The organism is Rhizobium sp. BK512 (assembly GCF_014194915.1).
Lineage (GTDB): Bacteria > Pseudomonadota > Alphaproteobacteria > Rhizobiales > Rhizobiaceae > Rhizobium.
On sequence record NZ_JACIAS010000003.1, the window covers coordinates 227426 to 342768 of the forward strand.

General features: G+C 58.9%; 102 protein-coding genes, 1 tRNA gene and 1 pseudogene (1 of these 104 cut by a window edge). 34 read left to right on the plus strand and 70 right to left on the minus strand.

What is annotated here, in order from left to right; translation table 11 throughout:
- From FHX06_RS11990 to FHX06_RS12030, 9 genes are all read right to left on the minus strand, one after another.
- Positions 1–672, minus strand: the 5' portion of a protein-coding gene (locus FHX06_RS11990; RefSeq protein WP_113211142.1) for a YcaO-like family protein. Its footprint begins 591 nt before the window's first position; only the first 672 of its 1263 coding nucleotides appear in the window; the start codon lies at positions 670–672; its stop codon lies off the left edge, out of view.
- A 13-nt stretch (positions 673–685) separates the two neighbouring features.
- Positions 686–829 (minus strand): hypothetical protein, encoded by a 144-nt coding sequence (locus FHX06_RS11995; protein ID WP_183851368.1) that lies wholly within the window; start codon positions 827–829, stop codon positions 686–688.
- A 102-nt stretch (positions 830–931) separates the two neighbouring features.
- Positions 932–2887, minus strand: a complete 1956-nt coding sequence (locus FHX06_RS12000) for a BTAD domain-containing putative transcriptional regulator (protein ID WP_113211141.1) — start codon at positions 2885–2887, stop codon at positions 932–934.
- Between the two features lie 204 nt (positions 2888–3091).
- Positions 3092–4624: a glycerol-3-phosphate dehydrogenase gene (gene glpD / locus FHX06_RS12005; RefSeq protein WP_183879423.1), complete on the minus strand. Its 1533-nt coding sequence runs from the start codon at positions 4622–4624 to the stop codon at positions 3092–3094.
- Between the two features lie 241 nt (positions 4625–4865).
- On the minus strand, positions 4866–5678 hold the full coding sequence (locus FHX06_RS12010; protein WP_113212160.1) for an aldo/keto reductase: 813 nt from the start codon (positions 5676–5678) through the stop codon (positions 4866–4868).
- Between the two features lie 214 nt (positions 5679–5892).
- On the minus strand, positions 5893–6792 hold the full coding sequence (gene nadC, locus FHX06_RS12015) for a carboxylating nicotinate-nucleotide diphosphorylase (RefSeq protein ID WP_113212159.1): 900 nt from the start codon (positions 6790–6792) through the stop codon (positions 5893–5895).
- A gap of 1 nt (position 6793) precedes the next feature.
- Positions 6794–8338, minus strand: coding sequence for an L-aspartate oxidase (locus FHX06_RS12020; protein WP_113203044.1), 1545 nt, complete (start codon positions 8336–8338; stop codon positions 6794–6796).
- Complete coding sequence (nadA, locus tag FHX06_RS12025; protein WP_113212172.1) at positions 8335–9306, minus strand: quinolinate synthase NadA; 972 nt, start codon at positions 9304–9306, stop codon at positions 8335–8337. The genes FHX06_RS12020 and nadA overlap by 4 nt, the downstream gene beginning before the upstream one ends.
- 71 nt (positions 9307–9377) lie before the next feature.
- Positions 9378–10274 carry an NUDIX hydrolase gene (locus FHX06_RS12030; RefSeq protein WP_112541325.1) on the minus strand — a complete coding sequence of 299 codons (897 nt, stop codon included), beginning with the start codon at positions 10272–10274 and terminating at the stop codon, positions 9378–9380.
- A gap of 155 nt (positions 10275–10429) precedes the next feature.
- Between FHX06_RS12030 and FHX06_RS12035 the strand changes: the two genes are divergently transcribed.
- Together FHX06_RS12035 and FHX06_RS12040 are read left to right on the plus strand one after the other, a co-directional pair.
- The gene (locus FHX06_RS12035; RefSeq protein ID WP_113209533.1) at positions 10430–10675 is read left to right on the plus strand and encodes a type II toxin-antitoxin system ParD family antitoxin; all 246 of its coding nucleotides are present in this window, start codon (positions 10430–10432) and stop codon (positions 10673–10675) included.
- Entirely contained in the window at positions 10672–10983 is a 312-nt protein-coding gene (locus FHX06_RS12040) for a type II toxin-antitoxin system RelE/ParE family toxin (protein WP_113212158.1), read from the plus strand. The genes FHX06_RS12035 and FHX06_RS12040 overlap by 4 nt, the downstream gene beginning before the upstream one ends.
- Positions 10984–10992: 9 nt before the next feature.
- Here FHX06_RS12040 and FHX06_RS12045 read toward each other — a convergent pair whose 3' ends face one another.
- Genes FHX06_RS12045 through FHX06_RS12060 form a run of 4 tightly spaced genes read right to left on the minus strand, consistent with a single transcriptional unit; the run spans position 10993 to position 14480 of the window.
- A complete protein-coding gene (locus tag FHX06_RS12045; RefSeq protein WP_113212157.1) occupies positions 10993–11796 on the minus strand; it encodes a 3-methyl-2-oxobutanoate hydroxymethyltransferase in 804 nt (267 codons plus the stop codon).
- A gap of 21 nt (positions 11797–11817) precedes the next feature.
- A complete protein-coding gene (locus FHX06_RS12050) occupies positions 11818–13044 on the minus strand; it encodes an NAD(P)/FAD-dependent oxidoreductase (protein WP_113212156.1) in 1227 nt (408 codons plus the stop codon).
- A gap of 8 nt (positions 13045–13052) precedes the next feature.
- Positions 13053–13367, minus strand: coding sequence for a MocE family 2Fe-2S type ferredoxin (locus FHX06_RS12055; protein ID WP_113015655.1), 315 nt, complete (start codon positions 13365–13367; stop codon positions 13053–13055).
- 24 nt (positions 13368–13391) lie between these two features.
- Positions 13392–14480 carry a fatty acid desaturase family protein gene (locus FHX06_RS12060; RefSeq protein ID WP_113212155.1) on the minus strand — a complete coding sequence of 363 codons (1089 nt, stop codon included), beginning with the start codon at positions 14478–14480 and terminating at the stop codon, positions 13392–13394.
- 132 nt (positions 14481–14612) lie between these two features.
- Here FHX06_RS12060 and FHX06_RS12065 point away from each other — a divergent pair, with 132 nt between their 5' ends.
- Both FHX06_RS12065 and FHX06_RS12070 read left to right on the plus strand, forming a co-directional pair.
- A complete protein-coding gene (locus FHX06_RS12065; protein WP_183879425.1) occupies positions 14613–15641 on the plus strand; it encodes a LacI family DNA-binding transcriptional regulator in 1029 nt (342 codons plus the stop codon).
- A gap of 152 nt (positions 15642–15793) precedes the next feature.
- Positions 15794–16606: a TIM barrel protein gene (locus FHX06_RS12070; protein ID WP_113212153.1), complete on the plus strand. Its 813-nt coding sequence runs from the start codon at positions 15794–15796 to the stop codon at positions 16604–16606.
- A gap of 3 nt (positions 16607–16609) precedes the next feature.
- Here the strand turns inward: FHX06_RS12070 and cobM are convergent, their stop codons facing one another.
- Both cobM and cbiE read right to left on the minus strand, forming a co-directional pair.
- The gene (gene cobM / locus FHX06_RS12075) at positions 16610–17368 is read right to left on the minus strand and encodes a precorrin-4 C(11)-methyltransferase (RefSeq protein WP_113209529.1); all 759 of its coding nucleotides are present in this window, start codon (positions 17366–17368) and stop codon (positions 16610–16612) included.
- A 4-nt stretch (positions 17369–17372) separates the two neighbouring features.
- Complete coding sequence (gene cbiE / locus FHX06_RS12080) at positions 17373–18602, minus strand: precorrin-6y C5,15-methyltransferase (decarboxylating) subunit CbiE (protein WP_183879427.1); 1230 nt, start codon at positions 18600–18602, stop codon at positions 17373–17375.
- On the opposite strand from cbiE, the gene FHX06_RS12085 reads away from it, so the two are divergent.
- Positions 18601–19371, plus strand: a complete 771-nt coding sequence (locus FHX06_RS12085) for a cobalt-precorrin-6A reductase (protein ID WP_183879429.1) — start codon at positions 18601–18603, stop codon at positions 19369–19371. The genes cbiE and FHX06_RS12085 overlap by 2 nt on opposite strands.
- Here FHX06_RS12085 and FHX06_RS12090 read toward each other — a convergent pair.
- The 5 genes from FHX06_RS12090 to cobF all read right to left on the minus strand — a co-directional run bounded on the left by FHX06_RS12090 (position 19335) and on the right by cobF (position 23656).
- The gene (locus FHX06_RS12090; protein ID WP_183879431.1) at positions 19335–20099 is read right to left on the minus strand and encodes a precorrin-3B C(17)-methyltransferase; all 765 of its coding nucleotides are present in this window, start codon (positions 20097–20099) and stop codon (positions 19335–19337) included. The two genes, FHX06_RS12085 and FHX06_RS12090, sit on opposite strands and share 37 nt — an antisense overlap.
- A complete protein-coding gene (locus FHX06_RS12095) occupies positions 20096–20821 on the minus strand; it encodes a precorrin-2 C(20)-methyltransferase (protein WP_113015647.1) in 726 nt (241 codons plus the stop codon). Before FHX06_RS12095 ends, FHX06_RS12090 begins: the two co-directional genes overlap by 4 nt.
- Positions 20818–21450, minus strand: a complete 633-nt coding sequence (locus tag FHX06_RS12100; RefSeq protein ID WP_112541339.1) for a precorrin-8X methylmutase — start codon at positions 21448–21450, stop codon at positions 20818–20820. The genes FHX06_RS12095 and FHX06_RS12100 overlap by 4 nt, the downstream gene beginning before the upstream one ends.
- Before the next feature lie 2 nt (positions 21451–21452).
- Positions 21453–22814, minus strand: a complete 1362-nt coding sequence (gene cobG / locus FHX06_RS12105; RefSeq protein WP_113015645.1) for a precorrin-3B synthase — start codon at positions 22812–22814, stop codon at positions 21453–21455.
- Positions 22815–22891: 77 nt separating this feature from the next.
- The gene (cobF, locus tag FHX06_RS12110; RefSeq protein ID WP_113015644.1) at positions 22892–23656 is read right to left on the minus strand and encodes a precorrin-6A synthase (deacetylating); all 765 of its coding nucleotides are present in this window, start codon (positions 23654–23656) and stop codon (positions 22892–22894) included.
- A gap of 200 nt (positions 23657–23856) precedes the next feature.
- Between cobF and repA the strand changes: the two genes are divergently transcribed.
- The 3 genes from repA (at position 23857) to FHX06_RS12125 (ending at position 27366) form a co-directional block, all read left to right on the plus strand.
- Positions 23857–25053, plus strand: coding sequence for a plasmid partitioning protein RepA (gene repA / locus FHX06_RS12115; protein ID WP_113015643.1), 1197 nt, complete (start codon positions 23857–23859; stop codon positions 25051–25053).
- Complete coding sequence (gene repB / locus FHX06_RS12120) at positions 25050–26039, plus strand: plasmid partitioning protein RepB (protein WP_183879433.1); 990 nt, start codon at positions 25050–25052, stop codon at positions 26037–26039. The genes repA and repB overlap by 4 nt, the downstream gene beginning before the upstream one ends.
- A gap of 196 nt (positions 26040–26235) precedes the next feature.
- Positions 26236–27366 carry an RHE_PE00001 family protein gene (locus FHX06_RS12125; protein ID WP_183879435.1) on the plus strand — a complete coding sequence of 377 codons (1131 nt, stop codon included), beginning with the start codon at positions 26236–26238 and terminating at the stop codon, positions 27364–27366.
- A 152-nt stretch (positions 27367–27518) separates the two neighbouring features.
- Here the strand turns inward: FHX06_RS12125 and FHX06_RS12130 are convergent, their stop codons facing one another.
- The 9 genes from FHX06_RS12130 to FHX06_RS12170 all read right to left on the minus strand — a co-directional run bounded on the left by FHX06_RS12130 (position 27519) and on the right by FHX06_RS12170 (position 39292).
- The gene (locus FHX06_RS12130) at positions 27519–28235 is read right to left on the minus strand and encodes a Bax inhibitor-1/YccA family protein (protein WP_112541345.1); all 717 of its coding nucleotides are present in this window, start codon (positions 28233–28235) and stop codon (positions 27519–27521) included.
- Between the two features lie 20 nt (positions 28236–28255).
- Positions 28256–29023: an anti-sigma factor family protein gene (locus FHX06_RS12135; protein WP_113117822.1), complete on the minus strand. Its 768-nt coding sequence runs from the start codon at positions 29021–29023 to the stop codon at positions 28256–28258.
- On the minus strand, positions 29010–29549 hold the full coding sequence (locus tag FHX06_RS12140; RefSeq protein WP_112541371.1) for a sigma-70 family RNA polymerase sigma factor: 540 nt from the start codon (positions 29547–29549) through the stop codon (positions 29010–29012). The genes FHX06_RS12135 and FHX06_RS12140 overlap by 14 nt, the downstream gene beginning before the upstream one ends.
- A 180-nt stretch (positions 29550–29729) precedes the next feature.
- Positions 29730–31007: an oxalate decarboxylase family bicupin gene (locus tag FHX06_RS12145; protein WP_112971557.1), complete on the minus strand. Its 1278-nt coding sequence runs from the start codon at positions 31005–31007 to the stop codon at positions 29730–29732.
- A 29-nt stretch (positions 31008–31036) separates the two neighbouring features.
- Positions 31037–34153, minus strand: coding sequence for an efflux RND transporter permease subunit (locus FHX06_RS12150; RefSeq protein WP_183879437.1), 3117 nt, complete (start codon positions 34151–34153; stop codon positions 31037–31039).
- A 3-nt stretch (positions 34154–34156) separates the two neighbouring features.
- A complete protein-coding gene (locus FHX06_RS12155) occupies positions 34157–35344 on the minus strand; it encodes an efflux RND transporter periplasmic adaptor subunit (RefSeq protein WP_183879439.1) in 1188 nt (395 codons plus the stop codon).
- 341 nt (positions 35345–35685) lie between these two features.
- A complete protein-coding gene (locus FHX06_RS12160) occupies positions 35686–37302 on the minus strand; it encodes an MFS transporter (protein WP_183879441.1) in 1617 nt (538 codons plus the stop codon).
- On the minus strand, positions 37299–38450 hold the full coding sequence (locus FHX06_RS12165; protein WP_183879443.1) for an HlyD family secretion protein: 1152 nt from the start codon (positions 38448–38450) through the stop codon (positions 37299–37301). Before FHX06_RS12165 ends, FHX06_RS12160 begins: the two co-directional genes overlap by 4 nt.
- Positions 38451–38458: 8 nt before the next feature.
- On the minus strand, positions 38459–39292 hold the full coding sequence (locus tag FHX06_RS12170; RefSeq protein WP_183879445.1) for a formate/nitrite transporter family protein: 834 nt from the start codon (positions 39290–39292) through the stop codon (positions 38459–38461).
- Positions 39293–39811: 519 nt separating this feature from the next.
- On the opposite strand from FHX06_RS12170, the gene FHX06_RS12175 reads away from it, so the two are divergent.
- The gene (locus FHX06_RS12175; RefSeq protein ID WP_183879447.1) at positions 39812–40285 is read left to right on the plus strand and encodes a DUF992 domain-containing protein; all 474 of its coding nucleotides are present in this window, start codon (positions 39812–39814) and stop codon (positions 40283–40285) included.
- A gap of 193 nt (positions 40286–40478) precedes the next feature.
- The gene (locus tag FHX06_RS12180) at positions 40479–40784 is read left to right on the plus strand and encodes a hypothetical protein (RefSeq protein WP_112541373.1); all 306 of its coding nucleotides are present in this window, start codon (positions 40479–40481) and stop codon (positions 40782–40784) included.
- A gap of 47 nt (positions 40785–40831) precedes the next feature.
- On the opposite strand, the gene cueR is transcribed toward FHX06_RS12180, so the two are convergent.
- The 5 genes from cueR to FHX06_RS12205 all read right to left on the minus strand — a co-directional run bounded on the left by cueR (position 40832) and on the right by FHX06_RS12205 (position 54120).
- Positions 40832–41224 carry a Cu(I)-responsive transcriptional regulator gene (gene cueR / locus FHX06_RS12185; protein WP_112541353.1) on the minus strand — a complete coding sequence of 131 codons (393 nt, stop codon included), beginning with the start codon at positions 41222–41224 and terminating at the stop codon, positions 40832–40834.
- Positions 41225–41235: 11 nt separating this feature from the next.
- Entirely contained in the window at positions 41236–43782 is a 2547-nt protein-coding gene (locus FHX06_RS12190; RefSeq protein ID WP_183879449.1) for a heavy metal translocating P-type ATPase, read from the minus strand.
- 107 nt (positions 43783–43889) lie between these two features.
- Positions 43890–46499 (minus strand): malto-oligosyltrehalose synthase, encoded by a 2610-nt coding sequence (gene treY / locus FHX06_RS12195; RefSeq protein ID WP_183879451.1) that lies wholly within the window; start codon positions 46497–46499, stop codon positions 43890–43892.
- A 62-nt stretch (positions 46500–46561) separates the two neighbouring features.
- Complete coding sequence (gene pbpC, locus FHX06_RS12200) at positions 46562–48643, minus strand: penicillin-binding protein 1C (protein ID WP_183879453.1); 2082 nt, start codon at positions 48641–48643, stop codon at positions 46562–46564.
- Complete coding sequence (locus tag FHX06_RS12205) at positions 48640–54120, minus strand: alpha-2-macroglobulin family protein (RefSeq protein WP_183879455.1); 5481 nt, start codon at positions 54118–54120, stop codon at positions 48640–48642. The genes pbpC and FHX06_RS12205 overlap by 4 nt, the downstream gene beginning before the upstream one ends.
- A 203-nt stretch (positions 54121–54323) precedes the next feature.
- Here FHX06_RS12205 and msrA point away from each other — a divergent pair, with 203 nt between their 5' ends.
- From msrA to FHX06_RS12220, 3 genes are all read left to right on the plus strand, one after another.
- A complete protein-coding gene (msrA, locus tag FHX06_RS12210) occupies positions 54324–55034 on the plus strand; it encodes a peptide-methionine (S)-S-oxide reductase MsrA (protein ID WP_112541358.1) in 711 nt (236 codons plus the stop codon).
- Between the two features lie 225 nt (positions 55035–55259).
- A complete protein-coding gene (locus tag FHX06_RS12215) occupies positions 55260–55700 on the plus strand; it encodes a response regulator (protein WP_183879457.1) in 441 nt (146 codons plus the stop codon).
- A gap of 208 nt (positions 55701–55908) precedes the next feature.
- Positions 55909–56739 carry a Wzz/FepE/Etk N-terminal domain-containing protein gene (locus tag FHX06_RS12220; protein WP_113209513.1) on the plus strand — a complete coding sequence of 277 codons (831 nt, stop codon included), beginning with the start codon at positions 55909–55911 and terminating at the stop codon, positions 56737–56739.
- A 23-nt stretch (positions 56740–56762) separates the two neighbouring features.
- On the opposite strand, the gene FHX06_RS12225 is transcribed toward FHX06_RS12220, so the two are convergent.
- From FHX06_RS12225 to FHX06_RS12300, 16 genes are read right to left on the minus strand one after another with little or no spacing between them, the layout of a single operon-like run.
- On the minus strand, positions 56763–57557 hold the full coding sequence (locus tag FHX06_RS12225) for a glycosyltransferase family 2 protein (protein WP_113147225.1): 795 nt from the start codon (positions 57555–57557) through the stop codon (positions 56763–56765).
- Between the two features lie 53 nt (positions 57558–57610).
- Complete coding sequence (locus FHX06_RS12230) at positions 57611–58783, minus strand: glycosyltransferase family 4 protein (protein ID WP_113212136.1); 1173 nt, start codon at positions 58781–58783, stop codon at positions 57611–57613.
- Entirely contained in the window at positions 58780–59730 is a 951-nt protein-coding gene (locus FHX06_RS12235; RefSeq protein WP_113212135.1) for an NAD-dependent epimerase/dehydratase family protein, read from the minus strand. The genes FHX06_RS12230 and FHX06_RS12235 overlap by 4 nt, the downstream gene beginning before the upstream one ends.
- A gap of 6 nt (positions 59731–59736) precedes the next feature.
- The gene (locus FHX06_RS12240) at positions 59737–60591 is read right to left on the minus strand and encodes a class I SAM-dependent methyltransferase (protein WP_113147222.1); all 855 of its coding nucleotides are present in this window, start codon (positions 60589–60591) and stop codon (positions 59737–59739) included.
- Positions 60592–60599: 8 nt separating this feature from the next.
- Positions 60600–61181 (minus strand): acyltransferase, encoded by a 582-nt coding sequence (locus FHX06_RS12245; protein ID WP_113212134.1) that lies wholly within the window; start codon positions 61179–61181, stop codon positions 60600–60602.
- Positions 61178–62269, minus strand: a complete 1092-nt coding sequence (locus FHX06_RS12250; RefSeq protein ID WP_113212133.1) for a glycosyltransferase — start codon at positions 62267–62269, stop codon at positions 61178–61180. The genes FHX06_RS12245 and FHX06_RS12250 overlap by 4 nt, the downstream gene beginning before the upstream one ends.
- A gap of 6 nt (positions 62270–62275) precedes the next feature.
- A complete protein-coding gene (locus tag FHX06_RS12255) occupies positions 62276–63568 on the minus strand; it encodes an O-antigen polymerase (RefSeq protein WP_312866531.1) in 1293 nt (430 codons plus the stop codon).
- Between the two features lie 58 nt (positions 63569–63626).
- A complete protein-coding gene (locus FHX06_RS12260) occupies positions 63627–64790 on the minus strand; it encodes an N-acetyl sugar amidotransferase (protein ID WP_113212131.1) in 1164 nt (387 codons plus the stop codon).
- Positions 64783–65541, minus strand: a complete 759-nt coding sequence (locus tag FHX06_RS12265; protein WP_183879459.1) for a HisA/HisF-related TIM barrel protein — start codon at positions 65539–65541, stop codon at positions 64783–64785. The genes FHX06_RS12260 and FHX06_RS12265 overlap by 8 nt, the downstream gene beginning before the upstream one ends.
- A complete protein-coding gene (hisH, locus tag FHX06_RS12270; protein WP_112971535.1) occupies positions 65541–66152 on the minus strand; it encodes an imidazole glycerol phosphate synthase subunit HisH in 612 nt (203 codons plus the stop codon). The genes FHX06_RS12265 and hisH overlap by 1 nt, the downstream gene beginning before the upstream one ends.
- Complete coding sequence (locus FHX06_RS12275) at positions 66153–67751, minus strand: lipopolysaccharide biosynthesis protein (protein ID WP_183879461.1); 1599 nt, start codon at positions 67749–67751, stop codon at positions 66153–66155.
- The gene (locus FHX06_RS12280; RefSeq protein ID WP_113212171.1) at positions 67748–68851 is read right to left on the minus strand and encodes a DegT/DnrJ/EryC1/StrS family aminotransferase; all 1104 of its coding nucleotides are present in this window, start codon (positions 68849–68851) and stop codon (positions 67748–67750) included. Before FHX06_RS12280 ends, FHX06_RS12275 begins: the two co-directional genes overlap by 4 nt.
- A gap of 47 nt (positions 68852–68898) precedes the next feature.
- Positions 68899–69390, minus strand: coding sequence for an acyltransferase (locus tag FHX06_RS12285; protein ID WP_112971533.1), 492 nt, complete (start codon positions 69388–69390; stop codon positions 68899–68901).
- Positions 69387–70451, minus strand: a complete 1065-nt coding sequence (locus FHX06_RS36185) for a Gfo/Idh/MocA family protein (RefSeq protein WP_183879463.1) — start codon at positions 70449–70451, stop codon at positions 69387–69389. The genes FHX06_RS12285 and FHX06_RS36185 overlap by 4 nt, the downstream gene beginning before the upstream one ends.
- Positions 70452–70483: 32 nt before the next feature.
- Entirely contained in the window at positions 70484–71602 is a 1119-nt protein-coding gene (gene gmd / locus FHX06_RS12295) for a GDP-mannose 4,6-dehydratase (RefSeq protein ID WP_113212128.1), read from the minus strand.
- Complete coding sequence (locus FHX06_RS12300; RefSeq protein ID WP_113212170.1) at positions 71603–72583, minus strand: GDP-L-fucose synthase family protein; 981 nt, start codon at positions 72581–72583, stop codon at positions 71603–71605. It abuts the gene before it with no gap.
- A 470-nt stretch (positions 72584–73053) separates the two neighbouring features.
- Between FHX06_RS12300 and FHX06_RS12305 the strand changes: the two genes are divergently transcribed.
- The 9 genes from FHX06_RS12305 (at position 73054) to FHX06_RS12345 (ending at position 82700) form a co-directional block, all read left to right on the plus strand.
- Positions 73054–73980 carry a lysylphosphatidylglycerol synthase transmembrane domain-containing protein gene (locus FHX06_RS12305; RefSeq protein WP_112971530.1) on the plus strand — a complete coding sequence of 309 codons (927 nt, stop codon included), beginning with the start codon at positions 73054–73056 and terminating at the stop codon, positions 73978–73980.
- Between the two features lie 3 nt (positions 73981–73983).
- Entirely contained in the window at positions 73984–75303 is a 1320-nt protein-coding gene (locus FHX06_RS12310) for a glycosyltransferase family 2 protein (protein WP_113212127.1), read from the plus strand.
- Entirely contained in the window at positions 75303–76079 is a 777-nt protein-coding gene (locus FHX06_RS12315; RefSeq protein ID WP_210300521.1) for a class I SAM-dependent methyltransferase, read from the plus strand. The genes FHX06_RS12310 and FHX06_RS12315 overlap by 1 nt, the downstream gene beginning before the upstream one ends.
- Positions 76076–76807 carry an FkbM family methyltransferase gene (locus tag FHX06_RS12320; protein ID WP_113212125.1) on the plus strand — a complete coding sequence of 244 codons (732 nt, stop codon included), beginning with the start codon at positions 76076–76078 and terminating at the stop codon, positions 76805–76807. Before FHX06_RS12315 ends, FHX06_RS12320 begins: the two co-directional genes overlap by 4 nt.
- Before the next feature lie 32 nt (positions 76808–76839).
- Positions 76840–77709 (plus strand): FkbM family methyltransferase, encoded by an 870-nt coding sequence (locus tag FHX06_RS12325; protein ID WP_113212124.1) that lies wholly within the window; start codon positions 76840–76842, stop codon positions 77707–77709.
- A 688-nt stretch (positions 77710–78397) separates the two neighbouring features.
- Positions 78398–79273 carry a hypothetical protein gene (locus FHX06_RS12330; protein WP_162738549.1) on the plus strand — a complete coding sequence of 292 codons (876 nt, stop codon included), beginning with the start codon at positions 78398–78400 and terminating at the stop codon, positions 79271–79273.
- 121 nt (positions 79274–79394) lie between these two features.
- Positions 79395–80402: a fatty acid desaturase family protein gene (locus FHX06_RS12335; RefSeq protein ID WP_113212122.1), complete on the plus strand. Its 1008-nt coding sequence runs from the start codon at positions 79395–79397 to the stop codon at positions 80400–80402.
- A 285-nt stretch (positions 80403–80687) separates the two neighbouring features.
- Complete coding sequence (locus FHX06_RS12340; protein ID WP_312866534.1) at positions 80688–81374, plus strand: class I SAM-dependent methyltransferase; 687 nt, start codon at positions 80688–80690, stop codon at positions 81372–81374.
- 177 nt (positions 81375–81551) lie between these two features.
- Positions 81552–82700, plus strand: coding sequence for a galactose oxidase (locus tag FHX06_RS12345; protein WP_113212121.1), 1149 nt, complete (start codon positions 81552–81554; stop codon positions 82698–82700).
- Positions 82701–82931: 231 nt separating this feature from the next.
- On the opposite strand, the gene FHX06_RS12350 is transcribed toward FHX06_RS12345, so the two are convergent.
- Positions 82932–83007, minus strand: a tRNA-Val gene (locus FHX06_RS12350).
- Between the two features lie 159 nt (positions 83008–83166).
- On the opposite strand from FHX06_RS12350, the gene FHX06_RS12355 reads away from it, so the two are divergent.
- Positions 83167–83781: a class I SAM-dependent methyltransferase gene (locus FHX06_RS12355; protein WP_183879465.1), complete on the plus strand. Its 615-nt coding sequence runs from the start codon at positions 83167–83169 to the stop codon at positions 83779–83781.
- Between the two features lie 14 nt (positions 83782–83795).
- Here the strand turns inward: FHX06_RS12355 and FHX06_RS12360 are convergent, their stop codons facing one another.
- From FHX06_RS12360 to FHX06_RS12370, 4 genes are all read right to left on the minus strand, one after another.
- Entirely contained in the window at positions 83796–84821 is a 1026-nt protein-coding gene (locus FHX06_RS12360) for an NAD-dependent epimerase/dehydratase family protein (RefSeq protein WP_112545222.1), read from the minus strand.
- A gap of 377 nt (positions 84822–85198) precedes the next feature.
- Positions 85199–85570, minus strand: a complete 372-nt coding sequence (locus FHX06_RS12365) for a hypothetical protein (RefSeq protein ID WP_113212118.1) — start codon at positions 85568–85570, stop codon at positions 85199–85201.
- Positions 85571–85802: 232 nt separating this feature from the next.
- Entirely contained in the window at positions 85803–85925 is a 123-nt protein-coding gene (locus FHX06_RS36040; protein ID WP_018115344.1) for a hypothetical protein, read from the minus strand.
- A 2-nt stretch (positions 85926–85927) separates the two neighbouring features.
- The gene (locus FHX06_RS12370; protein ID WP_113202791.1) at positions 85928–86134 is read right to left on the minus strand and encodes a hypothetical protein; all 207 of its coding nucleotides are present in this window, start codon (positions 86132–86134) and stop codon (positions 85928–85930) included.
- Between the two features lie 283 nt (positions 86135–86417).
- Between FHX06_RS12370 and FHX06_RS12375 the strand changes: the two genes are divergently transcribed.
- Both FHX06_RS12375 and FHX06_RS12380 read left to right on the plus strand, forming a co-directional pair.
- Positions 86418–87311 carry a DUF3313 domain-containing protein gene (locus tag FHX06_RS12375; protein ID WP_183879467.1) on the plus strand — a complete coding sequence of 298 codons (894 nt, stop codon included), beginning with the start codon at positions 86418–86420 and terminating at the stop codon, positions 87309–87311.
- Positions 87312–87752: 441 nt separating this feature from the next.
- On the plus strand, positions 87753–88202 hold the full coding sequence (locus FHX06_RS12380) for a hypothetical protein (protein ID WP_246715539.1): 450 nt from the start codon (positions 87753–87755) through the stop codon (positions 88200–88202).
- 83 nt (positions 88203–88285) lie between these two features.
- Here the strand turns inward: FHX06_RS12380 and FHX06_RS12385 are convergent, their stop codons facing one another.
- The 6 genes and pseudogenes from FHX06_RS12385 to FHX06_RS12410 form a co-directional block, all read right to left on the minus strand.
- On the minus strand, positions 88286–89047 hold the full coding sequence (locus tag FHX06_RS12385) for an ABC transporter ATP-binding protein (protein ID WP_183879470.1): 762 nt from the start codon (positions 89045–89047) through the stop codon (positions 88286–88288).
- Positions 89044–90084: a FecCD family ABC transporter permease gene (locus FHX06_RS12390; protein WP_183879472.1), complete on the minus strand. Its 1041-nt coding sequence runs from the start codon at positions 90082–90084 to the stop codon at positions 89044–89046. The genes FHX06_RS12385 and FHX06_RS12390 overlap by 4 nt, the downstream gene beginning before the upstream one ends.
- Positions 90081–91103, minus strand: a complete 1023-nt coding sequence (locus tag FHX06_RS12395) for an ABC transporter substrate-binding protein (RefSeq protein WP_183879474.1) — start codon at positions 91101–91103, stop codon at positions 90081–90083. Before FHX06_RS12395 ends, FHX06_RS12390 begins: the two co-directional genes overlap by 4 nt.
- 306 nt (positions 91104–91409) lie before the next feature.
- A pseudogene (locus FHX06_RS12400) lies at positions 91410–91583 on the minus strand (alcohol dehydrogenase); the annotation flags it as partial.
- Positions 91584–91802: 219 nt separating this feature from the next.
- Positions 91803–92132, minus strand: a complete 330-nt coding sequence (locus FHX06_RS12405; protein ID WP_113209489.1) for a chaperone modulator CbpM — start codon at positions 92130–92132, stop codon at positions 91803–91805.
- A 2-nt stretch (positions 92133–92134) separates the two neighbouring features.
- Positions 92135–93064, minus strand: coding sequence for a DnaJ C-terminal domain-containing protein (locus tag FHX06_RS12410; protein ID WP_183879476.1), 930 nt, complete (start codon positions 93062–93064; stop codon positions 92135–92137).
- Positions 93065–93320: 256 nt separating this feature from the next.
- Here FHX06_RS12410 and FHX06_RS12415 point away from each other — a divergent pair, with 256 nt between their 5' ends.
- Complete coding sequence (locus FHX06_RS12415; protein ID WP_246715540.1) at positions 93321–93653, plus strand: hypothetical protein; 333 nt, start codon at positions 93321–93323, stop codon at positions 93651–93653.
- Positions 93654–93850: 197 nt separating this feature from the next.
- Here the strand turns inward: FHX06_RS12415 and FHX06_RS12420 are convergent, their stop codons facing one another.
- The 6 genes from FHX06_RS12420 to FHX06_RS12445 all read right to left on the minus strand — a co-directional run bounded on the left by FHX06_RS12420 (position 93851) and on the right by FHX06_RS12445 (position 100234).
- Positions 93851–94912 (minus strand): ABC transporter ATP-binding protein, encoded by a 1062-nt coding sequence (locus FHX06_RS12420; protein WP_112545233.1) that lies wholly within the window; start codon positions 94910–94912, stop codon positions 93851–93853.
- 21 nt (positions 94913–94933) lie between these two features.
- Entirely contained in the window at positions 94934–95788 is an 855-nt protein-coding gene (locus tag FHX06_RS12425) for a sugar phosphate isomerase/epimerase family protein (RefSeq protein WP_113202781.1), read from the minus strand.
- Positions 95789–95819: 31 nt separating this feature from the next.
- Positions 95820–97058: an ROK family transcriptional regulator gene (locus tag FHX06_RS12430; RefSeq protein WP_113015593.1), complete on the minus strand. Its 1239-nt coding sequence runs from the start codon at positions 97056–97058 to the stop codon at positions 95820–95822.
- A gap of 40 nt (positions 97059–97098) precedes the next feature.
- Positions 97099–97941 carry a carbohydrate ABC transporter permease gene (locus FHX06_RS12435; protein WP_018115330.1) on the minus strand — a complete coding sequence of 281 codons (843 nt, stop codon included), beginning with the start codon at positions 97939–97941 and terminating at the stop codon, positions 97099–97101.
- Entirely contained in the window at positions 97938–98867 is a 930-nt protein-coding gene (locus FHX06_RS12440) for a carbohydrate ABC transporter permease (protein WP_113212106.1), read from the minus strand. The genes FHX06_RS12435 and FHX06_RS12440 overlap by 4 nt, the downstream gene beginning before the upstream one ends.
- 68 nt (positions 98868–98935) lie before the next feature.
- Positions 98936–100234 carry an extracellular solute-binding protein gene (locus FHX06_RS12445; RefSeq protein ID WP_113015592.1) on the minus strand — a complete coding sequence of 433 codons (1299 nt, stop codon included), beginning with the start codon at positions 100232–100234 and terminating at the stop codon, positions 98936–98938.
- A gap of 277 nt (positions 100235–100511) precedes the next feature.
- Here FHX06_RS12445 and FHX06_RS12450 point away from each other — a divergent pair, with 277 nt between their 5' ends.
- The gene (locus tag FHX06_RS12450) at positions 100512–101558 is read left to right on the plus strand and encodes a Gfo/Idh/MocA family protein (RefSeq protein ID WP_183879478.1); all 1047 of its coding nucleotides are present in this window, start codon (positions 100512–100514) and stop codon (positions 101556–101558) included.
- Between the two features lie 16 nt (positions 101559–101574).
- On the opposite strand, the gene FHX06_RS12455 is transcribed toward FHX06_RS12450, so the two are convergent.
- Entirely contained in the window at positions 101575–102711 is a 1137-nt protein-coding gene (locus FHX06_RS12455) for an ROK family transcriptional regulator (RefSeq protein ID WP_018115326.1), read from the minus strand.
- A gap of 211 nt (positions 102712–102922) precedes the next feature.
- On the opposite strand from FHX06_RS12455, the gene FHX06_RS12460 reads away from it, so the two are divergent.
- Both FHX06_RS12460 and tkt read left to right on the plus strand, forming a co-directional pair.
- Positions 102923–105949, plus strand: coding sequence for an alpha-mannosidase (locus tag FHX06_RS12460; RefSeq protein ID WP_183879480.1), 3027 nt, complete (start codon positions 102923–102925; stop codon positions 105947–105949).
- 167 nt (positions 105950–106116) lie between these two features.
- The gene (tkt, locus tag FHX06_RS12465; RefSeq protein WP_183879482.1) at positions 106117–108147 is read left to right on the plus strand and encodes a transketolase; all 2031 of its coding nucleotides are present in this window, start codon (positions 106117–106119) and stop codon (positions 108145–108147) included.
- Positions 108148–108222: 75 nt separating this feature from the next.
- Here tkt and FHX06_RS12470 read toward each other — a convergent pair whose 3' ends face one another.
- Positions 108223–108606, minus strand: a complete 384-nt coding sequence (locus FHX06_RS12470; RefSeq protein WP_183879484.1) for a nuclear transport factor 2 family protein — start codon at positions 108604–108606, stop codon at positions 108223–108225.
- A 250-nt stretch (positions 108607–108856) separates the two neighbouring features.
- Here FHX06_RS12470 and FHX06_RS12475 point away from each other — a divergent pair, with 250 nt between their 5' ends.
- From FHX06_RS12475 to FHX06_RS12495, 5 genes are all read left to right on the plus strand, one after another.
- Entirely contained in the window at positions 108857–110194 is a 1338-nt protein-coding gene (locus FHX06_RS12475; protein WP_113212040.1) for an epoxide hydrolase family protein, read from the plus strand.
- A 233-nt stretch (positions 110195–110427) separates the two neighbouring features.
- On the plus strand, positions 110428–111573 hold the full coding sequence (locus FHX06_RS12480; RefSeq protein ID WP_018115321.1) for an extracellular solute-binding protein: 1146 nt from the start codon (positions 110428–110430) through the stop codon (positions 111571–111573).
- Positions 111573–112463: an ABC transporter permease gene (locus FHX06_RS12485; RefSeq protein WP_113212039.1), complete on the plus strand. Its 891-nt coding sequence runs from the start codon at positions 111573–111575 to the stop codon at positions 112461–112463. The genes FHX06_RS12480 and FHX06_RS12485 overlap by 1 nt, the downstream gene beginning before the upstream one ends.
- Positions 112460–113281 (plus strand): ABC transporter permease, encoded by an 822-nt coding sequence (locus tag FHX06_RS12490; protein ID WP_113212038.1) that lies wholly within the window; start codon positions 112460–112462, stop codon positions 113279–113281. The genes FHX06_RS12485 and FHX06_RS12490 overlap by 4 nt, the downstream gene beginning before the upstream one ends.
- Before the next feature lie 23 nt (positions 113282–113304).
- On the plus strand, positions 113305–114384 hold the full coding sequence (locus tag FHX06_RS12495) for an ABC transporter ATP-binding protein (RefSeq protein ID WP_113212037.1): 1080 nt from the start codon (positions 113305–113307) through the stop codon (positions 114382–114384).
- 6 nt (positions 114385–114390) lie between these two features.
- Here FHX06_RS12495 and FHX06_RS12500 read toward each other — a convergent pair whose 3' ends face one another.
- Entirely contained in the window at positions 114391–115224 is an 834-nt protein-coding gene (locus tag FHX06_RS12500; protein ID WP_113117771.1) for an inositol monophosphatase family protein, read from the minus strand.
- Between the last annotated feature and the right edge of the window lie 119 nt (positions 115225–115343).

A 115343-nucleotide genomic window follows, 5' to 3' on the forward strand; every position in this document is an offset into this window, starting at 1 on the left:
AAGCGGATCGACGCGGTTCTGTTTCAGCTGTTCGGGCGACTTGAGCTGGGTCAGCGCCCAGGCATCACGCTCGACGAGTTCGCATAGACCATGCAGCACGGCTTCCGCCGGCGTATTGCCAGAGGCAAGCCCATCGCTCGACTGTTCGAAGCCCGGGGGACGCTCGCCACGATGGTCGAGGCCTACCAGCCACCAGGGCACAAAAGCAGTGCTACCCGATAGAAGATCAAGGCCGGAGCACCAGGGGATCTGGCCATTACCGATCTCTTCAGGCGCGCAACGCGCGACGCTGTCGAGGTCGATGATCGTGGCCCGCTCGGCCCTCATGGTCTCGATGCTGGCAAGCGTCAGGTCGGCTGGGGCGATTTCGGCGATGCGGGTCTCGATCGCCTCCATAGCCGCCGAGGTCATCGCCGCTTCCTTGTCGATACCCTTGCCCTGGAAAACCGACAGCGTATGGCTGTTCGGCCTCGTGGCGAAGGCAACGGGAATATTCAGCACGTCAAGGCCTGTCAGCAGTCCCACGCGAGTGATGCCGAATTCGCGCAGATGCGGCTTGATCGCCGCAAAGGTCTGCGCCGGTGTCATCGACCGGTCGTGATAGCTGTTGACGCCTGCCGATGCTCTGTTGAGATCAGCGGCAAGCGTTTCGAGGTCGGCCAAAGCAGACATGCTGTTCAATTCCTTAGCGGAACCTCAGCGCATGCGTCAGGCTTTCAAGGCCATTTGCCGAAACGGTCAGTTCGTCCTGCTTCACGGCTGCCTTGGCAGCTGCGGAGAAACGGAGTGCGGGGGCCTGGGCTGCAGCGTTGGTTTCAACGGTCTTCATGATCTCTCTCCAAATGATTGGGCGGCTTGCCGCCGTTAACCATTCGAAAAGAACATTGCCTGCGTCATTTAAGCGTTACAGGCTTCATTAAAAGGCGTTGTATCAGGGAAGACCGGCGAGTTGCAGGCCTTTTATCAACGGATCCGTGAAGGCCGGATCGCGATCGGGGACAAAATGACGGATCTCTTCGCTGCGAAAATCAGGGAAGTTTTCCAAAACGACGCGGGCGTAGTTCTTGGCTTTTGTGGCATCGCCTGCCATGGCATGGGCCGCTGCAAGCAGGCGGGCCGTTGCCTGTTTTGCCTTCACCGGCTCCAGCGCATCGATCGCTTTTTCGTATTCCTCGCGCATGAAGTGGATGCCGCCGAGGTTCCAGTAATAGTAGTCCGGCGGCAGCGGGTTGAGCTTGAAGGCGGCGCGGCTGAGCTCGAGAGCCCGATCGAAATCGCCGTCATGGGAAAGCGCATCGGCGAAATCGGCCAGGATATCGGCATCGTTGGGATTGAGATCCTGGGCCTGCTGGAAGGAATCGAGGCTTTCTTCAAAACGGCGACGGTAGAGCGCCACGAAGCCGAGTTCACGGAAGGCCCGGCCACTGTTCGGGTCGGTTTGCCGCGCCATCCTTGCTGCGCTGTAGGCTTCGTCCAGCAGGTCCCGGTCGCGCATCCCGCGGATCAGCCATTCCATGCCGAGCGCGCGTGACATGCCGGCATGAGCTGGCGAGAAATGTTCGTAACGGCTGAGCGACGACTTGAACCATTTGCGCGCCTGGCGCAGGTGCTGCAGGTCGGTCTGTGAAATCAGACGCTTGCCTTCGAGATAGAGGCGATAGGCGGACGCCGGCACGTCGCCGAGCGGCATCGCCAGTTCGTAGCGCTCGATCGTATCGGCAAGCGTCATGACGATGCGCCGGGTCAGCTGGCTGAAGGCCTCGCTGATCTTCTGCATCGCAAAAGGAATTTCGACTGCCCAGAGCACTTCGGAGGTCGCCGTGCGCGTCAGCCGGCAGGTTGCGTAGACATCTTCGTCCCGGCTCTGGATCGTCACATAAACGGCATAGTCGAAGGAAAGGTCGAGGGGGCCGACGGTCGGGCGGGTCGGATCGAGCGCCCGGCTCAGCATTTCGAGACTCGTGTGAGCCGCAATCACCTTAAAGCCGCGCTGCTGGCTGAGCCCGATCGTCACATCCTCGAGCAGCGCCCGGCCGACACGTTCCATCAACGGGTCGGTGAGGATGCTTTCGGGCGGCAGGATAACGATGCGCGGCTGGCCTGTGGGGTCGATCAGCAATTCCGACACCGGACGCGGACGTTCCGCTGCCGCCGGCTGTGCCGCCGACAGGATCCCAAGTTCGCGCGCAAGGGCCGTGGTGGCTTCGTCCGGCTCGATATCGAAATCGTCTTTGAGCTGGCTGCGGCATCTCAGATAGGCCTGACGCGCCGCCGGCAGGTCGTTCATACGGGCATGGGCACGCATCAGTGCCCGGCACGCGATCTCGTTTGCGGGATCGAGTTCGATCAGGCGCTTCGCAAAAGCGATCTGCTCCTCGTCCGCGCGCTCGCCTTCATTTTCCAGCAGGCGGGCAAGATGCGCCGAGCGTGCTTCGTCGATGCGCTGGCGCTCGAAGGTCAACCAGTCCTCGGCACCCTGTGTCGGAGACTTGACGCTTTCAAGCAGTTCGCCGAGCAGGATACCGCTTTGACCCGGTTCCAGCATATCCTTCTGCTTGAGGATATTGAGGTCGATCTCCCAGCCGGGCGCAAGGCCGAGATGGGTGCGCGTGGCATTGAGCAGCGGTGGCAGCCCCTCCGGAATGCTCTGCTCGATGCGCGACAGAAGTTGGCGGAGGCTGCCGGCCCGTTTTTCGGGAAGTTCGGATTGCCAGAGCTGGCACCGGATGGTTTCGCGATCGACCAGCGGTTCCGACGACAGCGCTAACATCGCCAGCAGGAAATAGGACTTTTCGGGCAAAGGAAGCTCGGTCCCGGCGGCCAGCAATCGCGGCCTGCCGAGCAGACATAATCTGTTCGCCTTCACTTCCCCGGTTGACCCGTCCATCACGGTTCTCACCTTCAAGAGCCGGAACGCCTGGAGCGGACCGGCCGATTACCTGATGTTAGAGTGAATAGTGAGCAACTGGAAGCGCTTTTGCTTCGCTCGAGCAAGATTTTCATCGAATATTTACGCTCCGGCCGGTGTCTGGCTCGCAACAGACTTTACGAATACTGCATATGGACGTGAAATCCGCCCTATATCGGAACATCATCCCGCCATGCGCATCGGCGCTGCGACAATGTATTCGCCGAGTGCGTCTGCCTCCTCGGCGGAGAGATAAAGCCCCTTCTTGGTTCTCCGCCAGAGCACATCGTGGGCAGTGATGGCCCATTCATTGTCGATCAGGTAGCGGACCTCGGCCTCGTAGAGGTCGGATCCGAACAGCCGGCCGAGATCGTCGATCTTTGCGGCATTGCCGAGAAGCGTGGCTGCCTTCGTGCCGTAGCGGCGAATGAGACGTCGGGCATGCGCATCGGCCAGGAACGGATAGCGGCTCTTGAGCTTGACGACCTCGCCCTCATAACCCTGCACCGGAAAATCCCCGCCCGGCAGATGGCTGCCCGCCGTCCACGGCCTGCCCTTGACGCCGATCGCTTCGCCGATCTTCTCCAGCGCATGTTCCGACAGACGCCGGTAGGTGGTGAGCTTGCCGCCGAAGACATTGAGAAGCGGCGCCTCGCCCGACTTGCCCTCGACCTTCAGCACGTAGTCGCGTGTCGCCTCCTGCGCCTTCGAGGCGCCGTCGTCGAAGAGCGGGCGCACCGCCGAGTAGGTCCAGACGATATCCTCCGGCTTGACCGGCTCCTTGAAATATTCAGACGCCGCATTGCAGAGATAGACGGTCTCCTCCTCGGAGATCCTCACATCCTTCGGATCGGCGGTGTAGTCGCGGTCGGTGGTGCCGATCAGGGTAAAATCGGTCTCATAGGGAATGGCGAAGATGATGCGGTTGTCGGGGTTCTGGAAGAAATAGGCGCGCGGCCCCTCGAACTTCTTCTTCACGATGATGTGGCTGCCCTGGACGAGGCGCACATGGCGGGCCTCGTTATGGCCGAAGGCGGAGCGGATGACATGGTCGACCCAGGGACCGGCGGCATTGATCAGCATGCGGGCCTGATGGCGCTCGCTCTTGCCGGTGAGACTGTTGATCGTCTCGATCTGCCAGACGTTGCTTGCCTGCGCATCCTTTTCCTGATGGGCGGAGACGACCTTGGTGCGCGGCATGATCGTGGCGCCCTTGTCGGCGGCATCGCGGGCATTGAGCACCACCATGCGGGCATCGTCGACCCAGCCGTCGGAATATTCGAAAGCCTTCGTAAACAGCGCCTTCAGCGGCTTTGCCGCCGCATCGCTGCGCATGTTCAGGACCGCAGTCGGCGGCAACAGCTTGCGGCCGCCGAGATGGTCATAGAGGAAGAGGCCAAGCCGGATCATCCAGGCCGGCCTGATCCCGCCCTTGTGATAGGGCAGCACGAAGCGCAAAGGCCAGATGATATGCGGGGCCATGGCCCAGAGGATCTCGCGCTCCATCAGCGATTCCCGCACCAGGCGGAACTCGTAATGCTCAAGGTAGCGCAAACCCCCATGGATGAGCTTGGTGGCACCCGACGAGGTGCCGGAGGCGAAATCGTTCATCTCCGCAAGCGCCACCGTATAACCACGACCCACGGCATCGCGCGCTATCCCGCAGCCGTTGATCCCGCCACCAATGACGAAAATATCGTGGATTCGATCGCTCACACCCAATCTCCAAACCGTCGCCCAATGAGGGCACTCTCGCGTTCCGGTACCGGGGAGGCACCGGGCGTTTTCATATCGCCCCCGAAGCCTCAAGCAATCGCAATTCCGCCGCTGCCGCAGCAGCGGTTCATTACTCTGTCAGACCGACTATCGTGCACGTTACCGCGGGCAAACTACGACGCGATTGAGACAATGATGTAACGGTCGAGATCCCGCCGCGCGCACCTCGATCCGGGCAAGATCAGTCCCACTTCGGACCCCAGTCCGGGTCGACGACCCGGTGATTGCGGTCGATCGTCTCGATGCGGGCGATTTCCTCGGGAGAAAGCCTGATCGAACTTGCCTTGAAGTTCGAGCGAATGCGTTCGGGCCGACCCGATGTCGGGATGGTGCAATAGCCCTTGGCAAGTTCGAAGGCGATCGCCACCTGTTCCGGTGTGGCATCATATTGTTCACCGATTGCGCGCAGCACCGGTTCGTCGGACAGAAGGCCACGGGCGATCGGCAAATAGCAGGTGACGAGGATTTCCTTTTCCCGGCAATAGTTTGCGAGCTTCTTGTTCTGCAGGATCGGGTTGAGCTCGAACTGGTTGTTGGCGACCTTTCCCTTGCCGAGCAGGGCTTCGGTTTCTTCGAGAAGGCCGATCGTGAAATTCGAGACGCCGATCAGCTTCGTCAGGCCGCGGGCCTGCGCCTCGGCGATCTGGGTTATGTAGACCTCGAGCGGAATGCGGCCGTTAGGCGATGGCCAGTGGATCAGCGTCAGGTCCACCTGATCGACCTTCAGCGCTTCAAGGCTCTTTTCAAGCGACGGGACGAGGGCGCCGGGGCCGAAATTATCGGTTGAAATCTTCGTCGTCAGGAAGACCTCGTCTCGACCAAGGCCCGAACGGCGCAGCGCTTCGCCGACTTCGAATTCGGTGTCATAGGTCTGCGCAGTATCGAGGTGCCGATAGCCGGTTTCGAGCGCGCACAGGATTGCATCGATACCCTCCTTGCCGTTGCGCCCAAACGTGCCAAATCCCATCAACGGAATAACATCATGTTTTTGCAAATCTATTTCCTCCAATTCGCCTCACTCCTCCAGTGGGCACACGGAGCTTTGCAATAGCCCGGGGCTGTGTCCAGCGAAAAACGCTGATGGATTTCGGGCAAGTCCTGACAACGGTTCGGAGACAACACGGGCGCAAATTCGCACTGATGGCAGCCGGCCGGAACCGGCTACCAGATCATCCTCACGGTTTCAGATCCCGGAAAGCTGAGCGCTCCTAGAATGCCTGAGCAACCCGGCGCAGGGGTATCGCGCTTTCGGCAGCGGCTTCGACAAAATCGAGGCCGATATCAAGAACCGGGGCGCTGTGGGTCAGCCAGCCGACCGAGATCAGGTCGACGCCGGAAGCGGCAATGGCCGGTGCCGTTGCCGGTGTGACGCGGCCGGAGGCCTCGGTGATCGCCCGACCGGCGACGATCCTGACGGCCTCGCGCAGCTGATCAGGCGTCATATTGTCGAGGAGGACGGCATCGATCCCCTCGCCCATTGCCTCGTGCAACTGCTCGAGCGTATCGACCTCCACTTCGATCTTGACCATATGGCCGACGCCGGCCTTGGCGCGGCGAATGGCTTCCGAAACGCTGCCGGCAATGGCGACGTGATTGTCCTTGATCAGCACGGCGTCGTGGAGCGCAAAGCGATGGTTCATGCCGCCGCCGGCCCGCACGGCATATTTTTCGAGTGCCCTCAGGCCCGGCGTCGTCTTGCGGGTGCAGACGACCGAGGCTTTCGTGTCGCGGATCGCTGTGACAATGCTTGCCGTCACAGAGGCGATGCCGGAGAGATGGCCGAGGAAATTCAGGGCAGTGCGTTCGCCCGTCAAAAGGCCGCGCGACGGCCCTTCAATGGTGGCAATCACGCTGCCCGGTTCCACGGCTGCTCCATCTGGCAGATGCCGGCGAAGCATAATGGCGGGATCAACGAGCTGGAAGGCAAGCTCTGCGGCATCGAGACCGGCGACCACACCCGGCTGGCGGGCGGCCATGACGACTGTCGAGCGATGATCCCAGGGGATGACGGCCGCAGAGGTGATATCGCCGGCAAGGCCGAGGTCTTCTGCGAGGGCTGCGCGCACCAGCGGCTCGACAATGACGCGCGGAAGGGAAGCGAGGTTCATCTCAGGCACTCCTTGCAAGAGGATGGGAGGCGGTCGCCCGGGCAATTTCCAGGGTATCAGCCAGTGTCATCTTGTGCCGCACGGCTTCCGCCCGTTTCAGCGGGTAATCCGTGCGGGCATGTGCCCCGCGCGATTCCGCCCGAAGGCTGGCGAAGACGGCGATCAGCAGCGCGACGATCGCCGGATCCGAGGCCGGCCCGTCGTTTTCTGCAAGCGGCAGCAGGCTTGCGACGGCGCCATGGATGGCGCCCGCATTGCGCAGTACGCCGAGATGGCGTGAGACGATTGGCCTGACAAGCGAAGGGTCGGTTGCCGCAGGCAGCATCCCTGCAATCTCGGCTGTCGAGGATTTTGCAACCGGGGTCGCAAGAATGTCGCGCGCTGCCCGCATGCCCATAACGGCTGCTTCCAGCAGGGAATTGCTGGCGAGCCGGTTTGCCCCGTGCAGGCCGGTGGAGGCGGCTTCGCCCACAACCCAGAGCCCGGCGACTGAGCTGCGACCGACGGCATCGGTTGCTACTCCGCCCATGTGATAATGGACGGCAGGCCGCACCGGGATCGGCTGGGATGCGGCATCGATGCCAGCCTCCCGGCAGAGTGCGTCGATAACCGGAAAACGCGTGGCGAAACGATCGCCAAGGGCTCTACGCGCGTCGAGAAACACTTTGCCACCACGGGCGAGTTCGGCACTGATGGCGCGGGCCACAACATCGCGCGGCGCAAGTTCCGCACCGGCAATGCCGGCCATGAAGCGTTCGCCATGCTCATTGACGAGTACCGCACCTTCGCCGCGGACTGCTTCGCTGACGAGCGCCAAGGGACGGCGGCGGGAATCGAGCGCCGTCGGATGGAATTGCACGAATTCCATGTCGGCAAGCTCAGCGCCGGCGCGTGCTGCAAGCATGATGCCCTGCCCGAAATTGCCGGTCGGATTGGTTGTCGCTTCATAGAGACCGCCAATGCCGCCGGTGGCGAGTACGATGCGCCGTGTCGGCAGAATAGTGGCGCCATTTTCGCCGACGCAGAGGAGGCCGATGACGCCGTCCTCATCCGTCAGGATGCGGCGCGCCTCCAACCCCTCGAGCACTGTGATGGAGGGTGTGGAGATGACGGCTTCGACCAGCGCACGAACAATCGCCGCACCCGAGCCGTCACCTTGCGCATGCACGATGCGGCGGCGGCTATGGGCAGCCTCCAGCCCGAGCGAAAAGCTGCCATCTCCCGCCTTGTCAAAACGGACCCCCGCCCGTTCCAGTGCGGTGATCGCAGCCGGCGCCTCAGCGACGATGCCGGCAACAATGGTGGGGTCGCAGAGCCCGTCACCGGCAGCAAGCGTATCGGCCAGATGCAGTTCGGCATTGTCATCGGCGCCGAGCGCGGCGGCTATGCCGCCCTGGGCCCAGGCGCTCGACGTTTCAGCGCCGAGAGCAGCGCGAGTGACGATAACAACGGGCTCGGGCGCAAGCGTCAGCGCCGTCATCAGCCCGGCAAGGCCGCTGCCGACGATGACGGGGCGGCCGGCAAGTTGGTCGGCAATATCGCTCATATCGACAGCATCCTCTCGACAGCGCGGCGAGCTGCGACGGCAATCGCCGGATCGACCGTCACTTCATGGCGGTTCTCTTCGAGAGCCGTGCGAATGTTGGAAAGCGTGATGCGCTTCATATGCGGGCAGAGATTGCAGGGCCGGATGAACTCGACATCAGGATGATGCACGGCGACATTGTCGCTCATCGAGCATTCGGTCAGCAGCACGACGCGGGCGGGCTTCTTCTGGCCGACATAATCGGACATGACGGCGGTAGAACCGGCAAAATCGGCCTCGGCAACGACATCAGGCGGGCATTCTGGATGGGCAAGCACCGTCACGCCAGGGTGGTTTTCGCGAAGCTGGCGCACATCGTCGGCGGTGAAGAGCTCATGCACTTCGCAATGCCCGTGCCAGGCAATGATCTCGACATCGGTTTCCCTGGCGACATTGCGGGCAAGATATTCATCCGGGATCATCAGCACGCGCGGTACGCCAAGGGATTCGACTATCTGCTTGGCATTGCCCGAGGTGCAGCAGATATCCGAGGCGGCTTTGACTGCGGCCGAGGTGTTGACATAGGTAATGACAGGCACGCCCGGATGGGCCTGACGCAACAGCGCGATATCCTCGGGCGTGATCGAATCCGCCAGCGAACAGCCGGCGCCGAGATCGGGGATCAGCACCGTCTTGTCCGGGTTCAGAAGCTTTGCCGTCTCGGCCATGAAATGCACGCCGGCAAGCACGATTACGTCGGCATCCACCTCGATCGCCTTGCGCGCCAGGGCCAGACTGTCGCCGACAATATCGGCCACGCCATGGAAGATTTCCGGCGTCTGGTAGTTATGCGCGAGGATAACGGCATTGCGCCTGCGCTTCAGTTCCAGGATCGCGTCGACATCGTCCTGGAACATCATCCATTCGGCTTTGGGAATGACGCGGCTGACGCGATCATAGAGGGAAGACGCGGATACAAGATGGTTCATGGCCGGCTCCATTAATTATGCTCGATTTGAGCATATCGTGCGCAAAGAGATATTCTCACTGTGAGCATATGTCAATTGCGGGAGAGCGGTAATTTCGTTCCGGCGAGCGCGCGCTCTTCGAGAATGGTCTGGCGGAAGCGGAAAAGCTTGGCCGGCCGGCCGCCGGTTTCGCTTGTCGCCCCGCCGGTTTCCTCCACCAGTTCCTGCTGTTCGATCAGGCGGCGGAAGTTCTGCTTGTGCAGGGTGAGCCCGGCCAAGGCCTCGACGGCGCGCTGCAATTGCAGAAGCGTGAAGCTTTCGGGCATGAGTTCGAAGACGACGGGGCGGTATTTGATCTTGGCGCGAAGTCTTGCAATGCCGGTCGCCAGAATCCGGCGATGATCGGCAAACATCGGCCGGCCGAGATTGTCGTCCTTGCTGGCGCCCGCTTCTGCGACGAGTCCGGCCTCATAGAGCAGTTCATAACGCTGCAGCGTCAGATCCTCGTTCCAGCCGCCGCCGTCGAGCCCGAACGTAAAGTCGGCGCGGCGATGCCGATATTCACGCCGGACAGGATCGGCATCGGCCCAGAGACGCAGGCGCGCGATCAGTTCACCGAGGATGACGGGGCGCCCGTCGCGATGGTCCTCCCAGGGGAAATATTCATACCAGCCATGCCAGCCCGGCCGCCCGGCCCCCGACTGCTCATTGACGAGGCCAAGATAGCTGATCGATATGGTGCGACCGCCCTGGATATCATTGTTCCGGTCACGATCGGCAAAGGTGTAAAGCTGCTCGAGGAAGCCGACGGGATGGGCGGTCTGCTCCTGGATCCATTCACGCAGGCCCGATTGTAGCGTGCGATGGCCCATTTCAAAAGGCCCCGACGGCAGCGCATCGCCACTTTGGATCGTCATGACGCGCGGCTCATCCCCCGTCACCGCGACGAGAACCGCGATCAGTTCCGCATGTGCAAAGCCTATCGTCACCAGCGCCTGAGAATCTGTTTCTGATAGATCTATTCTCTGACATAGGGCGCAAACGATGCCAATGATGGGCCTACACCCTCCCCAGCAAAGAAACGTGCGTCGAATTGAGAGTTACCAAATTTTGGTATATATTGGTACCAACTCAGGAGGCTCTCATGTCCAAGAACACGTCCATCGCCTTGGGCGCTCATTTTGCTGGCTTCGTCGAACGGCAAGTCGTCGAAGGCCGATACGGTTCGGCAAGCGAAGTCATCCGGGCAGGCCTGCGGCTTCTGGAAGAGCATGAGGCGAAAGTAAAAGCGCTGCGCGATGCGATCGGCGCCGGCATCGATAGCGGCGAGGCCGAAGATTTCGATTTCGATAGATTCCTTGACGGTAAGCGCCGGACCCGGACGAAATGAAAGGCTACCTCCTTTCCAGGGCCGCCGTCGCAGATCTCGACATGATTTGGGATTACACCTTCGAAAACTGGGGTCAGGAGCAGGCGGATCGCTATATCGACGATATCCGCAAGGCCTGTGAAGCGCTGGGGATAGGCGCGCGGAGCGGAAGGCCCGTCGATGATATCTGGCCGGGTATCTTCAAGCTCGCCGTCAACGCGCACTTCCTGTTCTATCGCAGGCTCGAGGGTGGCCGGACAGGTATCGTCCGTATCCTGCACAAGCGCATGGATGTGGAAGCACGGCCTCGCGATACGCCTCTGAATTGAAAGCGGGCGCTAGCCCTCCGCCTCCAGCCGATGCAGGAAATTGCGCAACTCGGCTTCGTCGATGTCGACAAGATGGCGCTTTTCCGGATAGGCGCCGGAGCGGACATCCTCGGCAAATTCGTTGAAGGCGGCGATGCGTTCGCGTTGCAACCGGTCATGTTCGGCTGCGAAGTTGCGATAGACCTTAGCGTGGCGCGGCGTGTGGTCTCTGGTCGTGCCGAGCACATCATCTGCAAAGAGATATTGCGCGTTGCAGCCGCGCCCGGCGCCCATGGAGATCATCAGCATCGAGGTGCGGTTGGAAATCGCTGCCGCGACATCGCCGGGGACGACCTCGATCTCGGCTGCGAAGGCGCCGGCATCCTGAAGCGCCTTCGTCTGGCGCCAGACATCGAGAGCGCTGGCAGCCGTCTTGCCCACGGCGCGAAAACCGCCGGTCCAGGTCGCCTTTGAGGGGATGAGGCCGACATGGCCGCAGACGGGAATGCCTTCATCGCGCATACGGCGGATGGTCTGCAGGCTGGCGGCGCAATAGACGGCATCGCCGCCTGCCTTCAGCGCCTTGAAGGCCTCGCGCATATATTCTTCAGCCGAGACATGATCGCCATATTCCAGACCGGGAACGGCAAAGGGCGTCGGTGCCGCCTCGCGAAAGACCGGCCCGAGCAGGAACGGTGGCACCGAGACCATGTCGATGCCGGCCTTTTCTGCTGCTTCCGCCTCCTCAAGCGTGGTGACGCGCAGCATTGTGAGCTGGCGTTTTCCCTTGAGCGCCAGGAGGTCGGCGACCGTGGCGCGATTATGTTTCTTCATCGCATTATCCTTTGAAAACTATCAGGCAGCGAGCAGCGACTTCAGCTTGACATTGGTGGCGGTCAGTGCGGCCGGGTCGGGATGCGCGCGTGCGGCAATCAACATTTCCGCCAGCCGGATGTCGCGGGCGACCGCATTGCCGGGCCCGATGCCGCTTGCGGCAAGGAGCCGACCTTCGGCATCGAGATGGAAGAGGATGAAGGCCCCCTCGCCGAGATCGCGGCGCAGATGCCTGGCCGCGCCATCGGCAAGCCCTGTTATCTGCAGCGTCATCTCATACTGATCCGACCAGAACCACGGCACGGCGGAAACCGGTTCATCGGCGCCGAGCATATTGGCGGCGGCAAGCGTGCCCTGCTCCTGCGCATTGCGCCAGGATTCCAGCCGCACGCGCCGGCCGCCATAGAGGGCGAGCGGAAAGGAGCAGCAGTCGCCGGCCGCGAAAATATCGGGGGCGGAGGTACGCAGCCGGTCATCGACTGCGATGCCGTTGTCGATCGCAAGTCCGGCAACTTCGGCAAGCTCGATATTCGGCCGGGCGCCGATGCCGACAAGCGCCAGATCGGCTTCGATCGTCTCGTCGTTGCAAAGCCGGATGACGGCTTTGCCGTTCTGCTCCGTCAGGGTTTCGATCGAGACACCGCAGCGCAGATCGACGCCTTCCGCGCGGTGACGCTCGGCAACGAGGTGGGCGATGTCTTCGGGAACGCCGCGCTTCAGCACCCGCTCCAGCCCTTCGACGAGGATGACATCGGCGCCGAGTTGGCGCGCGGTTGCCGCGACCTCCAGCCCGATAAAGCCGCCGCCGATGACTGCAAGCCGTTTGCCAGGCTGCAGCACCGCGCGCAGTGTCACCGCATCATGATGTGTGCGGAGCGTCCGGATATAGCTGCTTTCACTGGGAGCATTGGGAAAGGCACGCGCACTGGCGCCTGTCGCAAGCAGCAGCCGGTCATAGGCAAGCCGACTGCTGTCGGACAGGGCGACGGTATGAGCTGCGGCATCGAGACCGGTTGCCGTCACACCGGTCAGGAGGCGAATAGTGCCAGCCTCATAGGTTTCCCGTGCGGCGATGAATTTCGGGTCGACAGTGCCGGCAAGGCCGGCCTTGGAGAGCGGCGGGCGCTCATAGGGCGCATGCGGCTCGGAACCCACAAGCGTGATGTCGCCGTCAAATCCCTTGTCCCGGAGTGCGAAGGCGGCACGCGCCCCGCATTCCCCTGCGCCGATGATGACGAAATGGGCCATGGCGCACCTCAGATCGCAATGAAGACGGCGCCGTCTTCGATCTTGACGGGATAGGTCTTCAGGTCGACGCAGACAGGAGCCCCCTTGGCCTCGCCCGTCTTGTAGTTGAAACGGCCATTATGCTTGGGACATTCGATGATCTCTTCCATGACGAGGCCGTCGGCGAGATGGACCTGCTCATGGGTGCAGAGCCCGTCGGTGGCAAAGAACTCATCGTCCGGGCTGCGATAGATAGCGAATGTGCGCCCGCCATGGTCGAAGCGGATGACATCCTCCTCGTCGATTTCGTCCTTGCCGCAAACTTCGATCCAGTTACCGCTCATCTCTATTCCTCCCTCGATCTTGTTCTATTGGGCTGCGGGTGCCAGTTCGGCGTGGAATTCCTCGCGATAGGGCCGCGCCGTTGCCGGCAGTTCCCGCTTCAGAAAATAGTCTTCGTTGCGAAGCTGGCGTAGGAAGGCCGGGATCATTTCCCGGTAGCCGGACCAGATCGATGGATTGGGCGCCGGCAGGTCGTGCTTGATCATCGCATGCAGCTTCGGCAGCGCGTGGTAGGGCACCATCGGGAACATGTGGTGTTCCACGTGATAGTTCATGTTCCAGTAGATGAAGCGGCTGATCGGGTTCATGTAGACCGTACGGCTGTTCAGCCTGTGGTCGATGACATTATCGGCCAGCCCGCCATGCTGCAGGAGACCGGTCAGGACATGATGCCAGGCGCCATAGAGGCGCGGCAGGCCAATCAGCATCAGCGGCAGGATCGAACCCATATAGATGGCGAGCGCGATGGTGACGACGTAGATCGCAAGCCAGATACGGGCGATGCGGATCGCCTTCGGCTGCTCCATCTCGGGGATGAAGGTCTTTTCCGCCCCACTGATGACGCCGGCCGAATTTCTGATCATGTCGATCACGGCATGCCAGGCATCGAGAATGCCGAAGAAATTGAGCACAAGGCGGACGAGATCCGGCGGGCGCATGACGGCGATCTCGGGGTCGCGGCCGACGATGACGGTGTCGGTATGGTGGCGCGCGTGACTCCAGCGCCAGGTTACCGGATTGCGCATGATCATGAAGCAGGCGATCTGGTAGACGACATCGTTCATCCAGCGCGTCTTGAAGGCGGTGCCATGGCCGCATTCGTGCCAGCGGCTGTCGGAGGCCGAGCCGTAGAGCACGCCGTAGGCGAGGAAGAAGGGCACGGCGATCCACGAGCCCCAGAAATAAATGCCAAGAGTGGCAAAGATCGCCATGCTGCCGAGCCAGAGCGCCGTGTCGCGGATCGCCTGATTGTCGGAACGCTGCATCAGCGCCTTCATCTCCTTGCGGGCAACATCGGTATGATACCATTCCGCAGCCGCAAGACCGGTTTCGACCGCCGTCCTGCCGCTCGCCCCCAAGAGGCTGTAGTCCCGCTTTGTTGCTTCGCCAGCCATGCTTTCCTCCTCACAGCTCTTGGTCCGGAGAATAGGTTGACTTCGCAGAGCCCTCAATGCAGGCTTGATATATTCTCTCAAAAGCCATCAGAAACGGCTTTCATTCATGATTGAAAACTATCAGGATCAACCATGCGTCGCCCGACCATATCAGATCTCGCCCAAGCCTCCGGCGTCAGTGTTGCGACCGTCGATCGCGTTCTGAACGGGCGCCATCGGGTGCGGGAGGAAACAGCGCGGCGGGTCTATGATGCGGCCCAGTCGATCGGCTATCACGCCGTCGGCCTGATCCGACAGCGCGTCTTCGAGGATCTGCCGCAATATCGGCTGGCCTTCTTGCTGCAAAAGCCGACCCAGCCGTTCTACCAGGCCTTCGCCCGCGAAATCGAAACGGCGGCGCGCAACGTGACCAGCGCGCGCATCCAGACGCAGGTGGAACATCCGTCCGCCGCAACACCTGCCGCCATCATCGAAAAGATCAAACTGCTCGGCGCGAGGAACCAGGCGGTCGCGCTTGTCGGCCCGGATTATCCGGCTGTCACGGCTGCTATCGAGGAACTGAAGGGACGCGGTATTCCGGTCTTCTCGCTGCTTTCGGATCTCGCGACCGGCGTCAGGGACGCTTATATCGGCGTCAACAACCGCAAGGTTGGACGCACCGCAGCCTGGATGATCGCAAAGGCGGCCCGCCGGCCGGGCAAGGTGGCCTGCTTTGTCGGCAGCCATCGTTTTCATGGTCACGAGTTGCGCGAGATGGGATTCCGCTCCTATTTCCGCGAGGAAGCGCCTGACTTCGAAGTGGTCGAAACGCTGATCAATCTCGAAACGCCTGAGATCACCCATGAGGCGACGCTGACCCTTTTGCAGAAACACCCCGATCTCGTCGGCCTCTATGTCTGCGGTGGTGGCATGGAGGGGGCGATTTCGGCATTTCGCGAAGAGGGGATCGGCGGCCGCACCGTGCTTATCGTCAACGAGCTGACGGCAGACAGCAAGGCCGGTCTCGCCGACGGCATCGTCACCATGGCGATCGGCACGCCGCTGCCAGCACTCTGCAAGGAAGTGGTGTCACTGATGACGGGTGCGCTCGAACAGGGCGAGATTGCCGTTCCCGGCCAATCATTTCTGCCCTTCGAGATCTTCCTGCCGGAGAATATCTAGATGATGGAATTCTATCATTGTCCCGGAAAATCTATCAGCGATGATAGAGTCTGTGCCCGCCCGGCCTATGGCTTGAGCGTGAAATTCCAGTAGAGATTCGATCAGACAGTCATAATGCTTCTCATGCATGAGGAGCGAGGAGGAGATTTCGCATGGCATCCGTCCGTTTCGCGCTGAACCATATGGCGGCACCTTCGCTTTCGATCGAGGATTTCTTTGCACTTGCCGCCTCGCTCGACATCGATGCGGTGGAGATCCGCAATGATCTCTCCGGCAATGCCATTCTCGACGGGACAAAGCCCGATGTCATCAAGCAGGCGGCCGCCCGCCATGGCGTCGCAATCATCTCGATCAACGCATTGCAGCGCTTCAACGAATGGAACGCGACACGCGAGCGGGAAGCCCGCGAGCTGATCGATTATGCAAGGGCGGTCGGCTCGCGGGCGCTGGTTCTGGTTCCGAAGAATGACGGCACGGGAACAGCCAATGGCGAGCGACAGGCCAATCTGCGTGAGGCTCTGACTGCACTCCGGCCGATGCTCGATGCGGCCGGTATCGTCGGTCTCGTCGAGCCGCTCGGTTTTCAAATCTGCTCGCTGCGCTCAAAGGCGGAAGCAGCCGATGCGATCGAGACGCTGAATGCGCAACCAACCTTCCGGCTGGTGCACGACACCTTCCATCATCACCTTGCCGGCGAAACTCCCTTCTTCCCCCATCTGACCGGGCTGGTGCATATTTCCGGCGTCAGCGATCCTGCGGTTTCCGTCTCCGATATGCGCGATCCTCACCGTGTTCTGGTCGATGCCGACGACCGGCTCGGCAATGCCGCCCAGATCCGCGCATTGCTGCAGGCAAGCTACAAAGGCCCCTTCTCTTTCGAGCCCTTCGCATCCGAAGTGCATGCACTGAAGGATCCCGGCGCAGCCGTGAAGGCGAGCATGGATTATCTCGTCGCGAAGGTCTGAACCCTATTCGCGACCGCGGAAACGACGCTGATAGGCCGGGTCGTAGAGCGAGCTTTCGCGGAAATCTTCCGATCCGAGCGAGCGACCGACGAAGATGATGGCCGTGCGCTCGATCGGCTCGGCCGCCACCTTTGCTTCGATATCGGCGAGCGTGCCGCGCAGGATACGCTCGTCCGGCCAGGTGGCTTTCACCACGATGGCGACAGGGCAATCGGCGCCATAGAGCGGCGTCAACTCCGTCACGACCTCGGCCAGCGCATGGATGGCGAGATGGATTGCCAGTGTCGCTCCCGTCGCGCCGAATTTTTCCAGCGTTTCTTCATTCGGCATCGGCGAGGCGCGGCCCGATACGCGCGTCAGCACAAGGCTTTGCGCGACGGCCGGGATCGTCAGTTCACGCCCGAGCGTTGAGGCTGCAGCTGCAAAGGCTGGGACGCCCGGCGTCATCGTGTAGTCGATGCCGTGTTTCTCCAGCCGGCGGATTTGCTCGGCGACTGCGCTCCAGACGGAAAGATCGCCGGAATGCAGTCGGGCGACATCCTGACCGGCATTGGCGGCGCGGAGATATTCGGCCTCGATCTCGTCAAGCGACATCGGCGCGGTATCGATGATGCGCGCGCCTGGCGGACAATATTGCAGGAGCTCGGGCGAGACGATGGACCCGGCATAGAGGCAGACAGGGCATTTGCCGATCAGGTCGCGTCCGCGCACGGTAATGAGATCTGCTGCACCCGGTCCGGCGCCGATGAAATGAACGGTCATTCTTCTATTCCTTGATCCAGCACCACTGCGTGACGGGCATGGCCGGTCGCCAGCCGCTCATGCCGCCGACGGGAGCGGCGCGGGCAATTTCGATTTTCGTCAACGTGCCACCGCGCGCGCCGTATTCTTTGAGCAGCAATGCTTCCATTTCCAGCGTAACAGCATTGGCAACGAGCCGCCCTCCCCGCTTCAGTGCCGTGATCGCCGCGTCCATGACGCCGGCCTCGCTGCCACCGCCGCCGATGAAGACCGCATCCGGCACGGGCAAGCCGGCGAGTGCTGCGGGTGCCGTGCCTTCGACAAGGGCAAGCTGCGGCACGCCGAAGGCAGTGGCATTGCGGGCGATGCGGGCAGCGCGTTCCGGCGCCTGTTCGATCGCGATTGCTTGCAGCGACGGATCAGCCAGCATCCATTCGATACCGACAGATCCTGAGCCGGCGCCGATGTCCCAGAGGAGTTCACCGTGCCGTGGCGATAGCGCCGATAGCGTGACGGCGCGGATCTCCCGCTTGGTAATCTGTCCGTCATGCTCAAAGAGTTCGTCGTCGATGCCGGGGGCATAGGGCAGGATACGCGCGCCCGCACCTGCCACAACCTCGAGGGCGCAGACGTTCAGAGTGTCGATCGCGTCGAAATCGAAGCCCGCGGCTATAGCGCTGCGGATGCGCTCTCGCCCGCCGCCGAGCGCTTCCAGCACCGTCAGCCGCGTCTCGGCAAAGCCATTGGCGACAAGCAGATCGGCGAGTGCCTGCGGGCCTTTCTCGTCCGAGGTCAGCGCCAGAATATGCCTGCCGGCATGCAGATGCGGGCGGATGAGATCAAGTGGGCGTCCGTGCAGCGAGACACAGGCTGTCTCCTGCAGCGGCCAGCCTAGCCGTGCTGCCGCCAGACTGAAGGCGGAGGGGGCCGGGATGGTATGCATTTCATCGACAGCGATGCGACGCGACAGCGTTGCGCCGACGCCGTAGAGGAAGGGATCGCCCGAGGCCAGAACGACGACGGGCGTACCACGCCGCGCGACGATCGCCTCGACCGATTTTTCGAAAGGGCTCTGCCAGGCGAAACGTTCGCCCGTGATCAGTGTGCCGACAAGTTCATGATGACGTGCACCGCCGAAGACGGCCGGTGCGGCGGCGATCAGACGCTTTGCCTCCTCGCCGAGCCCGTCTGGACCATCTTCGCCGATGCCGATAAGAGTGAGCCAGCGCGGGACGGAGGGGGAGCTGTCAGACATGGAGAAGACCCGTATCCTGATCCTCGGCGGCACCAGCGAGGCGCGCAGGCTGGCTGCAGCGCTTGCCCCGCGGGAAGACCTCGACATTCTCCTGTCGCTGGCCGGCCGCACGGAGGCTCCTGCCCAGCAGCCGGTTCCCGTTCGCGTTGGGGGTTTCGGCGGGGCAGAGGGTCTTGCGGCCTTCCTGACGGAAGGAGGCTATGATCTCCTGATCGATGCCACCCATCCCTTCGCCGAGCGCATTTCGGCAAATGCCACGGCGGCCGCCGAACGTACCGGTATCCCTGCGCTCGCGCTCGTCCGTCCTGAATGGGTCCCGGAACCTGGCGATCATTGGCATATCGTGGCCGACATTCCGGCGGCGCTTGCCGCACTTGGGCCGGCCCCGCGCCGCGTCTTCCTGGCGACCGGCCGGCAGGGCGCTCATCATGCCGAAATCGCTCCACAGCATTTCTATCTGGTCCGTAGCGTCGATCCCGTCGATCCGCCGCTTGCCCTTGCCGATGTCGAATATCTCCTCGACCGCGGCCCCTTCACGCTCGAAGGCGAAATCGACCTGATGCGGCAGTATCGTATCGATGCCGTCGTTACAAAGAACAGCGGTGGTACGGCGGCCTATGCGAAGATCGAGGCGGCACGCCTGCTTGGGCTCAAGGTCGTCGTGATCGCGCGCGCGCCTGCGGCCATCATGAAGTCGGTCGAAACGGTGGAAGCGGCGCTCGAAGCGATCGATCATCTCGTCTCCCCGGCCAAGAAGCGCGGCGTGTAGATCAGGTCCGGCTGGCCATCGCGGGGGATCACCCGCGTCTCCTGCGAACCGATGATGACGCAGGTCGCCATGTCGGCAACGGAAGCATCGGCCGCGTCCAGCGGCTGCACGGTGATCCGCTCGTCGGGCCGGCCGGCCGCACGGCCGAAGATTACGGGCGTCGTGGCTGGCAGATGCCGGCGCAAGAGCCCGAAGGCGGTGCCGAGCTGCCAGGGGCGAGCCTTGCTGATCGGATTATAGAGGGCGATGACGAAACCGGCTTGTGCCGCAAGAGCCAGGCGGTTTTCGATGATGGCCCAAGGCTTCAGATTGTCCGAGAGCGACAGGGCGCAGAAATCATGGCCGAGCGGTGCGCCGACACGGGCGGCAACCGCAAGCATTGCGGTGATGCCGGGCAGGACGGTGAGATCGACGCCACGCCATTCTGCCGGCCCGTTGTCGATCGCCTCGCAGACAGCAGCGGCCATGGCAAAGACACCGGGATCGCCGCCCGAGACGACGCAGACATCGGCGCCGTTGGCAGCAAGCCTCAGGGCGGCCCCTGCCCGGTCGAGTTCCTCCCTGTTGTCGGAAGCATGGCGGCGCTGGTCGGCCCGCAGCGTCAGACGGTCGAGATAGGGACCGTAGCCGAAGAAATCACTGGCGGCTTCGACGACGGCCATCGCCTCCGGCGTCATCTGCTCCGGATTGCCGGGACCGGTGCCGATTACGAACAGGCGCCCGCTCATCGGCTGGCCTCCCAGCCGGGCACCAGCACCAGCGAGAAATAGGGCGCATCGCCCTCGCCCCGTTCGGCAAGCTTCACCATGGCGGCATTGGCCATGGTGCCGCGCTCGACATAGAGCGCGTCCTTGAGACGGCCGGCTGCCTCCAGCGCGCGCCGGATCTTCGGCAGGTTGCGGCCGACCTTCATGATCACGGCAGCCTCGGTATCGGCAAGACGGCGCGTCAGCTCCTGCTCGCCCATCGTGCCCGGCAGCACGGAGAGCACGTCGTCGCCCTGGACGATCGGCATGCCTGCCAGCGACCAGCAGCCGGACATGGCGCTGATGCCGGGAATGACTTCGGTCGGATACCGCTGCGACAGGCGCACATGCAGATGCATATAGGAGCCATAGAAGAGCGGATCGCCTTCGCTCAGTACCGCGACCGTGCGACCCGCTTCGAGATGACGGGCAACGGCATCGGCCGAAGTATTATAGAATTCCGTGATGCGGCTCTGGTAGAGCGGGTCACCTTTGTCGAGTTCGGTCGTGACGGGATAATAGAGCGGCAACAGTTCGATGCCCGGCTTGAAGAGATGCTCGACGATCGCCTTGCCGTTGCCGCCTCTGCCCTGCTTGGCGAAATAGGCAATGACGTCCGCCCCCTCAACGGCGCGCACCGCCTTGACGGTCAGAAGCTCGGGATCGCCGGGTCCGGTGCCGACGCCGATCAGACGGCCGCTCATAGGCCTGCCCTCGACAGTGCATTGATGGCGGCCGCCGTCATGGCGCTGCCGCCGAGCCGGCCGCGCACGATCGCATAGGGAACGCCATAGGAATTTTCGGCAAGTGCATCCTTGGATTCGGCGGCGCCGACAAAGCCGACGGGCATGCCGATGATGGCCGCAGGCTTCGGCGCACCATCCCCCAACAGTTCGAGAAGGTGAAAGAGTGCCGTGGGCGCGTTGCCGATCGCCACGACGCTGCCTTCGAGCCGATCAAGCCACAGATGCAGGGCGGCGGCCGAGCGGGTATTGCCCGTCTGATGGGCGAGCTCGTGGGTGCGCGGATCATGTAGCGTACAGATCACGTCGTTCTTGGCCGGAAGGCGCGCACGGGTCACGCCATGCGCCACCATCTCGGCATCGCAGAAGATAGGTGCGCCGTCCTGTAAGGCGATGCGTGCAGCGTGAACGAAATCGGGCGAGAAGACGAAATTCTGCGCCGCCTCGACCAGGCCGCATGCATGGATCATGCGCACGGCGACGTCGGCTTCTTCAGGCGAAAAACGCGACAGATCGGCTTCGCTGCGAATGATCGCGAAGGAGCGCTCGTAGATCGCGTCTCCGCTGCGGATATAATCGTAGTCTGGCATTGCTATTCCTGTTGCAGCGCCTTGGCGAGACCAATAGGCCCAAGCCTTCTCAGGCAATTGGCACTCGACTCGCCGGCGCCTCTCTTGTCTTCGATCAGCCGGGCGAGCCTCTCTATAGCGAAATCGATCTGTCCGCCAGCAATCCTTGCGGCCGGTCCGTCTGAAGCGAGCCCGTTGATGACAAGGCCGTAGCCTTCGGCCGAACCGACAATCGCCAGATCGGCGCGCCGGTGCGCGCAGCCCTTGGCACAGCCGGAGAGGTGAAGCTTCAGCGAGCCGTCAAAGAGATCGGGAACCTGGTCGATCAACTGGCCGGCGAGAGCTCTGGTATCGTAGAAGCCCGAGGCACACGCCCCCGCCCCGGCGCAGGCAGCGATCTGCTCGGCCGGCTCGTTCGCCGTGACGCTCAAGCCATGATCGACGGCTGCATTTTGAATGTCCGGAATTGCCGTCTCGGCTAAACCAATCAGGAAGAAACCACGATCCGGGGCCAGCCGGATTTCCCTTGCGCCGGCGCTTTCGGCTGAAGTGAGAAAGGAAATAAGATCGGCGGCCTTTGCCTGGCCGAATTTCAGGCGCACACCGAGTACCGCGTCGCTGTTCCGCAGTCTCGTGATGCCAACGAAGGACGATTTCCTTGGCGCGGGACGGATGGATCGAATGCTATCGATCTGCGGAAAATGCGCGCGTAGCATTGCCGCATTGATGTCGCGGGCGCGAGCCCGCCTGCCGTGTGCAATCAGTATTTGGAGCAGATCGCTTACCGCGTCGACAGCGGCATTCGCGATGCCGAAGGCCAGTGGGATTGCGCCCTCTTCATCGCCGGCTATTGAAACCAGCCACTGCCCTTCGGGCTGTGCGACGATGCGGATATCGGCAACGAGGGCGGACAATGAAAACTGACCGCCCCCATCGATCAGGAGGGAGAGTTTCGGAGCAAGGTCTGGAGAGCGGAGAAGGTCGCTGAGCTTGCTCCGCAGCATCGCTTCCATGTCCGCCGCATCGGCGATCTCGCCAGCATCGATGCCGTGCAGTGGCGATATCTCGATCGCCACGCCATCAGGTAGGATGATGCCTGCTACATCGATCTCCGCAGCCAGCGGCCCGACGGACTCGCTGCGAAGACCCCGGATCTGCAGATTGCCGCGCGCAGTAATTTCAACAATGCCGTTTCCATGTCGCGCCGCTGCCGAAGTCAACTGACGGAATTGCAAGGTCGTGAGGGCGCCACCCGCTGGCCGCAGGCGGACGAGCAGGCCATCGCCCGTTTGCATGGGAGTTGCAAGCGCTGGGCAGGCGCCACGTTGCATGCCCACGACATCAGGCCTCTCTGTGTCCAAGATTTTGCCGGCGGCGCTGCGCATTCGTCCATCCTTTGGCCCATCTCTTACATGATCGCGCCGGACGCAGCAAAGCGAGATCGATTCGTCGACCGGAACAATCAGTCCTCGAAATCGCGTCCCTTGCGCAGCAGATAGATGTCCATGATCCAGCCATGTCGCTCTCGCTCTTCGGCCCGGAGCCGGAGGATGTCGTCGGCCATATCGCCAAGTCGGCCCGAACGGATCACTTCGTTCTCCGTGCCGAGATAGGCACCCCAGAAGATCTCGGCATCGGGATCGTCGATCTTCGCAAAGGCCTGCTCGCCATCGAGCATGACGACGGTGCTTTCATGTGTCAGCCCCGTTTCAGTCAGTCGCCGGCCTGTGGTGATTTCGACAGGCTTGCCGACGAGATTGAGAGGAATGCGATGGCTGGCTGCGAGCGCCTGGATGCTGGTGATGCCGGGAACGACGCTATAGTCGAAAGAGCAGGCGCCGCCGCCGCGCACTCTTTCGATAATACGGATGGTGCTGTCATAGAGACTCGGATCGCCCCAGACGAGGAAGGCACCGGCCCCGTGTTCCGACAGGTCGTCGATCAGCCCTTCATAGATATGGGCGACCGCGGCATGCCAGTCGTCCACGCTCTGGACATAAGTCCGGTCCTTTGTTGCGCGCTTCGGTACCTCGAATTCAACGATGCGGACGCCTTTGCCGGTCAAATACCGCTCACAGATGTCCCGGCGCACTGCGGCGAGATCGGACTTCACAGCTCCCTTCGTCGGGATGAACACGACATCGGCAGCGTTCATCGCGTTGATCGCCTGAATGGTAAGATGCTCGGGATTGCCTGTGCCGATGCCGATAATATGAATATGCCGCACGTTATCTCCTCTCGGATTCCAGAGGTTTCTGCCGTCAACGCGGATCTTTCGCAAGTGTGGCGAATGAGTTGGCCGCGGCCAACTTTCTATCCACATGGTTATCAGCGTCTTTATTGTCGGCTCGCCCCGAATCATGTCATCTTCGATACGCTTTTTGACGCTATGTTGATGAAAAAGCGCTTTAAGAAGGGGCAAGTGTTTTGGACAACATTAGCGTATCAACTACCGATATTCGCATCGAGCGGCATGCCACGCAGCTTTCGCGCCAGCTCAAACTGCTGCGTGACAAGCTTTTCCCGCCGCTTTCGCAAAAGACCCTCCGGACTTTCACGTCAGGAGAGGCAGCCCAGATGATCGGTGTCTCCGACGGCTATCTTCGCCAACTGTCGCTTGATGGCAAAGGTCCGCAACCCGATGTGTCGCAGAATGGTCGCCGTTCCTACACTCTCGGCCAGATCAATGAGCTGCGCCAGCACATGGCGAAGATCAAGCCGAAGGACGCACTTTCCTACCTGCCGTCGCGGCGCGATGGCGAGAAGCTGCAGACCATTGCCATTACCAATTTCAAGGGTGGCTCGGCCAAGACGACGACCACGCTTTATCTGGCTCAGCACCTGGCGCTGGAAGGCTACCGCGTCCTGGCGATCGATCTCGATCCGCAGGCTTCGCTTTCCTCCCTGCTCGGCGTCCAGCCGGAGTTCGACCTGGCCGATGGCGATACGCTCTATGGTGCGATCCGATACGATGCGCATCGTCGCCCGCTGAAGGATATCGTCCGCAAGACCTATTTCGATGGTCTTGATCTGGTGCCCGGCAATCTCGAACTCATGGAATTCGAGCACGAGACGCCGCGGGCACTGAACGATCGCCAGAAGCCGGAAGAGCTGTTTTTCCGTCGCGTCGGCAATGCGATTGCGGAGGTTGAGAAGGATTACGATATCGTCGTGATCGATTGCCCGCCGCAACTTGGCTACCTGACGCTCGGTGCCGTCTGTGCTGCCACCTCGCTCCTGATCACCATTCACCCGCAGATGGTCGATGTCGCCTCCATGTCGCAGTTCCTGCTGATGACCTCGGATCTTCTTTCGGTCGTGCGCAAGGCCGGCGGCGACCTGCAGCATGATTTCATCAAATATGTCGTCACCCGCCATGAACCTTTCGACGGACCGCAGTCGCAGATCGTGGCGCTCTTGCGCAGCCTTTTTGGGGATGACGTATTGACCGCGACGATCCTGAAATCGACGGCGATTGCCGATGCGGGTCTGACCAAACAGACCCTCTACGAAATCGAAAAGGGGCAGGTTCGCCGCTCCACCTATGACCGGGCACTGGAATCGGTTAACGCCGCCAATGGCGAGATTCTTGCCAGCATCCATAAAGCATGGGGCCGCAGATGAGCAGACGAGATCGACTGAAGGGCTTGTTCACCGACACGGCGCAGGAGTTGGCCGCGGCCAACTTCGAGGAGACTTCCGTGCGTGGTGCTGCCGGCCCGGTGCGTACCATGGCACTGACTCTCGGCCGCATGGAGGAAGAGAGCAGGGCGATGGAAGAGGCGCTGCTATCGGGCGAACACATCGTTGAACTCGATCCTGATCTGATCGATTCTTCCTTCATTCGTGATCGCCTCGCCGATGAGCCGCTCGACATGGAAGACGAGCTGGTTCAGTCGATTGCAGAAAACGGCCAGGAAGTGCCGATCCTTGTGCGGCGAAACCCGCATCATGACGGCCGCTACCAGGTCGCCTATGGTCATCGTCGTCTTCAGGCCGTCAAGCTGCTCGGCCGAAAGGTGCAGGCCGTCATCCGCAAGCTCGACGATACCGATTTGGTCATCGCCCAGGGCATCGAAAATTCTGCGCGGCGCAATCTCTCCTATATTGAGCGAGCCGTCTTCGCACTCAATCTCGAACTCAAGAAGTTCGACCGTCCCGTCATCATGAAAGCGCTCTCGACCGACAAGACGGAATTGTCGAAGCTGATCTCCGTGGCAAAGACCATTCCCGCCGATATCGTCCAGGCCGTGGGTGCTGCGCCCGGCATCGGTCGCAGACGCTGGATGGCACTGGCTCAGGACTGGACGGATGCAGCCGCCGCGCGTCTGACGAAGCTGATCGGCTCTTCCACCTTCAATGCCGTCGAGAGCGACCGGCGCTTCGAACTCGTTGTCGCGGAGCTTTCGAAGAAGGAGGAGGTCAAGGCCGAGAGCACTGAATACGAATGGCGGCCCGCTAATGGCGGCAGGATCGCCGGCCGTATCAAGAGTTCCGGCACATCCTTTACCATCGCGCTCAAGACCGGTGACGCGCCCGATTTCGGTGCCTATATTTCCGGTCGTCTCGATGAACTCTACGAGGCTTATAAGGCGGGGAAAGCCGACTGAGGCAGAGCAATCGGAGCCTTCCGCGTGCTCCGATCTTGCTGTTGATCAGGATGTGGGCAGCGCTTCGATCCGAAAAACCGGGTGAAAACTGCTGCAACTGTATCGGTGATGTTGTCCGTGTCTTCGCACAGTGAGATAACTGACGGAAGGAAATGCGGGTTTCGCTTCCCTTTGTGAGAATCCATTAAGCCTAACAATGCGCTACGAAATTGATGCCGCAATGCTCCAGACGCTGCTTCCGGCCATTGCCGGGGCGGAAGATGCGCTGGCGCGGCTCGATGAGCGGGTGGCACGCTCCCCAGTGGGGCAGGGCTTTGCCGAGCGCAGTCATTTCTTCGATGCGGCCGGTGCCCTGTGGGTGGCGGGCGAGCTTGTGCATGTCGAAGATCTCGTTCTGCACGACGCCCGTATGGATAGCCGGGCACCGAGCCATGAGCTGACGATCGCCCATTCCGTGCTGCGGACCCGCCGTAGGATCGAGACCGCCGATCCCGGCTGGGCACTGAGCCCGGCGGGCCTCGGCGTGTTGACCGCCAGCATGCTGGAAGGGCAGGAGAGGGCGCCCAACGCGGATGGCGCAGAGCCCATCGAGAGCGAGCCGGAGGACGAGGACGACGAGGCGCCGCTTGCCGCCGAAATCGCCGAGCTCGACGCTCTGCTTGCTCGCTCGCAAAGACTTCTCGATCGCCACGCGGGCAAGAGCGTCGTGGATGAGCTGACGGAGGCCATCCCTTCGCCGCTCGATGAGGATCCGCTCGGCCTGTTCGGCGACGATGAATGGAATGAGGAAGAGCGGCTTCAGGAGTGGCGCGGTCTTATCCCGCTTGCCGACGAACTGCCGCCGAGCCTCACGGCCGCCATCCTCTTCGATGCCTGGGAGCGCATCGAGCCCCTGCGCCGCCAGCATTGGCTGGGTGGCCTGCTGATTGCGAGCAGCCTGCGTGCCAGAGGCAAGGTCACCTCGCATCTCTTTTCGTTCAACACGGGGCTGAAACAGATCCGTCACGAACGCAGGCGTTCGCGCGATCGAATTACGCGCCTGCAGGCATTTCTCGATGCAATGCGGGAAAGTGCCGTCACCGGCCTCAAGGAGATCGATCGCCTGTCGCTGGCGCGCACGCAAATGGAGCTACGCTTCCGCGGCCGCCGCTCGAACAGTAGTCTGCCGCAGCTTGCCGATTTCATCCTGTCGCGGCCGATGGTGTCGGCCGCCATGGTTGCCCGCGAACTCAGCGTGACACAGCGCGGCGCACTGAACCTGATCAACGAGATCGGCACCCGCGAAATCACCGGTCGTGGCCGCTACCGGGCCTGGGGCATTCTCTGAGCCGACCATCCAAGATCTGGACAAATGAAAACGGCCGGGCATCAAGCCCGGCCGTTTCCTAAGAGTGAGCACCCGATCCGCCATCCTGTCACAGATTTCGAACCGGGCGCTCTGCGCTTCCATTGCCCCCAGAAGCGCGGTCCCTATTCCTGCTATTCCCGCTCACCGGTGAAGTTGAGCAGAAGCTGGAAGATGTTGACGAAGTTCAGGTAGAGCGAGAGAGCGCCGAAGACGGCCAGCTTCTGGTTCGATTCCTGATCGTAGTTTTCTGAATACTGTTCCTTGATGTTCTGCGTGTCGTAGGCGGTAAGGCCAACGAAGACGACGATACCGATCACCGAGATGGCAAACTGCAAGGCAGACGAACCGAGGAAGATATTGACGATCGAGGCGATGATGATGCCGAACAGGCCCATCATCAGGAACGAACCCATCTTCGAGAGGTCACGCTTTGTCGTATAGCCGTAGAGGCTGATAGTGCCGAACATGGCCGCAGTGATGAAGAAGGTCTGGGCGATGCTCGTCTTGGTGAAGACCAGGAAGACGGAGGCGAGCGACAGGCCCATCACGGCGCAGAAGGCCCAGAAGGTCATTTGAGCGGTGCTCGATGACATGGTCTGGATACGGAACGAGAAAAAGAAGACGAAGGCGAGCGGCGCCAGCATCACCACCCACTTGAGCGGCGACTGGAAGATTGGCACGTAGAGTGCCGGTGTAGAGCCGACAACGAAGGCGACGATACCGGTGATGACCAGGCCAAGCGCCATGTAATTGTAGACGCGCAGCATGTGCTGGCGGAGGCCTTCATCGAAAAGGACCTGGGTATTGGCGGCGGAGCCGGTACCATAGCGGGGATTGATCGGATTCATGACTGATCTCCTCGGTTAAACTAGTAGAGCGATCGGGCAAGCCGTTCGGCCGCCTGATCGAGATTGGTGCCTTTGTTGTCGGCGATCAGCGCATAAGCGACCTCGCCGATCTGCCAGTAGGCGGCTTCTGTTCTTTCAAGCGCGATATGGCTGACCGGCTTCACCTCGAAGGCGCCCGGTCTGACGGCGAAGAGCGACAGGCGCTTGCCGTCGGCTTCCTCGATTGCCATTTCGACACTCGGCCCGAATTCCGACGGGAAGACCTGCACATCGGCAACCTTCCAGTCCTTGGGTAGCTCGGGCATGACGATTGCGGTCGCAGCACGGATATCCTCGGCGCTGTAGGCTCGAACCTTCTGCGACGGAATGGTTTCGCGAAGGGCGGCCGTGCGATAGGCGCGCACCGCATCCTCGACATAGGCCGGAGCCGGAACCGAAGCATTGACTTCCGTTGCCGTGAAAGCGCCGAAGGAATTATGAGCCACCCAGCCGGCGGCAAGCAGTACGCCGACGGCGGCGATGCGCTGCATGGAGTGCAGGATACGGCCATAAGAGAGGCCACGTTCCAGCCTGCGGGCCGCATCGCGCGTCTCGGCGCGTCCGAAGGCGCTTTCGCCTGCCAGCGCAAGACGCAATTCACCCTTCATGCTGAGATCGGCCATGACCTTTGCGGCAATCGCCGGATTCTCTGAGAGGTAGGATTCGACCTGAATGCGCCGTGAGACATCGAGCTCGCCGTCTACATAGGCGTCGAGATCGGCATCGATGATTGGATCAATCGCTTTCATTGCCGTTCCCTCCAATTAACCTCAGATGCGAAACGCGCGGTGTCTTCTCCTCGAACTCGCGCAACTGGGCGCGGGCGCGGGAAATGCGCGACATCAGCGTGCCGACAGGAATGCCGAGTGCATTGGCCGCTTCCTGGTAGGACAGGTCCTCGATCGCCACGAGATGCAGCGCTTCGCGCTGTTCCTCCGGCAGATCGAAAAAGGCGTTGCGCACCTGCTGCAGGCGTACCGCATGTTCCTGTGCGGCCGGCAGCGACTGTTCCGCCTCCACCGCCGCCTCATCATGGCGGCGCGTCAGCGAGCGTGTCTGCCGCACGCGGTCGATATGCGCATTGTGCAGGATGGAAAGCAGCCAGGTGCGCAGGTTTCCGCCGCTGCGAAAACTCTTGCGCTTCTCGAAAGCCCGGACCAGCGTGTCATGCACCAGATCCTCCGCCTCGTCCGAATTGCGCACCAGCGAGCGTGCGTAGCGCCGAAGCGCTGCGAGCTGACCAATGACATCGAAGGGGCGATCTTTCCGTTCCATGATTGAGTATACGAAAGCATCGCGGATTTTATTCCGCGGCGATGCAGAATTTTTTCGAATCTGCGGGAAAGGGCGTGCCGCTATACGGAAAACGCCAAAAACCTCCGCCATTTGTCACGGCGGAGGTGGGTTTCGTGCAGTCTCGATACGAAGGATCAGCCTTGACATGATCCCTTGGGGTCAGTCTTCGAGCGTGATCCCCCGGGGTCCGCTTTTGGGCATGATGCCCGGCTGGTCGGCAGGGAATTTCGCAATATCCTGCACGCTGATATTGAGGTGTTGGGCAACGAGGGCTGCCGGCGTATGGGTGAGCCACGAGGAGAGGCCGACTTCCTGATATTCAGCCACCTTGAACACGGCGACGAACTGAAGGTCCGTCTTGCCCGTATTTTCGATGATATGGCCCTGGCTCCTTTTGACATAGCCGATATCGCCGGGCCGGAAATCGGCGGTCTGGCTGCGCGGGCCGGCATCGAACACCGTCATGCGGCCTTCGCCCTTCATCCAGTACTGCCATTCATCGGCATTCGGATGCCAGTGCATTTCGCGTACGCCGCCCGGCTTGATCGTCTCGATCGCAGCGGCAATCGTCTTGGAAACCTTGAAGATGCTGCTGTCGGCAAGCTGGATCGTGCCCGAGACATTCTGCTTCAGCGGCGCCGAAGCCGTCAGCCGATAGGTAAAGGGGTAGGGTGGCAGGCCGCCGGAAGCCACGGCCTCCTGGTCGGCCGAAAGCGGACCCGGCTCCTTGCCCTGGAAGATCCAGAGATCCTGCAACGGGATGTTCTTGAACGTGTCCTGCGGCACGCCGAAATTCTTGGCGAGCAGTTCCGGAGAGGTGTGCGCCAGCCAATCGGTCAGGAGCAGGGTGCCATATTCGGACTGCTCGCCCTCATCGAAGACGAGGACGAATTCGGCGCCTTCAGGCCCGAGACCCTGCAGCGAGTGCGGGTAACCTGCCGGAAAATACCAGAGATCGCCGGCCTCGACGTCCTGCACATAGGCCCGCCCCTGCGGATCAAGCACAGTCACCCGGCAGCGGCCGTTTGTCATGATCGCCCACTCGGCAGCCCGGTGCCAATGCATTTCACGGATGCCGCCGGGGCCAAGGCGCATGTTGACGCCGGAGACCGCTTCGGAAATTGCAAAATCGGATTGCGTCACTTGCCGTGCCCAGCCGCCGTTCTGAATGCGCTTCGGCGCATTGTTGAACGACCCCCAGAAGAGCTGCATATCGCCAACATCGGTTGCCGGCGGATTGCCGAATGAGGGGAACTGGTCATTAAGGGCGGGGTTCTTCGGACCGGGATCGGAGAGCCCGGCAGGATTGGCGTTGATTGCGCCTTCTGCCGGCTGATCGGGATTGCCGAAGCTCGCTGCATGCGCCGCACCCGCCGCAAGTGCCGTTCCGCCCATCGCTCCGAGCGCTAGAACCGTGCGTCTAGAAAGAGGTTCCATGTTTTTTTCCTTTCGTTCGATTGGGAGGGTTATTCCGCCGGGGCTTGGGTTGGGGCGTCGGTGGTGGCGTGCCGTTTGCGGCTGACGAATTCGCTCAGCTTTTCCAGGTAGAGATAGACGACCGGAGTGGTGTAGAGCGTCATCACCTGGCTGATGAGCAGGCCACCGACCATGGCATAGCCGAGCGGCTGGCGCAGTTCCGAGCCGGTGCCGTGGCCGAGCATCAGCGGCAGGCCGGCAAGAAGTGCCGCCGCTGTCGTCATGATGATCGGGCGGAAGCGCAGGAGACAGGCCTGACGGATCGCGTCTTCCGGCGACAGTCCCTGCTCGCGCTGGGCGGCGATGGCGAAGTCGATGATCATGATGCCGTTCTTCTTGACGATGCCGATCAGCAGGATCACGCCGATCAGCGCGATCACGGTAAAGTCGAAGCCGAAGGCCCAGAGCATGACGAGAGCACCGAGGCCTGCGGAGGGAAGCGTCGACAGGATCGTCAGCGGGTGGAAATAGCTCTCGTAGAGTACGCCGAGGATCAGATAGATCACGGCAATCGCTGCAAGCACCAGCAGCGGTTCGCTTGAGAGCGAGCTCTGATAAGCCTGAGCGTTGCCCTGGAACGTGCCGATGACCGTTGCCGGCTTGCCGAGATCGGCCTCAGCCTTGCTGATCGCGGCAACCGCCTGGCTGAGTGCGGTCCCCTTTGCAAGGTTGAAGGAGAGTGTAACGGCCGGAAACTGGCTCTGGTGGTTGACGGCAAGCACGGCTGTCGGCTCCGTCGTCTGCTTGACGAGCTCGCTCAAGGGAACCTGCTCGCCGGTCAGCGGCGATTTGATATAGAGACCGTTGATCGCCAGCGGCGACTTCTGGAACTGCGGCGCAAGCTCGAGAACCACATGGTAGCTGTTCAGATCGGTGAAATACTGGGTGACCTGGCGCTGGCCGAAAGCATCGTTAAGCGTATCGTCGATCATTTGCGGCGCAATGCCGAAGCGCGATGCCTGGTCACGGTCGATCGTAAGCGTCACGGTAGCGCCGCTATTCTGCTGGTCGGTGGCGACATCGGTCAGCTCCGGCAGCGTCTTGAATGTGGCAAGCAGCTTGGCTGCCCAGTCATCGAGTTCGTCGGAATTACCGTCCTGCAGCGTATACTGGAACTGCGTGGCCGAGGCCCGTCCGCCGACATTGATATCCTGCGCCGGCTGCAGGAAGAGTTCTGCACCCTGCATCTGCGCGAGTTTCGGACGAAGCCGGTTGATGATTTCGCTTGCCGAGGCATCGCGCTGGTCTTCAGGCTTTAGCGTGATGAACATGCGGCCGTTATTGACGGTCTGGCCAGATCCGCTGCCGACGGCCATGCCGACGGTCGCAACCCCGGGATCGCTGGAAACGATATTGCCCGCCTCGATCTGGAGGCGCGACATTTCAGCGAAGGAAATATCCTGCGCGGCTTCGAGTGTACCGGTGATCAGGCCGGTGTCCTGGATTGGGAAGAAGCCCTTGGGAATATTGACGAACAGGAAGCCGGTTGCCGCAAGCGAAGCGATGAAGACTGTCATGGTCAGCCGGTGATGGCGCAGCGCTATATCGAGCGTGTAGCGGTAGGCGGCAAGAAGCCCGTCGAACGCCTTCTCGCTCATTGCATAAAGCCTGCCATGGTTGGCGTCTTTTTCCGGCTTCAGGAAGCGTGAGCTCATCATCGGTGTGATGGTCAGCGAGACGATTGCCGAGACGACGATCGTCATCGTCACGGTGATTGCGAACTCCCGGAACAGCCGGCCGACAATGCCGCCCATCAGGAGCAGCGGAATGAAAACGGCGACGAGCGAGATACTGATCGAAATGATGGTGAAGCCGATTTCGCGGGCACCGTCGATTGCCGCCTGTTTCGGCGTTTTGTCCATCTCCATATGGCGATGGATGTTCTCGACCATCACGATCGCATCGTCGACGACGAAACCGACGGCGATACTCAGGCCCATCAGCGAGAGATTATCGAGGCTGAAGCCAGCGACATACATCAGCGCCAATGTGGCCAGGAGCGCCAGCGGCACGGTGACGCTCGGGATCACCGTCACCCAGACATTGCGCAGGAAGATGAAGATCACCATGACCACAAGGGCGATGGTAATGACAAGCGTCGTTTCGACATCCGCCACCGAGGCGCGGATGGTAGTCGTCCGATCGCTGAGGATGGAGAGGTGGAGGGCGGCCGGTGCGATCGCTTGAAGCTGCGGCAGGGCAGCGCGGATCGCACCAACCGTATCGATGATATTGGCGCCCGGGAGCTTAAAGATCGGCAGGAGGATCGCCCTCTTGCCATCGGCCCAGGCCGCCAGCTGATCGTTCTCCGGTCCGTCGATCGCCTGGCCGATATCGCTGATGCGGACCGGAGCGCCGTTGCGATAAGCGACGATCGAATCGTTCCAGGGGGCGGCCTTCAGGAGCTGGTCATTGTCATAGATCGTGTAAGTGTGTTCTCCACCCTGCACACTGCCTTTCGGTGAGTTGCTGGTGATGCCGATCACGGCGCTGCGGATATCCTCAAGGGAAAGTCCCATCTCGGCGATCTTGCCGGGATCGATCTGCAGCCGTACGGCCGGCTTCTGCTGTCCGAAGACCAGAACCTGCGAAACGCCGTCGATCTGGCTGACATGCTGCGCGAGCACGCTTTCGGCAAAATCGTCGACTTGCGTCAGCGGCAGCGTATCCGAAGTGAGCGCAAGAACCATGACCGGCGGATCGGCGGGATTGACCTTGCGATAGGTTGGGGGCGAAGGCAGGTCCGTCGGCAATTGCCCTCCGGCCGCGTTGATTGCGGTCTGCACGTCCTGGGCGGCGCTATCGACGTCGCGCGACAGATCCAATTGCAGAGTGATCGCGCTCGAGCCGAGCGTGCTCGTCGAGGTCATCTGGGTGACGCCGGGGATCTGGCCGAACTGCCGCTCCAGCGGCTGGGTTACCGCCGATGCCATCGTCTTCGGATCGGCGCCGGGGAGCTGTGTCGAGACCTGGATCGTCGGAAAATCGACTTGCGGCAGGGGTGCCACCGGCAGGAGAGGGTAGGCGACGATACCGATGCCGAAAAGGCCTGCCATCATTAGCGAGGCGGCGATCGGCCGCTCGATGAACCAGGAGGAGATCGACATGACCTATTCCTTGCTGGCGGCTTGCGTGGCGGCCGCCTGTTGAATGCTGACATGAGTGCCGACATCCAGCCGATACTGGCCCGACGTGACGACCTGTTCGTTGCCGGTAAGGCCCTTTTCGATGACGGCGTGGCCGCTCTCGATCGGCCCGGGGATGACCTTGCGCACGGCAGCCGTGCCGGCAGCATCGATAACGTAGACGAAGAAGCCGTCCTCTCCCCGCTCAAGTGCTGCGGAAGGAATGGTCACGGCCTTCTGAAGCGTCTGCTGCTTGACCCTCAGCGTCACGAATTGACCAGGCCAAAGCGCATCATCCTTGTTCTCAAAAATCGATTTGATGCGGATCGTACCGGTTGTCTGATCGATTTCGTTGTCGATGAGCGCGAGCGTGCCTGACGCAAGCTGCTGCGACTGGTCCATCGACATCGCCGTCACCTCGACCGGTCCGGCCTTCAGCGCGTTACGCACTGCGTCGAGATCGTCCTCACGCAGTGTGGAGATGACAGTGATCGGCTGCGTCTGGGTGATGGTGACGATCGGTGTCGTATCAGTCGTCTGGACTTCGTTGCCGGGATCGACCCGACGTATACCCGTGCGGCCGTCGATCGGTGAGCGGATCTCGGTATAAGAGAGCGACACGTCAGCAGCCTCCTTGGCGGCCTGATCCTGCGCAAGCTGTGCCTGCGCACTTGCCACCATGCTTTGCTGCTGCTCGACGGTTTCCTGCGTAACGATCTGCGGGTGGGACAGTTGCTGGTCTTTGACTAGCAGATATTGGGCATTGGCGAGATCGGCCTGGTCCTGCTTGATCTTTGCGGCAGCCTGATCGTCGGCTGCCTGGAAAGGGCGAGGGTCGATGATGGCGAGCACGTCGCCCTTCTTGACGGGTTGTCCCTCGACGAACATCACGCTCTGGAGCTCTCCGTCGACACGCGTCGTGATGTTGACTGTATAGTTCGCCTGCACCGTGCCGAGACCGTCAAGATAGACGGGTACGTTGGTAACGGTAGGTGTGGCGACTTCGACCGGCACCGCCGGCGCGCCAGGCTCCGGGGCCGCAATGGTCGGCTCCGTTCCTGCAAACCAGAAGGCTGCGGCCGATCCACCCGCAACGGCGAGAACGGCGATGGCAGCGAGGATCGCCGGTTTCCGGCGACGACGGGGTTCACTCACGATGCGGATGGATGTCACTGCCGGCTCCATGGGCTAAAGGTCGAACGACGCTGCAACGGCCACCGGCATGGGCGGCCTCTCAATCTGTTTCCTGAATTGAAGGGTTGGTGCCCGGGCCAGGTGTCAGGCTGCCGATTATCTGCAACCCCACCGGCGCTTCTGTGTCCTGCCGGATCAATTCAATGCGAGAAGGCTACGTCCGGGCGAGCATTGGCGCATCTATACGCAGGTCTAGTTGCCGTTCCCCTTAGGTATACGCTCCCGCATCCGGGTGGCGGCGGCACGCAGAAGAACCGGCGCGAAAAGGCATTCGAACCGGTTCTCTGCACCTGTTCAAAGCCAGATTGGGTGTTACCCGGTCAGCGGGCTGTGACCGGATTCGCACCGGCCGCCGGCGGGTTCTTGCGGAAATCGGGATGCAGCGGTCCGAAGGGCAGGGCGCCCATGCAGGCCACAAGGGCAAGCCCGGCGATCGCGGAACAGAAAGACAGGACGAACATATCGGCATAGGCAAGCACGTTTGCCTGCGCACGGATATCAGCCGCAACTGCCGAGAGGGCTTGGAGACTGCCGCGATGGCTCGTCCCGAACAGCGTCTCCAGCTTTGCCAGGACACCGTGAAGATTGATCGACGATCCCGAGATCGGCCCGGTCAGGATGTTGGAATGATACTGCTCGCGCTGTCGAAGCCAGGTGTTCAAAAGACTTAGCGCCAGCTCGACGCTACCGAGCCGGATCACCTGGATATAAGCGGATACCGCCGTCGAGCGTTTCGGGTCGGAATTGGCAATCAGGTAGACGACCGTCGCGAAGAAGGCAAAGGATTGCCCCGCCGTATGGAGGAGCACAACCGGCAGGAAGTTAAGGGGTGCCCATATGGTTGTGAGATTTGATCCCAGCAGCGAGCCGAGCGCCATCGCGCTCAGTCCCATCATGATGCAGAGGCGCGCGTCGATCCGGCGCAGCAGGAAGATCGCTAATGCAATGAATAGAAAGACCGGGATGACCGCACCGAAAATGTAGAGTTCAGAGATGGCGATCGGCCGCAATCCGACGACCGTTTGCAGAAAGCCCGGAATGGCAATCGAAGCGCCGGAACTGGCAAAGGTGAAGGCGATGATGATCGCGTAGCCGATACCGATATTGCGCGACAGGATCACGCTCGCATGCGCCCAGGGATTGGCAACGACGCTCTCGTTGATGAGGAAGCCGATGAAGAGAATGGTACCGCCTGCCAGCAGCGATGTGACAACGCCGGAATTGAACCAGTCCAGCCGGTTACCCTGATCGAGACCGACATAAATCATCGTCATCGAGCATCCGAGCAGCATCATGCCGCCCCAGTCGGCGTCCTTGAGCAGGCTTAAATTGATCTCTTCCCTGGGGGCGCCGATGATGAGGAGAAGGGCGATGATCGGTGTGACGATCACATCCTGCCAATAGGCCCACTGCCAGCCGAGATAGTCGTCATAGATGCCGACGAGCACGAAGCCGAGATTCTGCGACAGCGGAACGCGAAGCGCGTAGATCGAAAGGCCGATCAGCCAGTACCTCATGTCGAGATTGCGAAAGATCACCATGATGGTGGCCGGGATGAAGACGCCGAGCAAAAGGGCTCTTGCCGCATGCAGCACAAAGAGCATCGCGCCGTCATGGACCATGGGAATAACGAGCGAAATGCAGGCATAGACCAGGGTCGTCGGGATCATGACCCGTCGCACGCCGAATACGGTAACGAGCCAGGCGACGGCCGATGAAATGAGGATCTGCGGTGCGTTGGCGACGGTGCTGAGCCATGAGGCTTCGTCGAAGCCAAGCGAGTAGGCGCCGCGAAGATCGGGCAGGCCCACGGCAAAGACACGCGTGTCGAAGCCGACGACGAAAGAGGCGAGCAACAGGGCCGTGACAATGAGAAGCGGATGGCTGGTCGTCGTGCCGCTGGTCAGTGGACCAAAGGCGCGCGGAGCCGCACTCATTGTTCCAGGTCCGGCTTGGTATCGACGGTCACGACGGCCGACATTCCGGGCTTCAGCTTATCAACCAGCGGCTGGCCGGGATCGAAGACGATCTTGACCGGGACGCGCTGGACGACCTTGGTGTAGTTTCCGGTCGCATTGTCGGGCGGCAGCAGTGCAAAGATCGAGCCGCTTGCCGGCGACAGGCCGATGACCTTGCCATGCAGCAACTGACCCGGGAACGTGTCGATGGTAACGTCTGCAGATCGGCCTGGTGTGATCCGTGAGAGCTGCGTCTCCTTGAAATTTGCGGTGATATAGACGCTTGGAAGCGGAACTTCAGACACGAGGCTGGTGCCGGCTGCGACGAAATCGCCTTCATGGACGAGCCTGCGGCCGATGACACCATCGAAAGGCGCGTAGATGCGGGCATAGCCCTGGTGGATCAGGGCTGTGTCGAGCGAAGCTTGGGTGGCATCTACCTGAGCCTGCAGCAGCGGAGATTGCCCGTTCAGAACATTCAACTGTGCCTCTTGCTGCGCGATCGAGGCCGCCGTCGATCTGACCGAAGCCTGGGCCTGCAGATAGGCTGCCTGCGCCTGCTGCAGCAGCTGTTGCGAGGTCGCACCGCCGAGGCTGGTCTGACGGTGGAACTCCTGTTCTGTCTGGGTCTGCTGGGCAAGAGCTGATGCGTTCTGCGCTTCAGCGACCTGCACGACGGCCTTCTGCAGTTCGATCTGGTTTGCGAGATTGGCAAGCGATGCATTGGCAGCTGCAAGATTGGCCTTCGAGACCGCGACCGCAGCATCAAATTCCCGCGGGTCGATTTCGGCGAGCAGCTGGCCCTTCGTCACCTTCTGATAGTCCGTGACCGGGGTGCTCTGGACGATGCCGCTGATCTGGGCGCTCAGCGTCGAGACGTCGGCGCTGACCACGGCATCGTCAGTCGATTGATGCGATGCACCTGCCACCCAGCGGTTCCAGTCGATGGTCACGATAGCCACTCCCCCACCCACGAGCGCGATGGCGAGGAGGGGGATGGCAAGCCGTCTCAACGAACCTGCGGCTGCCGGGGAGGGCGCAGCCGGAGGAACGGGAGCTTCCGGTGGCGGAGGCGAGCGGGCGGGCTCGGACGGACTAAGACTGGTGATGGTGATCTGCTTGGCCATGGCAGCCTTCACTTTTTGCTACGGTCAGTGGAAGTCCTTGCCCGAACGCGAACCGGGGCCGGGATGAAGGAGACGTGACCTGTGCCATGGACCTGTAGCCAGTAGCCAAGGGCCATGAAAACGCCGCCGCCGATAAGGTTGCCGAGCGTGACCCAGACGAGATTGTGAATGGCGGCAGCAAGTGTGATGTTTGCGGGATGGTCGCCCATGAGCGCCATTGAGAAAGTGAACATGTTGGCGACGCTGTGTTCGTAGCCGGCGGCCACGAAAATCGTGATCGGCCAGAAGATCAGCATGATCTTGGCAGCAGCGTTTTCCGTACGCCCCGCCATCCAGATGGCAAGGCAAACAAGCCAGTTGCAGAGAATGCCGCGTGAGAGAAGCTCTAGCGATCCGGCTGACATCTTGGCCGAGACAGTCGAAAAGAACGCCTGGCTCCCGTCGCCCAGAAGCACGCCGCCGCCAGCGAGATGAAAGAGACCCGCAAGCACCACGGCGCCGATCAGGTTGCCGATCCAGGCACCTATCCAAACCAGCAGCAAATCCGAGATGCGGCTGCGCCGCGTCAGCACCGCGAGCGGCATGTACATGGCCGTTCCGGTAAAGAGCTCGCTGCCGGCAAAGACGACAATAGTCAGGGCGGAGGAAAAGACGATGCCCATCACGAGATGCGCCCAGGCGGGATCGGCATGCGCGCCGGCGGTGAACATGATGATATCGCCGAAACCGATATAGGCGCCGGCCATGGCCGCCCCGATCAGAAAGGCAGGAAAGTGGTTGCGGACTTCTTCGGCTTTCTCTTCGCCCGACTGGGCAAAGTGATCAATCGAATCCTGATACATGACGGCACCTCGCGTCTTGATGATCGAACCGGCTTCGTTCCCGGATGGTCGAAAGGTTAGTCGCGCATGCGGCGTTGCTGAATCATACCTACGTCTAGGCTGCTTCCGGCCAAGCCCGGACTTGCGTTTTCGTTCTTACATGCTGCTTCAATCGCGATGGCAATCGCGCAATGCAAAAAAAGAGGCCGCCTCCGGTTTGCGGAAGGCGGCCATTTGCGGATCCTCGGGCAATCCGTGGCTTCAGGCGGAGGGGAGGGACACCGGGAAGCCGTAACCGAGATTTTATCGCCTGTGGGGGAGGAGGCTTCAGGCGATGAAAGGAAGATACGCCGATACCGGAGGCTGCGGAACTAAACTTACGTATTGGCCCGCCTAGACCAGCGGGCAATTTTCCCCCGTCCGGCGACGCACTTAGTTTTGCGCTCGATCGGCGCGCTGTCGTCGACGGCATCGGCGGTAGCAGCTCCCATTCAAACTGCGCCGCAGATGACGAAGCTCAAACCTCGGACAGGACCTATCATGAAAATCACGCTTCTTTCCCTCCTGGCAGCCGGAATGCTGGCCGCCCCTGTCGTTGCAAACGCCGCCGAGGCCGATGTCGGCAAGCTGGATTGCGACGTTTCCAAGGGCATCGGCGTCATCGTCGGCTCCAAGCAGGATCTCGACTGCACTTTTACGCCAACCGCTTCCGATGACTCCAGCCAGCATTATGTGGGCACGATCACCGATTTCGGTCTCGATGTAGGCACCGTCGAAAAGGGCCGGATGGTCTGGCTCGTCTTCAATGCGACGCGCGAACCCGTGGCCGGCCTGCAGGGCAATTATGCCGGTGTCACGGCCGATGCCAGTGTGGGTGTCGGCGGCGGCGCCAACGTGCTGGTCGGTGGAACGAGCAAGACTGTATCGCTGCAGCCCGTTTCGCTTCAAGGCGATGTCGGGGTCAATCTGGCGGTCGGCGTCACGGCCCTGAAACTGCAGCTCGCGGCTGAATAGGCTGCCGGGCCGGCCTGGTGGAGTAATCCCGCCCAGCCGGCCCCCAAGCTTTCCCGGGTAAGAAGTACAAAGCGAAAAATAGCACTTATCCACGATTGCACAGCTGATCAATTGTCGACACATCATGTCGGCGGTTGTTTATGACAATTCCATGACAGACTATGTGCCCGCTGATTTGTACGGGACATGGAATATGAAAGAGAAGAAGCGGGTCTACGAGGCTCTCGTGGACGGCGCCATGGAAGGCCTAGTGGGTGATGCGCTCTATGATTTTGTCCGCAGGCGCTGCCCGAAGGCCTCCAGCAAGAAGATCGTTCGCGCCTCATTGCTGGCGCTGACCGATCCCCATCTGAAGGATCGCAATATCCTCGACGTCATCTATGCGCTGGCGATCAAGCACCGGCTGGATGACACCACCATCGAAGATGAGCAGGACGAGGAAGCCGAGGAGCAAGACCGGCGCCCCACGGCTGGCAAGGACCAGCCGCCGCTTTCCTGACACCGCGAAGACGAGAAATCCTAGCGGACCTAGGGCGCACCGCGCCGTCAGGCGGCGCTATCGGAGAGTTCTTCGAGGATCGGACAGTCCGGACGGTCATTGCCGTGGCAGGCATGAACGAGATGCTCAAGCGTGCGTCGCAATTCTGTCAGCTCGCGGATCTTCCGGTCGATTTCCGAAAGCTTCGCCTCGGCAATTCCCTTGACGTCAGAGCTCGCGCGGCCCTTATCCTCATAGAGCGCCAGAAGCTGGCGGCATTCTTCCACCGAGAAGCCGAGGCCGCGCGAACGCTGCAGGAAGCGCAGCTTGTGTACATCCGAGACATCGTAGTCGCGGTAGCCGTTTCCGCCCCGGTCGGGGCGGATCAGGCCGATATCCTCGTAATAGCGGATGGTCTTGGAAGGCAGGCCGGAGCGTTCCGAGGCTTCGCCAATATTCATCGATTGTCTCCTTACAGTTTTTCCACCCTCAGCCTCAGTGCATTGCCGATGACGGAGACCGAGGACAGGCTCATGGCGGCGGCGGCGATCATCGGCGAGAGCAGCAGGCCGAAAATCGGATAGAGAACGCCAGCCGCCACAGGAATGCCGAGCGCGTTATAGCCGAAGGCAAAGCCGAGGTTCTGGCGGATGTTGCGCATTGTCGCCTCAGCCAGCCGCCTTGCGCGGACGATCCCGTTGAGATCCCCCTTCACCAAGGTAATGCCTGCGCTTTCCATCGCAACATCGGCACCGGTGCCCATGGCGATCCCCACATCGGCGGCTGCCAGCGCCGGCGCGTCATTGACCCCGTCTCCGGCCATGGCAATGACGGCGCCCCTTGCTCTCAGTTCATCGACCAGCGCTTTCTTGTCCTCGGGCAGAACGTCGGCGCGAACCTCGTCGATCCCAAGGCTTTTCGCCACTGCAAGGGCAGTACGCCTGTTGTCGCCGGTCGCCATGATGATCTTCAGGCCACTGTCATGCAGCGCCTTGATTGCGGCTGCGGTCGTCGGTTTGATGCGGTCGGCGACTGCGACGAGGCCGGCCAAAGCACCGTCGAGGGTGACGAACATGACAGTCTTGCCTTCGCCGCGCAGCGCTTCGGTCTGGTTCGAAAGCGCTGCCGGATCGATGCCGAGATCAGCGAGCATGGCGGCATTGCCAAGTGCGACTGACCTGCCACCCACCGTACCGTGCACGCCCTTTCCGGTCTTCGCCTCGAAGCCTGTGACATCGTTGAAAGTGAGACCGCGTTCCTCCGCGCCTGAAACAATTGCCTCGGCGAGCGGATGTTCGGAGCCACGCTCGAGGCTTGCTGCGAGCGCCAACAGATGATCTTGCTCGACACCTTCTGATACAACGACATCGGTCAGCTTAGGCTTGCCCTCGGTCAACGTGCCTGTCTTGTCGACGATCAACGTATCGACCTTGGAAAACCTCTCCAGCGCTTCGGCATCCTTGATCAGGACGCCTTCCTGCGCACCGCGTCCAGTGGCGATCATGATCGACATCGGTGTTGCGAGCCCAAGTGCGCAGGGGCAGGCGATGATCAGGACGGCAACGGCGGCGAGCAGCGCATTGGCCAGCCGCGGCTCCGGCCCGACAAAGGACCAGACGAGGAAGGCTGCGATCGCGGCGGCCGCGACCGCCGGCACGAAGATCGCCGAAACGCGGTCCACGGCGCCCTGGATCGGGGCGCGCGAACGCTGCGCCTTCGCCACCATGTCGACGATGCGCGACAATGTCGTGTCGGCACCGACCTTTTCGGCCGTCATGATCAATGCGCCGTTCTTGTTCATCGTGCCGCCGGTTAGTGCGTCGCCCTTGGTCTTTTCGACCGGTAGCGGTTCGCCCGTGATCATCGATTCATCGACGGTTGATTGCCCCTCGGTGACGGAGCCATCGACCGGAACGCGTTCGCCGGGACGTACGCGCAGCCGGTCGCCGGTCCTGATCTCATCGACAGGCACGTCGCTCTCGCTGCCATCGGCATCGATACGGCGCGCGGTTTTCGGCGCAAGATCGAGCAGGGCGCGGATCGCTGAGCCGGTGCGTTCTCGCGCCTTCAACTCCAGCACCTGGCCGACGAAGACGAGGGCCACGATGACCGCGGCCGCCTCGAAATAAACCGGGATGGAGCCGCCGTGACCGCTAAAACTGTGCGGGAAGAGCCCCGGCACCAATGTCGCCACGACGCTGTAGAGGTAGGCCGTGCCAACACCGAGGCCGATCAGCGTCCACATATTGGGGCTGCGGTTGACGATCGACGCCCATGCCCTGCGGAAGAATGGAAGGGCTGCCCAGAGGACAACGGGTGTTGCCAGCAGCAGTTCGATATAGCTCGCCAGCGGCTCGCCAAGCGCTTCACGCGGCCACGAGAGGCCAAGCATCGGCCCCATGGCAAGGATCAGGAGAGGAACTGAAAGGACAGCACTGACCCATAGACGCCTGATAAAATCCAAGAGTTCCGGATTCGGACCTTCGTCTTCAGGCGGAATGCCCATCGGCTCCAGCGCCATGCCACATTTCGGGCAGTCGCCAGGATGGTCACTGACGACCTCGGGGTGCATCGGGCAGGTATAGAGCGTACCCTTCGGCATGGCGGCTGCCGCAGGCTTTTTGCCATGGTGATAGGTTTCGGGATCGGCCTCGAACTTCGCCTTGCAGCCGGCCGAGCAGAAATAGAACTTCTCGCCCTCATGCTTCAGGAAGTGTTTCGCGGTCGAACGGTCTACTGTCATGCCGCAGACCGGGTCCCTGGCGGTCAGATAATCCTGCGGTGCCGCCTCGAATTTCTTGCGGCAGCCATCACTGCAGAAGTGATAGGTGTGACCTTTGTAATCGAGCGAAGGTTTCCCGGCTTTCGGATCGACCGTCATGCCGCAGACGGCATCGCGCACCACCACGTCTTCAGCCTTTTCATCGTGGCCGCAACTGCATTGCGCACCGTCGGCGTGATGGTCGTGACCATGCCCAAGATGATCGTGGTCGTGATGATGATCGTGCTTGCTGTCCATAAAGCTGTACCTTTCGTGCCTGTGTGGCATCCGGACAGCCTTATGAACCTTCCAGCAACTGGAAGGTCAATCTTTTTTTCGCCCGCTCAGATTTTTCAAGATTGCCGTCAGGCGGGAACGATCAATGCTGCCGGCTGGTCCCCGAGAAGCGCGGCAAGCGAGATCGTCGTCCCTGGCTCCAGCATCTTGCCGGTCAGGAGATCAGCCTTGAGGCCGTGGAGGGGCGAGGGCACAAGAATGGCCGTATCCTCCCAGAATTCGGGTCCGGCAAAGAGCACGCCGGGATCAAGCCAGCCGAACATCAGCCGCGGGACGACAGTGATGGCGAAATTCTCGTGATGTAGGCGGGCAAAGGCGACGACATGATCGCTCCTGATACCATTGACTGTAAGAGGCAGGTAATCGCCTTCCGTGAAAAGCCGGGCGCGTTCCATCCGAAGCCCCAGGCCGATCTGGATGATGCGCTGTTTCAATGCCGCGGCCTGCAGCCGCGCGAGCGCACCGCCCTCGGCAAGCCAGCCGCCCAATCTCTCGAAATCCGGCAGGCGCCTGTTATCGGGATCGACGAAACTGAAGTCGAAGCCTTCCGCTCCCTGATAGATATCCGGGATACCCGGCGCCGTCAGCTTGATCAGCGTCTGCGACAGGCTGTTCATATAGCCGGCTTCGATGAAGGGTTGCAGAACGCGAGCGAAATCCTCGGTGAAGACATCGTTGTCGGGTGAGAGGAGCCCGGCTGCATAGGTATGGACCGCCTCCTCATACTCTTTGTTCGGCGCAGTCCAGTCGGTGCGCAGCTTGGCTTCGCGAATGGCCTTTTCCGCAAAGGCGGTGAACCGTTCGCGCAGCGCATCGGCATGATGGCGGTCGAAATCCTCGGGCCAGGCGCCGGCAAGTGCCTGATAGAGCATCCACTCCAGATTGGGTTCGGGCGCTTCGCCATCCGGCAGTGCAATGCAATGGCTTTCGTTCAGCCTGCGCCAATGTTCGACAGCGTTGGCAAAGACGCCGGCGCCTTCGCTCACAGCATAAAGCCGCGCCCGAGCATCCTCGCCGCGCTTTGTGTCATGCGTCGATGTCGCCGAAAGCCCTGCGGGCTGGGAGCGAGCGCGCTCGTGCATGAGTTGGTGAAACGCCTCGACACCGCCAGGCATATGATCCGGTTCGCCGCCAACCTCGTTCACCGCCAGCAGCCGGTTGTAGCGATAGAAAAGCGTATCCTCCATTGCCTTTGCCATGACGGGGCCGGAGAGCTGCTGGAACCGGAGACGGAATTCGCGGGCCGCCTCGTTGTCGACCGCGCCTCTAAGGATGGCTGCGACGCTTTGCAGCGGCTGCGCATAGTCCAGATGCCCGGCGGCCGCCATCTCGGCTTTTTTCAGGAGATCCGCATCCCTAGCATCGAGTGGTCCATTAGCCCCATAGGTGCGGTAGACGGAAAAGGCGATCAGAAGCGCGCGGATCGCCCCGGTTAATTCATCCCCAGACAGTTCGGGGAAGAGGCCGGCTGCAATGCGCGCAAGTCGGGCCGTCTCGCCGGCGAAATTCTGCTCGACCATCAGCCGCTTTGCTGTTTGCCGCCCGATTTCAAAATCGCCATGGCCATCCGCCAGGCGGCGATAGGCTTCGTCCAGCCTCTGTAAACCATTGCCGTCGACGAAAAGCCCGCTCAAGGCGGCGATGAACTCGTAGCCGGTGGTTCCCTGCACTGGCCAGTCTGCGGGCAATTCCTCACCCGGGCCCAGGATCTTTTCGACGACGATATAGGTGTCCACGCCGACTGCTTCCCGCAGGCGGTCGAGATAGGCTGTCGGTTCCGCCAGCCCGTCGATATGGTCGATGCGCAGGCCCTGCACCTGGCCCTGACGCACGAGATCGAGAACCAGCCGGTGGGTCTCTTCGAAGACATTCATGTCCTCCACCCGCAGGCCGACCAGTCCGGTCACCTCAAAAAACCGCCGATAACTCAGGTGCTCCGAAGCCTCCTGCCAGCGCTGAAGGCGCCAGTGCTGTATTCCGTGCAGCCGCGTCATGAAGGCATGGTCTTTAGAAAGCTCTCCGAGCTTTCCGCTCAGGTTGGTGAGATTGCCGGCTTCGAAGATCATATCGCGCAGGCTGCGATGAAGGTCATTGCCATCGACCGAGACCGTCAGTTCCGCCATCCGGGCGAGATCGGGATCATCCAGTTCTGCAGCGAGCAGCGGATAACTTTCCATGCTGAGGGGAAAGCAGGTGCCATAATAGCTGATCGCCAGATTGCCATAGGTCTCATCGACGGTGATCGCCAGTTCGCCCGCAGCGACGCTCTCATCGAAGCCATTGCCGAGTTGGGGCAAGGTCAGCCGCTCGCCCCAGTCTATGTCGAAATAGCCAGCAAACGGGCTATGCTTGCCGAATTCCAGGACGCTCCGCCACCAGGCATTCTCAAGGGAGGCGGCCATATGGTTCGGCACGATGTCGAGGATCAGACCAATGCCTGCCTCTGACAGCGTCTCAGTCAGGCGATCGAAGCCCGCCCTTCCGCCTAGGTCCGGATCGATTTCGTTGGCGTCGGTCACATCGTAGCCATGCGTCGATCCGCTGGTGGCCGTGAAGACCGGCGAGGCATAGAGGTGGCTGATGCCGAGCGACTTCAGATACGGGACAAGCCCGCAGGCGCGATCAAAGGTCATGCCGTTGCGGAACTGGACCCGGTAGGTCGCGGAGGGAAGCGTCATGGGGTCGTTTTTGCCGTTTGGAGGGGACATCTTCCAACGGTTGCGAAGCGTTTTTGTTCCGCTTAGTCCACAAAGACACCGACGCTGGCCGCCCGGCCCATCGAATCGATCACCGTCAGCTTGGAATAACCACCGCCGTCAGGCATCCAGCTCTGCGTGCGCCGGCGCGAAAGATCGGGCAGCGGCTTGCCGTTGGCAAGCCAGCGGAAAGGCGCCCGGCCGCCCTGCAGCTTTAGCATCAGCGGCGTAAGATCGCCCGCCTTCGCCCCAAGATCGACATGGGCGCCTTCGGGTGGATAGACGATCTGCGGTGAGGGCTCGCGGCCGGACGTGACCAGCAGCCCGTTGGCATTGACGGCAAAACGCCGCTGGCTGATCGGCAGATCGGTCTGGGCAATGCGCAAGGCGCCTGCCGGCGGGCGCGGCAGCGGTGTCGTGGCGATACCGGATTTAGCCAAAGCTTCGAAGAGGATGGGTGCGGCCGTACCATAACCCGTCAAACCGGGTACGGCGCTGTTATCGGGCCGTCCAACCCAGACGCCGAGCACGTAGCGCCCGTCGTAACCGACCGACCAGGCATCGCGATAGCCGTAGCTCGTGCCCGTCTTGTAGGCGATGCCGCGCTGGGGTGCGCCTGCCGGCGGTATGACTCCCGAAAGTATGTCGGCGACATTCCAGACAGCAACCGGCTCCAGCAGCGGCTCGCCGTCGATCTTGCCCGGCGCGTTCGTCACGCCGTCTCCGATCCTGACCGGCTGGCCGCGATTGGCAAGCGCCGTATAGAGCTGCACGAGATCCTTCAGCGTGATGCCGAGGCCGCCGAGGCCGATCGCCAGACCGGGCGTCTCGTTCGGCGGCAAGACCGGACGAACGTCGGCGCGCCGGAAACGTACCATGAGGCGAGACGGACCGACCGCATCGAGCAGCTTGACGGCCGGCACGTTGAGGGAGAGCTGCAGGGCCTCGCGCACGGTCACATCGCCCTGGTAGCTCATGTCGAAATTGCGCGGCCGGTAGCCGAAGAAGTCGGCCGGCCGATCCTCGATGATGGTTTCCTGGCTCACCAGCCCCTGCTCGAACGCAAGGCCATAGATAAAGGGTTTGAGCGTCGAGCCGGGTGATCTGTTGACGCGCGTCATGTCGATCCAGCCGGAGCGGCTTGCGTCGAAATAATCGGCCGACCCCACCTCTCCGACGATCTCACCGGTTTCGGCATCCGCCATCACCATGGCGAGCGACAGCTTCGGCCCAAGCTTCATCGTTGCTGCACGGGCGACGGATTCGAGGCCGGTCTGAACCTGCTTCTTCAGCGTCGTCTGGTGCTGGATCGCTTTCGGATCCTTGCGCAGTGCCGCTTCCGCGACATGGGCAGCAAGCGTCGGAAGCTGCAGCCTGCGGGCAGGAATCGCAACACCCTCGGCGCGCTCGGCCTCGCCATCGCCGACCACTTCGGCCACGGCGATACGGTCGAGCACCCGCTTGCGCGCCGCCTCGGCCGCCTTCAGGTTTCTATCCGGCCGGCGCTTCTCGGGCAGTTGCGGCAACGCGACCAGTAGCGCCGCTTCCGCGACGGTCAGCCGCTTCGGCTCCTTGCCGAAATAGGCAAGGCTTGCAGCGCGCACGCCTTCCAGATTGCCGCCGTAGGGCGCATGGGTGAGATAGAGATCGAGGATCTGTTCTTTCGAAAGCCGCCGCTCGATCTGCACTGCGCGCGCGATTTGCAGGAGCTTTGCCGAGAACGACCGGCTCTCGCGTGGCTCGATCAGCCTTGCCACCTGCATGGAGAGCGTAGAGGCGCCGGAAACGATGCGGCCATTGCTGACGAATTGCAGCGCCGCGCGCCCGAGTGCCCAGACATCGATGCCGGCATGCTCGTAGAAGCGCTGATCTTCATAAGCTACCAGCATGCGGACGAATTGTGGATCGACGTCGGAAACGTCCGTCTTCAGCCGCCAGCGTCCCTCGGCTGTCGCGAAGGCACGCAGCAATTGCCCGTCCGCATCCAGCACTTCGGGCGAGACCGCCTCTGCCTCATTGAGTGGCGGCGGATAGGCGCGGTCGGCGGCTTCGAGCGCAAAAAGGCCTGCACCGGCAATGATGATGCCGGCCGCAGTCCCGATTGCAAACTTTTGCCACCGCCTCATTGTTGAGCCGCAACGACCTCCATCTTGCCGGTCGCCGTGCGGGCGGACATATCGGGACGGTACATGTTCTCGACAGTCGCCGCCGGATGATCGTAGACGCCGGGTGTCACGGCGCGCACGACGTAGGCGACGTTGAAATCACGTGCTGAATTTTCGTCGCGGTTGAAGGCGGCGACGAAACGGTCGTAACGGAATTCCGTATGGGCGGGCGATATCTCGCCGACCCAGTCGAAATTCGTCATCTGGGCGCTGTCGACGAGGCTTGGATTGTCGATCTCGAAGCCGGCCGGCAGGAGATCGGTGATGACGATGCGCGAGGCCCAGTCGTTCTGCTCGGTCACATGCAGGACGACGACATAACGCTCGTTTTGCTGCGCTTCGCTGACATTGGCCTCCTCGCCATCCAGCGTGTAATAGGTCCGCTCGATGGTAAAGCCGGTGCCGCCCGCCGGCAGCGGCTTGACGGGGGCGGCAACCGTGGTGATGACGGCCGAGACCGTGTCACTCGTCGCGCTCGTCAATGTCAGCGGATGGTCGATCAGAGCATCGCCGGTCATTTTCGCCATATAAGCGCCGGTCCGCTCGGCCCCGTTGACGTTGACCTTCAAATCGTCGTCGCCGTTCTGGAGGGCGCGCGCTGCCAGAAGCATCCAGGCCTGTTCCTGGGTGCTCGTATATTTGCTGCGATCCCATTCCCGCGCGACCGCCTTGGCGAGTTCCGGAATGACCGGCGGAACGGGGCGGCTTTCGGCGGCGAGCGCCAGGATCGCCGCGCCATCGCGCAGGACAGAGCCATAATCGGTGCGCGAGAAGTTCACGCGGGTCACCATCGACTGTTTCGACATCTGCAGCGCATCGACGAAGATATTCTTCGAGCGCGTTGCATCGCCGTAGAGCGCCAGCGCCGCAGCGATATGGGCCTTGGCAAGCGGCGTCGGGAAGTCGTTGATCATTGTGTCGGCATAGTAGCGAAGGTCGCTGACGGCGGCCTTCTTGTTGCGCGCGAGCACATAGAGAGCATAGGCGATCTCATCGCCCTTACCTTTCACGTCGGTCGTGTAGGAGAGCGAGTTCTGCAGGTTTTCGAGCGCCTGCACCAGGGCGCGATCCGGAACGTCATATTTCTGTTCGCGGGCCCGCGTCAGGAAGTCCGTGACGTAGGAATCAAGCCAGAGATCGCCGGAATCCGGCCCCCACAGGCCGAAACTTCCAGCATAGGCCTGATATGAAAGCACGCGGTAGATCGCATCCTGCACCCGCTTGTGGATGTCGTCATCGGTTTGCTCCATGCCCGCCTGCTTGGCGACCTCGGCCAGATAGAGCAGCGGCAGTGCGCGGCTCGTCGTCTGCTCGGCGCAGCCGAAGGGATAGCGGTCGAGCGTCATCAGCAGTGCCGGGATGTCGAAGGCGGCCGAGCGCGTGACGCTGACTGCGATAGAAGCGCCCGGAAGCACGCTGTCAGCCAACAGGTTCTTGTCGATCGTCAGGCTCTTGCCGGGTGCAAGCGCAATGACGCGTCGTTCGGTCACCGGCAGCGAGGATGGCCGCACCGGCACATCCACCACCTGGTCGAGCGACAGGCCCTGATCATTGGACAGGTTGATCGCAACGTGGCCGTCGCCTGGCTCGCCGCCGACCAGTGTCAGCGTCAGGTCGGACTTGGCGCCGGCGCCAAGCTTCAGGGTCTGCTCGGCAGGTCCGTCGATACTAAGCGCCTTGTTGCCGGTCAGCGTCAGCTTGTAATCACCTGCCGGTGCATCGGTATTGGCAATGTCGAGGCGCAGATTGGCCTTGTCCCCTGGTGCCAGGAATTTCGGCAGGCTTGCCGTGACGACGACAGGATCGCGGATGATGACGTCCCTGGCGCTATGGCCGACACCGGTCTTCGTCCAGGCGACTGCCATGACACGCGCCGTGCCGTTGAACTGGGGAATATCGAAACTGACCTTCGCCTTGCCTTCGGCATCGAGCCTGACCGGACCTGAGAAGAAGGCGATGAGCTTCTGCGTCGGCGGACTTGCCTGCAGCGCGATGGCACCGCCATCACCGCCGGTACGCAGCTTGCCGGTCGCGCCCAGCGATCCGTCGATCAGCCGGCCGTAGAGGTCGCGGATCTCGAGGCCGAGCTGGCGCTGGCCAAAATACCAGTCCTCAGGGTTCGGCGGTTCATAGCGCGTCAGATTGAGGATGCCGACATCGACGGCGGCAACCGTGACATAGGCCTCCTCGTTCGCGCCGGCACCTGTCACCTGCAGGCCGATATCGAGCGGTCCGCGCGGCAGCATCTGTTGCGGCGTGTCGATCTTGACCTGCAGCGCGCGATCGGCCGGATCGACCTTCAGCCATTTGATGCCGATCGAGCGCGCCGGCATATGCGTGTCGAGGGAATCGCCCGGGCGGAAGAGGGTGGCGGTCACATAGGCGCCGGCCCCCCAGTCTGCGGTAACGGGAATATCGACCTCGCCACCGGTTTCGCTCATCGTGGCGTTCTCAACGGCAATAAGCTTTTCCGTGCCGGCCGTGATCATAAGCTCGCCGCCATAACGCGACGTGACTTTCAGCTTGGCCGTCTCGCCGACCTTATAACTGTCCTTGTCGAGAGCGATCTCGAGGCCATCGGGCGTTTCCGTCGATGTCGAGGCGACGAACCAGCCGGCATCGAACTCGACGCTGGAGGTCGGGCCGTCAGCGTTCGGACTTTCCACCTCGAGCCGGTAGCGACCCCAGTTGACAGGTGCCTGGATCTTGCCGCCATTGGCAGCCGTTGCATCCACCGAGCCCGAGGCGACCTCTTCGGGCGTATAGGTGGGTTCGTATTTCCAGGCTGTGCCTTCGCGGTACCACTGGTAATCGCGCCTAAGCTTGTAGAATTTCCAGCGCAGCCCTTTCATTTCCTGCTTCTGGCCCTGTGTATCAAGGCCGATCACAGTGAAATTCGCCAGCGCATTCTCCGGCAGGTCGCCATCGAATTCCGGCTTGATGCCGATCGCTGCCTGATCCGTCTTGACCGGAATCTCGAGCGAACGCTCGATGGCCCGCCCACCCGGCTCCTGCATGCGCAGGTAGACGGTGGCATTGAGGAGCTGCGTCGTGGCCGGCAGCTCGCCAATCGTCAGATCCGTCGAGGCCTCGCCATTCTCGTCGAGCTCCGGCAGGCCGTCGATCGTCTGGCGCGAATCCTCGCTCGCTTCCTCGTCGGCAAGGCCGAACTGGTAGCCGGGATAGGCAGCATTCTCGCGCGTCGGCTTGACGACAACGTCACCTTCGATGGTCAGGCCGGCGGCTGGTGCGCCGTATAGATATTTGCCGGACATCGTGATCGTGGCTGCCGTATCCGTTCCGATCTCCCTGGAATCGGTCTTGATCTCCAGGTCAGTGCGATCGGGCACGAAATCGTCGACCAAGAAGGTCTTCGTGGCGATCGGCGAGCCCTTCGGATCCGTATGGACGTTCATCGTCCAGGTGCCGCGCATGGCGTTTTCCTGCGTTTGCAGGTCGACCACATAGCCGCCGAGATTGCTCGTCTGGCTGACGATGCGCCGGTCTTCCACGCCATCCGGCCGCGAGAAGATGAAGGTGAGCGGCAGGTTCTCGATCGCGTTGCCGTCCGTATCGCGAGCAAGGGCGGCCGCATGCACTGTCTCGCCGGCGCGGTAGATGCCGCGCTCGGTAAAGGGCAACACGTCGATGGCGCCGGGTGAGGTACGGCCGGTGACGCCACGGTCGGAAAGATCGAAACCCGCGCGTGTCATGTCGAGGAAGACATAATCGGACGTGCCGTTCTTGGCGCTGATGACGGCGGGCGTGAGTGCGGCAGTGCCGCGGATCAGACCGGCCGCGAAGGTGGCGCGGCCGTCCTGATCGGTCGTAGCGGTGCCGAGCACTTCATTGTTCTTGGCGAGCAGCTGCAATTCGACGCCGGCCATCGGCTTGGCGGAGGCGAGCGAGCGGGCAAAGACGTTCAGCCCGTCGGTGCCGGCATAGGTGGTAATGCCGATATCGGAAACGAGGAACCATTGCGTGGCCTGCGAATCCCAGTCCTGAACCGGACCGGTCGGCGGGGTCGCGACCATCACATAGATGCCGGGCTTGCGCTCCGGCAGCGCCTCATCGACCGGGAAGGAGGTGACGACGTCCTTGTTGAGTTCGTTGGCGATCTCGATCGATCCCTGCCAGACGAGCTCGCCGCTCTGGTCGGCAATATTCTGGGCGCTGTAACCGTCGAGCTGTGTCAGGAATTGCGAGGCAGTCAGGAGCGGTGCGATGCCGCGATCACCGATGCGGTAGAGCTTCAGGTTGGCAGAGGCCATATTGACGGAGACGATCGGGATGCCGCGGCGCGCCGTCGACGGCAGCACGAAGCTGTCACCGGTAAAGCGCACCATCTGGCTGCGATCCTTGATATAGACGTCGATTGTCACAGGCGCCTCAAGAACCTCGTCGACGGAGGAGGGCAGGCCGGTGCGGAAGCCGATCTTGTAGGTCTCGCCATGGGTCAGGCCCTCGACGCAGATCTGCTTGTCCTTGGCCTCCAGCGCCTTGGGTGCCTCGCCGTTCAGCGTCACGAAAGGCGTATAGTCGACAGTCTTGACCAGCGCTTCGGAGAAGGTGACGCAGGCGCGCGGCGTGGCGCTGTCGGCATCGACGGTATGTTCGGTGATCCGGAAGCCCTGTGTCTGCTTGAGCTGCAGGTAGTCTGCCTGCACGTCCCTGGCGCTGGCGAGCGCAAGGCTCGCCTTGTAGCTATTCAACGCATCGCGGTAATTGGCGTTCTTTTCCAGCGCCTTGGCAAGCACGGCCAATGCATCCGCACGCTTGCCGGTGGTGCGCGTCAGCTGATAGCCGTTCAGCGCATCTATCACCGCCTGACCGAAGATGCCGCTGTCCGGCGCGCCGAGCGAGGTCGCCGCGCGGGCCGTCTCGATCCAGAGATCACCGTCGTCGGGGGTGATCGACAAGGCACCATGGAAGGCCTTCAGCGCATCGGAGAGATTGCCGCCGGTGAGATCCAGGCGGGCGCCCGCCGTCAGGCTGTCGACGCCCTGGCCCTGTTGATCGTCGGCGAGCGCAAGATCGTTGCGAAAATTGCGCGCTTGCTGGACAAGGTCATTGGAAAGGAAGGGCAGGCGAGGGGCTGCACCAATGTCCGGTTCCTGCGGCGCGGCCGCAGCGACCGTCTCCACGATCCGGCCGGCAATCGCGCCGGGAGCCGCGTTCATCGTCTTGAAGTCGGATTTCAGGAAGCACCACTTCACCTTTGGATTATAGGTGAAGGCCTTGCAGCTCTTGTCGCCGACACAGGCGGCCTTGCACTGATCGAGCGACAGGTTCTGTTCCGTGCGCAGGTCAAAGCCGAAATAATCCGCGTCCTTGACGGTAACGATGTCGCGCTTGGCGTCGGCTGCAGAAGCCGACAGGCCCGCAAAAATCATAGATACAACGATGACGGAAAAAGCGAAGAACGAGCGCACAGACATTGGTTCCCCCCGGATGCTGGCTCTGAGCCGGGCGGCACTGTCCCCACTCCCCAGGGAATTGTCAACTCACCTTCCGGCCTGTTCAGGTTTCGCACATTGGCTTTCGTGCAATCGTCACATCGGCGTGAGTGAACAGCTTGTGATTTGCGGCTTTTTCGTCGATCGGCAAGGATTTCTCCGGTTTGTTCCCGGAGGTAGCCCCCATGTCCATTTCCACATCAGGCAAGGTTCTTGCCGCGCTTTTCGCAACGGCAGCCCTTGCGCTCGGCCTCGGTTCCGTCGCCACCCAGGCGGCGGAAGATGCCGTCGTCATTCCAGCGCCTGCCGTCGACGAGGCGGGCAAGTCCGGCACTGAAACGGCCGTCTTCGCCGGCGGCTGCTTCTGGGGCGTCCAGGGCGTTTTCCAGCACGTGAAGGGCGTCAAAAGCGCCGTGTCCGGCTATGCCGGCGGCGAAGCCGCAACCGCCCAGTACGAAACGGTCAGCACCGGTACGACGGGCCACGCCGAATCCGTCAAAGTAACCTTCGATCCGAAGGAGGTGAGCTACGGCAAGCTCCTGCAGGTCTTCTTTTCGGTCGCGCACAACCCGACGCAGCTCAATTTCCAGGGACCGGACCAGGGCACCCAATACCGCTCGGCGCTGTTCATCTCCGACCCGCAACAGCGCAAGGTCGCCGAAGCCTATATCGCCCAGCTCGAAAAGGCGCATGTCTTCAAACAGCCGATCGTCACCAGGATCACCGACTATACCGGTTTCTATCCGGCCGAGCAGTATCACCAGGATTTCCTGACGCTGAACCCGACCTACCCCTATATCGTCTATAACGACCTACCGAAGATCGAAAACCTGAAGCAGATCTTCCCGGCTGATTACAGCCAGGACCCGGTTCTGGTGCTGAAGGCCAAGGGTTGAGAGGTCCCTCAAACCGAAATTTCAAAAGGCGGCTAAAGTCGCCGCCTTTACTATAACTTCTCGGCATTTTAAGAATTTATCAATATTAACAAAAGTTTAATTGAGAAATACTGCGTTTCATGCCGGAACATATCGTCGCATCGCCCGTTTAAGCTGCGAGCCTCGTGGAAGCAATCTGCCTTTCACGAAGCGGAGTCTCCTCGGTAAAGCGTAAAGGGGATCTGTATGGCCACGAATGTCATGCGTAGCTGGCAACGGGAACATCTCATGGAACAGCGAGTGCTGATTGTCGAAGACGAACTGCTGATAGCCCTCGATCTCGAAACGACGATCGAGGACATGGGCGTGCATGTCGCGGGCTTGGCATCGGATCGCGAAGGAGCTCTCAGGCTCGCACCGCTCGCCGATATCGCCTTTGTCGACGTCAACCTCTCGGATGGCGCAACCGGCCCTGACATCGGCCGGCAGCTCGCGGAAGACCACGGCATTTCCGTCGTCTTCATGACCGCCAATCCCGAAGCCGTTGTAGATGGTGTGCACGGCGCGCTCGGTGTCGTGCAAAAACCCGTCATGCCGACAGTGGTGGAACAGCTTCTTAGATATGTCGCTGCCCGCCGTGCGGGCATGCTGGCAGTGGTGCCGCAGCAGATGATGGTGTTTGCATGATCCGATCTGGCCAATGGCGAGCAACGCTAGGAATTTTATAGGCTGCCTTAAATTTTGTTGTGCGATGTTGAGAACAAGCGCTACCGGCGCGCGACCAGATGTTTTGAACATTGACTTAAGCGCGAGGATACGCTTGAAGCGGATCATGCGTTCCGAACGAGTTGTACTCCGTTCGGGTTCTGGTTTGTGAACGTTATCGGGAGCCATCATGTACGAGAAGCGGTTTGATGAAGAAATAAATCTCTTCGTTTTGGCTTCCTTCCTCAAGAGAAATGCTCTCGTGATTGGTGCATTCACGATCATCGGCCTCATAGGGGCAACTGTTTTTACAGGCAAAGCACCAGCGGTTTACGAGGCATCGGCTCAACTTGTTCTTGCGAAGGTCAGCAGGCCTGGGCCCGACGGAGCCATAGTGACAGTTCCAATCGAACCGCGGGATCGCTTCTTGTTCCGGATGCGTTCACCAGCTGCTTTCGACTTGAAGCTCGCCTCCAGCTGTTTTGAGGGAGGTACTGCGACACGCGAGCAATTGGCACGAAGCGTGAGGATTACAGCTCCGACAACGCCCGATGATGTGATATCGGTATCTTTCAGTGCACCCACGTCGGAATTTGCGGAGCGCTGTGTGACGGCGGTTGTGCAGCAAATCCAAGAGCAGCAATCGTCCTTGGCCTCGCAGAGCAACGACAGCATCAAGGCGGAAATTGCTGCCAGCGAAAATCAACTTGCAGACAATTTGAAATTGATAGAGTCATCGCAAGGTTCGGACTGGGAGAAGGCGATCTATCTGGCTACGCGGGATGATTCCAATTTTCTTCGCGAGAAAATTATGAATCTGAATTCGCGGCTGCAATTGAACCAGCCTGCGACGCTTTTATCCCCAATTTACGCTTCGCACTCCCCGGTATCTGCAAACAGCTTGAAGCAAATTCTCGTCGGTTTGATCGGCGGCTTTGCTCTCGGCGTCATCGCCGCAATTATCAGAACCCTGTATATTTCACGGCGTGGACGCGACCGGGACATTCTAAATCAAAAATAATCGGGTGGGCCTACTTAAACAAGTTACTCCGCCTTGGACTCCGGCGGAGTATTGAACTTTCCACGAGCGAACTGCAGCCCTCGTGAAAGAAATTTCCTGCCCATAAACCGAAACAAATCTGCCTTCAGACCGTGGCTGCGAAGCGCACGAAGTATTTCTTTGTTCTGGTTGATCACATTTGTGACGCTGCGGTTGGTCGTACCTCCCATGCGCATCATGACCATAACGCCCGGGACGTATTTTACGCGGATTCGATGGCGCTCCAGGAATCGCATCATCAACTCGACATCGGCGGCGATCCGATACTCCAGATCGAATGAACCAAATCGCTCATAGACATCGCGACGGACGAAGAAAGTCGGATGGGGAGGAGCCCAGCCTCTTTCGAATGCGGTAGGGACAAAGGGCGACGATCGCCAGTGGCGAACGACAGTTTGAGGATCGTTTTGCTTCACATAACAAAGATCCCCGTAACACGCTTCGAGATTTGGGTCTTCTTTGAACGTTTTGGCTACCTTAGCCAAGGTCCCGGGTAGGTAGAAATCGTCCCCGTTGATGAAGCCGATGATCTCGCCCGTCGCCAGCGCGATGCCCTTATTCATTGCATCGTAAATGCCAGTATCCTTTTCGGAGATCAGTTTGCTGATAATCTCCTTGCGCTCTTTAATCCTGTCAAGCGTGCGGTCCTTCGAGAGACCGTCTATAACGATATATTCCAGGTTGGAGTAATCCTGGGCGGCAACAGATTGAAGGGTATCTGCGATCGTCGCTTCATTGTTGAAGACGACGGTAATGACGGAAATCTTCGGCTCACTCATTAGTGTTCTCTGGTGGTCGACCGAACACGACACGTACCCCGGTCGTCGCTCTGTTATTGCACTTGATTGCGAGCATAGCGAACAAGCGAGGTGAAGTCAGAAACGAAGCGCAGAACCCGTTCGTTGGACATGGCCTGAGCCATGTCCCCGCTGATTGCGATCGTTGAAGCCGTACGTGGGCGAACAGAAGCCAAGGCATCTGCGAGTGAATGTGCATCGTACCGGTTGAAATAGGTTGCTGCTTCGCCAGCCTGCTCTCTATTCACATCGAGATCCGATAGGATCAAAGGCACGCCCCACGATAGAGCCTCTTCGACTGTGGTGCTCCATCCCTCGAACAGCGATGGATTTAGCAGTCCCATACTCGCGGTGCCGAGTGGTGCAAGGTCGCGATAGGGGATCAGTCCGAGCAGACGGAAATTCTGGTCAAGACCAGCTTCCGTGATCGCTGCCTTCACACTCGGAAAATATGTCGGATCGCGTGGATCGGATTGATTCCCACTCGCCGCGATCGTCAGCTCGAGGCCCCGTTCGCGCAGGATTTCCAGCGCCTCAAGCACGAGGAGGTGGTTCTTGTGCTTCCAGAATTGATTGGGCAGGAAGACGTAGTGCTCGGGTAGCCGGTACTTGTCTGCTACGGCTCGCGCTTCGCTGTATTCAATCTTGCCCTTCGGCGGCACGGCAAAGCGAACGACATGGGTGCGCCCTCGAGCTGCCGGATAGAATTGTTCGCAAGACCGTCTCGAATCTTCGCTACTCAGCATGATCGAGCGACGAGCTGCAATCTGAAGCCGAAATCCAATGTCGCGTTTCCAGTAGCCAAACCTGCTGAAGAGATGGTCCAGGTAGCGATGTTGGAAATCCGGAAACCACGCAATGGCAGGTAAGCCGAGCCTGAAGCCAAAAAATTGCGCCACTTCAAAAACGACATCGATCTGGTGTTTATTAAACACCGCGCGGATGCTTCTGTCCGCGCCGGTTGCAACACTAAGCCATAACGACCGAAAGCTTCGGGATCTGTTGAACAGTGGATGGCGTACAACCCTTACGCCATCCAGGCTCGCAAATGGCGCTACCTCGCCTTCCTCAACATCGGTTCCGAAGAAAACGATGGGACAAATCTCGTCTTTCCGATAACGGGCTAAAAGCGTGACGAGGTTCAGCAAATAATTGTAGCCGCCGGTCCAATCGCGACCGCTGATCATGGTGAAGCCGATATTGATCATCTTGCCGTGCCAGCTTCCGACCGAAACCAGCTAATATACGCGGAAAGCCCGTCCTTTAGATCGCTGCGCAATTCAAAGCCAAGGGATTTGAGCTGTGTCGAATCCGCGACCAGGCTTTGGGGGTCGCCCTTCCTCGCCTCACCGGAAAAAGTGATATTGGGGCGCGAGGACGCCTTCTCGAACCATACCTCCACAACCATTTCGACAATAGAGCGAACGTTTGTGCCAGTGCCGGTGCCGACATTGACGACCCGGAGAGACGAGTCCGCTTGCGCTTCAATCAACGATAGCGCGCGCACGACGTCCGCGACTTCGATCCAGTCTCTAAGTTCGGCGCCCCCGCCCCCAAGATTGAGGCGATCCGGATTTCTCTCAAGCTGTGAGCACACATCCCACAGCAATTGCTTTCGCAGACCTTGTCCGTAAACCGAAAACAGACGGGCAATCGCGATCTTCAGTCCATAAGTATCGCAATAGGACTGACATAGAGATTCCATTATGCTTTTGTGATGACCATAGGGAGAAAACGGATTTTTGATCGTCGTTTCCGCGATCGGGCCTTCGTGGTTGGCGCCATAAACAGCGGCGCTTGAAATAGCCACCAGTCGGCAGTCCGGTGCTTCCAGCCGTAGCCACTCAAGAAGTTCCGCTGTCGAATTGACGGTGCGGTGAAAATCTTCGCGGGGATTTGCAATCGCGACGCCGACCGACGAACCGCCCCCAAGATGATACACGATGTCCGGAGTGCCGGCCTGTCGTTGGATCAGTCGAAGATTGGGGCCATCAATTTCACCATTCTGCCACAGTGTCAGTCCCCACCGTTCCGCGTGCAAAGGAGGCCAGATACCATGGCCAAGACCAAGCACGACATGCCCGTTTTCCGAGAGATGCCGCGCCAGATATCTCCCGATAAAGCCGTGGGCGCCGGTGATGAGTATTCGAGCCATTCTTCGTTATCTAGGCCTCGTGGCAATGAAGGAGTATAGCCGTCCGGGTCGGTTGTCGAATGCCTGTGCGATCCGCGAGAGAACGCCCCAGATCGGGCCGAAACGCAAGGCTACGGAAGCGACTCCTCCGACGAATGGTAGTTTAGCACCGAGGCGTGCTGCCATCTCTTCTTTTAGTTCATTCCTGCTGTAGGGCGCAAAATTAATCTCGCTTTCAAGGGGTGCCAGGACCCTGTCCATACCGAAGCCGGCGGAAACGATCGCGTTTTCGTAGTCCTTCAAAAGGAACGCATTCTCTCCGCCATACAATTTATGAAGAGGATGTTGATCTAGAAACACTGGGAGATCGCGTTGCGAGGAAATTACATGCTCTCGTACGGCAATGAGGCGACCGCCGGGCTTCAAAACACGAAAGAATTCCCGGCAGGCGGCGGCCAAATCCGATGTATGGTGCAAGACAGCTCTTGCAAACACGACGTCAAACGCCTGGTCAGGGAACGGCAATTTTTCAGAGAACTCTTCCACCGCCTGAATCGGCAGCTTCGTCTCCTCTGCAAGATGTTTGATCGCTCCCGATCCTACGAGGTTGCTCTTGTCGGGCTCAAGAGCGGTAACCTTGAAGCCTTCCTTAGCCAGAGCATAGCTCGCGATACCTCTCCCTGCGCCGATATCGACTGCACAGCTTCGCTGATCAGGAAGAAACTTGCGAATGGCGCCCCACTCGTCGCTCCGCCAATAGCGGTCGGCAGCTTTCGAAAGAGGGTCGTCGTAGTAGGCATCGACAACAAGCTTCTGCTGGTCGGGTTGTTCCCGAAGCCATTGAACGGCTTGCTCCCATGTATCCAGATGCTGCGATGTCATCACCAATCCTAAGTTACGGCTGCTTCCGGCGCTATGTGGCGAACAATCCGAGCCGGGTTACCTGCGACAACCGTATAGGGTTCTACATCACGCGTTACAACGGCTTGGGCACCAATAACCGCGCCTTCGCCAACTGTCACGCCCTTCAAGATACTGGCGCCGAAGCCGATCCACACCTTATCTTGGATCACAACTGGCTTAATCGCGACTCCAGACCAGTCCTTGCGACCTATACCCCAATCGCGAACATCGTTTTTTCGAAGGTTCCAGTCCAGCGAGTGGGAGTCGTGGTCTACTATCGTTACCCCCCAGGAGATGATGGTATCATTTCCAATTTCGATGCCTGAATGGCAAACTAGGTGACTTGATCCCACGTAACATCGATCGCCAATCGAAACGCGTCCATTGGGATCGTCGAAACTGACAATGCAGTTTATAATGCAGTCTCGACCAATCTGGACGGTACCACCTCGAATGGAGCGCAAGGCCAGCCAGCGAATCTTGCTCCGCGGCCCCACGACGAACCGACTTCTTTTCCGCACCAGAATGCCGACCAGCATATTAACTACTGCCGATGGATTGAGCCTCATGCGATCTCGACCAGTCGATTGAACTGCTGCCATTGAGCATCTTTGTTGTAGAGGGTCCTGATCATACCGTGGCCCTTGGCTGCAATTGCTTGCAGGTGATGTCGGTCAGCGAGCAAGTTGCGTATGATTGACACCGCAGCTTGAGCACTACCATAGGTTAACATGTTTTCGCCATCTACCATGCCCTGTGGGTAGTTGCCGGCGTCGGATACCATAGCCGCGCCACAACCAAGTGCTTCCCAGCAGCGCATATTACCCCGGTCGGGACCGGCCATGTCGACGGCACCGTTCAACACGATTTTTGCCTGCGAGATCGCGCTGTACAGGTCGCGTCCAAAAACAGCTGGCTGGGAAACCGCTCGAATGCTCTTCGGCCGTTTGTGCTTACGCAGAGGCAGGAACCAGCCTATCGGGCTTTCCGCAAGGCGAGTGAGGCGGGACCGGTCGAGGTGATATACAACCCGAAATTCCTTGCCAAGCTCAGAGACCGCCTCAAGGATTTCCGCGCGCTTGCGATGATGGCGGCTGTAACCTCCAACAAACAAGACATCTACCGGCCGGTTGCCGTTGGCGGCGTAGTCATCCATTGCGGGATCATGTGCCGGCGCAAAATACTCTGCGTGCCACCCATGCTTGCGATAACTTTCTAAAATGAGTGGAAAGTTGCAAACGATAAGATCATAAGCTCCGAAATCAACACTACCAGATGGAGCCGCCCTCCACATGATGGATTTACGAACGCTGCCCGGCAGTTTTTGTAAAAACTCGTTACCGTAACGCATCGGATCCATGTTGTAAAAGATCTCGGTTCGGTGATGTTCTATCTGACTAAGTAGGATCTGTTCCATGCTGGCCGAGCTTGGAAGACCATTCTCGGCTGCCCAATATTTTTGAAGCTTTTCATCGTCGCCGTTCGTGAAAAAGACATCAGACGCCACTTCAGCCGGGGGCTTGAGGATGTGGCATGCCCCATAGGAGTCGTCAACGAAGACCTGCAATCGCTTCAGGAACTGCGTTTCTTGGTTGGCAAGGCGATTGAGTCGAGGCAGATAGGATGCATAGACCCCGGAGTTCTGGAAAATGCGCATTTCGTCTTACACCTGCTCCAGACGAGCTACGTTGTGTATGTTGCCGTGACGTCCGTCGATAGGCCGCCATTTGAAGGCGCAGGACATTCCTACAGTCAATGGGACGACCAAGACCAATCCACCTGTAACCATTCCCGTCTGCAATGCCGTAGAAAGCATGATGAAGACGCTATAATGGCCGAGTGCTAAACCAGCAATCGTGGCCGCCGTTTTGCCTCGCTTAACTATCAGCTCGATATCGAGCCACCGCACGAGAAAGCCCGCAAGAACCGAGAAGATCAGGACACCGGCCCAAGAAAAATCGGCCCAGGCGTCGGCAACGAACATCGCGGTTGAGGTCGAGCCCATCACTCCACGGTGAACTGCACCAACGAGCAGATAAGTGGGTGGGGACGGCTCCGATTGCAGGAAGTTAACCAACCAACTGAACTGGCTACCCCAGCTATGCGGAAGCACGCTTGGAATTGCTGCGAAATATTCCAGAAGACTTTCATTGACGATCATGAAGATGCGGTAGAACAGGAAATCGAGTGTTTCGCCCACGCCGCTGACTTCTCGCACGGCGATGGCCGTCATCGCTCCGAACAACACAACGCAAATGGCGATAAAACTTATAGCCATGCCGAAACGCACTTGGAGTGACCGGCGGAGGTACTCGACCACTATCAGCTGCAAGATAAATATCGCCAAAGGCGCCTTGCTCAATGTTGCAGCTTTTTCGAAAAGCACGACGGCAATGAAAGCGAACGCGACCGGTCGGAGCCTGATGGATCGCTCTCTCAATGCGATGAAACAGCAAAACGCGATAAACGGGAACAGGTTGGAATTAAAGAGGTTCAAAAGATAAAAGCGGCTGCCCCCATATTCACGGCGCATCGCTATCTTCTCGACCTCACCCGCGTCCGACAAGAAGTAAGTCATAACATGCGGTATATTGTTCTCAACGAAGACGAAGAACGCCAGAACTACAACGCCAATCGCCGCTATAATCTCTAGTCTCTCGGAAAAGCCCGTTGACACCCTTACAGGTTGACGGCTCCAATTGCCAACTGCGTCGCGCATTTGCTGGTAATTGATACCAAAAACTCTATCAGAGAGCGCTATTCCAACACATACACAACAGAACGATAGCGCGAGAGCGAGATCCAGAGTTGCTATGACGTCCTCGTAAGGAGCCGCTGAGAGTATCTTTTCGAAAAATTTGGTCTTTGGCCCCCACACGCGCGTGTAATAAAGATAAAGCGGCCCGTGCAGAACGAGCATCAGACCCAGTAACAAGGAGGAGAGGGTAAAATTCACTCCGATGCGCCGGAGGTAGAATACCGTCGTGAGGAGGATCGCTATCGAAAAGACGAGGCTAGTCCACATTGGCTACCTTTGCGATCGCGCGACGGCTGACTGGCGCCAGCTTTCTGGCAACGCTACGCAACCGCATGAGTATCTTATGTAGCATCATGCCGTTGGGATAATTAGCATGAGGGACCGGTGGCGCTATGATGTAGGACTGAAGTTGTTGTTCGGTCAACTTTAGCTTTTTGGCTACGAACCTCGTCTCTCTACGTGCATCTCTTTCGAGAATTATCGGCTTTGAAATCTCTGCCAGGGCATCATCGCGAGTCATCTGTCCAGCTACGATCAGGCTCGAAAGGTGAAGCCTCCTCTTATCGAAGTTAAACTTCGCAGGCAGATAAATGTCCTGATAAAATTTTGTGAAACGAGACTCGCTATGTTTGCCGCCGTAATCGCGCCAGCCATATTCTCGTCTTAGGTCCTCTTGGGCCTGCTCCTTATCATAGTCGAAATAATTCAGCGGGCGGTGAATCGTCAGCTGTTTCCGTATCCGCGTCATCCAGATGTATTCCGGAAAGCTCATAAATGGATAGGTCGATAGGGCTATGGAGCCGAAACGGTTATGGATCGCGCGCGCATGTGTTCCATCGATGGATGGATAGCCGAAGCCGGGAGGAACAACAGATTCAGAAGCGAAGTTGACGCCGCTTAGGAAATGCCGAATGCCGAATTTTGCTGCGGTTCTATAGAGTGTCGAAAAAAACGCGTGATCCTGCGGGATGTCCTGATTGAGTACGGACGCTTTCAGGAATGAAACTTGAAGGTCCCGCATCTCCTGCCACTCGACAACATAGGTATAAAGGTCGAGATCGAGTTTCCGCACCAGTCTTTCTATGTTGTGGACCGCAGGCTCGGAATTCCAACCTCCATCGACATGAACAGCGAGCAAGCGCAGGCCGTGCTTCCGGCCCGCAAGGTGTGCGAGGAAGGCACTGTCAATGCCGCCGCTAAGCCCCACCATTGCATCATAGGGCTTATCTTTGCCTTCCTGCTTCAGCATGGCGACAAGTCGCTGCATTCGTACTTCGCCCTCGGGTCCGGGCCACCATTCGTGCGATTTTCTAGCCACGGCATCACGACAGCAATTGCATTGTCCGTTGGTGTCGAACTCGATCGCCGGATTGGAGTCATCCATAATACAGAAAGAACATATCCTTTGCGCTTTACGCATGGGCGTCACGCTCCATTCCTTCAAGCATTTCTGGATCGGGATAATTTACCAGAACCGCACGCAACCGGCCAACAAAGGTGAAGGTGCTTCCAGATGCAGCTGCCGAAGCGCCCGCCCGCAAACCTTCGGTCAGGTGATCATAATTCCCTGCACCGCCGAGCGCGACGACTGGGACACTCAATCTGCTTGTCACCAAGTTTAGAAGTTCGAGATCATAACCTGATCGTTTTCCGTCGAGTGTGACGGATTGAAGGATAATTTCACCGACACCCAGATCCTGAAGCCGGAGGCAGAACTCTACCGGATCCCGCGGCACCTCGGGGTTCCGCTGCACGCATCTTGCTGCCGAACCTCGGCCTTTGACATCGACGCAGGCAACCAGTGCCTGACTGCCCATATCCGCGGCAATCGCCTTCAATAATTGCGGATTGGCGGCTCTGCTTCCAATGACGAATTTTTCAACGCCGAAGCGATTAAGTTCTTCACATTCTTGTAGCCGGCTGATGCCACCGCCGTAGGCCAGCGGCATGAAACATTCCGTTGCCAATTCGCGCATGAATCCGATATCTGGCCCGCGGCCCTGCCTGGAGGCATCGATATCGAGGATGCATATCTCATCGACCTCTTTCTCGTTGAAAAGCCGCACAACATTGAAGGGATCGCCAATGTAGGTCCGCTCCCCGAACTCTTCAGTTTTGACGAGCCGATGCTTTTCATCGACCAGCAGAACAGGTATCAGCCTTTTTCTCATCAGATCTTTCCGAAAGCCTCAAGCACGCGCATGCCGAAGCGGTGGCTCTTTTCCGGATGAAACTGTACGCCGCTTACGTTTCCAGAGTTGACCGCACAGCAGAGTTCGACACCGTAGTCAATCGTGGCCGCAACGTCCTGAGGGCTGTCGCATTGTACGTAGTAGCCATGATCAAAATAGAAGCGCTCGTTATGCACTGCTGGATCGAAAAGAGCGCTCATGCGGGCCGGCTTCACCTCAAGCCAGCCTATATGGGGCACCTTGAGAGGGGATTCTGGCGGCAAGGTGATCCGAAGCACATCGGCCGCGATCCATCCTAGGCCGGACTGAACACCTTCATCGCTTCGACGAGCCAGCAGTTGCATCCCAAGGCAAATGCCAAGAACGGGAATTTGTCGCTTCAATGCTGCTTCATTAAGCGGGTCGATAAGTCCCCTGTTTTGCAGGGTCAACATGGCTTTGTCGAACGCGCCGACGCCTGGAAGAATGAGCTTGGAGGCATTCCTGATCTTTTCCGGATCGCCGCTTGCTTCGGCATCAATCCCGAGATAGTCCGCCATATTGATGATCGCACCAATATTGCCGACACCGTAGTCCACTACAGTGATCACTCAAAGCCCTCTCTTGTGCTTTGTAAGGCCATGCAACCGAGGCAAATGCCGATCTATGATTGTGCTTCTAACGGACCTACAAATCCTCCACAAGATAATACGTCCGGTTTTTGACGACATGGCGGTAAGCACAATCGCCATTCCTACGATGCCGAAGAACAGGATATAGGCGAGGGCAAGCAAGAACCAGTTGTCGATCCACTGGAACTCCATCTGATAGAAGGCGACTGAAAGCAGGGCACCAACGGCGGTCGGTCCAATGGTACTTGCAAACATCTGCTCGGCATTGAACGCGGTGAAGAAGCGGTAGCGGATTACCGCCAGCGTAAGACCGGAGCGGATGATGGTTGCCGCAAGCAGGCCGCTACCCGCCGCTATAGGGCCGAAATATCCTATGAAAACAATCGAAAAGATGACCGTCATTATGGAATATGCCAGCGATACCATAGTCACGACGGCATTTTTTCCCATGCTTGCGGCATAGTAAAAAAACACGTTGTAGCTACAGCCGATCAAGCCTCCAAGAATGAGGATCTGCAATAGATAACCAGCAGCCTCTGCCGTTTCCATGCCGACCCAAAGAGTGAGCAGGGGTCGTGAGAGAATTGCAATCGGCGAAAGCATGATTGCGCCGAACGCTGCATTGACCCATGAAGAGCTGAGGAAGAAATCAAATCGTTCGGATTCACTGCTCGCGGACATGCTGCCGAAGCGCGGAAAAAGCACCTCGCACGCCCGTATTGTTGCAATGTAGCCGGCCTCCTGAACGCGGTTGCAGATATTGTACTGTCCGACCAAGGCAGCCGGAGCTAGAGAGGCAAGCACATATCTGTCCATCTGATTGCCGAAAATACCTGCCAGTTGCGATAGCCCCTGCCATTTTCCGAAATGCAGCAAAGCGTTCAGCTCGTCTCCGGCCCTCGGGCCCGGGTGTTCGTGGCGGCGCAGGATCTGACGTGTGACGAGGAGCCATCCGACTGCAGACAGAACAAGGCTTCCGGAGAAACCGGATAGATAGCCGTTCAGCGTCGGCAAATACCAGGTGCATCCCAAGGTGACAAAAATCGTTACAAACGAACTCCAGGCAGATGCCTTGGCGACATTTTTGAAATTTTGCCGTCCAACGGAAATGGCCTGGAGCACGAGCGAAAACTGCTGGGCAAAAATACCGGTTGCGGCGATCAGGAATGGAATTGCCAAATTATGGGAGTTCGAAGCCTCGTCGCTTGTAAGGCTTCTCATGATCCACGGGCCGATCAGCACGAGAGCAGCACATCCGATCGCCGAAGCGATCAGACAGACCTTCAATGCAATGGCTGCGACGTGAAATGCGGCGCTATAGTCTCCGCGTCCGGTTCTGGTGGAAGTCTCGCGGACAGTTGCTTGGCCAAGGACCGTACCGATAAGGGTGAGCGGCGCGGTGACCGCAATGACGATGCCCGCATTGCCAAAATCATGCAATCCAATCCAGCGAACGACAAAAGGGACCGTAGCCAAATTCGCGACAAGCGTGAATATGAAGGCCGCCATGTTCCAGCCGGAGTTGCCGAGGAGGCTTGAGCGCGCCTCTGCCCGGCCACCGGCTTGCGACTTGGTCACGCAGCAAATCCCCTGATCGTATCAGCCACGTAGGCAAGCTGATCTTCGGTCATTTCGGGGAATAACGGGATTGAGAGGATTCGGGATTGATTGTGGAAGGCATTGGGGAAGTCTTCCGAACCATGGCCCAAATGTTCGTAAGCGGCGAGAAAGGGAAGCGCAACCGGATAGTTTATGACTGTCTGTATGCCATGTTCATTCAAGTGAGTGGCAAGAGCATCGCGGCGCTCGTGCTTGACGACGAAAAGGTGGTAGACATGCGTCCTGCCGGGTGCTGTTTCAGGTAGTTCCAACCCGCCGACATTGCCGAGGGCCGCGGCATAGCGCGCCGCAACCTTCTGCCTTTTTGCGGTCCATTCGGCGAGGCGGGGAAGCTTGACCGACAGAATGGCAGCCTGCAGCCCGTCGAGCCGGCTGTTGATCCCCTCGATCCGATGATCACCTTTTGTGAGGCCGCCGTGACGGGCAAACATCGCCATTTTGTCGGCAAGCGATTTGTCCTTGCAGGTGATGGCACCGGCATCCCCCATGGCGCCAAGGTTTTTCCCCGGATAAAATGAATAGGAGGCGGCATCCCCAAAGCTGCCGATCATCTGCCCGTCGACCTGTGCCAGATGCGCTTGGGCGCAATCCTCGATTACCCAAAGGCCGTGCTTGCGAGCAATGGCCATTATCGCATTCATGTCGGCAGGCTGCCCATAGAGGTGGACAGGAATGATACCAACGGTGCGCGAGGTAATCTTTTCTTCGAGCTTGCTGGCATCGATCGTGAAGGTCGCGGCATCCGTGTCACAAAAGACGACCTTGCCACCAGCCTGGCTAATGGTCTCGCTGGTGGAAATCCAGGAATGTGCGGTCGTGATGATTTCGTCGCCGGGCTTTACGCCGAGCGCATGCATGGCGATGTAAAGCGAGTCCGTCCCATTTGCACAGGAAACACAATAGGGCGCGCCAACCGCGGCCGCAAATTCGTCCTCGAACTTCTGAACGAATGGCCCTCGAATGAAAGCCGAGGATTTGATGACCGCGGCAATAGCCGCATCGATCTCATCTTTTATCGACAGATATTGCAGATGAAGATCGGCAAAGGGGACTTTCATGATGTTGCTCTCGACACTTCTATTGATGTTGACGCGTTCGCGTTGTTTCAATTCTGAGCAGGGTCGGTATTCAAGGGGCGCATAAACCGCGCCGGATTTCCGGCATAGACGCCCGAAACGTCGATATCACGGGTCACTACCGTCCCGGCGCCAATAACCACGTCGTCACAGATGTTTACTGGCAGGATTGTGGCATTCGACCCGATGGATACTCGATTTCCGATGCGTGTCTCCTTCCAGAGTGTCCGGTTTCCTCTCGCCGGCCCGCCGCTGGAGAAAAGGTCGTTGATGAACATCACACCGTGGCCGATGAAACAGTCCTGGCCGATCTCAACGAGCTCGCAAATGAAACTATGCGACTGTACCTTCGTGCGGGCGCCGATCTGAACACCCTTCTGGATCTCGACGAAAGGGCCTACGAAACAGTCATCGGACAGGGTACATTCATAGACGTTCGCAGGCTCCACGATCTTCACGCGATCGCCGCAGATTACATCCCGGATTTGCGCCTTCCAGAGTGTCGGCAAACGATCCGTCACGAGGATCGACTTCCCAATTTGGAGTATTTGACCTCCAGGGGCAGGGAGACCTCTTTCTGGGATGCGATGGATTCATAAAGTGCCATAATGAGTTCCAAGCTCTGTCGGCCCTCGTGTCCGTCGACAAGGGCCTTGCTGTCATTCGCCAGGCAATCGACGACATGTTCATAATAAGCTTGATGACCGAAGCCGTACACATTCGGCGGATTGACCGAATACTTATCCATGACCTCGGCGTCGGCGACATGATTGTCGCTGAATTGCCAGGTCCGAATCTTGTTGACTGCAAAACCTGCAATTTCGACCGAGCCTCCGGCACCGAGGATCGAGATCGAACCCTCGATATCCTTCGGGCGTGTTGCAGACGTCGCCTCAATGATCCCAAGTGCACCATTGCGGAATTTTAGGGTGGCAACAGCCGTATCTTCAGCCTCGATGTTGACGAGTGCTGTGGTGGCGCGGGCGTGTACGCTTTCGACTTCGCCCATGAACCAGGTCAACATATCTATGTGATGGCTCGCCTGATTGGCTAGGACGCCTCCGTCATAAGCCCAGGTACCGCGCCAGCTGTCTTGATCGTAATAACTTTGATCACGGCACCACCGGACCCGGACCGTGCCAAGGACGAGTTTGCCAAAACGACCTGCATCCAGTGCCTCGCGCGCTTTTACAACGGGGACGTTAAAGCGGTTCTGCTTGACGACAAAAAGGCGAACCCCATTGTCATCGCATGCCTTAATCATCGCCTCCGCATCCGTCAGCGTGAGTGCCATTGGTTTTTCGACGACGATATGTCGCTTATATTTGGCCAACGCGATCACGTGTTCTGCGTGCATGCCACTCGGGGTCAGCACGGAAACAACGTCGATCTGCTCCTTCTGCATCATCTCGTCAAACGACTGATAATACGGAACGCCGAAGCGTTCGCCAAATTCTTTCGCCTTTTCGAGGACGACATCACAAACTGCGGCCAATCTTGCGCCTTTAATCTGAGAAAGGCCAAGCAGCTCTGAATGTCTCTTCGCAATTCGTCCGCAACCGACAATAGCAAAATTTATCACGAGTAGTTCCTCAACGGCCTTGTCGTCGGTTGTTATTCAGCGCTGACCCTGACGTCAAACCCATGCTTCTTGAGCAGGGCATGTCTCTGGGCTTCTACCAGATCGTGCCCAACCATTTCCGAGCACATTTCTCTGGCGGAAATTTCGGGGACCCATCCAAGAACTTCGCGGGCCTTGCTGGGATCTCCCAGGAGTGTCTCGACCTCAGCTGGGCGGAAATAACGTGGATCAATCTTAACGATGACATCGCCTGGCTTGAGCACGGGTGCTCGTTCTCCAGAGACAGATTCTACGATGCCTCGCTCATTCAAGCCAGTCCCTTCGAATCTGAGCTTGATGCCCAGATCTTGCGCGGCCCATTCGATAAACTGCCGTACGCTGTACTGTTTGCCGGTTGCAATGACAAAATCCTGAGGACGCTCCTGCTGAAGCATCAACCACTGCATCCTCACGTAATCTTTCGCATGTCCCCAGTCGCGCAACGCGTCAAGGTTGCCCATGTAGAGGCATTTCTCGAGCCCTTGAGCTATGTTCGCCATGCCGCGGGTAATCTTCCTCGTCACGAATGTCTCACCGCGACGGGGGCTTTCATGATTGAACAGGATGCCGTTGCATGCATACATGCCGTAGGATTCACGATAGTTGACCGTAATCCAATAGGCATACAGCTTTGCCACCGCATAAGGACTGCGTGGGTAAAAAGGGGTGGTCTCTTTCTGCGGCGTTTCCTGGACCAATCCGTAGAGTTCGCTGCTGCTGGCCTGATAAAAGCGCGTCTTCTTTTCGAGGCCGAGTATTCTGATCGCTTCCAAAAGCCGCAACGTACCCAAGGCGTCGGTATCGCCAGTGTATTCGGGGCTCTCGAAGCTCACGGCCACATGGCTCTGAGCACCAAGATTGTAGATCTCATCTGGTTGAGTCTCCTGAATGATACGAATCAGGTTGCTCGTATCCGTCAGGTCGCCGTAATGCAGTTGGAACCGCGTGTTCTCGCTATGCGGATCTTCGTAGATGTGATCGATACGCTGCGTGTTGAACGAACTCATGCGCCGCTTGATCCCGTGCACTTCGTATCCCTTCGCAAGAAGGAATTCCGCGAGGTAGGAACCGTCCTGGCCTGTTACGCCGGTGATTAAAGCGACTTTGCTCATTTATGCGACTTTCTCTCGGGATAGGAAATCTGCGTAGGCCAGTTTGAGGCCCTGCTCGAGGTCAACGATTGGCGACCAGCCAAGATTTCTAGCAACCTCGCTGTTCATCAGTTTTCGAGGAGTGCCATCCGGCTTGGTTCTATCGAATTCAATGGCGCCAGTGAAGCCGACAATCTTGCCGATCATGGTCGCAACCTCAAGGATCGTGACATCGCTGCCATATCCCACATTGATATGGCTCTGAGCTTGAGGCATCAGGCTTTTGTAGTCTTCATAGGGCAGATTCATGATGTGCACACTCGCCGCAGCCATGTCGTCCACATAGAGGAACTCACGTAGCGGCGTACCGCTGCCCCACAGCGTTACGCTTGATGCCCCCTCGACTTTGGCCTCGTGGAAGCGTCGTATCAACGCGGGAATGACATGGGAATTCTGTGGGTGATAGGAATCGCCGACCCCGTAGAGATTGCTTGGCATTACGGCCCGGTAATCGACCTGATGGCTGGCGCCATACTGCCGGTTGTAACTCTCGCAAAGTTTTATCCCGGCAATCTTTGCAATGGCATAGGGCTCATTGGTCGGCTCGAGCGGCCCCGTCAGAAGCGCATTTTCCTTTATCGGTTGATCAGCAAGCTTTGGATAAATGCAGCTTGAGCCTAGGAGCATTAGCTTTTTTACGCCACTTCGAAACGCTGCCTCGACGACATTTAGCTCGATCATCAAATTGTTATAAATAAAGTCTGCCGGATAAGTGTTGTTTGCGTAGATGCCGCCAACCTTTGCTGCAGCAAGATAGACCTCATCAGGTCGCTCCCTTTCAAAGAAGTGGCGAACGTCGGCTTGCTCAATGAGGTTTAGCTCTCGATGCGGCGCCGTGACGATCCGATCCGCAGGGCAGCCGCTGGCTAGCAGGTGCCGCATAATAGCTGAGCCGACCATGCCTCTATGTCCCGCCACGAATATTTTCGAAAATTTACGCATGGTTTGCTCGCGGATAGTTAAGCCTTCCTTGGAGTACGCTTCGCCTCTCATGCCGCATATTTGGCATCTTGCGGACTGTTACCTTGCGCCTGATTGCGGGTTCCGATTGTAAAAGTCAATCTTGATCGACCGACTGAAGCCGGCCGTCCGCGAGTCCTCCGTTATACCTCAACCGGCGCAGGTGCTTAGATTGAGCCTCGCAGCACTCCGTCGTTGGTTGCCGGACGGCCCATGCGGAAAAGGCATTTTCACGCTTCGAAGAAACGGCTGTAGCCCAGTTGCGACGAGTGTGGTCGACCGAACAGCCCTGTGGATAATAATCTCGTGGTTGCAGCATTTGGTTATTCTGCTAGTAGTGAAACGCCATCGGAAGTTCCAAGGACTCCCGATGGCAACGCTGTGCTTGAAAACGAACTGAAAGGCGACCTTACATCCGAAACTCTAAGATTCTCCGAGCGACCGCTGCAGGGATGGTGAGTTTAATTTTCATCTTCGTTTTGGCCAATCATATTGAATGGCGAGATGCATTTCGGGTGATGGAATTTGGTATCTCACCGGAGAGGCTTGCGCTTTTTCTGCTGCTCACAGGCGCAATAGCATTTGTCTATGCCCTGCGCTGGCAACTTCTTCTCGATTTTGAGCTTGGTATGATGGCTTCGTTCACGGCGTCGATAATCGGCCTCGGCGGCAATATGCTGCTCCCTGCGCGTGGAGGAGATTTGCTAAGGGTATATTATAGCGGCCAGCGAGCAGAGATTCCCTATGCAGGAGTTTTTAGTCGGCTCGTTGTCGAAAAATTTGTGGATTTTCTTACGATTTTTCTCGTTGGTTTGCTGGCGGCGGTATTAAATCGCACCTTGTTTTCTAACGGTTACATTCTCTATTTCTCTGCGGTTGGGTTGGCTGGGGCGTTGTTGGTTGCAATCGGTTTGCGCTTTTCTTCAAAACAATTGTCGGCTGTTGCCGGCAGAGTGCTCCGTCTCTTAAAGCTCACCTCAGTCGCCGAGAAGGGGGTGGAGCGTGTGCTCTTGGATTTGGCGCGTGGTCTTTCAGTCTCCGCTGTTGCCCTGCCGAGTTTATTGACCTTGTTGATGTGGGTGCTGTTGTACTCTTGGGCGTACATATTGGTCGGCCGAATTGTAGGCATATCCCTATCCTACGATGAATCGCTTGTCGTGTTGTTCGCCGGGTCGTTAGGTTTGATGATACCCGCCGCTCCTTCAGGTGTCGGGACATACCATGCTTCGGTTGTCTCTGCATTCATATTGCTTGGAAGATCTTCTTCCGAGGGAATTGTATTGGCAACCGCGATCCATTTCCTGTTCCTAGTGATTTACGCAGTTCCCGCGCTGGTGATTGGTTGCCAGTGGCGGCTCGGGCGTTTAGTGACTGAGTAGAAGATGAAAAAGTATTTCTATCACCTTCTGAGGCGATACGTTTCCCTGTTTGTCCTGCCGCAGAATTCTGTTGTGGAGATAGATCCTGCCAATGCTCAATTGATTGGGAGTTTTCCGCAAGGAAAAATCGCCTTTCGCAATGGGCGTCATGAAGAGGGTTTTGATGGTGCTGATGCTCTTTCAATCGAGGAAGTGGGGAGGAACCCGCCCGACTTCCTGGTTGTAAGTGGACTAATCCACTATGAACGAGACATCCAAGCGCTTTTTGCCGCTGTGAGGCAGCTTTGCAGGCCTGATACAAGGCTGATAGTGACATATTACAGTAGCTTGTGGCGGCCTTTTGCGGCGCTTGCATCAAGGTTCAACTTGCGAGGTAAGCTTCCCGAGGCCAATTGGTTGGCGCATGAAGATATTCACAATCTTCTTGACCTTGAGGATTTTGAACTGATCCGCTTAGATCAGCGTATTCTAGTCCCGTTTTACATCCCTCTATTCAGCAGTGTCATAAACCGCTTTATCGCGCCGCTGCCGTTCTTCAGGATCTTTTGCCTTCTTAACATCGCGATCGCTCGCCCCAAAGTGGCCGTCGTTGACAAATCCAAGCCATCGGTTTCGATTGTCGTTCCAGCTAGAAATGAGGCCGGCAATATCGAAGAAATTGTACGCCGTATTCCCGCGATGGGACCAGAAGACGAGATCATCTTTGTTGAAGGAAACTCTACCGACGAGACCTGGGAGACCATAAAGACGGTCAGCAGCCGCTACGGCGATCAATACAGAATAATAACCGCTCAACAAGATGCGAAGGGAAAAGGGGAGGCGGTCCGCAAGGGGTTCGGCTTGGCAACGAAAGATATACTTATGATCTTAGATGCAGATATGACCGTGCCGCCGGAAGACCTTCCAAAATTCTATCAGGCAATTGTCGCTGATAAAGGCGAATTCATCAACGGTACGAGACTTGTTTATCCGATGGAAAAGGGCGCCATGCGCTTCTTTAATCTTATCGGGAACAAGTTTTTTGCAATCGCTTTCTCCTTCGTTCTTGGGCAGAGGTATAAAGACACCCTTTGCGGCACCAAGGTGATTAGCCGAGCGAACTATTTGAAGCTTGAAGCCAACCGCTCCTATTTCGGGGAGTTCGATCCCTTTGGTGACTTCGACCTGATTTTTGGCGCCGCAAGAATGGGTCTGAAAATCGTTGAAGTGCCAATATCCTATCGCGAACGTGTCTATGGCGATACTAACATCTCTCGCTGGAGGCATGGTGCTATTCTATTGGCGATGCTGGTTTTTGCGGCTCGGAAGATAAAGTTCTTGTGATGGCAGATGATCTCTACGAACACGACCTTAGGGCGACGCTTGCCAACAGAAGCAAGTTGAAAGCAAATGTTAATCTGATGTACTGGTATGAACAGCTTTATCGCCAGCTGTTTGCCAGCGAGCCAGGTTTTAACTCGTGGCGCGTCCTTGAAATCGGGAGCGGGACCTCGCCACTGAAGCTACACTTTCCGAGTATCATTACATCGGACGTCCTTAATCTGGACTATCTGGATTTGGTCTTTGATTGTCACGACATTGCTACCCTCTCCGAAATTCCGGATAACAGTCTAGATGCGATCACGCTGACCAACGTGCTGCACCACCTTCGTGATCCCATAAGATTTCTCCGTGGTGCGACACGGAAACTCCGTGCGAATGGCAGCGTCTATATGGTCGAGCCATATTTTTCTCTGATGTCTTACCCATTGTACAAACTCTTGCATCACGAGCCTGTGGATTTCTCGATCAAGCGACCGATTTTAGACAAGATTGACGGCCCTCTCTCATCGTCGAACCAAGCACTTCCGCACATGTTGTTCTTCTCGCGAAATAACTGGCAAAACGAAATTGCGGACTGCTATGATCTATCCCGCACAAAGCGGAGCTATTTCTCTGCGTTTTCGTATATGGCAACTGGTGGCATATCCCGACGGATTCCCGTGCCGCCATCCATCTATAAAATGTGTTTCAAGCTTGATCAGACGATGGCCAGCGCAGCGCCAAAGCTTTTCGCTTCTTTTTTCATAGTTCGTCTTTTTGCCCTGGGTGAAAAATGAAGCTGTTTCTGTTTCGCGTGGCAAATTGGCTCTATTCCTCGAATTACCCGTTTTATTATTTCTTATACAAACATTGGAAAGCCATCGCTGACCGCAAGGAGCGGAAGATAGTTCAACTGATTTTGCGACCAGGTATGATAGTTGTCGATATCGGCGCAAATATTGGTGTTTATACCAGATTTTTTTCCCGCCTCGTAGGATCGGAAGGCACGGTTCACTGTTTTGAGCCCGATCCGATCAATTTCAATCGGCTTAAGAGGAATGTAGGGAGCCTCAGGAACGTGCTGGCGATCCCAAGCGCGGTCGGCGAGCGTACTGGCAGTGTAAAGCTTTACACATCAGATGAAATGAATGTGGATCATCGGACATTCGATAGTGGTGACGGCCGCAAAAGTATCGATGTTCCGTTGGTCGCCCTTGATGATTATTTTCCTTCAGGACAACGAATAGATTTTATCAAAATCGATGTTCAGGGTTACGAAATGAATGTGCTGCTCGGCGCGAAGAGAATATTAACAGAGAATACAGATGTTAAGATCCTGATGGAATTCTGGCCTTTTGGGTTGAAAAAGGCATCCGTGAATGCTGATCATGTGATGATTCTCTTAAAATCTCTCGGGTTTTCGATAGTAAGCATCGAAGGATACCCAGATGAGGAATTCAGTCCCGACGAACTGAAATGTTTTTCTGCGACCAGCTACTGTAATGTACTGATATCTCGAAAATAGCTTGGCGAAGTTTTAGGATAACAAAATCAGCAATGTTTTCAACAAGAACGAAGATCCGAATAGCGCGCTGCCTTTCCGCAATCGTCTTGTCTATCAGACACGTCTTCGGCCTTCCCGACGACGTCGTGGTAGTCCGGAGAGGCGTTAGGTGGTCACTCGACCTAAAGGATGGTATCGACTTCGCGATTTATCTGCTCGGGGGCTTTGAGGTAAGAACCCTCCGGAAATATGCGACCCTGATTAAGACAGGCGATATCATTCTGGATATCGGAGCAAATGTTGGCGCTCACACCCTCCCTCTTGCATTGCTCGTTGGCGACTCTGGAAGAGTACATTCCTTTGAACCAACGGCGCATGCGTACTCGAAGCAATGTGCCAATATTGCATTGAATCCGGTCCTTCAATCACGCATCCGCGCGAACCAGATGATGCTTATGGCGAGTGCGGAAAGCATAGTGCCGGCCGCGGTTTATTCCAGTTGGCCTTTGGAGAAGGCGGAAGATCTGCATGGCGAGCATTTTGGGCGCTTGATGTCTACCGACGGCGCGTTGATGGATACTGTCGACCGCCATGTCATGGGTCTTGGCAATCCAAGGATTGATTTCATCAAGCTCGATGTGGATGGGAACGAGCTCGATGTTCTGTTAGGGGCGCAAGCTGTCCTTAAACGTAGCAAACCACGTATCATGCTGGAACTTGCACCGTATGTATATGATCAGCAACCGCAAAAATTCGACGAGCTTCTTCAAGTTTTATGGAGCTGTGGCTACGAGATTTCCTCCGTGGACTCAGGGCGCCAGCTGCCGAGAAGTCCTGATGCGGTGCGCAAAGCAATTCCTGAGTCCGGCGGGATGAACGTCATAGCTTCACAAAAGGGAGTTGAGCTTACCGGCGCTGTTTAGCGGCCCGAAACCCAATCAAAGCATCTTATGGAAAGTAAGGTTGATGAATAGCGGAGTGAATACAAGTCGCCCAAATAGGTATGTGTTATTTGGGTCTCTAGCGATCGTTATCGTTCATATTTATGCTTTGGTAGTCTTTGGAGCGACTTATTGGGTTGATGGCAGGGATTATGTCGAACTTGCGTCGGCTATGAGATCAGGGGCATCCCTGACTGCTTTCTACGCGACGACTGGACAATGGATTTACAGTCACCTTGGACCCGGGGTGCCAGCAATCTGGCTCTTTCTTCAAAACTTTCCTTCGTCCTGGCAATGGCCGACACTTGCAATTTTTCAACATGCGCTTGCCGCTTCCGCACTTATATTTGCCTTCCGTACGATTTGCGAGCTCTGGCCATCTCGGCTCCATCTGATCTCGCTGTTTGTTCTACTGTTTTTGCCTGCCTACCAGTCATTCCATAATGCACTTCTGACAGAGTCCGTTACGTCCTCTTTGGTTTTGATAGCATTCGCTTGTTGCTTGCGGTTGTCAGTTCGAGCCGAATTTGGAGGACCTTGTTTATATGCGGCGCTCGCAGCGTTATTGGTGGTAACACAATTCCGAAGTTATTGGGGAGCTATTATTGCAGCAATGCTATTTTGCTGCTTGTTGTCCAGGAAGCGGCTCTGGTCGCGATGGTTGCCTATCTTGATCATCGTCTCCATTTCCGCCGTTGGGGCCTATCCTGCCTATCGGTTCCTGCAGACTGGAAGATTCTTTATGCCTTCCGGAGGTTTGAATTTTCTGGTCGCTGGTTTCCAGATCAATCCTCATCCATCAATTGATGTTCGCAACCTGTTTTATACCGTCGATTTTCCATCTTCACTCTCGCGAGACCAGGAGATCGAAAAGGGGATGGCGATGGATGACGTCCTCAAACTGGCGCAATTCTGGCATGACGAGGGGCTTGAGAATACAGCAATTAACCGTCAAGCGATAGTTTTGGGCCAGGCTCTCAGCAACGATGGTATTAGCGTGCAAGCCAACCGATTCCTCTACAGCCTTGCCTCAATCGGGATGATTATTCCGCATCTTATGGCTGGACCTGAGAGGGTGATATTCAGGGGGTATACGGCTCGGGCATTATTCGATCATCAATATTATTATTATCAATGGCAAGCGTGGATATATGACAGCGATTATCGCGCTCTATTCGTCAGATTTTTTGACGATGGAAATGGAAACGATCCTGTTGTAGCTGCCGAGGATGGCGCAGCGAATGTTCAAATTCGACAAGCGTTTTCCGCTTATATAACGACACTCCCGAACCATTTCCGTGATCCACTCAAACTGGGCATAGTGCCGCCCGACCTCTGGATCATTTTGTCTTGTCTCGGCTGCGCGCTGCTGGTCAGGAGGCTGCCGATCGTGCCCGTTTTAATGTTGTGTGTCGTCACCATCGCGTTCGCCACGGCTTTTCTTTTTCCAGTTGGAAATACCAGATATGCGGCGCCGCTTCTCCCGCTCTATATACTTTCCACTTCTATTGGTGTACGGCAGTTTTCCGCTGGAAGGCGTGTGTAGCTACGATGTGTTGCGGTCGATCTTGCTCTTCCTCCGAGCTGCTTCTTATGCTGCTTGAGACGCCATGAACCAGTTTATATGCCATCAATCTAGCTGACAGACTTGAGAATTTGTTTTCTGCATGGATGCACGATTCAACGAATGCATGAAGGTTGCGAGGAAATATGTCGATTCCGCTACGTTGGAATCACTTAGAAAGCCGCAACCATTTACGATTGTAACCGCAACTGCGCTGATCTGGCTCCAGATTACAGCTGCCTGGGCGGTCGCACTTCTAGGCCCGTGGTGGCTCGTTTGGCTCCCTTTCGTCATTAATTGCGCTGTCACGCAAGGTATGCTGCTTTGGGTTCACGAGGCATCGCATTTCCATCTGTATTCCAGCCGCCGAAAGAACGATCTTTGGTGTGATGTCTTTTTCGCTGCGCCTGTCGGTATGTCGGTTGCCGCATATCGATTTCGTCATATGAGCCACCACGCTCACCTCGGCAGCGAGCAAGATGCAGATGGATACCCCTACCGGCAGCCGATCAAGGGGTTTCGTGCACTGGCTTGGGTCATGGTGAAGGCGCTTAGCGGTACCATGGGCCTGTGGCTCGCCGTGGACAAGTATGGGGGGGCTGCGCGCAAAGATGCTGCAGGAAGCTCGGTATCGCCCTCGTGGGTGGCGCCGCTCGTCACACTAGTTTTCAACGGTGTCCTATTGATCCTGTGCGTATTGGCCGACCGTTGGTATCTATATATTTTGCTGTGGGGTTACCCCATCGCCGGCGTTGCGATAGCGCTCAATATCATTCGCACAATCGCTGAACATCAGCCGGAGGACTATCCGAGCTATGCAGATGGCGAAGAAATGGCGATGGTGCCGGTTGCACGCACAACCGTCCCAATCTGGTTTGAAAAATGGCTCATGTATCAGGCCAATTTCAACTATCATGTCGAACATCACCTTTTCCCAGCGGTTCCTCAGCATAATCTGGCAAAATTGCACAAGCATCTGTTCGATAAGGGGTTCTACAATCAGTTTCCGGGAAACCTTCAACGAAGCGGGTTCGTTAAGTTCATTCACTTGTCAAGAAACCGCAGGAATGATGATTTCTCAGATTCTGTCGAAGACGCGCTTGCGCTCTGAATATCCGAGTTTACGATTGCCATGACCGGTCAAATGAAATGCTCATCCACAGTTTGTTCAAACTGCGGTAGTACAGTTTTCTCTATCATCGCGCGGGGGCCTGACTATATCTATCATGGCACAGAGGATACATTTACGTATGTACGATGCAACGAGTGCGAGCATTTCTATTTGAATCCGAGGCCGGCGATTGATCAATTGTCTCTTATGTACCCTGCAAATTACGGTACATTTTCAAATAGATTCCAGGGGCGAGCTAATATTCTCGCCAGGATAAAAACCTTAGTGAATCGTAAACGGCTGAAGAACGTGCTGGCCGTGCTCCCGACGGGTGGCAGAATACTCGATGTCGGATGTGGAAATGGCGAACTTTTGATTGCGCTCCGGGAGGCCCGTCCGGATCTTGAGCTTTTTGGCTTGGATTGGCACTTCCCCTCGACCACGCGTCAGGCTCTTGAAAGTAAGGGAATCCAACTGATCGAGTCCGCACTAGAAACTGCTGAATTACCGCCTGTCCCCTTTGACCTCATCATTTTGCTTCAACTGATCGAACATTTATGGGAACCGGAAAAAAGCTTGCGTCAGCTTATCGCTGCATTGAGCGATGGTGGGCGACTGCTTATCGAAACGCCGAATACTGATGGCTGGGATAGAAAACTTTTTTCAGAGGGTGCTTGGGGAGGTTACTACTTTCCGCGGCATCTCAATCTATACAATTTTGAGCGACTAGGCTCGCTTTTGCGCAAGGCGGGAATGGTCGTTGAAACTCAACGGAGCCTGCCAGCGCCGTTGATTTGGGTGTATTCGTTTCAAGCCGCAATACAGGCGCGTTTCGGTTGGAAAAGCACTGTGACGAAGCTGGTAGGAGTGAAAAACTTGCCGCTTGTCGCGCTGTTTGCATTCATCGACAGCGTGTCGATCGCTATAGGATTCACGACCTCGAACCAGCAAACGGTTGCTAAGAAAGCATAAGCTATGGGTCAGTATAAAGCTTCCCGCAAGACATGCGAAACATGCTTGGAATCTCAACGATCCGCAAGCCGAGATCTGGCCAAGAGCAGCTAGTGCATGTTCAGTACGCGGCCAACTCCTTTAAATTTGAGGGATGGTTGCCGAAACGCCTACTGCTAGTGTGACGAGAGCATTCTCGTGTTCAACATGGCCGTGTCGGGCTGGCTGGAGCTACAATGTTCGAAGCAAACGGGCTGCGACCGATTGGCCCCGCTAATTTATAGGGTTTCCGCTGTGCATTTTAGGATCAGCAAGCTGCTCGTTTTGAGCCTTTTTACTACACTCTGTCTTTTTCTTGTTTGGTTTGTCAGCGGCGCGCCGGGATTGCCGCTACCAAGTTTGAAGCGAATAGGTGCTGCCGATTGGCAGCCACGTGACTCTGCTGGTGAATTTGTATTCAAGAATAAGCTGTGGATATTGGGTGGTTGGAAAACCAATCCGCCTGAATTGCTTCAGGATGTTTGGAACTCCGTTGATGGCGTCAAGTGGAACCTCGTTCAGGCGAAGTTGCCATTCCATCACACCGACCTGCCGATGTCGATTGTTTTCAAGGATCGAATTTGGGTGATGGGTGGCACGACACTTTCTGATCCTGCAAACCCAACCACCAACACGGTTTGGAATTCCGAAGACGGAGTGAACTGGAATAAGGTCCAGCAATCCGCGGCGTGGAGCCCGAGGACGGCGACGCCTATTGTCGAGCTGAATGGTCGGCTCTGGATTCTCGGTGGCCTCGAATGGGTTAACGGCAAGCAAACGCTCAAGAATGACGTATGGAGTTCGGTTGATGGGGTCAATTGGGTTAAGGCAACCGAACACGCAGCATGGGCGCCGCGCGCGTTTCACGGCGCTGTGGCCTATAAAGGGAAGCTATGGGTTATGGGCGGGGGATCCTATACACCAGACTATGTCGCTTTGAATGACGTCTGGAACTCCACGGATGGTGTGAACTGGACGAAAGTCTCGAATGCGCCCTGGCACGGCCGGATTTGGTTTTCGACTATCGCCTACAATGACTTTATGTGGGTGATCGGTGGATGGAGCAAGGAGACGCTCAACCGCAACGGCATCTGGTACACGGATGATGGTGTTGATTGGAAACGCCTATCCTTGTCGGATAGTTGGCGGGCAAGGCACGAGCAGTCCGCATATGTTTTTGATGGAAAAGTGTTGCTGGCTGGAGGCCACGCGGATCCTCTCACTAATGAAATTTGGGAGCTGAATGTCCCTTCATCTTGGTTAAAGATTGACTGGATTGCAGATCTGACTTCTCGCCTGCATCTATAAAACTACGCGCTGCCACAGGCCTAGTTTCAAGAGCGAATTCGAGTCAGGTTGGCATGAACTTTCGCAATTCTGCTGCCACTTCGCTCGGCGCTTCGATATCGGGAGCGCTTATTCGGGCTATAGCCGATACGACTTGATTCCTAGTCAAATAAAACCTGTCGACGAATGACAAATCTTCGACCGCCAAGAGCACGGCTCAGGGTCAAGAAACCATGATAGAGAGTACCAGAATGGTGGGCGATGAGAGACTCGAACTCCCGACATCCTCGGTGTAAACGAGGCGCTCTACCAACTGAGCTAATCGCCCTCGATGCTCTGTGTCATCGTTCGGTGAAGCGTCTCTAACGATATTGATAAAGAACCGCAAGCCTCTTTTTGAGTTTCGCTGCAATTTGCTTGTGGGCGCCGCTCTTCCCCACCGCTGGCATTCTCTGTAGAGGTGCGGTTGAAAAAATTCGGAGCGAAAATGACGACGCGAGAGCAGCGAGCGGCCCTTCGGCAAAGTACCCCCCGGACCCTTTTAGAATACGTCCACACGGAGCATGCGAGATTGCTGCCCGATCGTGGCAAGCTTCTCGACAATCTGCCGAAAGGTGGGGTCGTTGCCGAGTTAGGTGTTGCGGAGGGCGCCTTCAGCGAGGAGATACTGGCACGAAACCAGCCGAGGCAGCTCCACCTCATCGATCCCTGGAACATGGATCGATACTCAGAGGGCCTCGAGATCATCAATGGCAAATTCGGATCGGAAATCACTGAAGGCCGTGTTGTGATTCGACAGGGCACGTCACTCGACATGCTGTCACGATTCGATGACGAGACCTTCGATTGGGTCTATATCGATACCGATCATTCCTTTGCGCTGACATGGGAGGAGCTTCTGCTCGCAGATCGCAAAGTGAAGCAGGACGGCCGTATCGCCGGGCACGATTTCTGCACGGGGAACACCGTCAAACCGGTGGTTTACGGGGTCGTGGAGGCGGTCAACAAGTTCTGCGTCGAGCATGGCTGGCGCTTCGAGTTTCTGACGCTCGAGCCTGACGCGCATTTTTCCTACTGCCTGAAGCGCATCGGGGCACCATAATGGCCGTCAGAAGCTTAGGTGTCGATCGTGCCGAGTTCCCGCCTGGCTTCCAGATACCACTCGACGAAAGCCTTGGTGCCCGTTTCTAAAGAGGTTTCCGGTCGATAGCCCGTCAGGGCGTGGAGGAGGTCTGGGCTTGCAAAGGTGCGCGGCACGTCGCCCTTCTGCATGGGAAGCATGACACGTTTTGCTTCATGCCCCATCGCGTTTTCCACGTTTTCGACGAAGTCCATGAGGCTGACCGGCTGGCCGCCGCCGATATTGACGATGCGGAAGGGGGCCTGATGCGAAAGGGTTTCAATTCCCGCATCGGCGACGCGGTTGGTTTCCGAGGGAATGATACCGGACAACCTGACCACGGCCTCGACCAGATCGTCGATATAGGTGAAATCACGGCTCATATTGCCGTTGCCGTATATCTCGATCGGCTTGTTCTCGATCATGTTCTTGACGAACTTGAAGAGCGCCATATCGGGCCGGCCCCAGGGGCCGTAGACGGTAAAGAAACGGAAGGCCGTGGTGGGAATCTTGTGGAGATGCGAATAGCTGTGCGCCATCACCTCCATCGACTTCTTGCTGGCGGCATAGAAGCTCAGGGGCTCGTCGGCGCGGTCGGTTTCGCGGAAGGGGACAGTCGTATTGGCGCCGTAGATCGATGAGGTCGAAGCAAGCATGAGATGGCGCAGCTCGATGCGACTGGCGAGCTCCAGAATGTTCCAGGAGCCCTCGATATTCGAACGCAGATAGGCGTGCGGATTTTCGTTGCTGTAACGCACGCCGGCCTGCGCGGCCAGGTGAATGAGAACATCCGGCTTTGCAGCCGAAATGGCGGCCTCCAGCGCTGCCTTGTCTTCGAGCATGGCGATGACGGGGCGGAAGGCAGGATACTGCGCCAGCGCGGCATGACGCATCTCCTTCAGCCTGACATTGTAATAGCGTGTCAGGCCGTCGAAGCCGGTTACCTCATGTCCATCCTGCAACAGCCGGCGTGCCAGATGGAAGCCGATGAAGCCTGCCGTTCCCGTAATGAAGTAGCGCATTTCTACCTTTTTCTCGGGCGCCTGCCGATGGCAAAGTAACCGAATCCGTATTTGACCGCCTCACTTATCGGATAGACGCTCCCGAGATCAACAATCATCTGGATCTTCGGGACTTTTAAGCGGTTCAAGACGAGCGTAATCTCATGTCATGAGCCAGCCAACGGTGCGAAAGCCTTCCTAGGATGCCGCTCATAAACAACAGCCGGCTGAATTCCGTTGTTCATCGTCGATCGGCCGGAGATCCGGTAGAGCAGATCGCCGGGGCTAGGTCAGAGCGGCATTGCCCATAGCTGCATAGGTTCAGGCTCGGGGACGGAGCGTCGGTGGCGTGTGGGGTCTCCCGCCGCCAATGTCGAATCCTGATTGCGTGAATATCTTCATCGCTTGAGCACCCAAACGGTCTTGCCGCTCTGCGATGCTTCGATACCGGCTTTCGTCCGCGTCAATTGAAGGCATTTCTCGGCATCTCCCGGCCGTGGCCTAATGCAAATCCCGCCCGGCGCGGCCCTCCACGTTGGGCTTATACTCACCAGGCTGTCGCTGATGGTCCCGCCGCCATCTGGACGAAACACAAGAATGTTCGAGGCTCTTCGTTTGACGACAACCATTTCCCAGGGCTTGCCGTCGGCGATCACGCTTGAAAGAGGCTCTTCGGCTTGCGCTGGCGCGCCGGCGAAAATCGAGAAGGCGATCAATCGTATGAAAAATCGGCAAGCAGAGTAGTCGCGCAGCAAGCGAACTATGCGCATTCGGTGTTCCTTTGCGTGAGAATGACCCTCTCAGGCGGGTCGCGATTGAGGAGAAAAGTGAGTGGGGAGAATATGGTGATATCCTGATGCCGCGGGTGATTTGTGGAGATATTCTCCATCGCGGCCGGCATTATCTCTCCGCATAACCGTTACGTGCCGGTTCATGCTGCATGTTTGCGAAAGCAGGAAAGATCGCAATGCATCTGATATCCAATCTATCGTTTGTGCATCCTCACAGTGCAAGCCGCTCCGAAAGCAAAATGAGCATCACGATCGGTCCGCCGAGAAGCGCACCGAACAGGATGGTCGCGAATAACAGGTTCGCGAGTAGGTGAAGCATGGTCTTGCGTCTCATGGCTAAACGCCGATCCGTCTTGCGGATTCAAACAATTCGGGTCGCAGGTTCATGCCCGCCATCCGCGCCTTTGCTATGTCTGCACCGACGAGCCTCCCGAAGAGAATGATCAGCCTTCGCACCGTGCCGATGCCGATCACGACGGCATTTTGAATGGATGCGATAACCGCGAATGCCGCTGTTGGTCCTGCCGTTCGTTTTGAAGCCATGCGTTGTTCCTAGTTGAAAGCCGATGAGGTCATGCCGCCATTTTCAGCCAGCATGGCTCTTCATTTGAGCTCCGATAATTGCGGAAGCATGACTGGATTTGCGTTTCCGCTTGTAATGCTTCGATAGGCGAAAGAGCGGCGGCAACGACGGATGGACGTTGGAGCGCTCGCGCGTCGGGTTCATCCACAGCTAAGATATGGTGAGCGGCGGGCAATGTAATTGTGTCGCAATTGTTTGATTCGAGTGTCCGGTCATCGCCATGACCGGAGGCCAACGAGAGACATGCCCAACAATTCGCATTCACGTCGTCGATTTTTCAGCCAGCCGCTTTTCAACCAGCCGTCCAGAGCGTCGCTCCTGGGATTTATTGCTTTACTGACAACAGCAACCGTTTCCGGATGCGCTGCCGTGCCACTCAAGGAAGCGGGAACGCTCGTCTCCTACAACAATCTCGGTCCATCGAAGGGGACGCTTGCCAAGAAGCGGCTCTATGTCGATGGGCAGCAACTGGCACGTGTAAAGACCGTCGCCATCGTCCCGACCGTCTTTTCGTTCGGTGCTGCGTCCAAGATCAAGTCCGAAGCCGACCGGTCCCTGGTTTCCAATGCTCTCGACAGGGCGCTTTGCGTGGCGCTGAGTGACAAATACCAGATGGTCCCGGTTGGCCAGCCAGCGGATCTGACCGTTCGCTCGGTCGTCGCCGACATCGTTCCCACCAACAAGGCCGCTGCCGGGGTCGCGACCGTCGTCAGTGTCGGTTCGGGCTTTGCCCTGCCTGTGAGCGTACCGCGCCTCCCCTTCGGTCTCGGCGGCCTGGCGGTCGAAGCCGAAGCTGTCGATGCCACGGGAATGCAGAATGCCGCAATGCTGTGGGCGCGTGGCGCAAACTCCATTCAGGATAATCCCCGCGTTTCCGAGGTCGGGGACGCCTATGGTCTCGCAACAAAATTTGCTGGTGATTTTTCACGGGTGCTGATCGCCGGAAAGGAACCAAAGGGACTGAACCTTTCACTTCCGTCGAGGCAACGCGCTCGCTCCTGGCTTGGCGGAAAGCCGAAATATGCCGCCTGCGATGCGTTCGGCCGAGCACCCGGGCTGCTTGGCGCGCTCGCTTCAAAATATGGGGCTCCGCCGCAGTGGACGGAAAAGAAGTCGAAATCTGCGACGACGCGTTGACGGAAGAGGTAGCCCCGGCGTCGTGCAGTCGCCTCGCGAATGTTTGAAAGGCGCCCGAAATCGGCCGGCCGCTTTGGCCGAGGACGGGCGGAGATAGTGCCGGAACCCCGCGGCATTACTCCGCCCGCCTGTCCTTCGTCTGCGGGAAGCGTCCGATCCTGATGATCTCGCCGAACGGCGACGTGCCTCTGTGAGGTGGTGACCGAACCACGGGCAAGGCGCTACAGGGGACGACCTGATGCAACGTTCTTTCCTTTGCGTGGAGACCCTGTATTCTGATGTCGCCAGACACACTTCGACTTGAGGAAGAGTATGCCTGTCGATCATTTTGACATCGGTTCGAAAACCGTATCTTGGCCGGCTGGTTCGCCCGGCAACATGAAGCACCGCGGCAAGGGATGCAGAAACGGTTGGAGACATCTGGCGTGTACGGCGCTCGGCATGGCCCTTGTCGCTGCCCCATCTCTGAACTCTCCCGCATCCGCCGCCAATGTCCTCGAGCGAGCGATCGAGGCCGCCCAACCCTGTAAGCCTTTGAAGGTCAGTCAGCCGGTTCTGGGCGTGAAGGTCGAACTGGGTATCGACAAGCTCGACTTCGTTAAGATCGACACGATCGAGATCAGAGTGGCTGGTGATGTGGCCGAGGCAAGCGCACTCGGCACGCTCGCATGCAAGACGTCGGACAGCTCCCCTCTGAAGGGCGGCTTTTCGGCGAAGGCTCGAATTCACCTGCAGGCAAATCTTGCGACCTGTGCGATGAACGCAAGTTCGATCGATATCATCGAGGCAAGGGGAGAGTTCGGCGACGTTGTCACGACGTTCGAACCCGAAATTTCGGCTGCCCTTCGCAAGGGCGTGGAGAAGGCGCTGAAGAAGCTCTGCGCGAGCTGAAATCGGAGCGATAGGTCAAGCAAGGCAACGTGATCGCCCTGCAGGCAGGCCATGCGAAGGTCTGTCTCGGCGACGCCGCGTCGTCAACGGAGATAGTGGATGTGCGGCCGGGCGTGATAGGCTGAGACTTCGACGCGTGCATCCACCGAGAAAACCTCCCTGAGAACCTCTTCGGTCAAGACTTCGGCCGGCGTGCCGGAGGCGACGATCGTTCCCTTCTGCATGACGATCAGCTCGTCGCAAAACATGGCCGCATGGTTGAGATCGTGCAGCGCGATGATGCTGGTGACCGGCAGACCGGAGACGAGCCGCATGAGGCTGATCTGGTGCTGGATATCGAGATGGTTGGTCGGTTCATCGAGGATCAGTTCTTTCGGCGACTGCGCCAACGCTCGTGCAATGTGGGTGCGCTGCCTTTCCCCACCGGACAGGCTCTGCCAGCGATCACGACGCTTGTCGGTCATGCCGGCTCGCGTCAAAGCCTCCTCAACGGCGTGATCGTCAGCGAGTGTCCAGCCGGAGAACATCGAGCGATGCGGAAAGCGTCCGAGCTTGACGACATCAATGACCTTCAGATCGGCGTTGGTTGTCGCATTCTGTTCGACGAAGGCGACGCGTTGAGCGATCGTGCGGCGTCCGATGGTCCCTATATCCTGCAGATCGAGTGAGATGCGCCCGGAATTGGGTTGTTTCAGGCCGGCGAGAAGCCGCAGAAGCGAGGTCTTGCCGGAACCGTTCGGGCCAAGCAGGCCGAGCATCTTTCCCGATTTCGCTTCGAAGGAGACGCCATCAAGAATGGTCTTCCTACCAATTTTCCAGACGAGGTTTTCGGCTTTGATGCTCATGATGCGCGCTGGAACCGGTAGAGAATCACGGAGAAGAAGGGAACGCCAACCAGCGCCGTGACAACCCCGATCGGAAGGACCTGCTGCGGGATCAGCGCGCGTGAAGCGATGTCGGCAAGGACCATGAAGATTGCGCCGGCAACGGCGCAGGCTGGCAGAAGCCGGATATGGAGCGGCCCGACGACGAAGCGGGCCGCGTGCGGCACGACAAGACCGACGAAGCCGATCGAGCCGACCATGCTGACGATCGTGGCCGTCATCATTGCGGTCAGCGCAAACAGCACGATGCGCGCCCGGCCGACGTTGACACCCAGAGATGCGGCCGCTTCATCACCGAAGGCAAAAGCATCGAGAACCCTGGCATGCAGCAGGCAGACGACAAGCCCAAAGCCGACGACAGCAGAAACGAGCATGAATTCCGGCCAGCGCACGCCGCCGAAACTGCCGAGCAGCCAGAACATGACATCGCGCGCCTGCTGCGCGTTGCCTGATGTCGTAACCACGTAGGATGTGGCGGCGTTGAAGAGCTGCGAAGCGGCAACGCCGGCAAGAATTGTCCGGTCGGCACCGCCACGCGTGCCGTTGGATAGCAGGGCCACGAAAAAGAAGGCCGCAAATGCGCCGGCAAAAGCTCCGGCCGACAACGAAACCGCACCTGCACCAACGCCGAGGATGACGATGGCAACCGCGCCGGTGGACGCACCGGCAGAGATTCCAAGCACATAGGGCTCGGCCAGCGGGTTGCGAAGCAGCGATTGCATGATCGCACCCGACAGTGCCAGTCCCGCGCCGCAGAAAGCCGCCACGAGTGCGCGGCTGAGCCGATAATCCCAGATCACGGTTTCGTGGATGCGGTTGAGTTCGACCGCCGTCCATCCCAGCCTGTTGGTCACGGCGGCAAACGTCGTGGTCAGCGGGATCGGCAGATCGCCGATCCCGACACTGATGCCGATGACCAGGCCGACCGCCGCAAGGGAGGCCAACAGGAGCAGGGCGAAGGGCGTAGCCTGCCGGAGGAGGCGGTTTGCGGCGGTCACTTGGTCAGGCCGAGCGCTTTCAGTTGTTCGGCCACCTGTTCGGCGCCGTAGATCGTGCGGATCGTCGGATTCATCGCCTGGCCGTCCATGATGACGATTGCCTTGTTTTTCACTGCTGGCATCTGGCTGACGGCCGGGTCGCTGTTCAGGAACTTGATCTTGGCCTCCGGCTTGTCGAGTTCCCAGCGGTTGCGGTCGAGATTGGCCACGACGATGACATCGGGATTGGCCGCGATGATGCTTTCCCACCCGAGCGTCGGCCATTCGGCATCCGCGCTAATGGCATTCCTCCCGCCGAGAAGATCGGCGATGAAGCCGGATGCGGCATTCTTGCCGCCGAGATAGGCGTCTGCGGAAGGGGACTGGCTGGAGAACCAGAAGACGTAGGAAAGCTGCTTGCCGTCCCCGGATGCGTTGGCGCGCAATGCCGCTTCACGCTTCTTGAAGTCGGCAATCAGCGCCTGGCCACGATCGGCGACGTCAAATATTTGCGAAAGCTCGTCGATCTCCTGGTAAAGCAGATCCATGTTCCAGAGCCGGTCGCGGCTGCCATACTGATCCTTGACCTTTTCGGTGCTGATGCAGGTGCTGGGCGAAATGTAGCTTGGCACGCCGACCTTGTCGAAGTCCTCTCGCTTGGCGACCTTGCTCGTCGGTCCGATCAGGCTTGGCAAGGCCGCTGCCACGAAATCCGGATTTTGCGCCAGAATCGACTCGAAAGTCGGAAACTCGACGGACAGAAGCTTGACCTTCGCATTGGCTTCGGCGAGCTCAGGCAGAACTTTGCTTGGCCAGAACGCAGTACCCGCCATTTTGTCTTCCAGGCCAAGAAGCAACATGATTTCCGCGCTGTTCTGGCCAAGTCCTATGGCTCGCACTGGAACCTTGGTGACGGTGACCTTCGCGCCGCAATTGTCGAGCGTCAGCGGATATTGGGTCGGTGCGGAGAATGCCGGCGTCGCGATCAGGCCGAGTATGGCTGCGAGCCCAGGCACCGTAAGGGACTTGAAAACCTTCATGAAAACTTCCTGTTCTTCGAGAATCCAGCATGAGGATTCTGAGGGTGCCGGCGGTATAACCTGCTTGCCCGAGAAAAAACAAGAGTAACATAGTCATCTTTTGAGGCGCAGATGCTGGCTCCTATCTCCTATCGGTCGAGCGGATTGAGAAAACGCTGACTCGCCCCGTTGGAAGCGGCTCCCAAACGTGCCGCCGGAACCGGACCGCGTTCGGTCAAGGCGTCAGGACAGCCGCTCCGCTGAGGCGGCCGGCACGCAAATCGTCAAGTGCTGCATTCGCATCTTTGAGCTGATAGGTTTTGGTGTGGGAACGAGCGGCAGTTTTGGGTTCGGAAGATCGCCGTCGCAGACATGAAGATCCGTCCTGCACACTGCGCAGGCTTCGACCCTCAGCATCAATTATCCTCTACTGGGTAAGGGGTCTGGTCGGTCGACCGGGCGCCGAGGCATCCCGATCGCTTCTAGGATCATAGCTTTCATGACCGGTTCCTCATCTTCATGATGCCATGATGCTGAAATCGCGGCAAACCGGCATTGACGTTTGTCAAAGACGGATCACGCCCGTTCTCCTTTGCTTCTATCCAATGAGGGACCTGCCAGGGCGGGGAAGCTGCTCAGCCAGAACAGATAGGCTGGCTTGCCCGCTCAGCGGTTCTTCATGCCGTGCAAAGTCTGATCTTCAGGCCATCGAGGAAGCTATCAGCGGACGCCGTCGTCGAGCTCTTCGAGCGCGTCGAGCAGACGTTGCTGGATTGCGGCCTCCTGCCTGTTGATCGCGAGAACAAGGCTGCGCATCGAGCCGCGCATGCCATGGAGCTGATCGACGAGCTCCATGACCACATCGACGCCGGCCTCGTTGACGCCCATCTGGCGCGTGAGGTCGAGGATCAGGCGGGCGCGGGCAAGATCGGCATCCCGGAACCGACGCCGTCCCTCGGAAATATCGGGAGCGAGCCAACCCTGCTCGACCCATAGATCGAGCTCGGTCACGTCTATTTTCAGGTAGAGACGGAATTCGCGATCGTCCATGGTCAAGCCTCCATGTTCTTTCTCGGATCCTGTGTGTCGGCTGCCGCCCAGTCCTTTGCGAAGGCGGTCAGTTGTTCGTCTGGTTGCTCGGGCAGCACGATCTTCAGCGTAACATAGATGTCACCTGCGTCGCCGCCACGCCTGGCGACACCCTTGCCCTTGAGCCGGAGGACCTTGCCGCTGCTGGAATTGGCGGGCAGGGTCAGGTTGACCGGCCCTGAAGGCGTCGGCACGCGCACCTTTCCACCGAGTACCGCTTCTCTCAAGGTGACAGGCAGATCGAGGCGAATGTCGTCGCCGTCGCGGGTAAAGAAACGGTGCGGGCGAACACGGATATTGATCAGCGCATCGCCGGCAGGCCCACCGCCGAAACCGGGTTCGCCCTTGCCGCGAAGGCGCAGCGTCTGGCCGTCCCGCGTGCCGGGCGGGATCTTGACGTCGAGCGCCGGCCCTTCCGACAACCTCACCTGGCTCTGCGTGCCATTCACTGCATCGAGGAAATCTACCTCCATCGAGAAGCGCCGGTCCTGGCCCTGGGAGCGAAACTGGCCGCCGCCGGCGCTGCCGCCGCCAGAGCGACGGGAGAAGAAGTTTGAGAAGAGATCGTCGGCGTCTCCAAAATCGGCGAAGCCCGCGCCGTTGTGATAGGCGCTGCCCGGGCCGCTTGAGGAGGCATAGTCGCGATAATAACTGCGGGGCGCCTGTTCGGCTCCCGTGATGTCGATCTCGCCACGATCGAAGCGGCCTCGCTTGTCCTCGTCGCTCAGGATTTCATAGGCGGCAGAAATTTCCTTGAACTTCGCCTCGGCCTTCTTGTCGCCCGGGTTCAGGTCTGGGTGAAGCTTCTTGGCAAGCTTGCGGAATGCCCCCTGAATTTCCTTCTGGGTGGCCTCCCGTTTCACGCCGAGAAGCTCGTATGGATCTTGGCTCATACATGTCTCCGTGCAAGGGTAGCCAATACTGCGGATCGGAATCCGCCTTGATATAGGTTGCGGCTTGGCTGTCGGGGAGGGGATGCGCGGAGGCTTGAACGGTGACCCCTTCTATCTGAAGGCCTGTAAAGGGCTCGCTCCGCCCTCCGACCGCTTCGAAGTCGAACATTTTCTGACCGCCCTGCGCCGCCAGCCAGGTTGACAAATGCTCCCTTCAATGAGAACAAAAATAGAACATATGAAAAGGTACGCATTTATGATACGTTTCGCGCCGAAGACACTGCAGGACGCTGCCCCATCGATCAAGATTGCAAAGCCGAACGCCAGCCCACGATCCGAGATCGAGCTATCGGACACGTCCAGCGCTACTGCTGAGAAGGAAACCGACGGGATAGAAGCGCAGGCTGCCACCACGATACCGGGACCTGCCAAGCCCGCCGCAAAACTCCTTGAGTTATCAGCGGAGCTCCCTCCGAAGGGCAGAAAGACGGGTACCAGGAAGGGCAAGGAGGCGGCGAGCCCAAAGCAGCGGGAGATTCGTAGCGGGGGCAACGATCACAATGGTGGTGATCTGCTTCTCGATCTCTGACGAGAGCTTTTTAAGCACCGGACACAAGGCTTTTGTGTGCTTGTGATTCTTCCCGGATTCTCGAGGTCATGCCGCTTCCACGGCATGATCTGCATTCAGTTTCATTTTGCCCGTTGGCACCGCTCCGTGAAAAAGAACAAATTGCTGATTTCGGGGGGCGTCCGCTCGATCACGCCGTCCGCCCCCGTCAAATGCAATCAGTTCAACACCGGTTCGCCAACGGTGATGCGTTGCTCGCCGTCGTCGAACAGATGGACGGCATCGTGGAGCGGGGCGATCCGCAGGATATCGCCGGGGGCTGCTCTGATCCGCTCCCGGAACACACAGCTGATGGTCTGGGTGCCAAGACGGGCAATTACCAATGTTTCGGATCCCGTCGGCTCGACCACGGCAGTCGTCACCTCGATCCCGTTGGGATCGAGCGCGAGGTGCTCGGGGCGAATACCGTAGGTGACGGCGCCGGAAGGGCGCCGCTCGCTCGGCAGGATAAGCCCGTCTGTCGTCCGAAAACCTTCATTCGTCATGTTACCCCTGATGAAGTTCATGGCGGGTGAGCCGATGAAACCGGCGACGAAGAGGTTGCTCGGGCGGTCGTAGAGTTCGAGCGGCGAGCCGGACTGCTCGATCAGGCCGTCCTTCATCACGACAATCTTGTCCGCCATTGTCATCGCCTCGATCTGATCGTGTGTGACGTAGATCGTTGTTGTCTTCAGCCGCTGATGCAGTTCCTTGATCTCCGTGCGCATCTGGACGCGGAGCTTTGCATCGAGGTTCGACAGCGGCTCGTCGAACAGGAAGACGGCAGGGTCCCGAACGATCGCGCGGCCCATGGCAACACGTTGCCGCTGACCGCCCGACAGTTGCTTCGGATAGCGTTCCAGGAGGGCCTCAAGGCCGAGGATCTTGGCGGCATTGCCGACGCGCTGATCGATCTCCGTCTTCGCCATACGCTTCAGCCGCAGAGAGAACCCCATATTCTTGGCGACCGTCATATGCGGATAGAGGGCATAGTTCTGGAACACCATGGCGATGTCGCGATCCTTCGGCGCCAACTCGTTGACGATATGCTTGCCGATCTGGATCTGGCCCGAGCTGATGTCTTCCAGACCCGCGATCATCCTGAGAAGGGTGGATTTTCCGCAGCCCGAGGGGCCGACGAGAACGACGAACTCGCCGTCACGGATATCGACCGACACACCTTTGATGGCTTTGAAGGCACCGTAATCCTTGCGCGCATCGTTCACTCTAACATGAGCCATTTTTGTCCTCCCCAATCGCTCTCAGAGCTTGTCCAACACGTTTCTGAGGTAGGCGAGGCCGAGGCGTTCCCCCTCTTTTCGCGCTTCGAGATCCTTGCCCGGCCATCCGTAGGCGGCGTCCTCATGCTCGATCGAAAGCGTACCGTCGAAGCCGTTGCTCCGCGCCTGGCGCAGGAAACGCTGCCAGTCGAGAAGGCCCTTGCCCGGCAGCTTGTATTGCCACCAGCCCTTGCCGTGATAGCCGACGGCCTGCTGGGTGGCGGCATCGATTGCGGTATCCTTGGCATGGAGAATGGCAATGCGATCCTTGACCGCGTCCATCGCCGCATAGGGATCGACGCCGATGCGGATGAGGTGGGACGGGTCGAATTCAAGACCGAAGCGTCGGCTTGGTATGCGCTTGAAGAGCTCCTGCCAGCCCTTCGGCGTTGTCCCGACGAAATTATCCTTGGGGCCGGGCCAGTTTTCGATTGCGAAGACGAGACCGCTTGATGTCGTCTTGGCAATCAGTTCGTTGGCAAACGCGGCAAAATCATCGTAGTTGGCTTCGTCATCGGCACTATCGTCGCGTCCAGGAAAGATCACGAAGATCGGCACGCCCGCTTCGCCGATCGCCTGGGCAAATTCCTCCGTTCGGACGCGAAGCGCGCCGCGCTTGCCGCTGTCGGCATCGAGCTGGTTGCCGAAATAGGTAATCGAGGAGACGAAGAGGCCGTGGTCGCGAGCAAGTGCGACGGCAGCCTGCACCTTGTCCGGCGTCTTGATATGGCCACCGACATCGATCTCGATCGCGTCGAAACCTGCAGATGCCGCGAAATGCACCACTTCCTCGAGCGGCCGGTCGTTGAATGTCGACGTATAAAAGCCAATCCTCATCAAAATCCTCCCAGCGGCCCTGCCGGCCGTATTAATTGCTCAAACGATCCATGAATTTGAGGGGCGATCGGGTGCGTTGCACAGCATCGGCGGATGCCAGCATCAAGGCCGCTGCCATCGGCATTGCCGCCGCACCGAGGGCTGAAGCATCCTCGCCGATCGAGGCACGATGCAGCGTAGGCAGAGTGCTGTCTCCAGCCGTCAGATGTTCGTGAACGTACCGCAGCAACTCGTCGATCATGCGGATCGGCAGCCTGCCGCCAATGATGATGGCGTCGGGATCGACGATCATGCCGATATGCTTGACCGCCACGGCAAGGTGAGCGCTCATTTCCTTCAGCCACTTCGACACCAGAGCCTTGCCGCGCGCATCGAGCGTCAGGAGATCCTGAGGCACGCTTGCATGGACGCCGTGCTCGCCAAGAAACTTGTAGAGAAAAAACATCGTCACCACCTCGCCGAGAAGATCGACCTTCGGTGCGGTCTTGTCCCGGTCGTCGGCAATCGGCAGCCAGCCGATTTCGCCGCTCAGCGCCATGGCGCCGCGATGGCCGTTGCCGTCGAGAACGAGCCCTCCGCCAAGGCAGGCATTGATGGCGATATAAAAGAAGCTGCGGCTTTCCGCCCCGAGGCCATAGTCGAGCTCCGCAAGTGCGGCCGCATTGGTCTCATTTTCGATGAAAACCGGATGCTGCGTCAGGTTTTCGAGTGCTGTGCGTACATCGAATTCCATCCATTCCGAATAGTCTTCGGGCATGCCGAGGAAGGGGATCTCCCCGAGCCAGTCGGGCATGGCGAGCCCGATGCCGGCCAGGTGCGCATCGTCGATCAGCCGGCTTCGCTGGAAATGCGATATTGCATCGGCCGTCAGCTGCATGAATTCGGCAGGGCGCACATAGCGCTTTTCATGGTGAACGCGCGCGCGCACGTTGCCGACGGCATCGACGGCGACAATCGTCAGGTGATCGCGATCGATATTGATGCCGATTGCGAAAAACGCATCGGGGTTGATTTCGAGCTCGATTGCCGGCTGGCCTCTCAACCCATGGCGCCGGCGAGCCTCGATGATCAGGCCTTCGTCGAGCAGGCGATCGACGATCCGTGCGATCGCCGGCTTGGTAAACCCGGTCTGCCGCGCAATTTCGGCACGCGAAATCGGTGCCTGCCGATGGACGCAACGCAGCACGACGGCCCTGTTGTGCTCGCCCGCATCCTCGACATTGGCCCCCGTCAGATCGGGGGACAGTCTGGCGCCGGTCATCTGGTTCATGGTCGGGATCCTCTATCAGCCACGGACACGCAAACCGACCTTACCCTTTCACCGCGCCGCTGGTCATGGCGCCGAGGATCAGCCGCTGGAGCGACAGGAACGCCACGATCGCCGGTACGACGGAGATCAGGCAGGCGGCCGCAAGCAGCTGGATGGACGAGTCGGTCTGCATGCCACGGAAGTTAAAGATCCCGACGCCGATAGGCATCAGATTGTTTTGCGTCAGCAGAAGAAAAGGCACGAGGAACTGCGACCAGCCGGCAATGACGGTGATGATGAAGACGGAAGCAATGCCCGGCGCCGAAAGCGGCAGGACGATCCGCCAGAAGACCGAAAACCGATTGCACCCGTCGATCATCGCAGCTTCATCGAGGCTGCGCGGAATGCCGTCTATCGTGCTCTTCAGCAGCCACGTTGCGAGCGGTACACCGAGGGCAATATAGACCATCGTCACCGCAAAATGCGTATCGAGCAGGCCGAGACGGTTCATGTAGCGGTAGAGCGGCACCATGATGACAAGGGGCGAGATCATCTGGAACAACAAGAGCCCCATCATCGACAGGCCCTTGCCGCGGAACTGGAAGCGGGAGAACGCATAGGCCGCCGGCAGGGCGACGACCAGAACGCCGAAACCGCTGAGTGCTGCGAGCTTCAGGCCGTTCCAGAGATAGATCGGGAAGTAGCTGTTGTTGAGGACGGTCACGAAATTATCGATCGTCGGATTGTGCGGTATATAGCGTGCCACGCCGCGATAGATTTCGCGTTTGTCACGCACGGCCATCGACAGGAGATAGGAGAGTGGACCGGCGAAGAAGATGAACATCACCAGCATGAAGAGGTAGCTCAGGAAGTCGCCGAAGCGCGTGCCGGTACGCCTGCTCATTGCTCTTCCTCCTTCGGCAGGAACGATGCGTAAACGACGGCAAGCCCGAGGCTGATGATCAGCATCAGCACGGAAAGCACGCTGCCGCCGGAAAGGTCGTAATTGCGGAAGACGATGTTGAATACGTAAAGCGAGATCACCTCGGTCGCACGTCCCGGCCCGCCGCCCGTCAGCGTGATGATCGCATCGAACGTGTTGAGCGTCATGATCGTGATGAGGATCATGTTGACGAGCATGGCTGCACGCAGCTGGGGGAGGGTGATGAAGAAGAACTGTTGCGGGCCTGTTGCGCCGTCGACATCAGCCGCCTCATAGAGCGAAGGGTCGATCGATTTGAGGGCGGCGTACATGACGACCATCGAGAAGGCCGTGCCGCGCCAGATGTTCGAGATCAGCGCCGACCATGGCGCGATCGCCGGATCGGATAGCCATGCGACGGTCGGCAGGTGCATGAGCCGCAATATGCTGTTCAGCGCCCCATACGGAGCTTCCGAAAACAGCATCTGCCAGATGATGCCGCCGGCAATGCCCGGGACCACCCAGGCGACAAGCGCCGTGGTGCGCAGGATCGTCGTGCCGAACAGTCCGCGTTTTTCACCTCTGATGACGACGACGGCGACGGCGAGACCAAAGATCTGCTGTCCAATGACACTGCCGCCAACGAAGATAAGGGTCGCCCACATGATGTCGGGCAATTGCGGTGAGCTCAGCGCATTCGATATCGTGCCGAGCGTATAGACCGGATTGTCGCCGATCAGCGTCGCATTGGTGAAGGACAGACGAAAAACGTCGATCACGGGGTAGAGATAGAAGATGCCGATGACAATGATCACAGGCATGATCCAGGGCAACGGCGCCCCGGCAAAACGGCGCATGAACGATCTGCTGTGAGGCGGGCTGGCAGCCTCGATGGCAATGGGGCTCATTGGGCTTCTCTGTCCGGGTTTGACATGACCGGCGGCGCCCGTCACGGGCGCCGCCATGATCTCAATCGTCAGAGACGCTTGTAAGCCTCCATCGTCGCGTTGAACGCGCCGTCCAGCGCCTCTTCCGGCTTCTTGGTGCCGGACAGCACGTCGCCCATCATGATCTGGATCTGGTTGGAGATTTCCGGATAGATCGGGGCGCCCGGACGGGCCTGACCATCGACGAGAGCCCCGGCGAAGGTCTTGTTGGCTTCGGTCGCGAAGACATCATATTTGTCGAAGAGCGACTTGCGCGTCGGCAGCTGCTGCTGCAGCGCATTGGCCGGTCCCATATAGACTTCGCGGGCAAGGTTGGCACACATTTCCACCTTGTCCTTGTCCTTGCTGAAGGAGGCGATCGTCCATCCGCCGGTGCCTGTCGAACGTTGATCTGCGGTCGGGCCGGGGATCGGCGAGAAGGTCCAGTTCTTGAACTCCTCTTCGTCGAGCGTGACCTTCAGCTGGGCATACTGCCAGTTGCCACCGATGAAAAGCGCAGTGGTTCCGGCTGCTGCGGCGGCGTTGAGGTCGTCATAGTTGCCGATGGTCGTCACGCGTTTGGGCGCTGCACCGGAATCGACGAGGTCCTTGTAATAGGTCAGGGCCTTGAGGAATTTCTCCTTGTTTTCACCTTCACCGAAGATTGGCTTGCCGGAATCGTCGACGAGCTTGCCGCCAAGCGCCCAGTAGTTCGCCAGCCAATCGAAGGTGGAACCTTCATAGCGACCGGCATTGAAGAGTATGCCCTCCATGCCCTGTTCGACAGAGGAAAGCCCGGCCTTCTTCAGGTCGTCCCAGGTTTGCGGTGCATCGGCAATGATGGATTTATTGCGGTAGAGCACGCGAAGATCCGTGTCCCACCACCATGCACGGATCGTCTGGTCCTTGTCGGTAATGCCGTCGCGGATGAAGGGGAACAGGTCGGCGACTTCTTCCTTCGAGAAATAGGGGGTGAAGTCGGCAAGCACATGGTTGACCATGAACTGCGAGAGCACGAAGGAGTCAACTGCGGCGCAATCCGGAGCGTTGCCGGCTTTGGCCTGTTCCAGCATCTTGGCCTGTTCGGTGCCGATATCGGCCGACATGAACTGCATCTGCAGCTTCCAGTCGGGATGCTTCTTTATGAAGTCGACGAAAAGTTTCTGATAGCCTTCGGCGATTGCCGGATCGGCATTGTTGGGACTGTCGTTGGTGAGCCGGACGACAAGGGTTTTTGGTGCGTCGGCAGCGCCGATCCTGTCTTTTGTCGCAAGCTCCTGGGCAAATGCGGCAGGCACTGAAAATAACATTGTGCTCAGCGCTAATGCGCCGATGAACGCTCTCTTCATGATGGGTCTCCTCCCCATTTTAAACGGATACAGCCTGGTGGTCAGTTGACCTCTCCTCAATTCCATGCTGCATTAATTAGATTAAGTTACTTTGATTTGATGTCAAGCCGCAGCTTGGGAGGATTGAGATGCCGGCGACATTCAACACAAGTTAGCGCGCGCCAGCCGCATTTCCCGATCACAGAAAATCGAGCCATTTCGGGCATCCGCAATGGCGTGGTGAGGTCTTTGCCCCGGCTGCGTGAGGTGGCCGAACCTGACATCTATGGAGGATAAGATGCGCTTACTCATTCTCGGCACTGGCGGGATGGCCAACCAGCATGCTGCAAATTTCAAGGCGATCGACGGCGTCAGTGTGGTGGGAGGCGTCGACGTCGTTCCCGAACGGCTGGCGGCCTTCTGTTCGGAACACGGCATTCCCAACCATTTCAGTTCGCTGGAAGAAGCTCTTGCGTGGGGCGAGTTCGATGCCGTTGCCAACGTCACGCCTGACCGCATTCACCACTCGACGACACTTCAGGCGATCGCGGCCGGCAAACATGTCTTCTGCGAAAAGCCGTTGGCGACCGACGCCACCAAGGCGATGGAAATGACCGATGCCATCGAAAAGGCCGGCAAGGTCGGGATGGTCAACTTCACCTATCGCAATTCTCCCGCCCTGCAGAAAGGCCGGCAGATGGTCCTTGCCGGCGAGATCGGCGACGTGCGCCATGTCGAGGCATCGCACTTGCAGAGCTGGCTCGTCGGGCGCCATTGGGGCGATTGGAAAACAGAGAGCAAATGGCTGTGGCGGCTCAGCAAGAAGCACGGCTCGAACGGCGCGCTCGGGGATATCGGCATCCATATCGTCGATTTCGCGTCCTACGGGTCGGGATTGGACGTCGCCCATGTCTTTGCGCGGCTCAAGACCTTCAACAAGGCTCCGGGTCACAAGATCGGTGAATATGATCTCGATGCGAATGACAGCTTCACGATGAATGTCGACTTCACGACCGGGGCGATTGGCACCATCCAGGCGACGCGAACCGCTGCCGGCCAGATGGATCAGTTGCGTCTCCGGGTCTATGGCGAGACAGGCTCGGTCGAGATGATCTACGATACAGGAAAGTCGACGCTTCGCGCCTGCCTTGGTGAAGACGTTCACACCGCCACATGGCGCGATATTCCCTTCGACCCGGTCGAAACCAATTACCAGCGCTTCGTGCAGGCGGTGAGGGCGGGCAAGACGCAGGAGCCGTCGTTCCGCCGCGCAGCGAATATCCAGAAGGTGCTCGACAAGGCGCTTGCCTCGGATGCCAGTCACAGAGACGAGGCGCTTGGCTGAGCCGACTTGGGCCGGTTCACGCTGATACCGGCGGCAGCAGGGTGTTGAGGAAGGGCAGCAATGCCGCCCCTAGCGCCACGCCGCCGCCACTGAAGCTTGCCGGCTTCATCGGCGAAATCCATGGCGTCAGGAAGGGACGCTTGGATGTGTCGCGCCGTTCGACGGAGAGCTGGTGGATCAGCGCTTCGATGACGCTTCGCGGCAGGTCGCCGCCGATCATGATGACACCTGGCGCGATGAAGCCGGCCATGGCGATGATGGGATCAAGCAGGTGGCTTGCGGCATCGCGGATCCACTGCGTCAATTGAGGTGAAGACGGCTCCTCGCCCGCGACGAGCCGCCCGAACTCGTCCTCGCTGACCAGTGCGCGCAGGGCGCCGAAGCCGACCACGGCGTTCAGCCGGACATTGTCGGGGCCGGTCAGCATTTCGCCGATACTGCCCGCGCGTCCGTGAACACCGGAATAGGGGATACCGCGAACGAGGAAGCCGGCCTGGACATCTTCATCGATTATGATCATCGCCAGTCCGCCTTCGGGGGCGGGCGCGCCGATGGTGCGCTCGGCAAGCAGGCTTGCGGTGCACTCGTTTTCCACGTGGCTGGCCGGAAGCGTCGATGCTGCGTCGAGTTCATCGCTTTCCGCTGCCGTCCAGTCATTGGACCCGATCCCCAGGCCGATGATCGGCAAGCCGACATGCCGGCCGATCATGTTTTCCGTTACCGAAAGGATTGACGGGACGCGCGTTGCCGGGGTGAGGGGAAAATATTCGCGATCATGGACCTGGCCGCTGAGATCGATCAGCACCGCTTCGCCTCGGCTTTGGCGAACCCTGATACCGATCGAGAAGGCTCCATCCGGCCGCAGGGCAAATTCCGCCGCAGTGGCGCTGTTGCCCGCGCCGTTGCGGCGGTGCGACGTCACCAATCCTCCGTCACTCAGGCGGCGCAGGATATTGGTGATGCCCGGACCGGTAAGCCCGGAATGCTGGCCAAGTTCCGTCCGGGTCAACGGACCATGTCGGCGGATCGCTTCCAGGATGACGCGGATATTTCTGTCGGCGATTTCTCCCGACCGCAGACCGATTGTTTTACCCCGCGTAACGGCCGTTTCCTCTGCCTGACGTCGCCGCGGCCCGGATCGAAGATACCGCATGACCGTCTTCCCTAAGCACCTGAATGCTTGTGTATCACAGGCAAAACTCTAGCAACTTATTTCTTGTGCGCTTGACGTGAAAACAAAGTTACTTAATCTAAGAGCCGCCACGCGTTTCGGTTGGAGGAGACGGGACGCGGCGCCTGCGGCTCATTTGCGCGACCTGATTTTCTCCCCGCCCGTCAGTTGCTTTTTTCCAATAGGACCCGTCATGTCTCTCACTATCGCCCAACGTCTCGATCGTCTGAAAGTCCGTACAGCCGAACTTGCTCACTGGCGCGACCGACAAAGCGCTGTGATCGACGGCTGGACCTTCGACGGCGAGCCGATCGCCCATCATCAGGATTGGCCGCACCGCAACGGAACGGCTCATTTCGCGGCGTCCGCGGCCGCACCGCGCGATTGGCCAATCGAACAGGTTCGCGTGCAGCTCGATCTCGGTGGCGAAAGCTTGATTACATTGCACTATCCGGGCGGTGAGGCCGAGACATTCGGGCTCGACCCCTACCATCAGGAATTCCCGATCAAGGGCAGGGAGTTTTCAATTGCGACCGAAAGCGTTGCACGCTTTCCCTTCGGCGAGCCGAACCGGGCACCGAAGCTCAACAGGGCGCGGCTGATCTGGCTGGATGAACCGGTCCATAAATTGCACCTTCTGTTGCGGCAGCTCGGCGAAGCCGCCGATGTGCTGGAAACCCATGAGGTCTTGCCGCACCTCATCGAGGCGGCCGAACAGGTGCTGCGCAGCCTGGACTGGCCCTCGGATACGTCAGCCTATATTTCGCGCACATCCGGTGCGGTCATGCAGCAGAAGATCTGGGAACTGCCGGAACTGCAGGAAAACCCGGCCGGCCTGACGGAAACACAAAGTGCTTCGGCCGCAGCGGCCTACGATCAGCTGGTCGCGCGTCTGAAAGAGCTTCAGAAGCGGTTCCCGCCGAATGGCGAGCTGTTGCTGACTGGCCATGCCCATATCGACCTTGCCTGGCTCTGGCCCTATCGCGAGACGCGCCGGAAGATGCGCCGCACGTTCAATACCGCGCTCTCGCTGATGGAGCGGTCGGACGACTTCCGGTTCAACCAATCGACCGCTCATTATTATGCGCAGATGGAAGAGGACGATCCGGAGCTTCTCGAGCGTATCAAGAAGAAGGTCGCCGAGGGCAAATGGGAAACGGTCGGCGGAATGTGGGTCGAACCCGACACCAACATGCCGACCGGCGAAAGTCTTGCGCGGCAGGTGCTTTACGGGCAGCGCTATTTCGAAAAACATTTCGGCCTGCGCCACACTGTCTGCTGGCTGCCTGACTGTTTCGGCTTTTCGGGCGCCTTGCCGCAGATCCTGAAGCTCGGCGGAATCGACAGCTTCTTCACCATCAAGGTGAACTGGAGCGAGACCAATCATATTCCATCCGATCTTTTCTGGTGGAAGGGCCTCGATGGAAGCAAGGTTCTGACCCACACATTCGACAATCCCATGCATGGCTATAATGGTTTCGTGCAGCCGGATTGCTTCGTGCCGACCTGGAAGAATTTCCGCGGCAAGACGCAGCACGACACGTCGCTCCTGGCAGTCGGCTATGGCGATGGCGGCGGCGGCGTGACACCTGAAATGGTCGAGCGCGAAGTGCAACTGCGCGACTTTCCGGCGATCCCGAGTGCGCGCTGGGGCACGGTGAAGGGCTTTTACGAAAAGGCCCACCGTACTGCGGAGGAAAAAGAGCTTCCGGTATGGGACGGGGAAATCTACCTTGAACTGCACCGTGCGACGCTGACCTCGCAAAGCGGCGTCAAGCGCAAGCACCGGCAGGCCGAGCGGGCGCTCATTACGGCGGAGACGATCGCTTCACTTGCGCATCTGCTGGGTGCCGGTAAGCCGGAAAGCCTGGAAGCGGACTGGCGCGTCGTCCTCAAGAACGAGTTTCATGACATCCTGCCGGGATCGAGCATTCGCGAGGTCTATATAGATGCCGAGCAGGAGCTTGACGGCGTGATCGTCAATGCCGGGGCAGATCAGGCCAAGGCTTTGAAGGCGCTGTCGTCCCAGCTTCCGGCAGGCGGACTGACGGACGCGGTCATTGCCGTTAATCCGTCGCTCGCGCCGCGACCCCTGACCGCCAGGCTTTCGGATGGAACGGTCTTGTCATCTGCCGATATTGTCGCTCCGCTTTCCGTCGCAGTCTTCGATCGCAGGGCATTGAAGCCGGCCGGCATGCTGAAGGCCGATGCGCACAGCCTCGAGAACGAACATCTGTCTGTCGTCATCGGCAAGGAGGGCGCCGTTTCGAGCCTCGTCCACAAGGCAACGGGCAGGGAGGCGGTCGAAGGCGGCGCCAATCAGCTCTGGGTCTATCCGGCCGATAAGCCACGCAACTGGGACGCATGGGATGTCGATGCCGACTATGCGGAAAAGGCCGTCCGCCTCGACAAGCCCGAAAGCATCACACTTGTCGAACAGGGGCCGCATCGCGCGGCGATCCGTGTCGTCCATCGATACCGGAACTCGACGGTCACCCAGCTTTACGCGCTGACCGCGAATGGCCGCAGGCTCGATATCGAAACGACGATCGACTGGCACGACCGGCGCACTCTGCTGAGAACACTGAACCCTGTCGCCGTGCGGTCCCGCACTGCCACTTTCGAATGCGCCTTCGGTATCGTCGAGCGCCAGACGCATACGAACACTTCCTGGGAACAGGCGATGTTCGAAGCTGCCGCGCACCGTTTCGTCGATCTCAGCGAGCCGGGCTTCGGTGTCGCGCTGCTGAACAATGCCAAATACGGGCATAGCGCACGCGGCAATGTCATCGGCATGAGCCTCGTGCGCTCGCCGATTTATCCCGATCCGCTCGCCGACGAAGGCGAGCAGAGCTTTACCTATGCGCTGATGCCGCATGAGGGCGCCTGGCATGAAGGCGGGGTCCTGCAGGAGGCAATCGATCTCAACCAGCCGCTCGTTACCGGCGAGTCAACCGGGCTCTCGGCAGGCACGTTGTCGCCGCTCGGCGTCGAGGGCATACCGGTCGCCTTTTCGGGACTGAAGTCGGCGGAGGATGGAGAGGGCCTTATCCTGCGGCTTTACGAGCCGGCAGGCCGCCGCGGGCAACTTTCGCTTGCCCTGCCCTCCGGATGGCAGTCTTCGGGACCTCTGAACATCCTCGAAGAGCCGATCGAACGTGCAGGCCCTGCCGACATCATGCCGTTTGAAATCCGGACCTGGCGGCTGCAACAAAGCTGATCGCGATCGCGGCGCCTGTCCGGGGAGGATGCGGAAAAGAGGCCGCGGCGGCTAGATAACGATCGGATGATGATGTTCTTGGTCGGATTTCAACATGTCGCAGTGGCCCAGTTCGTATCGGGCACTATCTTCGGGTCTGTCCTTTCACCAGACCCGAGGAAACGATCATGACGGAATCCGTAAAATCCGTACCGGCGCCCCGCGATCAGCACCTTCGCGACATGGCCGATTGCATCCGGTTCCTCTCGATGGATGCCGTCGAGAAGGCCAAGAGCGGGCACCCCGGCATGCCGATGGGCATGGCGGACATCGCCGTCGTGCTCTTTTCCGAATTCCTGAAATTCGATGCCGAGGACCCCTACTGGTTCGATCGGGACCGTTTCCTGATCTCCAACGGGCACGGTTCGATGCTGCTTTACAGCCTGCTCTACCTGACCGGTTACCAGGATATGACGATCGATCAGATCAAGAATTTTCGTCAAATCGACAGCAGGACGGCAGGTCATCCCGAATATCGTCATGCGACGGGCATCGAGACGACCACCGGGCCGCTCGGCCAAGGCATTGCCAATTCGGTCGGTTTTGCACTTGCCGAGCGCATCATGAACGCCAGGTTTGGCGACGATCTTTCGAGCCACTACACCTATGTGTTCCTGGGTGACGGATGCCTGATGGAAGGCATCAGCCAGGAGGCCATATCGCTTGCCGGCCACTTGAAGCTCGGCAAGCTGATCGCATTCTGGGACAACAATTCGATCTCGATCGACGGGGCGACAAGTCTGGCGGAATCCGACGATCAGCCGGCGCGTTTCCGTGCATCGAACTGGCATGTGCAGGAGATCGACGGACACGATACGGACGCCATCCGCAATGCGATCGTCGAAGCGCAGCGGGTCACCGATCGGCCCTCATTGATTGCCTGCAAGACCATTATCGGTTTCGGCTTTCCGACGCGCGCAGGTACGCAGAAGGCTCATAGCGACGCGCCGGGCGAAGAGGAGATCGCCGGCGCCCGCAAGATTCTGGGCTGGACCGCGCCTCCCTTCGAGATCCCGTCCGGCCTGATGGAAGACTGGAGGAAGATCGGCGCCAAGGGACGCAACGCCCGGATGGCTTGGGCGGTCCGGGTCCAGACGGCGAAGGCGGATGTTCGCGCTGACTTTGAGCGCCGCATGAAAGGCGAGCTGCCTTCAGACTGGACCAGCGCAATAGAAGCAGCAAAACAGGAGCTTCTGTCTGCCGACAAGGATTTGGCGACCAGACAGGCGAGCGGGATTGTTCTCAACCACCTTGCCGAAGCCCTGCCCGAGCTTCTCGGCGGATCGGCGGACCTCACACCGTCGAACAATACGAAAGCCAAATCCATGGTCGAAATTGCGCCGGGCCAGTATAATGGATCCTATATCCATTATGGCGTGCGCGAACATGGAATGGCCGCGGCCATCAACGGGATTGCCCTTCATGGCGGGCTGATCCCTTACGGCGGCACCTTCCTGACCTTTTCCGACTACGCTCGTCCGTCCATCCGGCTGGCGGCAATGATGGCGGTGCGTTCGATCTTCGTGATGACGCATGATTCGATCGGTCTCGGCGAAGATGGACCGACGCATCAGCCCGTCGAACATCTGACGGCGCTGCGCGCCATTCCGGGCCTTGCCGTGTTCCGTCCGGGCGACCCGATCGAGACGGCGGAATGCTGGCAGGCCATTCTCGATGCCCCGCGGCAGGCAGCCCTGATTGCTCTATCCCGCCAGCCCATGCCGCTTCTGAGGAGGCAGCCAGGCCCACTCAACCTGTCGGCAAAGGGCGGATATGTTCTGCTCGAGGCTGAAGGTGGCGCGCGCGAACTGACCATCATGTCGACGGGATCGGAATTGCACCTTGCTGTCGAAGCAAGGGCGAGCCTTCAGGCGGAAGGCGTTCCGACCGCGGTCGTGTCCATGCCGTGCCGGCTGCTGTTTGAGGCGCAGGCACCGGACTACAAGCGTGAGGTTCTCGGAGACGGGACCGCGCGCGTCGCGGTGGAGGCCGCCGTCCAGGATAGCTGGGACCGATATATCGGGCTCGATGGCCGGTTCGTCGGCATGCACAGCTTCGGCGCGTCCGGCAAGATCGACGATGTCTACAGGAAATTCGACATCACCACCGACGCAGTTGTGAAAGCCGCGCGGGGAACGCTGGGGCTTCGCCGTCGGTGAGTTGTTGGCGATTGCGGACGATTTGTGATCCCAATTGCTCTCTGCGCATGCGCTTCTGCATTATCAGGGATAAGACTATTTCGTCATCCGCTCTGTAAGATGTACTCGCGACGGCGATGGTTCGAAATCATCTGCGAAATATTGCGTTTCATGGGCCACCAGCCCGTCGCGAAATTCCATGATGCTGACGACGTATGAGGGTACATCGTCATAGGTGAGTGTAAATTCGGTGACCCAAAGATCGCCGTTACCGACAATTCGTCGGACGGTGAACCGCTTCTTGTTTGGCTGAACAAACCGGCTTTGTTGAATATTGTGCCGACCGCGAATCCGCTCTCCTGATTGCGGATAATCCAGCAAGGCGTCGTCGTGATAGATCTCGTGTTCGGCATCGAAATCGCTCGCGTCCGAAGCCCGCCAATGGCGCTCCAATCTTTCCTGCACCGTTTGATCTTTCAATGGGATCTCCAACCTTCGTTTGCCGCCCTCATCCTCAGGGCGCCGAAATGGTGAGTTCGATCGCTGATCGTTCGAAGGATACGCTTGCCGAGAGCTGCCGGCAATTTGCTGATTGTGCGTATCAGCGCGGGGCCGGTACACGCTGATACATTTCAGCCGATTTTCGAAATATCTAGGACACGTGGATCCCTGAAATCACTCTCCGTTAACAGGCGCCGCGAATGTGGCAGCAATTGAAGGAGAGTGTTTCATGACCAAGGCCGACAATGTTTCAATTCGGCGTAGTGTTTCCGATCGAGCGATCGCCATGGCGTTTGGCTCTCTGTTGCTCGTTCCGGTGATCTATGCACTTCCGGTCGATGCCGCCGATCTTGCGTCGAGTGTTGCCACAACAGCGGTGAGCGCGGACGAAAGTGTCCGCCCGTTTCAGGTCCACGTGCCGCAGTCGCAGCTTGACGACCTGCGCAGGCGCATCGCCGACACCCGATGGCCGGACAAGGAGACGGTCGGCGACGACTCCCAGGGTATTCAACTGTCACGCGTTCAGGATCTTGTTCGCTATTGGGGTACAGAGTACGACTGGCGCAAGACCGAGGCGCAACTCAATGCATTGCCGGAATTCGTCACCACGATCGACGGTGTCGACATCCAGTTCATCCATGTTCGTTCGCGCCATCCTAACGCTCTCCCGATCATTCTGACTCATGGCTGGCCGGGGTCGATATTTGAATTCATCAAGACCATAGGCCCTCTCACGGACCCGACCGCATATGGCGGCCGGCCGGAAGATGCGTTCGACGTCGTCATCCCATCGATACCGGGCTACGGATTTTCCGGAAAGCCGACCGATCAGGGCTGGGGCCCGGACCGGGTTGCCCGCGCCTGGGATGTCCTGATGAAACGGCTCGGTTATGACCACTATGTCTCTCAGGGTGGCGATCATGGTTCGGTGATCTCCGATGCGTTGGCGCGTCAGGCGCCGAAGGGTCTGCTGGCAATCCATCTCAATATGCCCGCGACGGTGCCGGGCGACCTCATGAAGGCTATCAACAGCGGGGACCCGGCTCCTGCGAGCCTGTCGTCGCCGGAGCGGGACGCCTATAATTCCCTGAGCACCTTCTTCGGACGAAACGCTGCCTATGGCGCGATAATGGTGACCCGGCCGCAGACGATCGGCTATTCGCTTTCCGACTCGCCGGCTGGCCTGGCGTCCTGGATCTACGAGAAGTTTGCCCAGTGGAGCGACAGCGGCGGCGTTCCTGAACGCGTATTCTCCAAGGACGAAATGCTTGATGACATCACGCTCTATTGGCTGACGAACTCCGGCGCATCGTCTTCGCGGTTCTACTGGGAAAACAACAACAACAACTTCAGTGCCGAAACGCAGAAGACGAAGGACATCAAGGTCCCGGTCGGCATCACGGTCTTCCCGAAGGAGATCTATCAAGCGCCGGAAAGCTGGGCCAAGCAGGCTTATCCCTCGCTGACCTACTATCATCAGGTCGAGAAAGGCGGGCATTTTGCGGCCTGGGAGCAGCCGCAGCTCTTCGCCGAAGAAGTAAGAGCCGCTTTCAAGTCCGTACGCTGACAATATCGAAAGGGTGGCCCTCATGCGAGGGCCACCCCAGCCGAACAGGTGACCTGAAAATTTCACGCCCTCTTCGCCCAGATGCCGTCATCAGTGGCTTTGGCAAAAATCGGAAAGCAGCTTAGCACACGTGTGCATTTTGTTTCCTCCTGTCATTCCGGTGTTACGCGCCGGGGCTAGCAAGTCTCAGAACTCATCAGGGGCGCGGCCTCGACAGTGAAGGGAGACAGGGTATGAATAGACGCGAATTTCTGATCACATCGTCGGCGGCTGCGAGCCTTCTCGCCCTTCCGCGCTTTGCCTCGGCCGCCGTAGGCACGATCGACCTCTACAGCGGGTCGGATTCCAATATCATCGACCTGTGGAACAACATCATCCGTCCGGCTTTCGAAAAGGCGCATCCGGAAGTCGCGCTGAAGGTTACCGATGCCGGCGACAACAACGGCCTTCGCGCCATCGGCGACCGCGCTCTCGCTGCGCTTAAGACCAAAACCGATCCGCAGGCCGACCTCTTCGAATCCTTCGATCCGCGCCTTCCGGCCGGCGGTATCGATGCCGGTCTCTGGGTAAAGTTCTCCGCTGAGAATGTGCCCGGCTTCGACCGCGTCAATCCGCTCGCTATCGACACGCCCTACTCATTGCCCTATCGCGGCTCGCAGGTTCTGCTCGCCTATGACAAGACCAAGCTCGACCCGAAGGATGCGCCGAAGACCTGGGAGCAGCTGACGGCCTGGATCAAGGCCAATCCCGGCCAGTTCATCTACAACCGTCCGGACAAGGGCGGTTCGGGCGGCAATTTCGTTCGCCGCGCCATTCATGAAGCAAACGGCCGCGACCCGAAGAAATTCAAGATCGACAACTTCACTGCCGATTTTGCCGAGCAGTCGCTGACGCCGGCCTGGAAGATCCTCAACGATCTCGCGCCGTCGCTCTATCAGAAGGGCGCCTATACCGCCGGCAACACACAGTCGATCCAACTGCTCTCCCAGGGCGTCGTGACCATGGCTCCGGTCTGGTCCGATCAGGTCTTGCAGGCGATCTCGCAGGGTGTCCTGCCCGAGACGACCGGCCTTGTGCAACTTTCCGACCTCGCGCTTTGCGGCGGTTTTTCGGCTATGACGATCTTCACCAACGGTGCCAACAAGGATGCCGCCCTCAAGCTTGCCGCCTTCATGCTGACGAGCGAGATGCAGGAAGCCATCATCACCGAAATCGGTGGTTTCCCGGGCGTTTCCTGGGATCACATTTCCGAAGATCTGCGCAAGAAATATGCCGACGTCATCCCGGCAACCATCCCGACCTTCCCGGGCGGCGATTGGGAAAAGGCGATCAACGATGGCTGGTACCGTACCGTCGCTCCCGGTATCAGCCGCACCTGATGACGGTCGATACGGCGCAGCCTGCGGTCATAGACCGTGCTCAGCCTCTCAGCAGGGGGAGCCTTTACGGGCTCCTCCTCGTCGGCATGCCGGTCTTTCTGGTCGGCTGGCTGATCATCTTTCCGATCTTTTCGGCGGTCGCCACGACCATTTTAGTGCGTCAACCTGACGGAACGACTGCGTTTTCGCTCGCCTCCTACCATTTCTTCTTCAGCGACGCCTACAGCCTGAACAATCTCTGGCTGACGCTCTGGACGACCTTTGTCTGCGGCCTGCTCCTGCTTGCGATCGGCCTTCCGATTGCGCTTTATCTGCGCTTTTCCGGCAGTCGCCTTGCCGGCTATGTGCAGGGTCTCGCGATCTTTCCGATGTTCGTTCCTTCGATCATTCTCTCCTATGCGCTGATCCGCACGATCGGACCGAACGGCACGGTCGACATCCTGCTCAATGCCGTCGGCTTGCCAAAGCTGCCGAGCCCCTATCTGACGCCCTGGGGGCCGGTCATCGGGCTTGTCTGGGACAATCTGCCTTTGACCGTGCTGATGCTGACGGCCGGGCTCACGTCCGTTTCCAACAGTTCCATCGAGGCGGCTCGCGATGTCGGCGCGACGCCTCCAAGGGTCTTCCTCTCGATCATCCTGCCGCGCATGGGCAACTCGCTGCTGGTGACCGCTTCCTTTGCCGTTCTCGGCATATTCTCGGCTTTCACCTTGCCCTACGTGCTCGGCCCCGCCTCGCCAGAGATGATGGGACCCTTCATGCAGCGCACCTTCGCGGATATGAATGACCCGCTGAACGCGCTGACACAGGCGGTCATCAGCTTCGGCTTCTGCCTTCTCTTCGGCATCTTCTATGTCTGGTCGATCGCCCGCAACCGCGAGGGCCGATGATGCCTCAGTCGCCAGCTCTGAAACTCGACTGGACGGGGCTGCTGCTGGCATTGCTGCTGACGCTTTTCATCGCGTTGCCGCTGCTGGTCGTCGCGACCTGGGCTTTCACCGAGATCTGGCGCTACCCTTCCGTCATTCCCCAGCAGTTCGGCCTGCGTTTCTGGTCGCAGACGCTCGCTCGCAAGGATGTCTGGGATGCGCTATTCCTCAGCTTGCGGCTGACGGCGACGGTAACGCTGCTCTCTGCGATCATCTGTCTTCCGGCGGCCTATGCCTTTGCTCGGATGCGCTTTCCCGGCCGCAACATCCTGTTTCTCTCGTTTCTTGCCTCCCATGCCTTTCCGAAATTCGGTCTGCTGGTGGCGATCGCCGGCATCTTCCTGCAACTCGGTCTGATCAGTACCTTCTGGGGTGTGGTGTTGATCCAGCTCGTCGGCACGCTGATGCTGATGATCTGGATCCCGGTCGCGGCTTTCCAGAATGTCGACCGGCGCATGGAGGAGGCCGCGCGTGACGCGGGCGCCACGCCGCTTCGCGTCTTCTGGTCGATCACGCTGCCGCAGGCCGCTCCGACCATATCTGCGGCCCTGCTCCTGACCTTCGTCGGCACCTTTTACGAGACGGAAGGCGCCTGGCTGATCGGTGCGCCGGAGATCCGCACCATGCCGGTGCTGATGATCAGCTTCATCAACAACCAGATCGTCGTGCAATACGGTGCGGTCCTCTCCGTGATGCTTTGGGTGCCGTCCTTTGCGGCATTGATGTTTGCGCGGCGCGTCATCGGGACCGGCGCCTTTGCGCGGGGCTTCGGCGCCTGAGCGCCGGCAGAAAGGATTTAACAATGGCACATCTGGCGATCGAAGGCGTTTCGAAGAGCTTCGGCCATACCTTTGCCGTCAGCGATTTTTCGCTTGAGGTCGGTGATGGCGAGCTCGTCTGCCTGCTCGGCCCGTCAGGTTCCGGCAAATCGACGTTGCTGCGTATGATCGGCGGTTTTGAACGGCCGACCGGCGGCAGCATCCGCATCGACGCAAAGGATGTAACGACCCTGCCGCCGGAACGGCGCCCAACCGGCATGGTCTTCCAGAGCCATGCGCTCTGGACCCATATGGATGTCTTCAACAACATCGCCTTCGGCCTCAAACTGCGGCACCTGCCAAAGACCGAAATTCGAGAGCGCGTCGAGAATGCCCTCGCTCTCGTCGGTCTCGCAGATTACGGGAAGCGCGCGGTGACTCAGCTTTCCGGCGGCCAGCAGCAGCGTGTCGCACTTGCCCGCTCGCTCGTCCTCGAGCCCAAGATCCTGCTGCTAGACGAACCCTTCGCCAGTCTCGACCAGCATCTGCGCGAGCGGCTGCGTGAGGAAGTGCGCGACATCCAGCAGCGGCTCGGCATCACGACATTGTTCGTCACCCACGGTCAGGACGAAGCCCTGGCGCTTGCCGACCGCATCGTCGTCATGCGCGACGGCCGAACGGAGCAGGTGGCGCCGCCGAGCGTCATCTACCGCGAACCGCAGACGGCTTTCGTCGCCGGCTTTATCGGCTCGATGAATTTCGTCGAGAGCGAGATCCGGGATGGGATCTGCACGCATACGCTTTTCGGTTTTTCCATTCCGGTCGCAAATGGTCCCGTGATAGTTGCGATGCGCCCGGAAGCCCTGACTGTGCATCCGGCCAGCGGAGCGGCAGATGCAATCGTCCACCGCGTCACCGACTTCGGTACGCACAAGATCGTCGATATCGATCTCGCCGATGGCACCAGGCTGAAGGCGATGGTTGCGCCGGGCGATATGATCCGGGCCGGAATGACCGTCGCTCCCAGCTGCTCGGGCTTCTTCGCCTTCCGCGACAATGCGCTGATTCACCAGTCGGCTGGCGCACAGGCGGCTGCGTTAATGCAGCCGCTCCATACAGCTTGAACAGTCTCAGGCTTTCGGCTGAAAACCCTCCCGCAGCCAGGGATAGAGTGGCTTGCTTGCTGCCAGGATGTCGCCTTTGCCGGTCACAGCCGCGCCGGAAAACCGTGTGACGACACCGCCTGCTTCCTCGACCATGAGTGCCGAGGCACCGAAGTCATGGACCGACAGGCCGTCCTCGAAGAAGCCGTCCAGTCGGCCGCAGGCGACATAGGCGATCGAAAGCGCTGCCGAACCGAGCCGACGCACGCCGGCGGTATTGGCCATCAGCCGCTTGACGGCGTCGAAATAAAGCTCTTCCGGGACCGCCTTGACCTGGCCGGGGATCGGCAGGCCGGCGCCAACGAGCACGTTCTGGATATCGGCCACCTCAGCGCAATGGATCTGCTCGCCGTTCAGCCAGGCACCGCCGCCGGCCTCTGCACTGAAGAGTTCGTCCTGCATGGCGTCATAGACGACGCCTGAGACGACGCGGCCGGCCTCGGCGATCGAGATCGTCATGCCGAAATGCGGGATGCCCCAGGCGAAATTGGTCGTGCCGTCGATCGGGTCGATATAGATGACCGGCGCGTCCGCGCTGCCCTGCCGGTTGCCGACCTCTTCCTCGCCCTTGATCGCATAGGCCGGAAACGCGCTCATCATTTCCTCGACGATGATCCGCTCGACCGCGACATCGATTTCCGTCTGGTAGTCGCGCGGTGCCTTGTGGACCATCTCGGCGGCCGTACGCCGTCTAAGGCCATTGCGCGCCGTTTCCCCTGCCTTGAGGGCTGTTTCGGCGAGTACGAGAAGGCGGGGCGAGGCTGCCGGCGACAGGCGCGCGGCGGTCGAAGACGATTTCATGAAGACAATCCGTGTGATGACTGGGGATGGCAGGCGGTTCGGTGTTTCTCATTGCAAATGCGCATGATGCTTTTATAAAGCGCGCGCGCAATGGCATGCGGTGTCGGGTCGACTTTCGT

What these genes read in the sequence shown, in the direction of transcription:
- FHX06_RS12460 (WP_183879480.1), top strand. Translation starts at nt 102,923, where the DNA reads ATGTCTCTCACTATCGCCCAACGTCTCGATCGTCTGAAAGTCCGTACA.
- FHX06_RS12445 (WP_113015592.1), bottom strand. Translation starts at nt 100,234, where the DNA reads ATGAAGAGAGCGTTCATCGGCGCATTAGCGCTGAGCACAATGTTATTT.
- FHX06_RS12265 (WP_183879459.1), bottom strand. Translation starts at nt 65,541, where the DNA reads ATGAGAAAAAGGCTGATACCTGTTCTGCTGGTCGATGAAAAGCATCGG.
- FHX06_RS36040 (WP_018115344.1), bottom strand. Translation starts at nt 85,925, where the DNA reads ATGAGACGCAAGACCATGCTTCACCTACTCGCGAACCTGTTATTCGCG.
- FHX06_RS12440 (WP_113212106.1), bottom strand. Translation starts at nt 98,867, where the DNA reads ATGAGCCCCATTGCCATCGAGGCTGCCAGCCCGCCTCACAGCAGATCG.
- FHX06_RS12035 (WP_113209533.1), top strand. Translation starts at nt 10,430, where the DNA reads ATGTCCAAGAACACGTCCATCGCCTTGGGCGCTCATTTTGCTGGCTTC.
- FHX06_RS12220 (WP_113209513.1), top strand. Translation starts at nt 55,909, where the DNA reads ATGTACGAGAAGCGGTTTGATGAAGAAATAAATCTCTTCGTTTTGGCT.
- FHX06_RS12310 (WP_113212127.1), top strand. Translation starts at nt 73,984, where the DNA reads ATGAAAAAGTATTTCTATCACCTTCTGAGGCGATACGTTTCCCTGTTT.
- FHX06_RS12145 (WP_112971557.1), bottom strand. Translation starts at nt 31,007, where the DNA reads ATGGAACCTCTTTCTAGACGCACGGTTCTAGCGCTCGGAGCGATGGGC.
- treY (WP_183879451.1), bottom strand. Translation starts at nt 46,499, where the DNA reads ATGACGCTTCCCTCCGCGACCTACCGGGTCCAGTTCCGCAACGGCATG.
- FHX06_RS12215 (WP_183879457.1), top strand. Translation starts at nt 55,260, where the DNA reads ATGGCCACGAATGTCATGCGTAGCTGGCAACGGGAACATCTCATGGAA.
- FHX06_RS12065 (WP_183879425.1), top strand. Translation starts at nt 14,613, where the DNA reads ATGCGTCGCCCGACCATATCAGATCTCGCCCAAGCCTCCGGCGTCAGT.
- FHX06_RS12230 (WP_113212136.1), bottom strand. Translation starts at nt 58,783, where the DNA reads ATGATCAATATCGGCTTCACCATGATCAGCGGTCGCGATTGGACCGGC.
- FHX06_RS12020 (WP_113203044.1), bottom strand. Translation starts at nt 8,338, where the DNA reads ATGAGCGATATTGCCGACCAACTTGCCGGCCGCCCCGTCATCGTCGGC.
- FHX06_RS12130 (WP_112541345.1), bottom strand. Translation starts at nt 28,235, where the DNA reads ATGAATCCGATCAATCCCCGCTATGGTACCGGCTCCGCCGCCAATACC.
- FHX06_RS12360 (WP_112545222.1), bottom strand. Translation starts at nt 84,821, where the DNA reads ATGCGCTACTTCATTACGGGAACGGCAGGCTTCATCGGCTTCCATCTG.
- FHX06_RS12205 (WP_183879455.1), bottom strand. Translation starts at nt 54,120, where the DNA reads ATGTCTGTGCGCTCGTTCTTCGCTTTTTCCGTCATCGTTGTATCTATG.
- FHX06_RS12000 (WP_113211141.1), bottom strand. Translation starts at nt 2,887, where the DNA reads ATGGACGGGTCAACCGGGGAAGTGAAGGCGAACAGATTATGTCTGCTC.
- FHX06_RS12040 (WP_113212158.1), top strand. Translation starts at nt 10,672, where the DNA reads ATGAAAGGCTACCTCCTTTCCAGGGCCGCCGTCGCAGATCTCGACATG.
- FHX06_RS12490 (WP_113212038.1), top strand. Translation starts at nt 112,460, where the DNA reads ATGATGCCTCAGTCGCCAGCTCTGAAACTCGACTGGACGGGGCTGCTG.
- FHX06_RS12300 (WP_113212170.1), bottom strand. Translation starts at nt 72,583, where the DNA reads ATGCGTAAATTTTCGAAAATATTCGTGGCGGGACATAGAGGCATGGTC.
- FHX06_RS12415 (WP_246715540.1), top strand. Translation starts at nt 93,321, where the DNA reads ATGATACGTTTCGCGCCGAAGACACTGCAGGACGCTGCCCCATCGATC.
- FHX06_RS12425 (WP_113202781.1), bottom strand. Translation starts at nt 95,788, where the DNA reads ATGAGGATTGGCTTTTATACGTCGACATTCAACGACCGGCCGCTCGAG.
- FHX06_RS12250 (WP_113212133.1), bottom strand. Translation starts at nt 62,269, where the DNA reads ATGCGCATTTTCCAGAACTCCGGGGTCTATGCATCCTATCTGCCTCGA.
- nadA (WP_113212172.1), bottom strand. Translation starts at nt 9,306, where the DNA reads ATGAACCATCTTGTATCCGCGTCTTCCCTCTATGATCGCGTCAGCCGC.
- cobG (WP_113015645.1), bottom strand. Translation starts at nt 22,814, where the DNA reads ATGCGCAGCGCCGCCGGCAAAATCTTGGACACAGAGAGGCCTGATGTC.
- tkt (WP_183879482.1), top strand. Translation starts at nt 106,117, where the DNA reads ATGACGGAATCCGTAAAATCCGTACCGGCGCCCCGCGATCAGCACCTT.
- FHX06_RS12315 (WP_210300521.1), top strand. Translation starts at nt 75,303, where the DNA reads ATGGCAGATGATCTCTACGAACACGACCTTAGGGCGACGCTTGCCAAC.
- nadC (WP_113212159.1), bottom strand. Translation starts at nt 6,792, where the DNA reads ATGAACCTCGCTTCCCTTCCGCGCGTCATTGTCGAGCCGCTGGTGCGC.
- FHX06_RS12435 (WP_018115330.1), bottom strand. Translation starts at nt 97,941, where the DNA reads ATGAGCAGGCGTACCGGCACGCGCTTCGGCGACTTCCTGAGCTACCTC.
- FHX06_RS12450 (WP_183879478.1), top strand. Translation starts at nt 100,512, where the DNA reads ATGCGCTTACTCATTCTCGGCACTGGCGGGATGGCCAACCAGCATGCT.
- FHX06_RS12100 (WP_112541339.1), bottom strand. Translation starts at nt 21,450, where the DNA reads ATGCCAGACTACGATTATATCCGCAGCGGAGACGCGATCTACGAGCGC.
- FHX06_RS12335 (WP_113212122.1), top strand. Translation starts at nt 79,395, where the DNA reads ATGGATGCACGATTCAACGAATGCATGAAGGTTGCGAGGAAATATGTC.
- FHX06_RS12280 (WP_113212171.1), bottom strand. Translation starts at nt 68,851, where the DNA reads ATGAAAGTCCCCTTTGCCGATCTTCATCTGCAATATCTGTCGATAAAA.
- FHX06_RS11995 (WP_183851368.1), bottom strand. Translation starts at nt 829, where the DNA reads ATGAAGACCGTTGAAACCAACGCTGCAGCCCAGGCCCCCGCACTCCGT.
- FHX06_RS12235 (WP_113212135.1), bottom strand. Translation starts at nt 59,730, where the DNA reads ATGGCTCGAATACTCATCACCGGCGCCCACGGCTTTATCGGGAGATAT.
- FHX06_RS12160 (WP_183879441.1), bottom strand. Translation starts at nt 37,302, where the DNA reads ATGAGTGCGGCTCCGCGCGCCTTTGGTCCACTGACCAGCGGCACGACG.
- cueR (WP_112541353.1), bottom strand. Translation starts at nt 41,224, where the DNA reads ATGAATATTGGCGAAGCCTCGGAACGCTCCGGCCTGCCTTCCAAGACC.
- FHX06_RS12190 (WP_183879449.1), bottom strand. Translation starts at nt 43,782, where the DNA reads ATGGACAGCAAGCACGATCATCATCACGACCACGATCATCTTGGGCAT.
- FHX06_RS12320 (WP_113212125.1), top strand. Translation starts at nt 76,076, where the DNA reads ATGAAGCTGTTTCTGTTTCGCGTGGCAAATTGGCTCTATTCCTCGAAT.
- cbiE (WP_183879427.1), bottom strand. Translation starts at nt 18,602, where the DNA reads ATGTCTGACAGCTCCCCCTCCGTCCCGCGCTGGCTCACTCTTATCGGC.
- FHX06_RS12170 (WP_183879445.1), bottom strand. Translation starts at nt 39,292, where the DNA reads ATGTATCAGGATTCGATTGATCACTTTGCCCAGTCGGGCGAAGAGAAA.
- FHX06_RS12140 (WP_112541371.1), bottom strand. Translation starts at nt 29,549, where the DNA reads ATGGAACGGAAAGATCGCCCCTTCGATGTCATTGGTCAGCTCGCAGCG.
- FHX06_RS12375 (WP_183879467.1), top strand. Translation starts at nt 86,418, where the DNA reads ATGCCCAACAATTCGCATTCACGTCGTCGATTTTTCAGCCAGCCGCTT.
- FHX06_RS12455 (WP_018115326.1), bottom strand. Translation starts at nt 102,711, where the DNA reads ATGCGGTATCTTCGATCCGGGCCGCGGCGACGTCAGGCAGAGGAAACG.
- FHX06_RS12365 (WP_113212118.1), bottom strand. Translation starts at nt 85,570, where the DNA reads ATGCGCATAGTTCGCTTGCTGCGCGACTACTCTGCTTGCCGATTTTTC.
- FHX06_RS12050 (WP_113212156.1), bottom strand. Translation starts at nt 13,044, where the DNA reads ATGGCCCATTTCGTCATCATCGGCGCAGGGGAATGCGGGGCGCGTGCC.
- repB (WP_183879433.1), top strand. Translation starts at nt 25,050, where the DNA reads ATGAGCAGACGAGATCGACTGAAGGGCTTGTTCACCGACACGGCGCAG.
- FHX06_RS12485 (WP_113212039.1), top strand. Translation starts at nt 111,573, where the DNA reads ATGACGGTCGATACGGCGCAGCCTGCGGTCATAGACCGTGCTCAGCCT.
- FHX06_RS12180 (WP_112541373.1), top strand. Translation starts at nt 40,479, where the DNA reads ATGAAAGAGAAGAAGCGGGTCTACGAGGCTCTCGTGGACGGCGCCATG.
- FHX06_RS12095 (WP_113015647.1), bottom strand. Translation starts at nt 20,821, where the DNA reads ATGAGCGGCCGTCTGATCGGCGTCGGCACCGGACCCGGCGATCCCGAG.
- FHX06_RS12070 (WP_113212153.1), top strand. Translation starts at nt 15,794, where the DNA reads ATGGCATCCGTCCGTTTCGCGCTGAACCATATGGCGGCACCTTCGCTT.
- FHX06_RS12045 (WP_113212157.1), bottom strand. Translation starts at nt 11,796, where the DNA reads ATGAAGAAACATAATCGCGCCACGGTCGCCGACCTCCTGGCGCTCAAG.
- FHX06_RS12500 (WP_113117771.1), bottom strand. Translation starts at nt 115,224, where the DNA reads ATGAAATCGTCTTCGACCGCCGCGCGCCTGTCGCCGGCAGCCTCGCCC.
- FHX06_RS12430 (WP_113015593.1), bottom strand. Translation starts at nt 97,058, where the DNA reads ATGAACCAGATGACCGGCGCCAGACTGTCCCCCGATCTGACGGGGGCC.
- FHX06_RS12420 (WP_112545233.1), bottom strand. Translation starts at nt 94,912, where the DNA reads ATGGCTCATGTTAGAGTGAACGATGCGCGCAAGGATTACGGTGCCTTC.
- FHX06_RS12055 (WP_113015655.1), bottom strand. Translation starts at nt 13,367, where the DNA reads ATGAGCGGTAACTGGATCGAAGTTTGCGGCAAGGACGAAATCGACGAG.
- FHX06_RS12380 (WP_246715539.1), top strand. Translation starts at nt 87,753, where the DNA reads ATGGCCCTTGTCGCTGCCCCATCTCTGAACTCTCCCGCATCCGCCGCC.
- msrA (WP_112541358.1), top strand. Translation starts at nt 54,324, where the DNA reads ATGTCCATTTCCACATCAGGCAAGGTTCTTGCCGCGCTTTTCGCAACG.
- FHX06_RS12240 (WP_113147222.1), bottom strand. Translation starts at nt 60,591, where the DNA reads ATGACATCGCAGCATCTGGATACATGGGAGCAAGCCGTTCAATGGCTT.
- FHX06_RS12325 (WP_113212124.1), top strand. Translation starts at nt 76,840, where the DNA reads ATGTTTTCAACAAGAACGAAGATCCGAATAGCGCGCTGCCTTTCCGCA.
- FHX06_RS12475 (WP_113212040.1), top strand. Translation starts at nt 108,857, where the DNA reads ATGACCAAGGCCGACAATGTTTCAATTCGGCGTAGTGTTTCCGATCGA.
- FHX06_RS12495 (WP_113212037.1), top strand. Translation starts at nt 113,305, where the DNA reads ATGGCACATCTGGCGATCGAAGGCGTTTCGAAGAGCTTCGGCCATACC.
- FHX06_RS12305 (WP_112971530.1), top strand. Translation starts at nt 73,054, where the DNA reads ATGGTGAGTTTAATTTTCATCTTCGTTTTGGCCAATCATATTGAATGG.
- FHX06_RS12135 (WP_113117822.1), bottom strand. Translation starts at nt 29,023, where the DNA reads ATGAAAGCGATTGATCCAATCATCGATGCCGATCTCGACGCCTATGTA.
- FHX06_RS12260 (WP_113212131.1), bottom strand. Translation starts at nt 64,790, where the DNA reads ATGCGTAAAGCGCAAAGGATATGTTCTTTCTGTATTATGGATGACTCC.
- FHX06_RS12175 (WP_183879447.1), top strand. Translation starts at nt 39,812, where the DNA reads ATGAAAATCACGCTTCTTTCCCTCCTGGCAGCCGGAATGCTGGCCGCC.
- FHX06_RS12245 (WP_113212134.1), bottom strand. Translation starts at nt 61,181, where the DNA reads ATGAGGCTCAATCCATCGGCAGTAGTTAATATGCTGGTCGGCATTCTG.
- cobM (WP_113209529.1), bottom strand. Translation starts at nt 17,368, where the DNA reads ATGACCGTTCATTTCATCGGCGCCGGACCGGGTGCAGCAGATCTCATT.
- FHX06_RS12165 (WP_183879443.1), bottom strand. Translation starts at nt 38,450, where the DNA reads ATGGCCAAGCAGATCACCATCACCAGTCTTAGTCCGTCCGAGCCCGCC.
- FHX06_RS12225 (WP_113147225.1), bottom strand. Translation starts at nt 57,557, where the DNA reads ATGAGTGAGCCGAAGATTTCCGTCATTACCGTCGTCTTCAACAATGAA.
- gmd (WP_113212128.1), bottom strand. Translation starts at nt 71,602, where the DNA reads ATGAGCAAAGTCGCTTTAATCACCGGCGTAACAGGCCAGGACGGTTCC.
- FHX06_RS12385 (WP_183879470.1), bottom strand. Translation starts at nt 89,047, where the DNA reads ATGAGCATCAAAGCCGAAAACCTCGTCTGGAAAATTGGTAGGAAGACC.
- FHX06_RS12370 (WP_113202791.1), bottom strand. Translation starts at nt 86,134, where the DNA reads ATGGCTTCAAAACGAACGGCAGGACCAACAGCGGCATTCGCGGTTATC.
- FHX06_RS12060 (WP_113212155.1), bottom strand. Translation starts at nt 14,480, where the DNA reads ATGGCTGGCGAAGCAACAAAGCGGGACTACAGCCTCTTGGGGGCGAGC.
- FHX06_RS12395 (WP_183879474.1), bottom strand. Translation starts at nt 91,103, where the DNA reads ATGAAGGTTTTCAAGTCCCTTACGGTGCCTGGGCTCGCAGCCATACTC.
- pbpC (WP_183879453.1), bottom strand. Translation starts at nt 48,643, where the DNA reads ATGAGGCGGTGGCAAAAGTTTGCAATCGGGACTGCGGCCGGCATCATC.
- FHX06_RS12150 (WP_183879437.1), bottom strand. Translation starts at nt 34,153, where the DNA reads ATGTCGATCTCCTCCTGGTTCATCGAGCGGCCGATCGCCGCCTCGCTA.
- FHX06_RS12085 (WP_183879429.1), top strand. Translation starts at nt 18,601, where the DNA reads ATGGAGAAGACCCGTATCCTGATCCTCGGCGGCACCAGCGAGGCGCGC.
- FHX06_RS12480 (WP_018115321.1), top strand. Translation starts at nt 110,428, where the DNA reads ATGAATAGACGCGAATTTCTGATCACATCGTCGGCGGCTGCGAGCCTT.
- FHX06_RS12125 (WP_183879435.1), top strand. Translation starts at nt 26,236, where the DNA reads ATGCGCTACGAAATTGATGCCGCAATGCTCCAGACGCTGCTTCCGGCC.
- FHX06_RS12355 (WP_183879465.1), top strand. Translation starts at nt 83,167, where the DNA reads ATGACGACGCGAGAGCAGCGAGCGGCCCTTCGGCAAAGTACCCCCCGG.
- FHX06_RS12090 (WP_183879431.1), bottom strand. Translation starts at nt 20,099, where the DNA reads ATGAGCGGGCGCCTGTTCGTAATCGGCACCGGTCCCGGCAATCCGGAG.
- FHX06_RS12410 (WP_183879476.1), bottom strand. Translation starts at nt 93,064, where the DNA reads ATGAGCCAAGATCCATACGAGCTTCTCGGCGTGAAACGGGAGGCCACC.
- FHX06_RS12405 (WP_113209489.1), bottom strand. Translation starts at nt 92,132, where the DNA reads ATGGACGATCGCGAATTCCGTCTCTACCTGAAAATAGACGTGACCGAG.